This window comes from Sphaerisporangium rufum (assembly GCF_016863395.1).
Taxonomy (GTDB): domain Bacteria; phylum Actinomycetota; class Actinomycetes; order Streptosporangiales; family Streptosporangiaceae; genus Sphaerisporangium; species Sphaerisporangium rufum.
Genome location: NZ_BOOU01000044.1, coordinates 170,437 through 255,167, shown reverse-complemented (window position 1 = coordinate 255,167; position 84,731 = coordinate 170,437). Strand labels below are relative to the sequence as shown.

General features: G+C 73.2%; 82 protein-coding genes and 1 pseudogene (1 of these 83 running past the window's edge). 50 read left to right on the top strand and 33 right to left on the bottom strand.

Annotated features, from left to right (window positions below; translation table 11 throughout):
- A partial coding sequence (locus tag Sru01_RS15720) for an HAD family hydrolase (protein WP_307812032.1) occupies positions 1 to 769 on the top strand: 769 nt, incomplete at its 5' end.
- 190 nt (positions 770 to 959) lie between these two features.
- Positions 960 to 1,496, top strand: a complete 537-nt coding sequence (locus tag Sru01_RS15715) for a cellulose synthase (RefSeq protein WP_203985274.1) — start codon at positions 960 to 962, stop codon at positions 1,494 to 1,496.
- Here Sru01_RS15715 and Sru01_RS15710 read toward each other — a convergent pair.
- On the bottom strand, positions 1,489 to 1,920 hold the full coding sequence (locus Sru01_RS15710) for an ATP-binding protein (protein ID WP_203985272.1): 432 nt from the start codon (positions 1,918 to 1,920) through the stop codon (positions 1,489 to 1,491). The two genes, Sru01_RS15715 and Sru01_RS15710, sit on opposite strands and share 8 nt — an antisense overlap.
- Positions 1,921 to 2,445: 525 nt before the next feature.
- Between Sru01_RS15710 and Sru01_RS15705 the strand changes: the two genes are divergently transcribed.
- From Sru01_RS15705 to Sru01_RS15685, 5 genes are all read left to right on the top strand, one after another.
- Positions 2,446 to 3,438, top strand: coding sequence for an ABC transporter permease (locus Sru01_RS15705; RefSeq protein WP_203985270.1), 993 nt, complete (start codon positions 2,446 to 2,448; stop codon positions 3,436 to 3,438).
- A gap of 64 nt (positions 3,439 to 3,502) precedes the next feature.
- Entirely contained in the window at positions 3,503 to 5,284 is a 1,782-nt protein-coding gene (locus Sru01_RS15700; RefSeq protein WP_203985268.1) for an ABC transporter substrate-binding protein, read from the top strand.
- Between the two features lie 113 nt (positions 5,285 to 5,397).
- Entirely contained in the window at positions 5,398 to 6,417 is a 1,020-nt protein-coding gene (locus Sru01_RS15695) for an ABC transporter permease (RefSeq protein WP_203985266.1), read from the top strand.
- Entirely contained in the window at positions 6,414 to 7,508 is a 1,095-nt protein-coding gene (locus Sru01_RS15690) for an ABC transporter ATP-binding protein (RefSeq protein WP_203985265.1), read from the top strand. Before Sru01_RS15695 ends, Sru01_RS15690 begins: the two co-directional genes overlap by 4 nt.
- On the top strand, positions 7,505 to 8,539 hold the full coding sequence (locus tag Sru01_RS15685; RefSeq protein WP_275412176.1) for an ABC transporter ATP-binding protein: 1,035 nt from the start codon (positions 7,505 to 7,507) through the stop codon (positions 8,537 to 8,539). Before Sru01_RS15690 ends, Sru01_RS15685 begins: the two co-directional genes overlap by 4 nt.
- A gap of 22 nt (positions 8,540 to 8,561) precedes the next feature.
- Here the strand turns inward: Sru01_RS15685 and Sru01_RS15680 are convergent, their stop codons facing one another.
- The 3 genes from Sru01_RS15680 to Sru01_RS15670 all read right to left on the bottom strand — a co-directional run bounded on the left by Sru01_RS15680 (position 8,562) and on the right by Sru01_RS15670 (position 11,410).
- Positions 8,562 to 9,245: a response regulator gene (locus Sru01_RS15680; protein ID WP_203985264.1), complete on the bottom strand. Its 684-nt coding sequence runs from the start codon at positions 9,243 to 9,245 to the stop codon at positions 8,562 to 8,564.
- Between the two features lie 3 nt (positions 9,246 to 9,248).
- The gene (locus tag Sru01_RS15675; RefSeq protein WP_239137453.1) at positions 9,249 to 10,433 is read right to left on the bottom strand and encodes a sensor histidine kinase; all 1,185 of its coding nucleotides are present in this window, start codon (positions 10,431 to 10,433) and stop codon (positions 9,249 to 9,251) included.
- Positions 10,434 to 10,549: 116 nt separating this feature from the next.
- Positions 10,550 to 11,410 carry a RecB family exonuclease gene (locus Sru01_RS15670; protein WP_203985263.1) on the bottom strand — a complete coding sequence of 287 codons (861 nt, stop codon included), beginning with the start codon at positions 11,408 to 11,410 and terminating at the stop codon, positions 10,550 to 10,552.
- A gap of 116 nt (positions 11,411 to 11,526) precedes the next feature.
- On the opposite strand from Sru01_RS15670, the gene Sru01_RS15665 reads away from it, so the two are divergent.
- On the top strand, positions 11,527 to 12,663 hold the full coding sequence (locus Sru01_RS15665) for a site-2 protease family protein (RefSeq protein WP_239137452.1): 1,137 nt from the start codon (positions 11,527 to 11,529) through the stop codon (positions 12,661 to 12,663).
- 190 nt (positions 12,664 to 12,853) lie between these two features.
- Positions 12,854 to 14,239, top strand: a complete 1,386-nt coding sequence (locus Sru01_RS15660) for an FHA domain-containing protein (RefSeq protein WP_203985262.1) — start codon at positions 12,854 to 12,856, stop codon at positions 14,237 to 14,239.
- Between the two features lie 183 nt (positions 14,240 to 14,422).
- On the opposite strand, the gene Sru01_RS15655 is transcribed toward Sru01_RS15660, so the two are convergent.
- Positions 14,423 to 15,523, bottom strand: coding sequence for a GNAT family N-acetyltransferase (locus tag Sru01_RS15655; RefSeq protein WP_203985261.1), 1,101 nt, complete (start codon positions 15,521 to 15,523; stop codon positions 14,423 to 14,425).
- A gap of 116 nt (positions 15,524 to 15,639) precedes the next feature.
- On the opposite strand from Sru01_RS15655, the gene Sru01_RS15650 reads away from it, so the two are divergent.
- The 3 genes from Sru01_RS15650 to dop all read left to right on the top strand — a co-directional run bounded on the left by Sru01_RS15650 (position 15,640) and on the right by dop (position 20,196).
- Positions 15,640 to 16,500: a tRNA (adenine-N1)-methyltransferase gene (locus tag Sru01_RS15650; RefSeq protein ID WP_203985259.1), complete on the top strand. Its 861-nt coding sequence runs from the start codon at positions 15,640 to 15,642 to the stop codon at positions 16,498 to 16,500.
- Between the two features lie 215 nt (positions 16,501 to 16,715).
- Positions 16,716 to 18,479 carry a proteasome ATPase gene (arc, locus tag Sru01_RS15645; RefSeq protein ID WP_203985258.1) on the top strand — a complete coding sequence of 588 codons (1,764 nt, stop codon included), beginning with the start codon at positions 16,716 to 16,718 and terminating at the stop codon, positions 18,477 to 18,479.
- Between the two features lie 199 nt (positions 18,480 to 18,678).
- Positions 18,679 to 20,196, top strand: a complete 1,518-nt coding sequence (dop, locus tag Sru01_RS15640; RefSeq protein WP_373869519.1) for a depupylase/deamidase Dop — start codon at positions 18,679 to 18,681, stop codon at positions 20,194 to 20,196.
- Between the two features lie 63 nt (positions 20,197 to 20,259).
- Here dop and Sru01_RS15635 read toward each other — a convergent pair whose 3' ends face one another.
- Complete coding sequence (locus Sru01_RS15635) at positions 20,260 to 21,138, bottom strand: serine/threonine-protein kinase (protein ID WP_203985257.1); 879 nt, start codon at positions 21,136 to 21,138, stop codon at positions 20,260 to 20,262.
- 118 nt (positions 21,139 to 21,256) lie between these two features.
- Positions 21,257 to 21,661, bottom strand: a complete 405-nt coding sequence (locus Sru01_RS15630; RefSeq protein ID WP_203985256.1) for a hypothetical protein — start codon at positions 21,659 to 21,661, stop codon at positions 21,257 to 21,259.
- Positions 21,662 to 21,893: 232 nt separating this feature from the next.
- On the opposite strand from Sru01_RS15630, the gene Sru01_RS15625 reads away from it, so the two are divergent.
- A complete protein-coding gene (locus Sru01_RS15625) occupies positions 21,894 to 22,103 on the top strand; it encodes a ubiquitin-like protein Pup (RefSeq protein ID WP_203985255.1) in 210 nt (69 codons plus the stop codon).
- 210 nt (positions 22,104 to 22,313) lie between these two features.
- Here the strand turns inward: Sru01_RS15625 and Sru01_RS36235 are convergent, their stop codons facing one another.
- From Sru01_RS36235 to Sru01_RS15595, 6 genes are all read right to left on the bottom strand, one after another.
- Complete coding sequence (locus Sru01_RS36235) at positions 22,314 to 25,043, bottom strand: glycoside hydrolase family 38 N-terminal domain-containing protein (protein WP_275412175.1); 2,730 nt, start codon at positions 25,041 to 25,043, stop codon at positions 22,314 to 22,316.
- 22 nt (positions 25,044 to 25,065) lie between these two features.
- On the bottom strand, positions 25,066 to 26,310 hold the full coding sequence (locus Sru01_RS15615; RefSeq protein WP_239137451.1) for a CehA/McbA family metallohydrolase: 1,245 nt from the start codon (positions 26,308 to 26,310) through the stop codon (positions 25,066 to 25,068).
- Positions 26,307 to 27,359 carry an ABC transporter ATP-binding protein gene (locus Sru01_RS15610; protein ID WP_203985254.1) on the bottom strand — a complete coding sequence of 351 codons (1,053 nt, stop codon included), beginning with the start codon at positions 27,357 to 27,359 and terminating at the stop codon, positions 26,307 to 26,309. Before Sru01_RS15610 ends, Sru01_RS15615 begins: the two co-directional genes overlap by 4 nt.
- Positions 27,356 to 28,231, bottom strand: a complete 876-nt coding sequence (locus Sru01_RS15605; RefSeq protein ID WP_203985253.1) for a carbohydrate ABC transporter permease — start codon at positions 28,229 to 28,231, stop codon at positions 27,356 to 27,358. Before Sru01_RS15605 ends, Sru01_RS15610 begins: the two co-directional genes overlap by 4 nt.
- On the bottom strand, positions 28,228 to 29,112 hold the full coding sequence (locus Sru01_RS15600) for a carbohydrate ABC transporter permease (RefSeq protein ID WP_203985251.1): 885 nt from the start codon (positions 29,110 to 29,112) through the stop codon (positions 28,228 to 28,230). The genes Sru01_RS15605 and Sru01_RS15600 overlap by 4 nt, the downstream gene beginning before the upstream one ends.
- A gap of 184 nt (positions 29,113 to 29,296) precedes the next feature.
- Positions 29,297 to 30,673 (bottom strand): extracellular solute-binding protein, encoded by a 1,377-nt coding sequence (locus tag Sru01_RS15595; protein ID WP_239137450.1) that lies wholly within the window; start codon positions 30,671 to 30,673, stop codon positions 29,297 to 29,299.
- A 232-nt stretch (positions 30,674 to 30,905) separates the two neighbouring features.
- On the opposite strand from Sru01_RS15595, the gene prcB reads away from it, so the two are divergent.
- The 8 genes from prcB (at position 30,906) to Sru01_RS15555 (ending at position 37,608) form a co-directional block, all read left to right on the top strand.
- Positions 30,906 to 31,718 (top strand): proteasome subunit beta, encoded by an 813-nt coding sequence (gene prcB / locus Sru01_RS15590; RefSeq protein WP_203985302.1) that lies wholly within the window; start codon positions 30,906 to 30,908, stop codon positions 31,716 to 31,718.
- Positions 31,719 to 31,759: 41 nt separating this feature from the next.
- The gene (prcA, locus tag Sru01_RS15585; protein WP_203985300.1) at positions 31,760 to 32,593 is read left to right on the top strand and encodes a proteasome subunit alpha; all 834 of its coding nucleotides are present in this window, start codon (positions 31,760 to 31,762) and stop codon (positions 32,591 to 32,593) included.
- Positions 32,594 to 32,819: 226 nt separating this feature from the next.
- The gene (pafA, locus tag Sru01_RS15580; RefSeq protein WP_203985250.1) at positions 32,820 to 34,178 is read left to right on the top strand and encodes a Pup--protein ligase; all 1,359 of its coding nucleotides are present in this window, start codon (positions 32,820 to 32,822) and stop codon (positions 34,176 to 34,178) included.
- 223 nt (positions 34,179 to 34,401) lie between these two features.
- Positions 34,402 to 35,352: an FKBP-type peptidyl-prolyl cis-trans isomerase gene (locus tag Sru01_RS15575; protein WP_203985249.1), complete on the top strand. Its 951-nt coding sequence runs from the start codon at positions 34,402 to 34,404 to the stop codon at positions 35,350 to 35,352.
- 310 nt (positions 35,353 to 35,662) lie between these two features.
- Positions 35,663 to 36,298, top strand: a complete 636-nt coding sequence (locus tag Sru01_RS15570) for a helix-turn-helix transcriptional regulator (protein WP_203985248.1) — start codon at positions 35,663 to 35,665, stop codon at positions 36,296 to 36,298.
- A gap of 33 nt (positions 36,299 to 36,331) precedes the next feature.
- Positions 36,332 to 36,793 (top strand): DUF3291 domain-containing protein, encoded by a 462-nt coding sequence (locus Sru01_RS15565; protein ID WP_203985247.1) that lies wholly within the window; start codon positions 36,332 to 36,334, stop codon positions 36,791 to 36,793.
- 148 nt (positions 36,794 to 36,941) lie between these two features.
- Positions 36,942 to 37,220 (top strand): hypothetical protein, encoded by a 279-nt coding sequence (locus Sru01_RS15560; RefSeq protein ID WP_203985246.1) that lies wholly within the window; start codon positions 36,942 to 36,944, stop codon positions 37,218 to 37,220.
- Entirely contained in the window at positions 37,183 to 37,608 is a 426-nt protein-coding gene (locus tag Sru01_RS15555) for a Uma2 family endonuclease (protein ID WP_203985245.1), read from the top strand. The genes Sru01_RS15560 and Sru01_RS15555 overlap by 38 nt, the downstream gene beginning before the upstream one ends.
- Before the next feature lie 41 nt (positions 37,609 to 37,649).
- Here the strand turns inward: Sru01_RS15555 and Sru01_RS15550 are convergent, their stop codons facing one another.
- Positions 37,650 to 38,735, bottom strand: coding sequence for a DUF3866 family protein (locus tag Sru01_RS15550; protein ID WP_239137449.1), 1,086 nt, complete (start codon positions 38,733 to 38,735; stop codon positions 37,650 to 37,652).
- A gap of 38 nt (positions 38,736 to 38,773) precedes the next feature.
- On the opposite strand from Sru01_RS15550, the gene Sru01_RS15545 reads away from it, so the two are divergent.
- From Sru01_RS15545 to Sru01_RS15520, 6 genes are all read left to right on the top strand, one after another.
- On the top strand, positions 38,774 to 39,718 hold the full coding sequence (locus tag Sru01_RS15545) for a helix-turn-helix transcriptional regulator (protein ID WP_203985242.1): 945 nt from the start codon (positions 38,774 to 38,776) through the stop codon (positions 39,716 to 39,718).
- Positions 39,715 to 40,671, top strand: a complete 957-nt coding sequence (locus Sru01_RS15540) for a helix-turn-helix transcriptional regulator (RefSeq protein WP_239137448.1) — start codon at positions 39,715 to 39,717, stop codon at positions 40,669 to 40,671. The genes Sru01_RS15545 and Sru01_RS15540 overlap by 4 nt, the downstream gene beginning before the upstream one ends.
- 52 nt (positions 40,672 to 40,723) lie before the next feature.
- Positions 40,724 to 40,957, top strand: coding sequence for a hypothetical protein (locus tag Sru01_RS15535; protein ID WP_203985240.1), 234 nt, complete (start codon positions 40,724 to 40,726; stop codon positions 40,955 to 40,957).
- Positions 40,958 to 40,987: 30 nt separating this feature from the next.
- Positions 40,988 to 41,329 carry a Sec-independent protein translocase subunit TatA gene (gene tatA / locus Sru01_RS15530; protein ID WP_203985238.1) on the top strand — a complete coding sequence of 114 codons (342 nt, stop codon included), beginning with the start codon at positions 40,988 to 40,990 and terminating at the stop codon, positions 41,327 to 41,329.
- Positions 41,330 to 41,388: 59 nt separating this feature from the next.
- Positions 41,389 to 42,255 (top strand): twin-arginine translocase subunit TatC, encoded by an 867-nt coding sequence (gene tatC, locus Sru01_RS15525; protein ID WP_203985236.1) that lies wholly within the window; start codon positions 41,389 to 41,391, stop codon positions 42,253 to 42,255.
- A gap of 142 nt (positions 42,256 to 42,397) precedes the next feature.
- A complete protein-coding gene (locus tag Sru01_RS15520) occupies positions 42,398 to 44,332 on the top strand; it encodes an HAD-IIB family hydrolase (protein WP_203985234.1) in 1,935 nt (644 codons plus the stop codon).
- Positions 44,333 to 44,334: 2 nt separating this feature from the next.
- Here the strand turns inward: Sru01_RS15520 and pip are convergent, their stop codons facing one another.
- Positions 44,335 to 45,279 carry a prolyl aminopeptidase gene (gene pip / locus Sru01_RS15515; protein ID WP_203985232.1) on the bottom strand — a complete coding sequence of 315 codons (945 nt, stop codon included), beginning with the start codon at positions 45,277 to 45,279 and terminating at the stop codon, positions 44,335 to 44,337.
- A 98-nt stretch (positions 45,280 to 45,377) separates the two neighbouring features.
- Here pip and Sru01_RS15510 point away from each other — a divergent pair, with 98 nt between their 5' ends.
- Positions 45,378 to 46,256, top strand: coding sequence for a diacylglycerol/lipid kinase family protein (locus tag Sru01_RS15510; RefSeq protein WP_203985231.1), 879 nt, complete (start codon positions 45,378 to 45,380; stop codon positions 46,254 to 46,256).
- Positions 46,257 to 46,268: 12 nt separating this feature from the next.
- Here Sru01_RS15510 and bla read toward each other — a convergent pair whose 3' ends face one another.
- The gene (gene bla / locus Sru01_RS15505) at positions 46,269 to 47,246 is read right to left on the bottom strand and encodes a class A beta-lactamase (RefSeq protein ID WP_203985230.1); all 978 of its coding nucleotides are present in this window, start codon (positions 47,244 to 47,246) and stop codon (positions 46,269 to 46,271) included.
- A gap of 111 nt (positions 47,247 to 47,357) precedes the next feature.
- Between bla and Sru01_RS15500 the strand changes: the two genes are divergently transcribed.
- Both Sru01_RS15500 and Sru01_RS15495 read left to right on the top strand, forming a co-directional pair.
- Entirely contained in the window at positions 47,358 to 48,257 is a 900-nt protein-coding gene (locus tag Sru01_RS15500) for a LysR family transcriptional regulator (protein WP_203985229.1), read from the top strand.
- Complete coding sequence (locus Sru01_RS15495) at positions 48,244 to 49,149, top strand: serine hydrolase (protein WP_203985228.1); 906 nt, start codon at positions 48,244 to 48,246, stop codon at positions 49,147 to 49,149. The genes Sru01_RS15500 and Sru01_RS15495 overlap by 14 nt, the downstream gene beginning before the upstream one ends.
- 148 nt (positions 49,150 to 49,297) lie before the next feature.
- Here the strand turns inward: Sru01_RS15495 and Sru01_RS15490 are convergent, their stop codons facing one another.
- The gene (locus Sru01_RS15490; RefSeq protein ID WP_203985227.1) at positions 49,298 to 50,047 is read right to left on the bottom strand and encodes a TetR/AcrR family transcriptional regulator C-terminal domain-containing protein; all 750 of its coding nucleotides are present in this window, start codon (positions 50,045 to 50,047) and stop codon (positions 49,298 to 49,300) included.
- 163 nt (positions 50,048 to 50,210) lie between these two features.
- Here Sru01_RS15490 and Sru01_RS15485 point away from each other — a divergent pair, with 163 nt between their 5' ends.
- Both Sru01_RS15485 and Sru01_RS15480 read left to right on the top strand, forming a co-directional pair.
- Positions 50,211 to 50,990 (top strand): ABC transporter ATP-binding protein, encoded by a 780-nt coding sequence (locus Sru01_RS15485; RefSeq protein WP_203985225.1) that lies wholly within the window; start codon positions 50,211 to 50,213, stop codon positions 50,988 to 50,990.
- A complete protein-coding gene (locus Sru01_RS15480; protein WP_203985223.1) occupies positions 50,990 to 53,524 on the top strand; it encodes an ABC transporter permease in 2,535 nt (844 codons plus the stop codon). The genes Sru01_RS15485 and Sru01_RS15480 overlap by 1 nt, the downstream gene beginning before the upstream one ends.
- A 219-nt stretch (positions 53,525 to 53,743) precedes the next feature.
- Here the strand turns inward: Sru01_RS15480 and Sru01_RS15475 are convergent, their stop codons facing one another.
- A complete protein-coding gene (locus Sru01_RS15475) occupies positions 53,744 to 54,457 on the bottom strand; it encodes a hypothetical protein (protein WP_203985221.1) in 714 nt (237 codons plus the stop codon).
- Between the two features lie 21 nt (positions 54,458 to 54,478).
- The gene (locus Sru01_RS15470) at positions 54,479 to 55,603 is read right to left on the bottom strand and encodes a branched-chain amino acid ABC transporter substrate-binding protein (RefSeq protein WP_203985219.1); all 1,125 of its coding nucleotides are present in this window, start codon (positions 55,601 to 55,603) and stop codon (positions 54,479 to 54,481) included.
- 239 nt (positions 55,604 to 55,842) lie between these two features.
- Between Sru01_RS15470 and Sru01_RS15465 the strand changes: the two genes are divergently transcribed.
- The 3 genes from Sru01_RS15465 to Sru01_RS15455 all read left to right on the top strand — a co-directional run bounded on the left by Sru01_RS15465 (position 55,843) and on the right by Sru01_RS15455 (position 59,041).
- A complete protein-coding gene (locus tag Sru01_RS15465) occupies positions 55,843 to 56,511 on the top strand; it encodes a response regulator transcription factor (RefSeq protein WP_203985217.1) in 669 nt (222 codons plus the stop codon).
- Entirely contained in the window at positions 56,508 to 57,794 is a 1,287-nt protein-coding gene (locus Sru01_RS15460; protein WP_203985216.1) for a sensor histidine kinase, read from the top strand. Before Sru01_RS15465 ends, Sru01_RS15460 begins: the two co-directional genes overlap by 4 nt.
- A 131-nt stretch (positions 57,795 to 57,925) precedes the next feature.
- Positions 57,926 to 59,041, top strand: a complete 1,116-nt coding sequence (locus tag Sru01_RS15455; RefSeq protein WP_203985215.1) for a MerR family transcriptional regulator — start codon at positions 57,926 to 57,928, stop codon at positions 59,039 to 59,041.
- A 175-nt stretch (positions 59,042 to 59,216) separates the two neighbouring features.
- Here the strand turns inward: Sru01_RS15455 and Sru01_RS15450 are convergent, their stop codons facing one another.
- The gene (locus Sru01_RS15450) at positions 59,217 to 59,810 is read right to left on the bottom strand and encodes a TetR/AcrR family transcriptional regulator (RefSeq protein WP_239137446.1); all 594 of its coding nucleotides are present in this window, start codon (positions 59,808 to 59,810) and stop codon (positions 59,217 to 59,219) included.
- Between the two features lie 57 nt (positions 59,811 to 59,867).
- Between Sru01_RS15450 and Sru01_RS15445 the strand changes: the two genes are divergently transcribed.
- From Sru01_RS15445 to Sru01_RS15430, 4 genes are all read left to right on the top strand, one after another.
- Positions 59,868 to 60,632 (top strand): SDR family NAD(P)-dependent oxidoreductase, encoded by a 765-nt coding sequence (locus Sru01_RS15445; protein ID WP_203985213.1) that lies wholly within the window; start codon positions 59,868 to 59,870, stop codon positions 60,630 to 60,632.
- 193 nt (positions 60,633 to 60,825) lie between these two features.
- A complete protein-coding gene (locus Sru01_RS15440; RefSeq protein ID WP_203985212.1) occupies positions 60,826 to 61,209 on the top strand; it encodes a RidA family protein in 384 nt (127 codons plus the stop codon).
- Positions 61,210 to 61,404: 195 nt separating this feature from the next.
- Positions 61,405 to 62,298 (top strand): helix-turn-helix domain-containing protein, encoded by an 894-nt coding sequence (locus Sru01_RS15435; protein WP_203985211.1) that lies wholly within the window; start codon positions 61,405 to 61,407, stop codon positions 62,296 to 62,298.
- On the top strand, positions 62,295 to 62,900 hold the full coding sequence (locus Sru01_RS15430; RefSeq protein ID WP_203985209.1) for a short chain dehydrogenase: 606 nt from the start codon (positions 62,295 to 62,297) through the stop codon (positions 62,898 to 62,900). The genes Sru01_RS15435 and Sru01_RS15430 overlap by 4 nt, the downstream gene beginning before the upstream one ends.
- On the opposite strand, the gene Sru01_RS15425 is transcribed toward Sru01_RS15430, so the two are convergent.
- From Sru01_RS15425 to Sru01_RS15400, 7 genes and pseudogenes are all read right to left on the bottom strand, one after another.
- Positions 62,881 to 63,615: an ArsR/SmtB family transcription factor gene (locus Sru01_RS15425; protein ID WP_203985208.1), complete on the bottom strand. Its 735-nt coding sequence runs from the start codon at positions 63,613 to 63,615 to the stop codon at positions 62,881 to 62,883. The two genes, Sru01_RS15430 and Sru01_RS15425, sit on opposite strands and share 20 nt — an antisense overlap.
- 134 nt (positions 63,616 to 63,749) lie before the next feature.
- Positions 63,750 to 64,643, bottom strand: coding sequence for a phosphotransferase family protein (locus tag Sru01_RS15420; protein ID WP_203985206.1), 894 nt, complete (start codon positions 64,641 to 64,643; stop codon positions 63,750 to 63,752).
- A gap of 1 nt (position 64,644) precedes the next feature.
- Positions 64,645 to 65,103 (bottom strand): glycine-rich domain-containing protein, encoded by a 459-nt coding sequence (locus Sru01_RS15415; protein WP_203985205.1) that lies wholly within the window; start codon positions 65,101 to 65,103, stop codon positions 64,645 to 64,647.
- Between the two features lie 131 nt (positions 65,104 to 65,234).
- Positions 65,235 to 65,648, bottom strand: coding sequence for a Scr1 family TA system antitoxin-like transcriptional regulator (locus Sru01_RS35645; protein WP_239137445.1), 414 nt, complete (start codon positions 65,646 to 65,648; stop codon positions 65,235 to 65,237).
- A gap of 244 nt (positions 65,649 to 65,892) precedes the next feature.
- Positions 65,893 to 66,084, bottom strand: a pseudogene (locus Sru01_RS36585) (helix-turn-helix domain-containing protein); the annotation flags it as partial.
- A complete protein-coding gene (locus Sru01_RS15405) occupies positions 66,081 to 66,605 on the bottom strand; it encodes a DUF6879 family protein (RefSeq protein WP_203985203.1) in 525 nt (174 codons plus the stop codon). The gene Sru01_RS15405 and the pseudogene Sru01_RS36585, both read right to left, overlap by 4 nt.
- Before the next feature lie 3 nt (positions 66,606 to 66,608).
- Positions 66,609 to 66,806, bottom strand: coding sequence for a hypothetical protein (locus Sru01_RS15400; protein ID WP_203985202.1), 198 nt, complete (start codon positions 66,804 to 66,806; stop codon positions 66,609 to 66,611).
- A 341-nt stretch (positions 66,807 to 67,147) separates the two neighbouring features.
- On the opposite strand from Sru01_RS15400, the gene Sru01_RS15395 reads away from it, so the two are divergent.
- Together Sru01_RS15395 and Sru01_RS15390 are read left to right on the top strand one after the other, a co-directional pair.
- Positions 67,148 to 68,044, top strand: a complete 897-nt coding sequence (locus tag Sru01_RS15395; RefSeq protein ID WP_203985201.1) for a cytochrome P450 family protein — start codon at positions 67,148 to 67,150, stop codon at positions 68,042 to 68,044.
- Positions 68,041 to 68,826, top strand: coding sequence for an isocitrate lyase/PEP mutase family protein (locus tag Sru01_RS15390; protein WP_203985200.1), 786 nt, complete (start codon positions 68,041 to 68,043; stop codon positions 68,824 to 68,826). The genes Sru01_RS15395 and Sru01_RS15390 overlap by 4 nt, the downstream gene beginning before the upstream one ends.
- Positions 68,827 to 69,048: 222 nt before the next feature.
- Here Sru01_RS15390 and Sru01_RS15385 read toward each other — a convergent pair whose 3' ends face one another.
- The gene (locus Sru01_RS15385; RefSeq protein WP_203985198.1) at positions 69,049 to 70,362 is read right to left on the bottom strand and encodes an NsdA family TPR-like regulatory protein; all 1,314 of its coding nucleotides are present in this window, start codon (positions 70,360 to 70,362) and stop codon (positions 69,049 to 69,051) included.
- A 171-nt stretch (positions 70,363 to 70,533) separates the two neighbouring features.
- Here Sru01_RS15385 and Sru01_RS15380 point away from each other — a divergent pair, with 171 nt between their 5' ends.
- Together Sru01_RS15380 and Sru01_RS15375 are read left to right on the top strand one after the other, a co-directional pair.
- Positions 70,534 to 71,007, top strand: a complete 474-nt coding sequence (locus Sru01_RS15380) for an ATP-binding protein (protein WP_203985197.1) — start codon at positions 70,534 to 70,536, stop codon at positions 71,005 to 71,007.
- A 297-nt stretch (positions 71,008 to 71,304) separates the two neighbouring features.
- Positions 71,305 to 71,805 carry a hypothetical protein gene (locus tag Sru01_RS15375; protein ID WP_203985196.1) on the top strand — a complete coding sequence of 167 codons (501 nt, stop codon included), beginning with the start codon at positions 71,305 to 71,307 and terminating at the stop codon, positions 71,803 to 71,805.
- A 160-nt stretch (positions 71,806 to 71,965) separates the two neighbouring features.
- Here Sru01_RS15375 and Sru01_RS15370 read toward each other — a convergent pair whose 3' ends face one another.
- Entirely contained in the window at positions 71,966 to 72,895 is a 930-nt protein-coding gene (locus tag Sru01_RS15370) for an RNA polymerase sigma-70 factor (protein ID WP_203985195.1), read from the bottom strand.
- Positions 72,896 to 73,085: 190 nt separating this feature from the next.
- Between Sru01_RS15370 and Sru01_RS15365 the strand changes: the two genes are divergently transcribed.
- Positions 73,086 to 73,571 (top strand): carboxymuconolactone decarboxylase family protein, encoded by a 486-nt coding sequence (locus tag Sru01_RS15365; protein WP_203985194.1) that lies wholly within the window; start codon positions 73,086 to 73,088, stop codon positions 73,569 to 73,571.
- Positions 73,572 to 73,809: 238 nt separating this feature from the next.
- Here Sru01_RS15365 and Sru01_RS15360 read toward each other — a convergent pair whose 3' ends face one another.
- A complete protein-coding gene (locus Sru01_RS15360; protein ID WP_239137444.1) occupies positions 73,810 to 74,760 on the bottom strand; it encodes a LysR family transcriptional regulator in 951 nt (316 codons plus the stop codon).
- A 473-nt stretch (positions 74,761 to 75,233) separates the two neighbouring features.
- On the opposite strand from Sru01_RS15360, the gene Sru01_RS15355 reads away from it, so the two are divergent.
- The 3 genes from Sru01_RS15355 (at position 75,234) to Sru01_RS15345 (ending at position 78,206) form a co-directional block, all read left to right on the top strand.
- Complete coding sequence (locus Sru01_RS15355) at positions 75,234 to 75,716, top strand: hypothetical protein (RefSeq protein WP_203985193.1); 483 nt, start codon at positions 75,234 to 75,236, stop codon at positions 75,714 to 75,716.
- A gap of 193 nt (positions 75,717 to 75,909) precedes the next feature.
- A complete protein-coding gene (locus Sru01_RS15350) occupies positions 75,910 to 77,160 on the top strand; it encodes an MFS transporter (protein WP_203985192.1) in 1,251 nt (416 codons plus the stop codon).
- A gap of 194 nt (positions 77,161 to 77,354) precedes the next feature.
- Complete coding sequence (locus Sru01_RS15345) at positions 77,355 to 78,206, top strand: NmrA family NAD(P)-binding protein (RefSeq protein ID WP_203985190.1); 852 nt, start codon at positions 77,355 to 77,357, stop codon at positions 78,204 to 78,206.
- A 151-nt stretch (positions 78,207 to 78,357) separates the two neighbouring features.
- Here Sru01_RS15345 and Sru01_RS36230 read toward each other — a convergent pair whose 3' ends face one another.
- Entirely contained in the window at positions 78,358 to 78,873 is a 516-nt protein-coding gene (locus Sru01_RS36230) for a COG4315 family predicted lipoprotein (RefSeq protein WP_203985189.1), read from the bottom strand.
- A 246-nt stretch (positions 78,874 to 79,119) separates the two neighbouring features.
- Between Sru01_RS36230 and Sru01_RS15335 the strand changes: the two genes are divergently transcribed.
- Entirely contained in the window at positions 79,120 to 81,870 is a 2,751-nt protein-coding gene (locus Sru01_RS15335) for a DEAD/DEAH box helicase (RefSeq protein ID WP_203985188.1), read from the top strand.
- Positions 81,871 to 81,889: 19 nt separating this feature from the next.
- Here the strand turns inward: Sru01_RS15335 and Sru01_RS15330 are convergent, their stop codons facing one another.
- Complete coding sequence (locus tag Sru01_RS15330; RefSeq protein ID WP_239137443.1) at positions 81,890 to 82,054, bottom strand: hypothetical protein; 165 nt, start codon at positions 82,052 to 82,054, stop codon at positions 81,890 to 81,892.
- Entirely contained in the window at positions 82,051 to 82,683 is a 633-nt protein-coding gene (locus Sru01_RS15325; RefSeq protein WP_203985187.1) for a DsbA family oxidoreductase, read from the bottom strand. The genes Sru01_RS15330 and Sru01_RS15325 overlap by 4 nt, the downstream gene beginning before the upstream one ends.
- 107 nt (positions 82,684 to 82,790) lie before the next feature.
- On the opposite strand from Sru01_RS15325, the gene soxR reads away from it, so the two are divergent.
- Both soxR and xynC read left to right on the top strand, forming a co-directional pair.
- Positions 82,791 to 83,240, top strand: a complete 450-nt coding sequence (soxR, locus tag Sru01_RS15320; RefSeq protein ID WP_203985186.1) for a redox-sensitive transcriptional activator SoxR — start codon at positions 82,791 to 82,793, stop codon at positions 83,238 to 83,240.
- 476 nt (positions 83,241 to 83,716) lie between these two features.
- On the top strand, positions 83,717 to 84,731 hold the 5' portion of the coding sequence (xynC, locus tag Sru01_RS15315; RefSeq protein WP_275412174.1) for a glucuronoarabinoxylan endo-1,4-beta-xylanase XynC. Its footprint extends 686 nt past the window's final position; 1,015 of the gene's 1,701 nt are visible here — the first part of the coding sequence; its start codon is at positions 83,717 to 83,719; the stop codon falls past the right edge of the window.

Here is an 84,731-nt window from a genome sequence, read left to right as displayed (position 1 = left end):
AAGCCAAATACTTCAACGTGTGATCCCCTGGCCCGGCGCCCGCCCGGTGCCGGGCCACCACCCGCCGGCCGGTACCGTCGACGGCAGGACTCCGGCCGGCGATCAGGGGAGCGGACGAGTGGACGCGGTTCTCTTCGACATGGACGGGCTGCTCGTCGACACCGAGAAGCTCTGGTTCACCGTCGAGACGGACGTGATGCGCCGGCTCGGCGCCGGCTGGAGCATCGCCGACCAGGAGGCGATGGTGGGCGGTTCGATCGCCGCCACCGCCCGCTACATGGCGGAGACCAGCGGGACCGGCGCCGACCCGGCCGAGGTGGCCGAGTGGATGACCACCGGCCTGCTCGACCTGCTCGCCGCTGGTTTCGACATGATGCCGGGTGCCGCCGGCCTGCTGGCCGCGGTGCGCGCGGCGGGCGTGCCGGCCGGCCTGGTCACCTCCTCCTCGCGGCGGATCGCCGAGGCGGTGCTCGACGGCATCGGGCGCGCGCACTTCGACGTGGTGGTCACCGCCGATGACGTCCGGCGCTTCAAGCCCGACCCCGAGCCCTACCTGCGCGCGGCGAGCACGCTGGACGCCCACCCGGGCCGGTGCGTTGTGCTGGAGGACTCGCCCAAGGGCGTGGCGGCCGCCACCGCCGCCGGGTGTGCCGTGGTCGCGGTGCCGAGCGTTGTCGAGGTGCCCCCGGGGCCGCGCCGGCTGGTCGTCCGGTCGCTGGCGGAGGTGGACCTGGCGGCGCTGCGCCGGCTGGTGCTCGCCGCCGCCTGACCTGCCCGCTCGCCGTGCTGCGAGCCGATTCTGCAAATCTACTTAGTAAAGGCGCACTGCCGGCCGAACGCCGCCCCTAGGGGAGGTCACCGGGGCCGAGTCGGGGGCGGGCCATCCTCGGGGAGGAGCGGCGTCCGCCGTCGCGGCTGGCAGGATGGAAGGCAGAGCCACGACAAAGGGGGCAGAAAGCATGACATTCGACCAGATCGCCTGGCTGCCGCTGTGCGGCGGGATCACCGCGGTCGGCCTGGTGCTGAGCTTCCTGGCGTTCCGCCGCCGGGGGGCGGGCGCGGGGCTGCGCGGCGTCGCCTGGTCGCTGATCCCGGCCGCCGCCTACCTGACCGGTGCGCTGCCCGCCCTGTGGCAGGTCGGCAGCGCGCTGACCGGTTTCGTCGCCGGGCTCGTCCTATCTCCCAAGGTCTGGGCCGGGGTGGGCCTGGCCGGGCTCTCGCTGGTGCTGTTCCTGGTCTCCGGCGGGCTGCGCCGGCGCCGGCTGCGCGCCGCGGGCGCGGCGGCCGCCGGGAACGGCGGGAACGGCGGCAACACGCCGGCGGGCCGTCCCGCCACCCGCCCGGCCGGTGCCGAGCCGGCCGCGGTGGGCGGGGCGGCGTCCGGCGCCCCCACCCAGCCGAACACCCGGCCGATGGCCGCGCGCCCGGCCCGGCCGGCCGCGGACGACGACCTGTCCGACATCGAGGAGATCCTCAAGCGCCGCGGGATCAGCTGACCGGGTCCTCCCGCAATTGGAACCAGACCCGCTTGCCCTTTCCGGGCAGTGAGCACACCCCCCAGCGGTAGGTCAGCGCGGTCACGATCAGCAGGCCGCGGCCGTGCCCGGCCTCGTCGTCGGCGGGCATCGGGCAGGGCCAGCCCGGGCCGTGGTCAGTCACCGTGCCGACCAGGCCGGTACGCCCGGCGGCCAGGGTCAGCTCGATCGGCGGGGTGCCATGGGTGACCGCGTTGCCCACCAGCTCGCTGACCACCAGCACGGCGTCGTCCACCAACCCGTCCGACTCGTCCACCGGCCCGCCTGGCGGTGAGCGGCGACCGGCCAGTGCCCGCCGCACCGCCTCCCGCGCCTGGCCGACCGCCTGCCGGTCTCCGTCGAAGATCCACGAGCCGGCCGGTTGGTGTCCTGGAGTGTCGGTCATCGATGCTCCCTGCTGCCCGGCCCCGCGCCGTGCGCCACCAGGAGGTACGGCCGGCGGGCGCGCCCCGTTCGGTCTGGTATGTGACCGGCGCGCCTGATCTCCCGGTGAACGTAACGTTCTGGTAAAGGCGTCTCAGCCTGTAAGAAGCGGCAAACCCCTGCGATAGGGGCGTCGTTATGCTTGATCTTGCGGTGGCGCGGATGCCCGCCGCCCGATCGCGACGATGCCTGCCGGCCCTGGAATCCCGGCGCCGGCGCTCCTTCCGTCGCGATGTCACGGTTCCGCGACACAATCGGAACGCGCTCCGGACATTAGGTCCAAGATCGATACGAATGAATTTCGCGTGAATCACAGTTGAGCCACATAGCACCCTCGGGTACTGGTCAGTGCAGCTCAGCACATAGATTCTGCCTCCGAGGCCGTTCGCGCGGCCCGCGCCGTAGCCGGGACACATCCCGTCCGATGCCTCCGTAAGGGGGCCGGCCGGGCGGACACCGTCGTCTGCACGCCAGGGGGCCTGACACTATGACCGCACCGCTCGATGTCTCGGGCTCGGAACTCGAGGTCGCCCCGGAGCCCGGGCCGGTCGGCCCGGCGGGCCGCGCCATCGAAGGCCGCTCGCTCGGGCAGATCGCGTGGACGCGGCTCAAGCGCGACAAGGTGGCGCTCACCGGAGCCGGTGTGGTGATCTTCCTGATCCTGGTGGCGATCTTCGCGCCGCTGATCGTGAGCGGGTTCGGCCACCCGCCCAACGACTTCAACCAGGACCTCATCAGCACCGAGACGCTGGCGCCCAAGGACGGCACCGGCATCAGCGCCGCGCACCTGTTCGGCGTCGAGCCGGTCAACGGCCGGGACATCTTCAGCCGGGTGGTCTACGGCGCGCGGATCTCGCTGCTCATCGCCTTCCTGGCCACGCTGCTGTCGGTGGCCATCGGCACCGCCCTCGGCGTGATCGCCGGCTACTTCGGCGGGTGGGTCGACTCGCTGATCAGCAAGACGATGGACGTCTTCCTGGCCTTCCCGCTGCTGGTGTTCGCGATCGCGCTGGCCGGCATCGTGCCGGACACCGCGTTCGGGCTCTCCGGCGACACGCTGCGCGTCTCCCTGCTGGTGTTCATCATCGGGTTCTTCAACTGGCCCTACATCGGCCGCATCATGCGCGGGCAGACGCTTTCGCTGCGCGAGCGCGAGTTCGTCGACGCGGCGCGCAGCCTGGGCGCCCGCGGGCCGTACATCATCTTCCGGGAGATGCTGCCGAACCTGGTCGCGCCGATCCTGATCTACGCCACCCTGCTGATCCCGACCAACATCCTGTTCGAGGCGGCGCTGTCGTTCCTCGGCGTGGGGGTGCGCCCGCCCACCGCCACCTGGGGCGGCATGATCTCCGAGGCGGTGCGGTTCTACAGCATCCCGCACTTCATGTTCTTCCCCGGTATGGCGATCTTCGTCACCGTGCTGGCCTTCAACCTCTTCGGTGACGGCCTGCGTGACGCCCTCGACCCGAGGGCGCGATGAGTCCCGTCCGTTCCCCCGCTAGTCCCCCCGCAAGTTCCCTGGCTCCAAGTACAAGGGGTTGTTGATGAAGAGAAAAACCACGCTGGGGGTGACCGCCCTCGGTGCGGTGCTCGCCCTGGCGCTGTCCGCCTGCGGCGGCGCGTCGACCTCGCAGTCAGGCGGGTCGGGCGCGTCCGCCGGCTCCGGTGACGCCGGTGCGAAGCCCGAGTTCAACGCCGCGATGTCCCAGGTCTTCAACCCGTCCGACAAGAAGGGCGGCATCCTCAAGTTCGCCAACGCCGGCGACTGGGACTCGCTGGACCCGGCCGACACCTACTACGGGTACTCCTGGAACTTCATCCGGCTGTACGGCCGCTCGCTGGTGATGTTCAAGCCGGTCCCCGGCGAGGAGGGCACCTCGCTGGTGCCGGACCTGGCCGAGAGCCTCGGCAAGCCGAGCGACGACGCCAAGACCTGGACCTACAAGCTGCGCCAGGGCGTGAAGTTCGAGGACGGCACCGCGATCACCTCCAAGGACGTCAAGTACGGCGTGCTGCGGTCGCTGGACAAGGAGGTGTTCCCCGACGGGTACACCTACTTCAACGACACCCTGGACCTGCCGAAGGGCTACAAGGGCCCCTACAAGTCCAAGGGCGTCAACACCGACAGCGCCATCGAGACGCCCGACGACCAGACGATCGTCTTCCACCTGAAGCAGCCTTACAGCGGCTTCGACTACTTCGCGCAGCTCCCGGCGACCATCCCGGTGCCCGAGGCCAAGGACACCGGCGCCAAGTACCGCGAGCACGTGATCTCCAGCGGCCCGTACATGTTCGACAAGAACGAGATCGGCAAGGGCTTCAACCTGGTCCGCAACCCGAACTGGGACCAGGCGACCGACCCCAACCGCAAGGCGCTGCCCGACGGTTACCAGGTCAGCACGAACGTCAACGCCGAGGACATCGACAACCGCCTCCTGTCGGGTGACCTCCACGTCGACATCGCCGGCACCGGCGCCCAGCCGGCCACGCTCGGCCGGGTGCTGACCGACCCCAACCTCAAGGCCCAGACCGACAACCCGACGATCATCCGGCTCTGGTACACCTCGATCAACGGCAACGTGAAGCCGCTGGACAACATCGACTGCCGCAAGGCCGTCGAGTACGCCGCGGACAAGGTCGCCTACCAGACCGCCTACGGTGGCGAGCTGTCCGGCGGCCAGGTCGCCACCAGCCTGCTCCCGCCCGGCATCCCCGGCCGCCAGGACTTCAACCTGTACCCGAGCGGTCCGGACAACCACGGTGACGTCGCCAAGGCCAAGGAGCACCTGACCGCCTGCGGCCAGCCGGACGGCTTCGAGACCAACGTCTCCTACCGGGCCGAGCGCCCCAAGGAGAAGGCGACCGCCGAGGCGCTGCAGCAGTCGCTGGCCCGGGTCGGCATCAAGCTCACCCTGAAGCCCTTCCCGCAGGCCGACTACTTCGCCCTGTACGCCGGCAAGCCGGGCTACGCCAAGAGCAACAAGCTGGGCCTGGTCGTCAACGGCTGGGGCGCCGACTGGCCGGACGGCTACGGCTTCCTGCAGCAGGTCGTCGACAGCCGGGTCATCCGGGAGACCGGCGGCTCCTCCAACATCAGCGTGCGCGACCCCGAGGTCGACAAGCTGCTGGACAAGGCGTCCCTGGAGACCGACGTCGCCAAGCGCGAGCCGATCTGGGCGGAGATCGACAAGAAGGTGATGGAGGGGGCGTACATCCTGCCGGGCATCTGGGCCAAGAGCCTGCTGCTGCGCGGCAAGGGCGCGACCAACGTCTTCTACTCCACGCCGCACGGCATGTACGACTACCTCAACATGGGCGTGCAGTAGCCGCCTGCCCGAGCCCGGCCCGCGCTGGCGGGCCGGGCCCGCCGACCGACCCGACGAACACGTGAACGCGGCAGGGGGCCGGCCGACCGGCCGGCCCCGGAGCCGGGGGGACTGTGGTCACTTACATCATCCGGCGCCTGATCTGGGGTGTCGTCATGCTCGCCATCGTGAGCATGATCACCTTCGCGATCTTCTTCCTGGTGCCGCGGCTGGCGGGCGCCACCAGCGAGAGCCTCGCCTCGCGGTACGTGGGCCGTACGGCGACGGCCGAGCAGGTCACGCTGGCCGCCGAGAAGCTGGGCTTCAACGATCCGCTGATCGTGCAGTACGGCCGCTTCGCCAAGGGCATCGTCGCCGGTGCCGACTACGACTACGGCCCGGGCGTCGAGCGCTGCCCCGCGCCGTGTCTGGGATATTCCTTCCTGACCCGGCTGCCGGTCTGGCCGGACCTGCTCAACCGGATACCGGTGACGATGTCACTGGCCGCCGGAGCGGCGATCATCTGGCTGCTCAGCGGCGTCGGCACCGGGGTGATCTCCGCGCTGCGGCGCGGCAGCTTCTTCGACCGGGCGGCGATGAGCGTGGCGCTGGCCGGCGTCTCGCTGCCCATCTTCTTCACCGGCATCGTGTCGCTGGTGCTGTTCAGCTACGGCCGCCCGCTGGCGATCACCGCGCCCGGCGGCAGCTACACCCCCATCAACGAGAACCCGGCGATGTGGGCGTACAGCCTGATCCTGCCGTGGATCACCCTGGCCTTCCTGTACGCGGCCGGGTACGCCCGGCTCACCCGGTCGGGCATGCTGGAGACGATGAACGAGGACTACATCCGCACCGCCCGGGCCAAGGGCCTGCCCGAACGGGTCGTGGTGGTCAAGCACGGGCTGCGCGGCGCGCTCACCCCGATCGTCACCATCTTCGGGCTGGACGTCGGGCTGCTGATGGGCGGCGCGGTGCTCACCGAGAGCACCTTCTCGCTGCCCGGCCTCGGCAAGTACTCCATCGACGCGATCGTCAACCAGGACCTTCCCAAGGTGATGGGGGTGGTGCTGGTCACCGCCTTCTTCGTGGTCCTGGCCAACCTGCTCGTCGACCTGCTCTACGCGGTGGTCGACCCGAGAGTGAGGCTCTCGTGACCGGATCCGCCCGGCCGGCCGGCGGCGCGCCGGTCCCTTCCGACGAGCGGCGCCACGGCTTCCTGGAACTACGGGACCTGCGCATCCACTTCCCGACCGACGACGGCCTGGTCCGGTCGGTGGACGGGCTGTCGTTCACCCTGGAACGCGGCCGCACCCTCGGCATCGTGGGCGAGTCGGGCTCGGGCAAGAGCGTCACCAGCCTCGGCATCCTCGGCCTGCACAAAGACGGCCGGGCCCGCATCTCCGGCGAGATCTGGCTGGACGGCGAGGAGCTCGTCTCCGCCTCCGCCGAGCACGTGCGCACGCTGCGCGGCAAGAAGATGGCGATGATCTTCCAGGATCCGCTGTCGGCCATGCACCCCTACTACACGGTGGGCGCGCAGATCATCGAGGCGTACCGGATCCACCACCAGGTGAGCAAGGCGGTGGCCCGCAAGCACGCGGTGGACCTGCTCGGCCGGGTCGGCATCCCGCAGCCCGACCGCCGGGTGGACAGCTATCCGCACGAGTTCTCCGGCGGGATGCGCCAGCGCGCCATGATCGCCATGGCGCTGTCGTGCGATCCCGAGCTGCTCATCGCCGACGAGCCGACGACCGCGCTGGACGTGACCGTCCAGGCGCAGATCCTCGATCTCATGCGCGACCTGCAGCAGGAGTTCGACTCCGCGCTGATCGTCATCACCCACGACCTCGGCGTGGTCGCCGAGCTGTCGGACGACATCCTGGTGATGTACGGCGGCAAGTGCGTGGAGTACGGCACGGCCGAGGACATCTTCGATCGTCCCGAGCACCCCTACACCTGGGGCCTGCTCGGCTCGATGCCCCGGCTGGACCGCGAGCGCACCGAACGGCTGCTGCCGATCAAGGGCAGCCCGCCGTCCCTGATCAACGTGCCCTCCGGCTGCGCCTTCCACCCGCGGTGCGGTTACGAACCGCGCACCGGCGGTCTCGGCAGTACCGAGGTGCCCGAGCTCGCCGCGGCCGACGGCGGCCACGACGGCGGCCACCTGGTGCGCTGCCACCTGCCGCGCGAGGAGCGGCGGGCCATCTGGGAGAACGAGATCAAACCCACCCTGGAGTCCGCGTGAGCGAGTCGCCCGAGCCCCTGCTGTCGCTGACGGACGTGCGCAAGCACTTCCCGATCACCAAGGGCCTGATCAAGCGCCAGGTCGGCGCGGTCAAGGCGGTGGACGGGATCAGCTTCGACGTCCGCCGGGGCGAGACGCTCGGCCTGGTGGGGGAGTCCGGCTGTGGCAAGACCACCACCGGGCGGCTGATCACCCGGCTGATCGAGCCCACCGACGGCAGGATCATGTTCGAGGGACGGGACATCACCCACATGTCCCAGGGCGACCTGCGCCCGCTGCGCCGCGACATGCAGATGATCTTCCAGGATCCCTACAGCTCGCTGAACCCGCGGCACACCGTGGGCGCCATCGTCGGCGCGCCGTTCCGCATCCAGGGCGTCCGGACCGAGCACGGCACCAAGAAGGCGGTCCAGGAGATCCTGGAACTGGTCGGGCTCAACCCCGAGCACTACAACCGCTACCCGCACGAGTTCTCCGGCGGCCAGCGCCAGCGCATCGGCATCGCCCGCACGCTGGCGCTCAAGCCCAAGCTGATCATCGCCGACGAGCCGGTGTCGGCGCTGGACGTCTCCATCCAGGCCCAGGTGGTCAACCTGCTGGAGGACCTGCAGAACGAGCTCGACCTGACCTACGTGGTCATCGCGCACGACCTGTCGGTCGTCCGGCACATCAGCGACCGGGTCGCGGTGATGTACCTGGGCAAGATCGTGGAGATCGCCGACCGCAAGGACCTGTACGAGTCGCCGATGCACCCGTACACCACGGCCCTGCTGTCGGCGGTGCCGATCCCCGACGTCCGCCGGCGGGCCGGCCGCGAGCGCATCCGGCTGCTCGGCGACGTGCCGAGCCCGATCAACCCGCCACCGGCCTGCCGGTTCCACACCCGGTGCTGGAAGGCCCAGGAGGTGTGCAGGACCGTCGAGCCGCCGCTCGCCGAGCTGGCCACCGGCCACCGCGTCGCCTGCCACTTCCCGGAGAACGCCCCGGCCGGCGCGGTCCAGGACACCTCCGGCACCGAGGTGCCCGCCTGAGCCGGCCCCGCGCCGGCGCGGTTCAGGAGATGGCGCCCGGGGTGATCAGCCCGGTCTCGTAGGCCAGCACCACGGCCTGCACCCGGTCGCGCAGGCCGAGCTTGGTGAGCACGTTGCCCACGTGGGTCTTCACCGTCGTCTCGCTGACCACCAGCTCGGCGGCGATCTCGGCGTTGGACATGCCGCGCGCGATCAGCCGCAGCACCTCCAGCTCGCGCTCGGTCAACCGGCCGACGCGGGCCGGGGTCGCCCGCTGCCGGGCGGAGGGCAGCCGGGCGGCGAACCGGTCCAGCAGCCGCCGGGTGACGCTCGGCGCCACGATGGCGTCCCCGGCGGCGACCACCCGGATGGCCTGCACCAGCTCGTCGGGCGGCACGTCCTTCAGCAGGAAGCCGCTGGCGCCGCCGCGCAGCGCCTCCACGATGTACTCGTCCAGGTCGAAGGTGGTCAGCACCAGCACCCGCGGCACGTGCGCGCCCGGCGCCGCGTCCCGGACGATCCGCCGGGTCGCCTCGATGCCGTCCACCCCGGGCATCCGGACGTCCATCAGCACCACGTCCGGCAGCAGCGCCCGCGCCTGGTCCTGCGCGACGGACCCGTCGCCGGCCTCGCCGACCACCGTGATGTCCGGCTCGGCCTCCAGGATGAGCCGGAAGCCGGTGCGCAGCAGCGGCTGGTCGTCCACGAGCAGCACTCGGATGGTCATGTCTCATTCCTTGAGAGGGAACCGGGCCCGGACCTCGAATCCGCCACCGTCCCGCGGGCCGATCCGTAGTTTTCCACCATAAAGGGCGACTCGCTCGTTGATGCCGACCAGGCCGTGACCGGTCCGGTCGCGGGGCGCGGGCGCGGCGGCGCCGAGGCCGTCGTCCTCCACCCGCACCAGCAGCTCGCCCGGATCGTGCCGCACGGTCACCCAGGCACGCGCCCGCGGCCCGGCGTGCCGCAGGCTGTTGGTCAGCGCCTCCTGGACCAGCCGGAAGGCGGCCAGGTCGATGCCGGGCGGCAGCGCGTCGTGGTCGCCCAGCACCCGCAGCTCGGCGCGCAGCCCGGCCTCGCGCATCTGGCCGACCAGCCCCGGCAGGTCCGCCATCCCCGGCTGCGGAGTCAGCTCGCCGGTGTCCCCGTCGGTGCGCAGCACCCCGACGATGCCCCGCATCTCGCGCATCGCGGTCCGTCCCAGCTCCTCGATGGCCACCAGGGCGTCGCGGGCCGCCTCGGGGCGGGTGTCGAGCACCTTGCGCGCCGCGGCGGCCTGCACGGTCATCACGCTGACGTGGTGGGCCACCACGTCGTGCAGCTCGCGGGCGATGCGCGAGCGCTCCTCGGCGCGCGCCGCGCGGGTGTCGGCGTCCCGCGCCCGCTCCAGCCGCGCCGCCCGGTCCACCAGCTCGGCGAGGTAGGCGCGGCGCAGCCGCACCGAGCGGCCGATCACCCAGACGGTGAACGGCAGCACCACCACGAACGTCTGCTCGATCCAGCCGCGGCCGTCCCGCGACAGCAGCAGCTCGGCCGTCGAGCCGAGGACGACCACCGCGCCGGCCGCCAGGCTGAGCGCCAGGCCCCGGTAGGCGGCGACGGTGTAGAGCAGGATCAGCGGCACCAGCCCGGCCAGCGAGCTTCCGTAGCCGAGCGCGGCCAGGGCCAGCTGGGGCGGACCGGCCAGGCACAGCATGACGAACGGCCAGCGCCGCCGGGCCACCACCGGCAGCCAGGCCAGCGCGACCAGTGTGATGCCCACGGCATCGGCGGCCGGGCGGGCACGAGCGGTGCCGGCGCCGGGAACCAGGACGACCAGCGCGACCGACAGACCGCCCAGCAGCGCCGCCATCGCCAGGTCACCGAGTGACGGATGCTCCTTCGACCAGGAGCGAAGACGGCGGGCGGTGCTCACCCTCTCAATCTAGGACGTCCAGGCGGCCTGCCACCCTGCCTGAGAGGGACGCCGCCCTCCTCCCCAGGAAGGACGCGCGGCCGCCCGGGCGGCGATGACCGGCCGTCCCCATGCGCTCAGAGCTCGTCGGTGGCGGCGCGGCGGGCGCCGCGCACGGTGTCGCCGGGACGGCGGTCGGGCACCGGCGGCGGGGTGCCGCCCCACTCCGGGCACATGGCCTGGTAATCGCACCACTCGCACAGCCGGCTACGCCGGGCCCGCCACTCCCGGGTGGTGAGCGAGCGCTCGATCGCCTCCCACAGCGCCTGCACCTTGCGCTCGGTGGCCCGCAGATCGGCCTCGTCCGGCGCGTAGCGCAGGATCTCGCCGTTGCCGAGGTAGATCAGCTGGAGCAGCCGGGGCACCGTGCCGTGCAGCCGCCACAGCACCAGGGCGTAGAACTTCATCTGGAACAGCGCCCTGGCCTCGAAGTCGGGGCCGGGCGCGCTTCCGGTCTTGTAGTCGACCACCCGCACCTCGCCGCCCGGCGCCACGTCCAGCCGGTCGATGTAGCCGCGCAGCATCAGCCCGCTGTCCAGCACCGACTCCACGTACAGCTCGCGCTCGGCCGGCTCCAGCCGGCTCGGATCCTCCAGCGCGAAGTAGCGGCCGACCATCTCCCGGGCCTGGCCGAGCCATCGCTCGCGCTCGGCCTCGTCGCCGAACAGCGTGGCGTACTCCGGCGTCTCGCCGAGCAGCCGCGCCCACTGCGGGTCGAGCAGGGCCAGCGCCGCGGCCGGGGTGCGCTCGGCGGCCGGCAGGTCGTAGAGCCGCTCCAGCACCGCGTGCACCAGGGTGCCGCGCACCGCGGCGGGGGAGGGCCGCTCGGGCAGCCGGTCGATCACCCGGAAACGGTAGAGCAGCGGGCAGGTCATGAAGTCGCCCGCGCGGGACGGGGACAGGCTGCCGACGACCGCGGGCGGCTCGGTGAGGCTCATGACCGGCAACTGTAGGCCAGCCGGCCGACATTTCCGCCGTCCGGGCCGCTCACCGGCCGCCTGCCCGGGGCCAGGGGCGCGTAGCATCAAGGCACAAGGGAGGGAAGACGACACACATGAGCACCCAGACCCCGCAACGGCCTGAGTCACCGGGGCTGCGCATGGGGCGCCCGTTCGGCATCCCGGTCTACGTCTCGCCGACCTGGCTGATCGTCGCGGCGTTCATCACCTACACGTTCCAGCCCCAGGTCGCGAGCGGCCTGCCCGGCCGCGGCCTGGCCGTCACCTACCTGGTGGCCTTCGTCTTCGCCGTCTTCCTGTACGCCTCGGTGCTGCTGCACGAGCTGGCGCACTGCGTGGTCGCCCGGGCCTTCGGGCTGCCGGTGCGCCGCATCACCCTCTACTTCCTCGGCGGGGTATCGGAGATCGAACGCGAGCCGGAGACGCCGCGGCGGGAGTTCCTGGTGGCCTTCGCCGGCCCGCTGCTGTCCCTGGGGCTGGCCGGCGCCGGGTTCGCGGTGAGCCTGGTGATCCCCGAGCAGACCATCCCGCACGTGCTGATCTGGCAGCTCTGGTTCTCCAATCTCATCGTCGGCGTGTTCAACCTGCTGCCCGGCCTGCCGCTGGACGGCGGCCGCATGCTGCGGGCCGGGGTGTGGAAGCTCACCGGCCGGCCGGTGACGGGCACGGTGGCCGCCGCCTGGTTCGGCCGGGCCCTGGCGGTGGCGCTCATCGTGGTGCCGCTGGCGGCCTCGTTGGGGAACGGCGAGGAGCCCGGTTGGTGGACGCTGCTGTGGTCGGTGCTGCTCGCCTCCTTCATCTGGATCGGGGCCGGCCAGTCCCTGCAGGTCGCCCGGGTGCGGGCCCGGCTGCCGCGGGTGCGGGCCCGCGCGCTCGCCCGGCGGGCCATCCCGGTCACCGCCGAGGTGCCGCTGGCCGAGGGCATGCGCCGGGCACAGCAGGCGCACGCGGGGGCGATGGTCGTCGTCGACCATGACGGTCACCCGGTCGCCATCGTCAACGAGACCGCGGTGGCGGCGACGCCCGAGCACCGGCGCCCGTGGGTCAGCGTCGGCTCGCTCGCCCGCAGCCTGGAGCCCGCGATGGTGCTGGCCGCCGACCTGGAGGGCGAGGCGCTGCTGGACGCGATGCGCGGCGCCCCCTCGGGGGAGTACCTGCTGGTCGAGCGGGGCGGCGGTGTCTTCGGGGTGCTCGTCACCGCCGACGTCAACCGGGTGTTCTCCGGGGTCTGACCGCCCGCCCGCCCGCGCCGGCCCGGCCGGCGGGCGCGCGCGGGGTGCCCGGCGGTGATCGCCTCACCTGTCCCACTCGTGCTCGGCCCCCGGGCGGGGCTACTGTTCTGATCGGCGCGAGACGATGTCCGCGCTGTTGGCCACGGCCGGCGCGGGCGCCGGGCCGCAGATGTCGTGGAGGGAGAGTCCTGTGACGGAGCAAGGCGTGGGGGTGGTGCGTCCGCTCCCCGGCGACGGGTTGATCGCCCATGTGGGCGGCCTGTTGCTGGTGTGCGACGCGGCCGACGCCGTCGCGGAGGAGCTGCTGGCGGCGGCCGAGGAGACCGCCGCCGCGGGCGGCGACGGGCGGGCCTTGGCCCGGCGCGTCGCGCAGGTCCTCGCGCGGTCGATGACGGCCGAGCCGATCGCCTGCGCCGTCGCCGGCCGCACCGGCGCGGGCCTGGCGGTGCTGGTCAGCGGGGACGCCCAGGCGTCGATCCGTGGCACCGGCGTCGACCTGCGGCTGGACGGTAAGGACGCGCTGACCTGGACCGACCGGCTGGTGACGGCGCCGGTCGACACCATCGAGCTGCGGCTGCCCGGGGCCGGCGAGCCCGACCGCCGGGCGCGGCTGGACGCCGGGGTCATCCCCGGCGGCGGCGTCGCCTGCGAGGCCGGCGCGGAGGGCGTCCCGGCCCGTCCCGCCGCACCGCGGCCGGCGCACGCCGCCGCGCACGCCGGCTCGCCGGAGCCCGCCCCGTCCGGTGCCCTGTCGGCCGCCCTGACGCCGGAGCGGCCGCCCGCCCCGGTGGAGGTGCCGCCGCCCGGCCCGGCCCCCGCCGCCGAGCCCTACGATCTCGGCCCGGCCCGCGCCGCCGAGCCCTATGACCTCGGCCCGGCCCCCGCCGAGTCATATGATCCCGGTCCGGCCCGCGCGGCCGAGCCTTATGACCTCGGCCCGGCAGCGTCGGCCGATCAGGGCCGCCCGGCCGGCGGCTTCGACCCGCACTCCTCGGGTCCGGCCCCCTTCCCGGCGGGCGAGGGCACCGGCGAGCAGGCGGGCACGGCCGGCTCGCTGCTGGACCCCACCGAGGTCGGGCAGGCGCCGGAGCCGCCGAGCCGCCCGATGGTCTACGGCGTCGACTGCCCGAACGATCACTTCAACGACCCGCGGGTACCCTACTGCGCCGTGTGCGGCACCGCCCTGGCCCAGCACGCCCTGGTGCCCTACAAGGGGGAGCGGCCCCGCCTGGGGGCGCTGCTGCTGGACGACGGCATGGCCCTGCCGCTGGACGGCGACTACCTGCTCGGCCGCGACCCTGAGCGGGCGCCGGAGGTCACCGCCGGCGAGGCGCGCCCGGCCCGGGTGACCAGCCCGGACGGCTCGGTGTCCCGTCGCCACCTGCGGGTGCGGCTGGACGGCTGGGACGTGAACCTGATCGACCTTGGGTCGGTCAACGGCACCCAGGTCCAGCCGCCCGGCGACCCGAACTTCTACGACATCCCCCCGCAGGAGCCGGTGCCGATCCTGCCCGGCACCACGGTGCGCATCGGCGTGTCCCGCACGATGCGCTATGAGGCCGGCCGCGACACCTAGCCCGCACCTCCGGTCCCGGCACCCGGGCGGCCCGCCCGGGTGTGCCGCCCGGGTGTGCCGCGGTCCCGCCGTGCGGACCCGCGAGCCGGCCGGCGCCCCGCCCGCCGGCGCCCCGCCCGCCGGCGCCCCGACCGGCGGCCCCGGTCAGCGGCCCCGGTCAGCGGCCCCGGTCAGCGGCCCCGGTCAGCGGCGCAGCCGGACCCACTGCTGGTCGTCGTGGCGGGTGCCGTCCGCGGCCGGCAGCAGCTCGCGGATCACCGCCTCGCGGCTGAAGCCGGCCCGCTCCAGCACCCGGTGGGAGGCCACGTTGGCCGGGTCGGTGCCGGCGACCAGGCGGTGCAGCGCCGTGGCGGTGAAGGCCCACTCGCAGAGCAGGTTCACCGCCCGGGTCATCAGCCCCCGGCCGCGGAACCCCGGCAGCAGGCTGTAGCCGATCATTGCCTGGCCGATCGGCGGCACCACGTTCATCACCTGCAGGTGGCCGGCGAACTCCCCGGTCGTGGCGTCGCGCACCGCCATCTCGGCCCGCTCGCCGCGCAGCCACCACATGCCCGCGTGCCGGCAGCGCGTCTCGGTGTCCGCCGGGTCCGGCGGGACGGGCGGCACGCTGTAGCGCACCGTCTCGGGGTCGGTCATCATCTTCTGGAAGGCGCCGGCGTCGCCCGGGCCGAGCGGGGTCAGCGCCGCCACGCCGTCGGTCAGCCGGCCGTCCGGCAGGCCGGGGAGATAGGACCGCACCCGCTCGCCGGTGTCGCCGGGCAGCCGGGCGTAGGCCGCCAGGTCGTCGCGGCCGCCGTCCCGGCGCGGTATGGCGCCGCGCCGGACGCCCTCGGGGTGGAATCCGGCCGCCATCGCCGCCCGCTGGCTCGGCAGGTTCTCCACGCCGGCCGTGATCTCCAGGCGCCGCACGCCGTGGCCGAACGCCCAGGGGGCGAGGGCCCGCAGCGCGCCGGACATCACACCACGACCCCGGGCCCACGGGGCGAGCAGGTAGCCGAGCTCGGCGCAGCCGAAGGGGTCCACCGGCTTGAGGTCGAGGTTGCCGAGCCAGGTGCCGGTGCCGGCGTCGGCGACGGCGAAGGCCGCGCCGCCGCGCTCCCACACCGCCGGGGCCAGCTCGGCGAGGAATGCCCGGGCGTCGCCGGCGGTGTACGGCGCGGGAACCAGCGGGACATGCCGGACGATCTCCGGGTCGGCGCAGGCCAGGACCATGGACTCGGCGTCGCCGGGTTCGTGCGGGCGCAGCACGGCCGGCCCGGCCGGGATAGGGGAGCGGGGCAGCATGTGCTAGTGCTACCAGTTGGGCACGCCCGCCGCGACCGCATTTCGCACCCCCAGCCGACCCCAGGCGGCGGAACGGGGGCCCCTTTCCGGCCGTGGCGCCATATAGCCTTGCGCCCATGGGTTTTCGCAGGCACGGGCCGTTCCGGCCCGGTGATCAGGTACAGCTCACCGACCCGAAGGACAAGCGTCACACCGTGACCTTGCGCGAGGGCGCGGTCTTCCATACCCACAAGGGCTCCATTCCGCACGACGACCTGATCGGGCTACCGGAAGGCTCGGTGGTGCGCTCCTCCGGCGGCACCGCCTACCTGGCCTTCCGCCACCTGCTGCACGACTACGCGGTGTCCATGCCGCGGGGCGCCGCGGTGGTCTATCCCAAGGACGCCGCGCAGATCGTGGCCATGGCCGACGTGTTCCCCGGTGCCCGGGTGGTGGAGGCGGGCGTCGGGTCCGGCGCGCTGACCTGCTACCTGCTGCGCGCGGTGGGCGAGAGCGGCCGGCTCACCTCCTACGAGCGGCGGCAGGACTTCGCCGACGTGGCGCGCAAGAACGTCGAGAAGTTCTACGGCGGCCCCATGGAGCAGTGGCGCCTGGTGGTGGGCGACTTCGTGCACGCGCTGGACGAGTCCGACGTCGACCGGGTGCTGCTGGACATGCTCGCCCCGTGGGAGTGCGTGGACGCGGCGGCCAAGGCCCTCACCCCCGGGGGTGTCATCTGTTGCTATGTGGCTACAACCACGCAGTTGTCGCGAACGGTGGAAACCTTGCGCGATCACGGAAGTTTCACCGAGCCTCATTCGTGGGAAACCTTGGTCCGCGACTGGCATGTCGAAGGCCTGGCCGTCCGCCCGGGACACCGGATGGTCGGTCATACCGGTTTCCTCGTCACCGCCCGTCGCATGGCGGACGGCGTCACCCCGCCACCGAGACGGCGTCGTCCGGCCAAGGGTGCGTACACGGAGGAGTCGGATATATGACGAAAGGTGGGCGCGGGGATGGCAACCCTCCGGAGCCGTCCAACGCGCAGGGAACAGATCCGTGGGCATATCTGCTAAGAAGCAATGAGTGCTGCAAAACTCGTTAAATGCCGAACACTTGATGTAATGACACGAACACTCCCCGGCCAGGTTACGGACGGCCCCGAGATAGGTAGGGTCTTGAGTAGTCGCCCTCGACTGGGAAGGAGGTGACTGTGGCAGCTCGCGATGACGCTGAGGCTCGGGCCGCCCAGCGCGAACGGGAGGTCGCGGACCTCACAACTCAGGTCTCCTTCCTCCAGGAGGAGATCACCGCGTTGCGGCGCAAGCTGGCCGAGTCCCCACGGCAGACCAGGGTCCTTGAGGAGCGCCTGCACGAGGCGCAGGCAAACCTGGCGGCCGTCACGGGCCAGAACGAAAGGCTGGTGGCCACCCTCAAGGAGGCCAGAGACCAGATCGTGGCGCTGAAGGAGGAGGTCGACCGGCTGGCGCAGCCGCCGTCCGGGTTCGGCGTCTTCCTGGAGGCCCGCGAAGACGGCACCGTCGAGGTGTTCACCGGCGGCCGCAAGCTGCGGGTGAACGTCAGCCCGGCGGTCGATCTGGACGCGCTGCGGCGCGGCCAGGAGGTCATGCTCAACGAGGCGCTCAACGTCGTCGAGGCGCTCGGCTACGAGAGCGTCGGCGAGATCGTGATGCTCAAGGAACTGCTGGAGGACGGCCAGCGCGCGCTGGTCATCTCGCACGCCGACGAGGAGCGGGTGGTGCGGCTGGCCGAGTCGCTGGTCGACCAGCCGATCCGCGCCGGCGACTCGCTGCTGCTGGAGCCGCGCTCGGGCTACGTCTACGAGCGCATCCCCAAGTCCGAGGTCGAGGAGCTCGTCCTGGAGGAGGTGCCCGACATCTCCTACGAGGAGATCGGCGGCCTCTCCCGGCAGATCGAGCAGATCCGCGACGCCATCGAGCTGCCCTACCTGCACGCGGACCTGTTCCGCGAGCACCAGCTGCGCCCGCCCAAGGGCGTGCTGCTGTACGGTCCCCCCGGCTGCGGCAAGACCCTCATCGCCAAGGCCGTCGCCAACTCCCTGGCCAAGCAGGTCGCGGAGAAGACCGGCCAGTCCGGCAAGAGCTTCTTCCTCAACATCAAGGGCCCCGAGCTTCTCAACAAGTACGTCGGCGAGACCGAGCGGCACATCCGCCTGGTCTTCCAGCGGGCCCGCGAGAAGGCCTCCGAGGGCACCCCCGTGATCGTCTTCTTCGACGAGATGGACTCGATCTTCCGCACCCGCGGCTCCGGCGTCTCCTCCGACGTCGAGAACACGATCGTCCCCCAGCTGCTGTCGGAGATCGACGGTGTCGAGGGCCTGGAGAACGTCATCGTCATCGGCGCCTCCAACCGCGAGGACATGATCGACCCGGCGATCCTGCGGCCCGGCCGCCTGGACGTCAAGATCAAGATCGAGCGGCCGGACGCCGAGGCGGCCAAGGACATCTTCTCCAAGTACCTCACCACCACCCTGCCGCTGCACGAGGACGACATCGGCGAGCACAGCGGCTCGCGCGAGGCCACCGTGGGCGGCATGATCCAGCGCACGGTGGAGCGCATGTACACCGAGAGCGAGGAGAACCGCTTCCTCGAGGTGACCTACGCCAACGGCGACAAGGAGGTCCTGTACTTCAAGGACTTCAACTCCGGCGCCATGATCCAGAACATCGTGGACCGCGGCAAGAAGATGGCGATCAAGGCCTTCCTGGAGACCGGCCAGAAGGGCCTGCGCATCGCGCACCTGCTCGCCGCCTGCGTCGACGAGTTCAGCGAGAACGAAGATCTCCCCAACACCACCAACCCCGACGACTGGGCGCGCATCTCCGGCAAGAAGGGCGAGCGCATCGTCTACATCCGCACCCTGGTGTCCGGCAAGCAGGGCACGGAGGCCGGCCGGTCGATCGACACGGTCGCCAACACCGGCCAGTACCTCTGATCGAGATCGGCATGCGACGGCGCGGTTCCTCCCCGGGGCCGCGCCGTCGGCGCTTCACCGGCACCGCCGGCGGCGCGCCCGCCCCGGCGGCGGACCGGACGCTCGCGCGGGGCGGGGGACCGTCTAGGCTCGTGTCTACGGGCGATGCGGTGGCGATGGTGGTCCCGGGCGCGGGCGGGCACGGATGAAGGGCTGAGACGTGACGGTACGGCGGGTCATGGGCATCGAGACCGAGTACGGCATTTCCGTACCCGGGCAGCCGGGTGCGAACGCGATGGTGACCTCCTCACAGGTCGTCAACGCCTACCTGGCGGCCTCGGCCGCCCGGGCGCGCCGGGCACGCTGGGACTTCGAGGAGGAGAATCCGCTACGCGACGCCCGCGGCTTCGACCTGGCCCGCGAGGTCGCCGATCCCACCCAGCTCACCGACGAGGACCTCGGGCTGGCCAACGTCATCCTGACCAACGGGGCGCGGCTGTACGTCGACCACGCCCATCCCGAGTACTCCGCGCCCGAGTGCACCAACCCGCGGGCCGCGGTCCTGTGGGACAAGGCGGGCGAGCGGGTCATGCACGACGCCGCCGTCCGGGCCGCCGCCACCCCCGGAAACGCCCCCATCCAGCTCTACAAGAACAACACCGACAACAAGGGCGCCTCCTATGGCTGCCACGAGAACTACCTGATGCGGCGGGCCACCCCGTTCGCCGATATCGTCCGGCACCTGACCCCGTTCTTCGTCTCCCGCCAGGTCGTCTGCGGGGCCGGCCGGGTCGGCATCGGGCAGGACTCCCGGGGCGAGGGGTTCCAGATCAGCCAGCGGGCCGACTTCTTCGAGGTCGAGGTCGGCCTGGAGACCACGCTGAAGCGGCCGATCATCAACACCCGGGACGAGCCGCACGCCGACCCGGAGAAGTACCGCCGGCTGCACGTGATCATCGGTGACGCCAACATGTCGGAGATCTCCACCTACCTGAAGCTCGGCACCACCGCGCTGGTGCTCGCCATGATCGAGGACGGCTTCCTCACCACCGACCTGTCGGTGGAGAGCCCGGTCGCCGCGCTGCGCGCGGTGTCGCACGACCCCACCTGCCGCTACGAGTTGACCCTGCGCGACGGCCGGCGGATGACCGCCGTGCAGCTGCAGATGGAGTACCTGGAGCAGGCCCGCAAGTACGTGGAGGACCGGTTCGGCGCCGCGGTGGACGACCTGACCAAGGACGTGCTGGCCCGGTGGGAGTCGGTGCTCAGCCGGCTGGCCGAGGACCCGATGCAGCTGTCCCGGGAGCTGGACTGGGTGGCCAAGCTGGAGCTGCTGGAGGGGTACCGCACCCGTGACGGGCTGGCCTGGTCGCATCCGCGCCTGCAGCTGGTCGATCTGCAGTACTCCGACATCCGCCCCGACCGTGGCCTGTACAACCGCCTGGTCGCCCGGGGCCGCATGCAGCGGCTGGTGACCGAGGAGGACGTGCGGCGGGCGATCGAACTGCCGCCCAACGACACCCGGGCCTACTTCCGGGGCCGCTGCCTGCGCCAGTACAGCGACTCGGTGGCCGCCGCCTCCTGGGACTCGGTGATCTTCGACATCCCGGGCCGCGAGTCGCTGCAGCGGGTGCCCACCCTGGAGCCGCTGCGCGGCACCAAGGCGCACGTGGGCGAGCTGCTGGACCGCTGCCAGACCGCCGCCGAGCTGGTCAGCGCCCTCACCGGCGAGCGCTGACCACCCGCCCCGCCGGCCCGCGGGTCCGGCCCGTGCCGCCGCGGGGCCCGGCTCCGGGCAGGGTCACATCGTGAAGGCGCCGGAGGAGAACAGGCCGCCGCCGTCCAGGCGCATCGGCGGGACGGCGACCCCCTCGGTGCGCAGGATGCCCGACAGCATGGCGGCGGCGTCGCCGCCGCTGAGCCGGCGGGCCGGGTCGGGCTGCAGCAGGCCCTCCAGCAGGCGGGTGAGCGCGCCGGCCCGGGAGGCGCTCATCAGGTTGCGCACCGCCGCGCCGTCGCCGGACGCGGGCGGCGGGGTGCCCTCCACCGAGAAGTACAGCGTGGCGCCGAACGACCACAGATCGGCGGCCTCGGTCGCCGGGTGCCCGCCGAGCCGCTCGGGGGCGATGTAGCCGGGGGAGCCGACGACCGGCATGGTCGCCGGGCCGTGCGGGCCCTGGCCGGGGTCGCGGCGCAGCGTGGCGATGCCGAAGTCGCTCAGCACCACCCGCTCGCCGGTCAGCAGCACGTTCCCCGGCTTGATGTCACGGTGCAGGACGCCCGCGGCGTGGGCGTGCCGCAGCCCGCTGAGCAGGTGGAAGCCGATCCACGCCGTCCAGTGCACCGGCAGCCGGCCCAGGTGCCAGGCGGTGGCCTGGAGCGTCAGCGCCTCCACCAGTTCCATGACGATCCACAGCCGGCCGTCCTCCTCCAGCAGGTCGTGCACGGTGACGATCGCCGGATGGCTGAGCCGGGCGGCCGAGCGGGCCTCGCGCAGCGCGCGGCGGCGGACCGCGTGCACGTCGAGCTCGCCGTGGCGGGACGGGCGCAACTCCTTGATCGCGACGTCCCGGGCCAGCCGGCCGTCATGGGCGCGCCAGACGACGCCCATGCCGCCCCGCCCGAGCGGGGAGATCAACCGGTATCGGTTACCGAGCAGCTGTGCGTGGTCCGCTCTCATGTCACCTGTTCACAGTCGGCATCATTCCTGCCCCACGGCCGCTCCATTTTCCCCCTGGAGCGGGATGCCTACGGGCGCATCATCACAGGATGCCACAGAGCGGCGGTGATGATCTGCCCTATAGCAGGCCGATCCCGAGGATCAGGGTGCCGGCGGCCAGGCAGAGGCCGCCGAGGACGGTGAGCCAGATCATCGCGCCCGGCCGCGTGTCGGAGGGCCGCAGCACCGACAGGAAGAAGCCGAGCGGCATCAGGATGGGCGCGGCCACCATGAGCAGCCGGACGAGCGTCCTGGCGCCGTCCGGCAGGCTCGTCTGGTCGATGTAGAGCAGCGCGACCAGCGCGAAGATCACCAGCACGCCGGCGTGCGCGTGCCCGGCCCGCCACAGCCCGCGGCGTACCGGATTGTCCAGGTACCCGGGGATGCGGCGGCCGATCAGGGTGAGCAGCGAGGCGCCGCCGACGGCGATGGTGGGTACGGTGATCAGCACGATCCCGGCGGTGCTGAGGGACGACGGGGACATGGGGGCCTCCAGTCATTGGACAGTGAAGCTATCCAATCACTGGATAGCTTCACTGTCCAGCGGAGTAAATTCTGCGTACTTGGTGGGATTTGCACCCCGGGTGGCCGGGGACGCTGAGGACTGGAAGACCACTTCCAGCCGGTCTCGCGGAGTTCACGGGACGATCCGCGCGAATTGTCGTCCGGTTCGGGGAAGATATGAATCAGATGCGTCCCCCAAGCGGAGGTACCACATGGCGACGAAGGACACCGGCGGTCAGAAGCACGCCGGCCGGCAGGATGCCGAGGTCGAGGAGACCGAGGCGCAGGCGTCTTCCGACGTCCAGGAACGTCAGGAGAAGCTGACCGACGACGTGGACGCCATCCTCGATGAGATCGACGAGGTGCTCGAGGAGAACGCCGAGGAGTTCGTGCGCAGCTACGTGCAGAAGGGCGGGCAGTGACGGGACGCGGGGCCGGGGCCGCGCGTCCCGTCCGTGTGCCGCCCGCCCGCTGACGGGAGGGCGGCCGGCCGGCGGTGCCGGGCGGGCGTGGCGGCGAGGGCGACGCCCGCCCTCGGCCCGCCGCCTGCCTCCCGCCGCGACCCGGCGGCCGGCCGCCGCCGGCCCTCCGCGCCGGCGGTCACCGGGGCCGGCGCGCCCGGACGCCTCCGGTCAGGCGAGATGCACGGTGGCGATCTCGAACGGCCGCAGCGACAACCTCAGCTCCCCGTCGGCGACCGGCAGCGGACGCAGCGCCCGCCCCAGCGTGTCGGCGGCCCAGGCGGCCCGGAACGCCCCGCGCACGACCGCCTCGACGGCCGCCGGGTGCCGGGCGGCGAGCCGCACCTCCAGCCGGCCCTCCCGCCGGCGCAGCGCACCCAGCATGACCCCGTCCCCGGTGATCTCCAGCGCCTCGGTCATCTCCGGCGCCCGCCGGTCGCCGGAGACCGGGCCGGTGCCCGGGACGGCCAGCAGCTCGTGGTGGTACTCCTCGGCCAGCCGCGGCAGCCCCGCCGCCGCGTAGTCCCCGTCGTACAGGTGCACCGCGAACCGGGCGGTGTGCGGCCCGGGGCACTGCGCGCCGGGGGTGGCGATCTGCGGCCCGGCCGGCTCGTCGCGCAGCGCGTTGTCGTTGCGCGACAGGTGACCCACCGCCCGCAGCAGCGTCACCGCCAGCTCCCCGCCGCCGGTCAGCTCGTACTCGGTGACGTGGTCCAGCAGCACCGCAAGCCCGCCCGCCGCGGCGAACTCCGCCGCCGGGTAGGTGGGCAGCGGCGCCTCGCCGCCGCCGCCCTCCGCCGCCGTGCCGCGCCGCACGACGGCGTACTGCCCGCCGGCGAACGACTCGGCGGCCGGCCGGGGCGGCGCGGCGTGCCAGCGCACCCGGTGGTCGCGGCACACGTTGTCGAAGGACGTCTCCAGCCGGGCGTACGGCTCGCCGGCCCGCAGCTCGACCCGGGTGGTCACCGTCACCTCGGCCTCCCGCGGCGAGCGCTCCCCGGCGGTGCCGGACACCGGCCACCGGTAGCCCCGGACGATCTCCATCACCGACACCAGCGGGCCGCGGCGCACCGGGCCCACCTTCACGAAGGCGGGCTCGCTCACCAGCCGGTCGGCGGCCGGCGGGGCGTGGTTGTAGGTGTCGCCGCAGTCGCCGCCGTCCACGATCCGCCCCACGCCGGTCGCGGTCAGCCCGGCCGCGGTGCGCAGCGCCAGCGTGCCGCCCGGCTCGGCGGTGACCCGCAGCAGCCCGTTGTCCAGCACGCCCTCCTCGCCCGCCGCCGGCGCGGCCGGGGCGCCGGCGGCCGGCACCGAGGTGAGCACCGTCCGGCCCAGCGCCGGCACCCGGGCCAGGGCCACCGCGCGCACCAGCGGCTCGGCGACCGTGCGCACCCGCCACGGGCCGGGCCCGGCGTCCGCCGCCGCGCGCAGCGCCGCCGCCAGGTCGGCGTGCCGGTAGGGCGTCTCCGCCCGGCGCGCCACGTTGATGGTGAAGACGTCGCCGTCCGCCGACCAGGACACGATGTCGTGCCCGAACAGCTCCCGCTCGTGCACCCGGCCGAGCACCCGGGTCAGGTCGTCCATGACCGTCTCGTCCAGCACCTCCGGCGGCTCGGCCAGCACCTGCACCGGGACGGCCGAGCCGTCCGGCGCCCGCAGCCCGGCGCGGGCGCGCGGCAGCTCCACCGGCACCAGCCCGGCCCGCGGGAACGGCGAAGGGTTGACCACCACGATCTGGTCGCCGCCCGCGCCGCGGGCCAGCGAACCGCTCACCAGGTCGACCACCGCCTGCCCGGTCTGCTCGGCCTCGGCGATCCGCGCGGCCACCTGCTCGGCGGTCTCGTCCGCGCCGCAACCGGTGATCGAGTCGTGGCCGCTGCAGGCCACCACGCCGCGCCAGGCCAGGTCGATGAGACGCTGCGCCGCGGTGCGGGCCCCTGGATCGTCCTGCGCCAGCCACAGCGCCGCCAGCGGCTCGGCGTAGCGGGCCAGCACCCGCTCGGCCCGTCCCATGACGCGCTTGAGCGGGACCCGCGCGGAGATCACCCCGGGCAGGATGTTGGCCCGCGCGTGCGAGCGCAACTCGCCGCGCACCACCGGCAGGTCCTCGGCCACCGGCCCGCCCGCCACCTCGGCCAGGTACTCGCCGAGGGTCGCCAGCCGCAGCCCGGCGGCGGTGATGCCGGCCGCGGGCGCGGAGTGGTCGGCCCCGTACATCGCCAGCAGCGGCCCGGCCGGCCGCCACGGGCGCATGGCGGCGGTGAAGGCGGCGAGCCGGCCGGGCATCTCCTCCGGCGGCCCGGTGAACAGCGCCACCGCGTTGCCGTACCCGCCGGGCAGGTACTGGGTGCGCACCACCGTGCCGTCCGCGCCCTCCCAGGCGAAGGCGTCCCGGGTCACCGACGCGGGCACCCCGCGCCACAGGCAGGCGACCGGCAGCCCGGCCAGCGCCAGGATCTGCGGCATCTGCGCGCAGTGCCCGAACTGGTCGGGCAGGTAGCCCACCTCCATGGCCGCGCCGAGCTCTCGCGCTCCGCGCAGCCCGAACTCCAGGTTGCGCATCAGCGTCTCGCCCGAGCACAGGAACTCGTCGGCCAGGATGGCCCACGGCCCGGCGGCGAACCGGCCCTCGGCCACGACGCGGGCCAGCTCGGCGCGCCGCTCGGGCCGGATCTCCAGGTAGTCCTCGACCGCCGCGAGCTGCCCGTCCATGGTGAACCGGTAGCCGGGGTCGGCGGCCATCGCGTCCAGCACCTCGTCCAGCATGCGCACCAGGCCCATCCGGAACCGCTGGAACGGCAGGTACCACTCACGGTCCCAGTGGGTGTGCGGGACCACGACGATCTCGCCGGTCTCGCCGGTCTCGCCGGTCTCGTCGATCCCGTCCAGCGTCTCGCTCAAAGCCTCTCCTTGCGTCGGCCGGTCAGGTGCACAGGGCCATGACCTCGTTGCGCGTGGTCTCCAGCCGGTGCGGCCCCGGTGCGGCGGGCAGGCGGACCCGGTCGCCGCGGATCACCGTGCGCCGCTCGGGTCCCCACAGCGCCAGGCCGTCGGCGTCCAGCACCAGGAACTCGTCGCCGTGCCGCAGCAGCAGCGGCCCGTCCGGGCCCGCCGAGACCGCGGTGCGGCCGGCGCGGACGCCCGCCACCAGCGCCGCGGCACCGGCCGCGTTCCCGTCACCGGTGTCTTCGGCCAGCACCCAGGTGCACGGGGAGCCGGGGGGATGGCCGTCCTCGGGCCGGTGGAAGTCGCCGCCGCCCACGTACACCACCTGCTCGTGCCAGGCCTGCGCCCAGGCCAGCGGCGCGCCCCAGGTGCGGTCCCACCACCCCGAGTGCCACACCTCGGCGACGCGCGGGCGCTCGTCCAGCGGGTGCCGGAAGGCGCAGTCGGCGCCCAGCGGATGGTTCACCGACAGCAGCCCGCCGCGGCCGGCCACCGTGCGCACCCAGTCGGTCGCGGGCCGGCGGAAGTCGACCCAGCCGATGTCGCCGAACGCGTTGGCGTGGCCCAGGTCGGTGGTGACCTCCTGGCCGGGGATCAGCGTGATCCCGGCCGCGGCGGCCACCGCGGGCAGCTCGGCGTGGTGGCTGACGGTGTTGTGGTCGGTGACCGCGAGGAAGTCCAGCCCCTGGCCGCGGGCCAGCGCGGCCAGCGCGGGCACGGTGAGCGTGCCGTCGGAGTGCACGGTGTGCGCGTGCAGTTCCCCGGCCCGCCAGCGCAGCCCGTCCAGCGCGGGCAGGCCGCGCCGCCGCACGGCCGGCACGGTGTCCGGGACCGGGGGAGCGGCGGCCGGCTCCGGCGGCGGTGGCGGCGTGCCGTGCGGCGTCACGGTGATCTCGTACGGCAGCCCGGCCGGCGGCACCCGGTACAGGCCGAGCAGCACCGACCAGACGCCCGGCTCCACCTCGCCGGGCAGGTACCCGGGGGTGGCCCAGTCCGGCGCGATCGTGTACCGGGACCGGGCGCCGCCCGACCAGCCGCGGTACCCGGCCGGGCCCTCGCAGCCGAGGTCGAGCACGCCGGCCTCGCGGTCGTAGGACAGCTCCACGGTGAACGCCCGGGTGCCGGCCGGGAGCTCCACCGGCACCGCGTGCACCTGGCGCTCCAGCCGCTGGTCCAGCGACCACCGCCCGGTGCGCCGGATCGGCGCGCCGGAGGCGGTCACGGCGTCACCAGCTCGCCGTCCCGGTACACCAGGGCGCGCCGGTGGCGCGGCACCGCGCACGCGGCGGCCCCGGGGGCCGGTTCGGCGTCCTCGGGGACGACGGCCTGCACCAGATGCTCGCCGCAGTCCAGCGTCACCAGGTAGGCGGTGCCCAGGTTCTCCACGACCGACACCTTCCCCGCGAAGCCGTCGGCGTGCTCCCCCTCGGCAAGGTCCATGTACTCCGGCCGCAGCCCGTACACGACCTCCTCGCCGTCGGCCACCCCGTCCGGCCGGGGCAGCACCGCCCCGGCCACGTGCAGGGCGCCGTCCCGGACCACGCCGGGCAGCAGGTTCATCGGGGTGGAGCCGATGAACGAGGCGACGAAGGTGTTGGCCGGCCGCTGGAACACCTCGGCCGGTGTGCCCACCTGCATGATGCGCCCGGCCGACATGACGGCGATCCGGTCGGCCATGGCCAGCGCCTCGCCCTGGTCGTGGGTGACGAAGACCGTGGTGACCGCCAGCTCGCGCTGCAGCCGCTTGAGGAACGTGCGGGCCTCCAGCCGCATCCGCGCGTCCAGGTTGGACAGCGGCTCGTCGAACAGGAACGCCCGCGGGTGGCAGGCGATCGCCCGGGCCAGCGCCACCCGCTGCTGCTGCCCGCCGGACAGCTGGCCCGGCCGCCGGGCCAGCAGTTCCGACAGGCTGAGCCGGGACGCCGTCTCGGCCGCCTTGGCCTCGCGCTCGGCGCGCGGCACCTTCCTGATCCGCAACGGGTAGGCGATGTTGGTGGTCACGTCCATGTGCGGGAACAGCGCGTAGTCCTGGAACACCATGGCCACGTCGCGGCGGCCCGGCGGCAGGCCGGTGACCTCGGTGCCGCCGATCGTGACCCGGCCGGCGGTGGCGGTCTCCAGGCCGGCGATCGTGCGCAGCAGGGTGGTCTTGCCGCAGCCGGACGGGCCGAGCAGCGCGAAGAACTCCCCGTCGGCGATCTCCAGGTCCAGGGCGTCCACCGCCCGGACGCCGCCGGGGTACTCCTTGGTGAGGCCGTGCAGGGAGATCACCTTTTGATCCCTCCGTGGAAGCGGAAGCCGTACTTGCGGCTGACGAACACGTACATGAGGACGACCGGGAGGGAGTACAGCAGCGAGAAGGTGGAGATCAGGTCCAGCTTCGGCGAGCCCCCCTCGGTGTAGAGGGTGTAGAGGATCACCGCGCCGGGCGACTTCTCCGGGTCGCGCAGCAGGATGAACGGGGTCAGGAAGCTGCCCCACACCGAGGCGACCGCCCACACCCCGATGGTGGCCAGCCCGGGCCGCACCACCGGCACCACGATGTGCCACAGGATCTGCAGCGGGCCGGCGCCGAACACCCGGGCCGACTCCTCGTAGGAGGTGGGGGTGGCGTCCATGAAGTCCTTCAGGATGAAGATCGCCGCCGGCAGGAGGCCGCCGGTCAGCGTGAGGATGACCCCCAGGTGGGTGTCGATCAGGTTCAGCCGGGTCGCCAGCTCGAAGATCGGCACCATCGCGGCGGTGCCGGTCACCACCGACGACAGCAGCAGCAGGCAGTACAGCAGCGCGTCGCGGCCCGGCACCCGCACCCGCGACAGCGCGTACGCCGCCAGCGCCGCCAGCCCGACCACCAGCACCGCGCTGCCCGCCGACTGGATCACCGAGTTGGCCAGCGAGCCCAGCGCGTAGGGGTTGTCCAGCAGCGACCGGAAGTTGCGCAGCGTGAACTCCGGCACCGACGCGGTGATCGTCGGGTGCGCGTCGAACGGCGCGGTGGCCAGCCACAGCAGGGGCAGCGCGAAGAACCCGGCCACCATGGCCAGGAACGTCGCCCGGCCGATCGCGCCCAGCGAGTGGCGCACCCGCCCGGTGCCCGCCGGCGCGGGCGGCGCGGCCGGCCGGGTCTCGTGGCCCACGGTCATGCCGCCACCCCCCGCCGGCCGCGCAGCAGGCGCAGGTACACCAGCGCCAGCACCAGGTTGATCAGCAGCACCAGGAACGACACCGCGGCGCCGAAGCCGAGCTTCCCGCCGTTCAGCGCGACGTTGTAGATGTACACCGGCAGGATCTCCGAACGGCCCTCCGGCCCGCCCGCGGTGAGCTGGAAGGCGGTGAAGTCGTTGAACGTCCACAGGCTGATCAGCAGCAGGTTGGTCAGCATGTGCCCGCGGATCCGCGGGAAGACCACGTCGCGCAGCTGCTGGAACGCCGACGCCCCGGCCAGCCGGGCCGTCTCCAGGTGCGAGGGCGGCACGCTCTCCAGCGCCGCGCCGTAGAGCATCATCGAGAACGCGGTGCCGCGCCAGGTGTTGAACAGGACGATCGACGCCATCGGGTGGTCCAGCAGCCAGGCGAACCCGTCGGTGCGCAGCAGCGCGTTCAGCGTGCCCTGGTCGCCGTCCAGCAGCGCGATCCACAGGAACGCCACCACCGAGGACGGCAGGATCCAGGCCAGCAGCACCAGGCCCTCCACCACCCGCCGTACCGGCCCGCTGCGGTCGCGCAGCGCCCAGGCGATCGCGAAGCCGAGCCCGGCCTGGCCGATCACCGCCGAGCCGAGCACGAACTGCACGGTGAGCCACAGCGAGGTGTGGAAGCGCTCGTCGCCGAGGGCCGCGGTGTAGTTCTCGGCGCCGACGAATTTCGGGTCCGCCGCGGCCAGGCCGGTCAGCCGGAAGTCGGTGAGCCCGAGATAGATCGTCCACAGCGCGGGGAACACCAGGAACACGCCGATGAGCACGAGCGCCGGCACCATGAACCCGACCGCCCGGCCCCGCCCGAGTCCCGCGGCGTCTGTGCTCATTGGCGCTCGCTCCGCTCGCGCTGTGTTCGGGCGCCCTTCAGCCGGCGTCCTTCAGTCGTCGCGGGCAAGCGCTCGTTCCTCGCACTTGACCGCTCCTCCCTCAGGACACCGGCGCGCCCGAACACCGGAGTGGTGGCCCGCCGGGTGATCCCACCGCGCGGCGGGGCGGGCTTGTCGGCGTGGGTCATCGGGTGACGTTCTCGGGGCCGACGAGGTCGGCGACCTTCTTGTCGTAGGCGGCGGCGGCCTCCTCCACGCTCTTGCCCGAGACGATGTCGGCGGTGGCCTCCTGCAGGGCGACCGACACCTGCGGGTAGACCGCCAGGCCGGGCCGGTAGGAGGTGATCGGCAGCACCTTCTGGGCGACGAAGTCCAGCATGGGGTTGTCCTTGAGCACCTCGTCGTTGACGTCGGTGCGCGAGGTGATCCGCGCCTCGCCGATCAGGCCCTCCTTGGTGGCCTCCGCCGAGTGCATGAAGGCGAGCAGCTCCCAGGCCAGCTTGGGGTTCTTGGAGTTGGGGTTCAGGACGCGCACCGCGCCGCCGGACATGCTGACGAAGTCCTGCCCGCGCACTCCGGCGCCCGGCTGCTTGGCCGGGATCAGCGCGTAGCCGACGGTGTCCTCGCGGTCCTGCATCGGGGCGACGCCGGCCTTCGGCTCGATCACCGAGCGCCAGAAGTAGTCGCCCTCGGCCAGCACGCCGATCTTGCCGTCGGCGAACTGCTGGAACGACTTGTCGCGGCCCTTGGCCTCCTGCTGCAGCCGGGGCTCGGCCAGCCCGGCGGTGAAGATCTGCCGGTAGAAGCCGAGCACGTCCTTGACCGCCTGCGAGCCGCCGGCCCACTTGCCGTCGGCGAAGATCTCGCTGCCGGTGCCCACCAGCAGCGGCAGCGCGCCCTGCATGGTGGTCGCCTCGCCCATGGCGGTGCCCGCGTCGATCTGCAGCGGGGTGGGAACCCCGGCCTTCTTCAGCGCGGTGCCCGCGTCGATGATCTCCTGCCAGCTCTTGGGCTGCCAGTCGGCGGGCAGCCCGGCCTTGGCGAACAGCTTCTTGTTGTAGAACAGCACCCGGCCGTCGGTGCCCTGGGGGAGCCCGTACTTCTTGTCCTCGAAGGCCCCGAGCCCCTGGACGGCCTCGGGGATCTGGCTCCAGCCCTCCCACTTGTCGACCTCGGGGCCGGCCGCCTCGTTCAGCGGCTTGATGTACCCGGCCTGGGCGAACTCGCCGACCCAGATGCCGTCCAGGTCGATGATGTCCGCGCCGGCCTTCGACTTCAGGTCCAGAGCGATCTTGGTCTTGTACTGCTCGTCGTCCACGCCGTTCGGCTGGAACGTGACCTGGACGTTGCGGCCCTTGGCCTTCTGCGCCTCCTGGAACTTGGGGATCAGCCAGTTCTTGGTCCAGTCGGCGGTGGCGGCGTTCTTGCCGCCGGAGATGGCGTTCGCGGTGATCGTCAGGGTGTTGTCGTCGCCGGAACCGGAGGAGGAACCCTCCGAGCCGCACGCGGCGAGCGCGAGCGTGGCGGCGGCGAGTGCGGTCAGCATGCGGGCGGGTCTCACGGAAGACCTCCTGAGGCACCAGAGGTTTTACCTGTATGTCACGACAACTGAACAATTCCACGCTCGGTCACCGGCGTAAAGACAAGATTTGGGAACGATGGGGCTGCCTGGGCGAAAGGGGTTCGCCGTGAGCGGATAGGGGGAAGTGCAACCAGCACAGCCACGGCAGTAGGGTCGCCCTAGGACGTGTAGGCGCTTGGGAGGAAGTCGCGTGACAGCACAGCGGGGCTGGATGAACGACCTTTTCCGGGACACCGGTTCCACATCGTTCACCGAGTTCGTCGGTTCGTACGCCCCGGGGCTGCTGCCCGGGAGGTTCGAGGCGTCGGGCCCGGTCGGCGACCGGCTGCCGCACGCGACCACGATCGTCGCGGCCGTCTTCGCCGGCGGCGTGGTGATCGCGGGCGACCGGCGGGCCACCTCGGGCAACTACATCTCCCAGAAGGACATGGAGAAGGTCTTCCGCACCGACGAGTACTCCGCCATGGGCATCGCCGGCACCGCCAGCGTCGGCATGGAGCTCGCCCGGCTGTACTGCGTGGAGCTGGAGCACTACGAGAAGCGCGAGGGCCGCACGCTCTCGGTCGAGGGCAAGGCCAACCGGCTGGCCACCATGATCCGCGGCAACCTGCCCATGGCCATGCAGGGCCTGGCGGTCGTCCCACTGTTCGCCGCCTTCGACGAGACCAGCGCGCGCGGCCGCATCTACTCCTACGACGTCGGCGGCGGCCCCTACGAGCAGACCGGCTACGCCTCGATCGGCTCGGGCTCGCTGTTCGCGCGCGGCGCGCTGAAGAAGCTGTACCGCGAGGGGATGAGCGCGGAGGACACCGTGCTCGCCTGCGTGAACGCCCTGTACGACGCCGCCGACGACGACTCGGCCACCGGCGGGCCGGACGTCACCCGTAAGATCTGGCCGCTGATCGCGGTGATCGACGACGAGGGATACCGCCGGCTGAGCGACGAGGAGGTCGAGGGGTACGTGCGGCGCATGCTCGACCAGCGCCTGCAGACCCCCGACGGTCCCACCGCCCCGCTGCGCTAGTTCTCAAACCCACGGCCAGGAGAGGATCACCACCGGTGTCCATGCCCTTTGGATATGTGTCCCCCGAACAGGAGATGCGGGACAAGGCCGACTTCGCGCGGAAGGGCATCGCGCGCGGCCGCAGCGTCGTGGTGCTGCAGTACGAGAACGGCATCCTGTTCGTCGCGCCCAACGCCTCCCGGGCGCTGCACAAGATCAGCGAGATCTACGACCGCATCGGCTTCGCCGCGGTCGGCAAGTACAACGAGTTCGAGGCGCTGCGGCTCGGCGGCATCCGCTACGCCGACATCAACGGCTACACCTACGACCGCGGCGACGTCACCGCCCGCGGCCTGGCCAACCTGTACGCCCAGTCGCTCGGCATGGTCTTCACCGAGTCCCGCAAGCCGTACGAGGTGGAGCTGGTGGTGGCCGAGGTCGGGGACACCCCCGACGGCGACCAGATCTACCGGCTGACCTTCGACGGCTCGGTCGCCGACGAGCACGGCTACGTGGCCATGGGCGGCGTGGCCGACGCGGTGGCCGGCCGGCTGAAGGACCGCTTCCGCGAGGGAATGCCCCTGGAGGCGGCGCTGGACGCGGCGCTGGCGGCGCTGACCGAACCCGGCGGCGAGCGCACCCCGGTCGCCCAGCTGGAGGTCGCGGTGCTGGACCGCACCCGCGAGCACCGCAAGTTCCAGCGGCTGAGCGGCCCGCGCCTGGAGCGGCTGCTCGCGGCCGGCGGCGGGACGGCCAAGGCCGGCAAGGCGGGCGGCGGGTCCACCGCGGGCAAGCCCACCGGCGCCAAGGAGACCGGCGCCAAGGAGGCCGGTCCCGCCGACACCGGTCCGGCCACCGCGCCGGAGGGCGACATCGACACCGGCTCGCCCGAATAGTCGCACGCGGCCCGCAGCGGCGCGTCCCGGTCTCCTTCTGGACAGGCGGCCGGGACGCGGTGTCCCGCGGCCGGTGCGGCGACCGGCCGGGTCCGGTCATCGGCGGGGAGATCCACCGGCCGCGGGTTAGATCCACGGTCGGCCGGCCACCCGGACAGCGTCCGGGCGCCCGGAAACCCGCCGAGGATCTCTCCCGCCGGGCGCCCCGGGGACATAGTGTGAGGAGATGGATCGTCGCATCTTCGGCTTGGAGAACGAATACGGCGTCACCTGCACCTTCCGGGGCCAGCGGCGGCTGTCCCCCGACGAGGTGGCGCGGTACCTGTTCCGCAGAGTCGTGTCCTGGGGTCGATCGAGCAACGTCTTCCTGCGCAACGGCGCCCGCCTGTATCTGGACGTGGGCAGCCATCCCGAGTACGCCACACCCGAGTGCGACAACGTCGTGGAGCTGGTCACCCACGACAAGGCGGGCGAGCGCATCCTTGAGGGGCTGCTCGTCGACGCCGAGAAGCGGCTGCGCGAGGAGGGCATCGCCGGGGACATCTACCTGTTCAAGAACAACACCGACTCGGCGGGCAACTCCTACGGATGCCACGAGAACTACCTCGTGGGCCGGCACGGCGAGTTCGGCCGGCTGGCCGATGTCCTGATCCCGTTCCTGGTGACCCGGCAGATCATCTGCGGGGCCGGCAAGGTGCTGCAGACCCCCCGGGGCGCGGTCTACTGCGTCTCCCAGCGGGCCGAGCACATCTGGGAGGGGGTCTCCAGCGCCACCACCCGCTCGCGGCCGATCATCAACACCCGGGACGAGCCGCACGCCGACGCCGAGCGCTTCCGCCGCCTGCACGTCATCGTCGGCGACTCCAATATGAGCGAGGCCACCATGCTGCTGAAGGTCGGCGCGACCGACCTGGTGCTGCGGATGGTGGAGGCCGGCACGGTCATGCGCGACCTCAGCCTGGAGAACCCGATCCGGGCGATCCGCGAGGTCTCCCACGACATGACCGGCCGCCGCCGGGTGCGCCTGGCCAACGGGCGCGAGGCCTCGTCCCTGGAGATCCAGCAGGAATACCTGTCCAAGGCGCAGGACTTCGCCGACCGGCGGGGCGCCGACCCGATCACCCGGCGGGTGCTGGAGCTGTGGGAGCGCACGCTGCGCGCGGTGGAGTCCGGCAACCTCGACCTGGTCTCCCGGGAGATCGACTGGGTGACGAAGTACCAGCTGATCGAGCGCTACCGCGACAAGTACGACCTGCCGCTGTCCTCGCCGCGGGTCGCCCAGCTCGACCTCGCCTACCATGACGTGCACCGCAAGCGAGGGCTGTTCTACCTGCTGCAGCGGCGGGGCGCGGTGGAGCGGGTGGCCTCCGACCTGAAGATCTTCGAGGCCAAGTCGGTACCGCCGCAGACCACCCGGGCCCGGCTGCGCGGCGAGTTCATCCGCAAGGCGCAGGAGAAGCGCCGCGACTTCACCGTCGACTGGGTGCACCTGAAGCTGAACGACCAGGCCCAGCGCACCGTGCTGTGCAAGGACCCGTTCCGCGCGGTCGATGAGCGGGTGGACAAGCTGATCGCCGGCATGTGAGGCCGGCCCGCCGGGCGAGCGGCGGGAAACTTTCACGGCCGGCGCCGGCCTCCGGCGCCGGCCGTGACCCGTGTCCGGGACGTTGACCTGCGTACGGCCCGGCCCGCCGCGGATCGGGTGTCAAGGCCGGGGCCGTGGCCGGTCAAGGTCGTGCCATCCGGATCGTCCCGCGCCGCAGGTCGGGTAGTGTGGCGCGAGCCTGACGTCTTTCCTAGGGATGCCCATGCGCCGATTGGCCGTTCTCGTCGCCGTGCCGTTGCTCTTCGCCGCCGCCTGTGGCGGGGGAGGGGGCGGTGACAGCGCCGCCAAGCCCGCCGGCGCCACCGCCTCCGGGGTAAAGGTGGCCGGGTCCTTCGGCCAGAAGCCGCAGGTGACCTTCCCCTCGGGCAAGCCGCCGGTGACCTCCTCGGCCGAGACGATCTCCGAGGGGCAGGGCGCGGCCGTCAAGGACGGCGACTCGGTGGTGGCCAACCTCACCGCCTACAGCTGGGACGGCAAGGCCAACGGCGCCTCCGGCTCCACCTACGACGACGGCGCGCCGCAGCTCATCAAGGTCGACGCCAACCTGCCGTCGGTGGTGCACAAGGCCTTCCAGGACAGCAAGCCCGGCGGCCGGTTCCTCGCCGTGGTGGCCAAGGACAGCCTCACTCCGCAGCAGGCCGAGCAGGCCAAGTCGCAGGGCGCCGACCAGATGGCCAGCGTCTACGTCGTCGACGTGATGGGCGTGCCCACCGTCAAGGCCGCGCAGGGCACCGCCACCGACCCCGGCGTCAAGGGCGTCAAGCTGGAGAACCCCGGCGGCGACAAGGCCCCGGTGCTCACCACCAAGACCGATGAGTCCGCGCCCAAGGGCCTGGTCGCCAAGACCGTCATCAAGGGCACCGGCCCGGTGGTGAAGAAGGGCCAGAGCCTGCTGGTGCACTACACCGGCAAGATCTGGGGCAAGGGCACCGAGTTCGACAGCTCCTGGACCCGCGGCCAGCCGGTGATGTTCCCGATCGGCGTCGGCAAGGTCATCAAGGGCTGGGACCAGGGCCTGGTCGGCGTCCCGGTCGGCAGCCGGATGCTGCTGTCCATCCCGCCGGACCTCGGGTACGGCAAGCAGGGCCAGGGCGACAAGATCAAGGGCACCGACACGCTGGTGTTCGTGGTCGACGTCCTCGGCGCCTACTGACCCGCCACGCTTCGCCAAGGCCGCCCCGGCGCACCCGCCGGGGCGGCCTTCGCACCTCCACCGGCCGTGACCGGGTGCGGTGTCCGGGACGCGGAGGCCCGCGGCGCACCGGCGGTCGCCCTGCCTGATCTACTTTGTAAAGGGCGAGGGGTGGATCGTTCATCTGGCGTCCTGCCAGGCTGCCCGACGGTCAGGCCGTCCGTTCACGACCGTTCCAGCCGAGTCCGCCATGGAAGGGGCGGCGCGTGGCCGTGGCGCGAGGGCTGTGGTGCGCGGCGAGGACGGTGGCTCGGCGGCCTAGACTCCCGCTGTGAGCGGTGACGATCTCGAGGTGCTGGCGGTGCTGCGCGACCCGGTGCGCCGGGCGCTGTACGACTACGTGGCCGCGCAGGGGCACGAGGTCGGCCGGGACGAGGCCGCGCGCGGCGCCGGGGTGAGCCGCACGCTGGCCGCCTTCCACCTGGACAAACTGGTCGAAGGCGGGCTGCTGGCGTCCGGGTACCGCCGGCTGAGCGGGAAGGCCGGGCCGGGCGGCGGCCGCCCGGCCAAGGTCTACCGGCGTTCGGCGGCCGAGCACCAGGTGAGCGTCCCGCCCCGCGACTACCGCACGCTGGCCCTAGTGCTGGCGGAGGCGGTGGACGCGCTGGGCGGCGACCAGGCCGCCGAGGCGGCGGCCCGCCGGGTGGGCGAGCGGGTGGCCGCCGCCGGCCTGCGCGAAGCGCTGGCCGAGCGCGGTTACCAGCCCTATCAGGACGAAGGCGTGCTGCGGCTGCGCAACTGCCCCTTCCACCTGCTGGCCGAGGAGCGGCCGGTGCTGGTGTGCTCGCTCAACCTGGCCCTGTGCGAGGGGTTGCTGGCGGCGGTCGGCGACGCGGACCATGCCGCCCGGCTGGACCCGCGTCCGGGGGAGTGCTGCGTGGCGTTTTCTAAAAATAATGATGATTGACATAGAAGCGAGGGGCGTGATCTCCTAAGTGCCATGCACCTCGCTCAACTGAACGTCGCCCGGTTGCGCGCGCCGCTGGACGCGCCGGCGACCGCCGACTTCGTGGCCGGCCTGGAGCCGATGAACGCCCTCAGCGACGCCGCGCCGGGCTTCGTCTGGCGGCTCAAGGGCGGCGACCAGCCCACCGACACCGTCCAGCACGACTACGGCGACCAGCTATTGATCAACTTCTCGGTGTGGGAGTCCCGCGAGACGCTGTGGAACTACGTCTACCGCACCGCGCACCTTGAGTACCTTCGCCGCCGCCGCGAGTGGTTCGAGCATCTCGGCGAGCCCACCGTGGTGATGTGGTGGATCCCCGAGGGCTACACGCCCACCCTGGCGGAGGGCATGGCCCGCCTCGACCTGCTCCGCGCCCAGGGCCCCGGCCCCGACGCCTTCACCTTCACCGACTTCCACCAGCCCCCCACCCCGGCGGCCACCACCCCCGCCTGAGCACGACGGCCGGCCCGGCCTGGTGCTGCACCGCGCCTCACCCTGCTGTTCGCCCGGCCGTCTGGGGCCGGCCGGGCTGATCTGGGTACGCTGGCGGGGTAGGTCGCCTACGATGCCACGATCCGCCGCCAGGAGGGTGCGAAGCGTCATGAGCGTTGCCGCAGTGGCTCACCGGCACTACCTGTTGCCGGACACCCCGTACGCCATGTGGGTGCGCGACGAGCTCGCCGGCTTTCTCGACCTTCCCAAGGACGGCACCAGGGTCGAGGTCATCGCAGGGGAGATCGTCGTGTCACCGGGTCCGAGCCTGTCCCACAACATGATCGTCGGCGACATCCAGAAGAGCGCCGCCAGGGCCGAGTTCGCCGATCCCGGCTTCCCGTGGGAATGTGCGCACCACCGACCTCGATCTGGTGCGGGTCTATGACGGATATATCCCCGACCTGGTCATCATGCGAAGAGAGCTCGCCGACCGGCTGCGCGAGTCGGAGATGAAACGCCTGCTTCCCCATCACATCGATCTGGTGGTCGAGGTGACATCCTTCTCCACCGCCGCCGACGATCACGAACCCGGCGCCCGGCGGCTGAACCCGACGAAATGGAACGGCTACGCCTATACCGGCATCCCCTACTACCTCCTGATCGATCGTGATCCCCGGCTCGCCAGGGCGACGCTGTACTGCGAACCCGACGTGCGAGCCGGCACCTACCGGACGCTGGACCGCTGGGCGTTCGGCGAGACCATCCGGCTCCCCCAGCCCTTCGGTTTCGAGATCCCGACCGCGAAATGGGCTCCCTGGGACTCTGGCGCCTGATCCGTGCCGTCCGGCCGGGCCGCGCAGGGGGTCACCCCTGGTCAGCCGAGCAGGGTGGCGGCGTGGCGGCCGGCGGCGGCGGCGGCCAGGAAGGCGGGCAGGTCCTGTTCCAGGCCGCGGCCCATGGTGGACAGCTTCACCGGGCTCGCCCGCAACGCCCGCTCCAGGCCGTCCACCGGCACGGTGACCAGCTCGTGCCGCCCGGCCAGCACGGCCGCCTGCGCGGCGACCTTCTCGCCGAACGCGCCCGGCAGGTCGGGCACCACCACCTGCGCGGGAGCCAGGGCCACCCGCCCGTAGGCGGTCAGCGAATGGTGGGAGACCCCGACGTGCCGCTCCCGCGCGTCGCCCTCGCTCACCCGCAGCGACGCCACCGGACGCCCGCCCAGCACCGCCGCCGCGTTGACCGCCTCGCCCGCCGCCACCCCGGAGAACCCCCAGCGGGTGCCGGTGCCGAGGTTGCCCGGCCCCTGCGCGACGACCGCCACGTCGGCGGCCAGCACGTGCCGGGCCGCCAGCAGCCCGGTGTGCACGGTCACCGTCTCCACGTCGCCGCCGAAGGACTGCCCGGTGGAGACCACCCCGCACAGCCAGCCGATCTCGCGCAGCCGCGCCGCCGCCATCGAGAACCAGGCCGGCAGCGCGCCGCCGTCCAGCATCACGTACGCCACCCGGGGCCGCGCCGCGCCGCCCGCCGGAGACGGGGGCCCGAACAGCCCGCACAGGATCGCCGGCAGCGCCGAGTGCAGGTCGGCGACCACCACCGGCATGCCGTCGACCGAGTCGGCCTCGCGCAGCAGCTCGTGGAACGGCGAGTCCTGCTCGTCGGCGCCGAGCACGGTGGCCTGCAACGGCGTGTATCGCGCCTTGACCAGGTGGCCCGGACCTTGCGGATCTTCCGGCAACCGGTCGGGCAGGGCCACTACCATGGCGTAACCTCCCGTACCGAGGCCCATGGCGAGCGCGGTCGTGTTCAGCAGCACGGTGTCGCCTGGCTCCGGCCGGCCCACCACCGGTGGGTAGGCCAGCGCCCGGCAGCTTCCCTCGGGAAGCGCCACGTCCAGCTCCATCGCGCCCGGCCATTCGCGCCGGATCGCGGCCACCTCGCCCTTGCGCCATCTGATCACGGGGCCAGGGTAGCGTCACCGTGAGAAGGGAGGCCGCGATGTCCCGTCGGAAGACCGAGCGGTTGCTGAACCTGGTCATCTGCCTGCTGGCGACCCGCCGCCCGCTCAGCGCCGAGCAGATCCGCCACGCGGTGCCCGGCTATGACGCCGGCAACGACGAGGCCTTCCAGCGCATGTTCGAGCGCGACAAGACCGAGCTGCGCGAGATCGGCATCCCGGTCGAGGTGCACCGCGACCCGTGGGAGGACGAGCCGGGCTACCGCATCATGCGCCAGGCCTACGAGCTGCCGGACATCACCCTGGAGGCGGACGAGGCCGCCGTGCTCGGCCTGGCCGCGCAGGTGTGGCAGCGGGCCAACCTGGCCGAGGCGGCCGGCGGCGCCCTGCTGAAGCTGCGCGCCGCCGGGGTGCAGACCGACGAGAGCGCCGGCGGGCCGCTGGAGCTGCGGGTGGACACCCGCGACCCGGCCTTCCCCGCGCTGTGGGAGGCGGTGCGCGACCGCCGGGTCGTCCGGTTCGACTACCGGGCGGCCGGCAGCGAGAGCGTGCTCACCCGCACCGTCGAGCCGTGGGGCGTGGTCAGCCGGCGCGGCCGCTGGTACGTCGTCGGCCACGACCGTGAACGCGGCGCCGCCCGGGTGTTCCGGCTGAGCCGGATCAGCGGCACGGTCACCCCGGTGGGGCGGCCCGGCGCGGTGACCGTCCCGGACGGGGTGGACATCCGCTCCATGGTCGGCAGCCGCGACAGCCTGGTGCGCGAGCGGGCCGCCACCGTCCGGGTGCGCCAGGGCACCTGCCAGTGGCTGCGCCAGGTGGGCCGCACCGAGCCGGGCGCCGGCGGCTGGGACGTGGTGACCGTGGACTTCGCCGACCCCGAGTGGCTGGCCGGCTCGATCGTCACCTTCGGCGCGGACGCCGAGGTGCTGGACCCGCCGGACGCCCGCGACGCGGTGATCCGGCGGCTGAAGGGAGCGCTCGCGTGAGTTCGGCCGACCGGCTGCCCCGGCTGCTGGCCCTGGTGCCCTACCTGATGTCCCATCCGGGCGCCCAGGTGCCCGAGGTGGCCCGGCTGTTCGGCCTCACCGAGAAGCAGCTGATCGACGACCTGCAGCTGGTGTGGATGTGCGGCCTGCCCGGCCACACCCCGGGCGACCTCATCGACGTCTCCTGGGACGGCGGCGAGATCCTGATCGACAACGCCGACACCATCGCCCGCCCGCTGCGGCTCGGTGTCGACGAGGCCAGCGCTCTGCTGGTCGCGCTGCGCATGCTCGCCGAGCTGCCCGAGTTCGAGGACGGCGACGCGCTGGCCCGGGTGATCGCCAAGCTGGAGCGGGCGGCCGGCGAGGGCGCGGCGGCGGTCAGCAGCCAGGTCGCCGTCGAGCACGACCCCGCCCCGGACGCGATGGCCACCGTCCGGGAGGCGCTGCGCGGCGGCCGCCGGCTGTCGCTCAGCTATTACGTGCCCGGCCGCGACGAGGTCACCCCGCGCCAGGTGGACCCGACCCGCCTGGTGATGGCGGACGGCCGCTCCTATCTGGAGGGCTGGTGCTACCGGGCCGAGGGCATGCGGCTGTTCCGACTGGATCGCATGATGGACGTGGAGGTGCTGGAGGTGCCGGCCGATCCGCCGGCCGGCGCCGAGCCGCTCGACCTGGCCGACGGGGTGTTCCGGCCGTCGCCGACCGACGAGCTGGCCGAGCTGGAGCTCACCCCGGCCGGGCGGTGGGTGGCCGAGTACTACCCGTGCGAGGAGGTCACCGAGCTGGGGGAGGGGCGGCTACGGGTGACGCTGCGCGCCCGCGACCAGGGCTGGGTGGTCCGGCTGGCGCTGCGCCTGGGCGACGCCGGCCGGGTCGTCGCGCCCGAGCACCTGGCCGCGCGGGTCCGCGAGACCGCCGCGGCGGCGCTGGCCCGGTACGAGACCGCCGGCTGACCGGCCCGGGCGGGCGCGGGACCGGCGGGCGGCATAGGTAAAGTTTCACGACATGATCTGGTTGTTCGCCGCCATCGGCCTCGCGCTGGCCGGCCTGGTCCCGATCGTGCTGCTGGCCGTGCGCGTCCTGGTGGCCGCCGGTGAACTGGCCGGCGAGCTGGAGCGGGCCGGTGACCGGCTGGCCCGGGCCCGCCGGCGGCTGGGTGCCGCCACCGGCGGCCGGGCGGGGCCGAACGTGCCGGGAGGGGTGAACCAACCGCCGGTGGCAGCGTACGATCGGGCTTGAGACCGCACGTCGCCCGGCAAAGGATGTGTCATGCCATCACTTGGTCCCATGGAATGGATCCTCATTCTGCTGGTCCTGGTCCTGCTCTTCGGTGCCAAGAAGCTTCCGGACACCGCCAAGGCGCTCGGCCAGTCGCTCCGCCTGTTCAAGAAGGAGACCACCAAGCTGCACGAGGAGGACGAGGCGCGCGAAGCCGCGAAGGACGCCCGCCCGGCCCCGCCCGCACCGCAGCCCTCCCTCACCCCGGCCACGCCGTCGGTGGAGGACCGGCTGCGCACGCTGGAGGAGGAGAACGCCCGGTTGCGCGCCGACCAGGCCCGCGCCACCCAGACGCCCGTCTCCCCGGCGCCGAAAGACCAGGGCTCGCTCTGACCCGTCGCCGACGAACGTGACCCTGCCGACCTGACCGCTCGCGAGACCAGGATGCCCGCATGGCACTGCTGAAACGGTCGACCCCGGCCGGTGAGGCCGGCGCGGCCCCCGACACCGAGGGCCGCATGACGCTCATGGAGCACCTCCGTGAGCTGCGCAATCGCCTGGTCAAGGCGATCCTCGGCCTCGCGGTGGGCGCGGCCCTGGGCTTCGCGTTCTTCGACCGGCTGTGGGGGTTCCTCACCGGCCCGTACTGCCGGCTGCCCGCCGCCTACAAGCTGCAGGCCGGCCAGTGCACCCTCGTCCAGCAGAACGTGTTCGAGGGCTTCATGGTCAACCTGCAGGTCGCGCTGATCTTCGGCGCCGTCGTGTCCGCCCCGATCTGGCTTTACCAGATCTGGGCGTTCGTCACCCCGGGCCTGTACCGCAACGAGCGGCGCTACTCGCTGAGCTTCCTGGCCCTGGCCGTCCCGCTGTTCGCGGCCGGCGCGGCGCTGGCGTACTTCACCATGGACAAGGGCCTGGCGCTGCTGTTCGGGTTCGCGCCGGGCAACGTGGTCCAGCTGATCAGCATGGACCAGTACGTCGGCTTCCTGATGGCCGTGCTGATCATCTTCGGGCTGTCGTTCGAGGTGCCGCTGCTGCTGGTCTTCCTGAACTTCATCGGCGTGCTGCCGGCCGCGCCGGTCGCCAGGCATCAGCGGATGGCGATCTTCGGCATGTTCGTGTTCGCCGCCGTCGCCACCCCCAGCCAGGACCCTTTCACCATGCTGGCGCTCGCGCTGCCCATGGTCGGCATGTTCATGATCGCCCTGCTGGTGATGAAGATGCACGACCGCAAGAAGGAGGCGGTGGAGGCCGAGCGGCAGCGCCTGCTGGAGCAGGAGCTCGACGGCCCGGCCACCACCCCCGCGCCGCCCGACTGAGGTCTCGACATCGCGGCCCGGCCCGGACTCCTCCGGGCCGGGCCGCGGCATGCCGGTCGAGAGAACCGCTCGTTCGCCGACAATTCACCCCATATTCCCACAGGCCGCGGTGCCTTCGGCGAACGCGGGTAAGGGCGCGGGCATGCGCTTCCAACTGCTGGCCTGCGACTACGACGACACCCTCGCCCGCGGCGGGCAGGTCCCCGACGAGACGATCACGGCGCTGGAGCGGCTGTCCCGCGCCGGGGTGAAGCTGGTGCTCGTCACCGGGCGCCAGCTGGACGACCTGCTGTCGGTCTTCTCCCACCCGCGGCTGTTCGACCTGATCGTGGCGGAGAACGGCGGCCTGCTCTACGCCCCGGACGGGGGTGACCGGCGGCCGCTGGCCACGCCGCCGCCGCCCGAGCTGGCCGCCCGGCTGCGCGACGAGGGGGTCACCCCGCTCGGCGCGGGTGAGGTGATCGTCGCCACCCGGGAGCCGCATGACGCGCAGGTGCTGGCGGCGATCCGCGAGCTTGGGCTGGAGCTGCAGGTCATCTACAACAAGGGCGCGGTGATGGTGCTGCCCGCCGGGGTCACCAAGGCGACCGGCCTGGCCGCCGCGCTCGAACGGCTGAACGTCTCGGCGCACAGCACGGTCGCGGTCGGCGACGCCGAGAACGACCACGCCTTCCTGGCCGCCGCCGAGTGCGGGGTGGCGGTCGCCAACGCGTTGCCGGCACTGAAGGAGACCTGCGATCTGGTGCTGGCGGGCGAGGCGGGGGAGGGGGTGCGGGAGCTGGCCGAGCTGATGCTCTCCGGCGAGCTGGACGAGCTGGAGATCGTTGACCGGCACATCCTGCTGGGCCACCGGGACGGCGATTCCGCGGCCCCGGACGCGGCCGGCCCCGCCGAGGACCGGGAGGGCGGCGACGGCCGCCGGGAGACCGGGGACGGCGCGGACCGCCGGGGAGACGCGGAGCGTCAGGACGGCACGGACCGCGAGGCCGACGCGGAGCGGGAGGACGGCGCAGAGCGGGAGGACGGCGCGGACGCCGGCCGGGAGGTCCGCCTGCCGCCGTACGGCCTGGGCCTGGTGGTGACCGGTCCGTCGGGCAGCGGCAAGTCGACCGCGACCACGGCCCTGCTGGAAAGGCTGGTCGAGGCCGACTACCAGTGCGTGGTCATCGACCCCGAGGGCGACTACGGGGAGTTCCCCGGCGTGAGCGTACTCGGCGACCCCGGCAGCGTGCCGAGCGTGGAGGAGGCACTGGGCCTGCTGGAGTCACCGGCGCACAGCGTCGTGGTGAACCTGATCGGCATGCCGCTGCGGGAGCGGCCGGGGTTCTTCGCCGAGCTGCTGCCCCGGCTGGCGAGCCTGCGCGCCCGGCTCGGCCACCCGCATCAGGTGGTGGTCGACGAGGCCCACCACCTGATGCCCGCCGAGCTGCCGGACATCCCGATCAAGGACGTCCGGGACGTGGGCTCGCTGATGCTGATCACCGTGCATCCCGAGGCGATGAGTCCCGCCGCGCTGGCGCTCGTCGACACCGTCGTCGCCGTCGGCAAGGACCAGGCCACCACGCTGGCGGCCTTCGCCGAGGCCAAGGGGGTCGGCGCCCCGTCGCTCGATGAGAGCGGCCAGGACGAGGGGGAGCCCGGGCCGGGCCGGCTGGCGCTGTGGCGGGCCGGCGACGACCGCGCCGAGCCGCTGGAGCTGGTGCCCGGGCGGGTGGAGAGCACCCGGCACCGCCGCAAGTACGCGGCCGGCACCATGTCGAAGGACAAGAGCTTCTACTTCACCGGCCCCGACGAGCGGCTGCGGCTGCGCGCCCGCAACCTGCACAACTTCGTCGAGCTCGCCGAGGGGGTGGACGAGGAGACCTGGCTGCACCACCTGCGGGGCGGGGACTACTCGGCGTGGATCGGCGGCCCGCTGGGCGACGACGAGCTGGCCGGCCTGGTGGCGGAGATCGAGCGGGCCGACGACCCCGATCCGGGCGAGACCCGGCGCCGGATCGCCGACCTGATCGACGAGCACTACACGCTGCCGGCCGAGCCGACCAGCTACGACCCCGACCACGACGACCGCGGCTGAACCTACCGGTCCCGGTCGCGGAACCGATCGGTGGCGGTGACGACCTCGGCGGACATGGTGGCGCCGCCGTGGCCCTCATCGATGACGACCAGCCGGCTGTCCGGCCAGCTTCGGTGCAGTTCCCACGGCGTGGCCAGCGGGCTGCTCACGTCGAACCGGCCGTGGATCAGAACGCCCGGGATGCCGCGCAGCACGCCGGCGTCCCGGACCAGGTCGGTGCCCGGCGGCAGGAAGCAGTCGTTGCCCCAGTAATGGGTCACCAGCCGGGCGAACCGCATCCGGAACGCCGGGTCCTCGTACCGGGGGTCGGGGCGGTGACCGGGGGCCAGGCTGACGTGGGTGTCCTCCCACGCGCACCAGTCGCGGGCCGCCTGGTCCCGGGTCCGCGGGTCGGCCAGCAGCCGGGCGTAGGCGGCGGCCAGGTTGCCGTCCCGGTCCTGTTCGGGCACCGCGTCGCGGAACCGCTCCCACTCGCGCGGGAAGATCCGCCCCATCGTCCGGGTGATCCACTCGATCTCCCCCGGGCGGCCGGCGGTGACGGCGAACAGGATCATCTCCGTCACCCGCTCCGGGTGGCGCTGGGCGTAGGCCAGGCTCAGCGTGGAGCCCCAGGAGACGCCGGCCAGCTGCCACCGGTCGATGCCCAGGTGCTCGCGCAGCCGTTCCATGTCGGCGATCAGGTGATCGGTGGTGTTGACCGAAAGGTCGGTGTCCGGCAGCCCGGCGTCCGGGGTGCTGCGCCCGGTGCCCCGCTGGTCGAACTGCACGATCCGGTACGCCTCCGGGTCGTGGTAGCACCGCCTGTGCGGGGAGGAGCCGGAGCCGGGGCCGCCGTGCACCACCAGGGCGGGCCGGCCCGCCGGATTGCCGCTGACCTCCCAGTACACCTGGTTGCCGGCGCCGACGTCGAGCATGCCGGTTTCGTAGGGTTCTATGGCCGGATACATGGCGGTAGAGCTTAGCGCCGGCTCCGTGACCCGCCTGGCCGGATGAGGATGAGGGGGTGGGTCTGGATTAGTGACGCCTGCCCGGATATGTTCCCGAGATGGCTGGTGAGCTGGTGGTGCTGGTGAATCCCGCGGCCCGGGGCGGGCGTACCCTGCGGCTGCTCGACCCGGTGGTGCGCCGGCTGCGGTCCGGCGACCGCCCGGTGACGGTGCTCGTCGGCACCTCGGCGCAGGACGCCCTGGAGCACGCGTGCACCGCGGTGGCCGAGGGCCCCGAGGCCCTGGTGGCGTTCGGCGGGGACGGCCTGGTGCACCTGGCCGTGCAGGCGGTGGCCGGCACCGACGTGCCGCTCGGCATCATCCCGGCCGGCACCGGGAACGACATCGCCGACGCGCTCGGCATCCCGAAGCGCGATCCGCTGGCCGCGGCCGGCATCGTCGCTGCCGGCCGCACCCGGACGGTGGACGCCGGCCGGATCGGCGAGCACGAGTGGTTCGCCGGGGTGGTGGCGTGCGGGTTCGACTCCAAGGTCAACGAGCGGGCCAACCGGCTGACCCGCCCGCCGGGGATGGCGAAGTACCTGGTCGCGATGGTGCAGGAACTGCGCTCGTTCACCCCGATCCCGTTCCGGCTCACCATCGACGGCGAGACGGTCGAGCAGGAGGCGATGATGGTCGCGGTGGGCAACACCCGCTCCTACGGCGCCGGCATGCGCGTGCTGCCCCAGGCCCGGCCGGACGACGGACTGCTGGACGTGCTGGTCGTCGGCCCGCTGGCCACCGGGGCCTTCCTGCGGACCTTCCCCCAGGTCTACCGGGGCGCCCACCTGGACCACCCCGCCATCACCGTGCGCCGGGCCCGCGAGGTCACCCTGGACGCCCCCGGCGTCACCGCCTACGCCGACGGCGAGCCCATCGCCCCGCTCCCGCTCACCTGCGCCGTCCGCCCCGGCGCCCTGCGGGTCTTCACCGGCTGACCCGGCCGCCCCTCACAGCCGGCCGAGGCCGCGGGCCAGGATGGTGGCGGTGTCCGCGACGACCTTGTCGACGACCGGCGCGTCCACCGCCTTGCGGTTGGTGTAGATCGCCATGATGATCGGCGCGGCCGTTCCGCCGGGCCAGATGATCGCGATGTCGTTCGCGGTGCCGTACTTGGAGGTCGTGCCGGTCTTGTCGCCGACCTTCCAGCCGGCGGGCAGCCCGGCCCGGATCCGGGCGTCCCCGGTCTTGGCGGCGGCCAGCCAGCCGATCAGCCGGTCCCGGTCCTTGGCGGTGAGCGCGCCGCCGGCGGTGACCGCGCGCAGGTCCCGGCCGGCGGCGGCGGGGGTGGTGGTGTCCCGCCGGTCCTTCGGGCTCCAGTCGTTCAGCTCGGTCTCCCACCGGTCCAGCCGGGAGAGAGGGTCCTTGAGCGTGCGGAAGTACCTGGTCAGGCCGGCCGGGCCGCCGATCTGCCGCAGCACCATGTTGGCCGCGGTGTTGTCGCTGACCGTGATGGCCGCCTCGCACAGCTCGGCGACCGTCATCCCGTCCGCGACGTGCTTCTCGGTGACGGGGGAGTTCTCCTTGACGTCGGCCGCGGTCCAGCGCACCACCTTGTCCATCAGCCCGGGCTCGGTGGTGCGGGCCTTGTGTAGGACGGCGGCGGCGGCGAACGCCTTGAAGGTGGACAGCCACGCGACCCGCTCGCCGGCCCGGTGGCCGACCGTCCGGCCGGTGGCGGTGTCGATCGCGTACGCCCCGATCCGTCCGTCGAAGGACGCCTCCAGCGCGCGCAGTCGCTTCCGGGCCAGGGCGGCCGGCGCCGGCGCGGCGGGATGGGCCGGGGCCGTCTCAGGCACCGCGGTGGTCGGCGGTGCCGCGGCGGGGACGCCGGCCGCGGCGCAGGCGCCGGTGTAGCCGGTGAGCGGGGCGAGCACCAGGGACGCCAGGATCGTCAGGGCGCGGCGCGGGCTTGACCGGTCGGGCATGAGACACCTTTCTGGTGGTGGATCCGTCGCCGGGAATTCTTCGCCGGAGCGGTCGATGCCGTCAAAGACGGAAACGCGGGCTCGCATGCTGGAATGGCATAGAGTCCGGTCGTGGATGTTCTCGGCGCCTGGCGCGCATTCGTCAACGTCGGCGAGCGCGGCAGCTTCACCGAGGGCGCGGCCGCGACCCGCATCCCCCAGTCGGTCGCCAGCCGCCGCGTCGCCGCCCTGGAGCGGCATCTCGGCGAGCGGCTGTTCGACCGCTCCTCGCGCGGTGCGGTGCTGACGCAGTTCGGCCGCGACATGCTTCCCGCGGCCAGGCGCCTGGTCGCGCTGGCCGACGATCTGGAGTACGAGGCGGACCGTGCCCGGCTCAACCCGCTGCGGCTGGCCGTCCCCGACATCTGCTCGGTCGGTGACCTGGCCCGGCTCGCCGTGGAAGCGCGCCAGGACGGCGTCCGCCTCGACCTGCACACCGCCGGGCCGGTCGCCCGGGCCGAGCTGGCTCGGGCCCGGGAGGTCCGCGCCGCCCTCGTCGCGGTGCCCCCGGCGGGCGCGGTATGGTCGGTGCCGCTCGGGCTGGCCGGCACGTCGGGGCTGCTCCCGGCGACCGTCTACCTGGAGACCCTGCGGGCCGGGCGCGCCGCCGGGCCGGTACGGCGCACCCGGGTCTGGATCCAGCCCGAGGACGACGTGCCGCACATCCGGGACCGCGTCATGCGGATCCGGGACGCCGTCGGCCTGCAACCCGCCCAGGTCGGTGTCGCCGCCGGCCTCGCCGCCGCGGCGGCCGAAGTGCTCGGCTCGGGCGACCTGCTGCTGTGCTCCGGCAGGCAGGCCGCGGAGCTGGGCCTGCACTGGCGCCCGATCGGCGAGATCTCGCCGGCCCGCGGCTTCGAAGTGGCCGCCGCCGTCGGCGACGACGCCGAACGCGTCCGTTCGCGGCTGCGGGGCCCGATCGCGCGCTGCCTGGGCGCGCCCGACCCTACGGAGGCACATGATCAGGGTTGACCGGCTGGTCGGTGAACTGCGGCGAGCTCTCGAGGACGGCGGCCTGCGCGGATCATTCCTGGTCAGAGACCTGAGATTCGGGACGGAGATCGGCATCGAGCCCGATCTGGAGTTCCCGATCACCTCGCTCGTCAAGGTCCCGCTCGCCATCGCGACCCTTGAGCGCATCCGCAAGGGCGAGCTTGACGGCGCGGCCCAGATAGGGGTCCGGCCCGGCGGAGTCACCACGCCGGGGCCGACCGGGATCACCAGGTTCCGGCATCCGGCCCAGATCGCCGTCGACGACCTGCTGTACCTCGGCATCGCGGTGAGCGACGGCGCGGCGGCGGACGCGCTGTTCGCCCTGACCCCGCCCGCCGACGTCGCCGCGATCCTGCACGGGCTGGGCGTGCGCGGCATCACGATCCGCACCGACACCCGCGAGCTCACCGAGACCCCGGCCGAACGCCTCGACCCCGGCGACGTCCACCTCGCGCACCTGCTGGCCATCGAGGGCGGGACGGCCGGCCGGGGCCATCGCGTCCCGCAGCTCGACGTCACCCGGGCGAACTCCGGATCGGCGCGGGCCTTCGTGGAGCTGTTGCAGGCGCTGTGGACGCCGTCCGCGATCGACCCGGGGGTCGCCGGGCGGGTGCGCGCCCTGATGGCCGACAACCTCCTGCGCCACCGGCTGGCGCCGGACTTCTCCTCCGACGCGGCGAGATGGTCCTCCAAGACCGGGACGCTGCTGAACCTGCGCCACGAGGTCGGCGTCGTCGAGCACGCCGACGGGCAGGTCTTCGCCGTGGCGGCGCTCACCGAGTCCCGGGTGCCGGCGATCGTCCAGCCCGGCGCCGAGGCCCTGATGGGTCAGGTCGCCCGCGCCCTGCGCGACCACCTGCGTCATTCCTGATCGGTCCGCACCGCGGTGGCCCAGGGCCCCGAGGCCCCGGTGGCGTCCGGCGGCATCCTCGAGCGCGCGCCGTTCCGGCGGCGCCCCGCGGGTCTGCGCCGCCTGATCCGGCGCGTCGGAGGGGAGGCGTCTCGGGGTGACGCCCAGATCACCCGCCCTGGGGGGTCAGACCGGCGATGATGCAGGTGAGGCCGAAGTCGAACCCGGCGTCGGCGTCGGCCGGCGTCTCGCGGTAGTGGCCGCTGCCGAACAGCGCGGCCACCCGGGGCATGCCGCGTTCACCCAGCAGCGGGGCGAGGACGCCGAGGACCGCCGACCCCTCGATCACCGGCATCTCGCCGCGTGCGAGATCGCGGGCCGCGGCGGAACTCCAGCGGACGTATCCGTCGAGCAGCGCCGCGGCCCGCAGCGTCGCCGCCTCGTCCAGGCCGGTTCCGGACAGTCGCTCCAGCAGCACTTCCAGCCAGGCCAGCGCGTGCGGGGTGACCGGAACCCGGATGGTCAGGTCGGGCAGCCAGGGGTGGGCGGCGTAACGCGCGCGCAGCGCGCCCGCCCAGTCCACCACCGCGTCCTGCCAGCGTGCGAACCCCCGGTCGGCGCCCGGGGGCGGCCCGAGCGCGTGGTCGTGCAGTAGGAGATCGAGTTCGTCGCGCGAGTCGAGGTAGCGGTACAGCGCGTTGGTGGTGACCTTGAGCTGCTCGGCGACACGCACCAGCGACAGCCCGGGCAGGCCTTCGGCGTCGGCGAGCGCGACCGCCGCGTCCAGGATCATCGGCACCGTCAGGGACGCCTTGGGGCCGCGGCGCGGCGCCGGCTCGGCGATGCCCCATGCCCGGCGCAGGCCGCGGGGGAGTCCGGCGCCTTGGTCGCCGGGGGATCCGGGGCGGGCGCGCGTCATCGTCCCATGCTATCTGTGTGACTCCCGCACTGATCGAGGAGGCGCGTCCGGTTACCCGCCACCCGGAAGGATAGGGCGGAATGAATAAGTGCACGGCTTGAACTGTTCAAGCATAGCACTATTATGTCCGTATCCCAGTTTCGGTCTAGGACGGAGAAGCCGGATGAATGTCACCGAACGCCCGCCACGCGGCGGGCCTAGGCGGGTCACCGTGGTGCTCGACGCGGTGACGAAGGTGTACGGACGCGGTGAAGGGCAGGTCCGCGCGCTGGACCAGGTGTCGCTGGGCCTGCCGGAGGGGTCGTTCACCGCCGTCATGGGGCCCTCGGGGTCGGGTAAGAGCACGCTGATGCACTGCGCGGCCGGCCTGGACGCTCCGACATCCGGCCAGGTCACTCTGGTAGGCCGCCCGCTGGCCGGCCTGTCGGAGGACGCGCTCACCGAACTGCGCCGCGACCAGGTGGCCTTCGTTTTCCAGTCCTACAACCTCGTCCCCACCCTGACCGTCACCCAGAACGTCGCGCTGCCGATGATCCTGTCGGGTCGTGCCCCGGACCTGCGGCGGGTCGAGCAGGCGATAGCGAGGGTCGGGCTCGCCGAGCGCGCCGCCCACCACCCCGGGCAGCTGTCCGGCGGCCAGCAGCAGCGCGTCGCCCTGGCCCGCGCGATCGCGACCGGCGCCGCCGTCCTGTTCGCCGACGAGCCCACCGGCGCGCTGGACACCGTCACCGCCGCCCACATCCTCGGGCTGCTGCGGGCCGCGGCCCGCGACACCGGCCAGACCATCATGATGACCACCCACGATCCGGTCGCCGCCTCCTACGCCGACCAGGCCGTCTTCCTGGTGGACGGGCGCATCGCGGACCGGATCGAGCACCCCACGGCCGAGGCGGTCGCCGGGCGCCTGACCCGGCTCGCGCCGCCCCGCCTAGCGGTGCGGTGATGCTCGGCCTGGCCGTCAGCGGCGTCCGCCACCGGATGGCCGCCTTCACCGCCGTGTTCGTCTCGGCGCTGCTCGGGGCGGCCCTGATCGTGCTGTCCGGCGCCCTGTTCGAGACGGGCATCCGGCTGGACGCCCCGCCCGAGCGCCTGGCCGCCGCCCCGCTGATCGTCACCGGGGACGCGAGCTACCGGATGCTGGACGCCGAACGGCGGCCCACCACCGACCTGCGTCCCTACCCCGAGCGCCACCGGCTGGCCGCCGATGCGCCTGCCCGGCTGGCCTCGGTCGGCGGCGTCCGGGCCACGGTGCCGGTGCTCTTCTTCCCGGCCGCCGTCCGCCGCCAGGACGGCACGGCGGCCACGGTGCCGGCGCAGAACTGGGCCTCGGCCGCGCTCGGCCCGTTCGCGCCGGTCGGCGGGGCCGCGCCCGCCGCGCCGGACGAGATCGCGCTCACCCCCGGCCTGGCCCGGGCGCTCGCCGCCACGCCGGGCGCCACCGTGCGGCTCACCGTGCGCGGCGAGGTCACCGACTATCGCGTCACGGCCACGGCCGGGGACCGGCTCTCGCCCGACACCGTCTTCCTGTCCGAGGCCAGGGCGCGGGCCCTCGGCGGCCCGCTGCCGCTGGACGCCGTCGGCGTGCTGCCGCGGGCCGGCACCACCCCCGGCGACCTGGCTGGACGCCTGGAGGCCGCCATCCCCGGGATCACCGCGCTGACCGGCGATGGCCGCGGTGGTGCCGAATACCCCGGGATCTCCGCCGCGCGCGTCCCGACGATCGTCATCGGCGCCGTGTTCGGCGGTATCGTCGCCGTCGTGCTGGCGACCGTCGTCTCGGCGACCGTCGGCCTGTCGGTCCGGCAGCGCGCCCGGGAGATCAGCCTGCTGCGGGCCGCCGGCGCCACCGGCCGCCAGGTACGCCGGCTCGTCGTCACCGAGACCATGCTCGTCGGCGGTGCCGGGGCGGTGCTCGGCCTGGCCGCCGGGGTCCCGGCCGCCCATCTCCTCTTCGCGATCGTCACCGGCTCCGGCGTGGTGCCTCCGGCGCTGCGCCTCGCCCTCGGCCCCGTCCCGTTCGCCGTCGCCCTGGCCGTGACCTTGCTCGTGCTCTGGGCGGCCGCCCGGGGCGCCGCCCGCCCGGTACGCCGGTCCCGGGCGATCGACGCGATGCGGGACGCCGACCTGCCGCGGCACCGGGTCGGCGCGGTCCGGTTGACGCTCGGCGTCCTGTTCGGGCTCGGCGGTATCGCGCTCGCCGTCATCACCTGCTTGATGAGCCCGTCGGTGGTGTCGGCGACCAGCGGTCCCGCGGTGCTGGCCGGCAGCATCTGCGTCGCCTTGCTGGCCCCGGTGATGCTGCGCCTCGGTCTGCTGGTGTTCGGCCCGCTCGCCCGGCTCGCCGGCGGGCGGCTCGGCGCGCTCGGCGCGGGCAACGTCCGCGCCCGCACCGGCCAGCTCGCCACCGTGAGCTCCTGCGTCGCGCTGGTCGTCGGGATCGGCGGGGGCAACCTCGTCGCGCAGTCGATCACGCTCGCCGCCCAGCGGGAGGCGTCCATCGCCACCGTCGGCGCCGACCTCACCGTCCAGGTGCCCGGCGGGGTGGACCGGCGGCTGGCCGAAACGGTGGCGGCCACCCCCGGCGTGCGGGCGGCGAGCGCGTTCGTACTGACCGGCGGCTGGATCGAGCAGCCCTACGACGGCTCGCACCGCGACCGCCCCTGGCAGGTGCGCGGGGTGACGGCCGCCGGAGCGGCCGGCGTCCTGACCAACCGGGTCACCGCCGGCTCGCTGGCCGACCTCACCGGCGACACCGTCGCGCTGCCGGCGGCCACCGCGCGGGACCTCGGCGTCGCGGTCGGCCGGACGCTGCGGTTCCGGTTCGGCGACGGCGCGGCCGGCGACCTGCGCCTGGTGGCCACGTTCGACGACCGCGAGGGCTACGAGACCCTACTGCTGCCCGCGGAGCTCGCCGCCGCGCACACCACCGGGCGGACCGTCCGGCAGCTCGCGGTCCGCGCCGACCCGGGCCTGCCCGCGGGCACCCTCGAGGCACGGCTGGCCAAGGCCGTCGCAGACCGGCCGGGCGCCACGGTGGGCGGCCGGGAGGGGGTCGAGGCCGCGGTCCAGCAAGGCCTCGGGGTGCAGGCCCTGGTCAACGCGCTGCTGGTCGCGGTCACCGTCGCCTACGCCGCGATCGCCGTGGTCAACACCGTGAGCGTCTCGGTGCTGTCGCGGAGGCGGGAGCTGGCGCTGCTGCGGCTGGCCGGCGCGACCCGGCGGCGGGTGCGGTCGATCCTGCTGACCGAGATGAGCATCGTCATGGCCGCCGGGGCCGGTGCGGGGCTGATCGTCGCGGGCGGGGCGATCGTCCCGACGGCGATCGCCGTCTCGGCCACCCCGCTGACCGGCACGTCGCTGGCGATCCTCCTCGGCCTGGTGGCCGTCGTCGTGGCCCTGGTCGTGCCGGTGACCGCGCTGGTGGCCCGGCGCGCCATGTCCGACCGCCCGGCCGAGACCCTCGCCGGCCCGGCCTGACCGGCGACGCCGCCCCGGTGGGAAGGTCAGAGCGGCCCCGCCGCGGTGCCGGGAGCGTCGACCGCGACGCGGTGCGGTGGTGACCTGGACCTGATCGCCGCCGCCGGGGCCTGGAGCCGCGCACCTGCCCCGGCTGCCGGCCGCCCGCGCGACCTGGTTCCGGCGCGGCCCCGGCTTCGGACGCCGGTGGGGGGCGGCGAGCGCGGCCGCCGGTGCCGGTCAGAGCCGGCGGGGCGGGGTGCCGGGCCGGGGCGCGGCCGGGCCCTCCGCGGTGGCCTGGGCGAGCAGCCAGTGGACCTCGCCCGGGTGGGACAGCGACACCGCCGGGTCGGCCCGGACCGCGTCCACGATGGGGGTGAGGCCGAGGCGACCGGCGGCGGCGGCCAGCGTGCGCGCCGCGCCCACCGTCCCGGCTCGCAGGTGGATCGCGCTCGGGCCGCCGCCGACCCGGCCGCCGGCCAGGATGCCCATCCGCCACAGTTCCACCGCCGCCCGCGGGTCGGGCACCGGGCCGCGCGGGTCGAAGGCGCGCCGGGCGCCGCGCCAGGCGTTGTTCAGTACCCGCAGCACCCGTGGGTACTGCGCCTTGGGCACCTCTACCCGGAACACCGGCCGCCCGCCGGGACCGGGGCCGGCGTCCTCGGCGACCGTCGCCCAGGCCACCCCGAACAGCAGCCGGGCGACCCGCGCCGCGACCGGCTCGCCGCGGGTCTCCACGACGGTCAGCCGGGGCGTGGCCGCGGCGTGCCACCCCTGGGCGGCGTTCCAGCGCTCGGCGGGCCGCAGGATCTGCCAGGCGATCGCCGCCTCCAGCATCCCGTGGTCGCCGATCGGCGCTCGGGCGAGCGCGGCGAACAGCTCCACCCGATCCAGCCGGGACACCGCCGTGGGGGCGGTGGGCGGGCCGGCGGCGGTGGGGGCGGTGATGGTCATGGCGTGAACTCCTGTGCGCGATCAGTGCTGGGGGATCGGATCGATGTCGGCGACGATGCGGCCGGCCCGGACCCGGTAGGTCCAGACCGCGACCGAGGCGCCGGCGAGCTCGCCGTCGCGGTCGAACCGGACGGCGGTGGTGACGCCGGTGCCGGAGTAGCCGTCGACGAACCGCTCCATGTCGACCCGCCGGGTGCGGCCGGCCTCGATGCCGCGCAGGAACACGGTGGCGGCGTCGTAGGCCTCGGCGCTGTAGGTGCCCGGCGGGTGGCCGAACCGGGCCTGGTAGTGGCGGGTGAACTGCGGGTCGCGGTCGGGTGGCCGGCACGGGCAGGTGAGCACCGCGCCCTCGGCGTCCCGGGTGCCCGCCGCCCGGACGAACCCCTCGTCCTTGACGGCGTCCCCGGCGACGAAGGTGGCCCTCACCCCGGCCTGGCGCAGGGCGCGCAGCAGCCGGCCGGCCTGGGAGTAGTAGCCGCCGAAGAACACCACATCCGGCCCGGCCGACCGCACCTCGTCGACCACGCCGCCGGGGCCGGCCGGGTCGGGCCGGATCGAGGCGCTCTGCACCACCAGCGGCCCGAGTTCGGCCATGACGAGCTCGGCCAGGCCGCGCCCGTACCGGCTGCCGTCGTCGATCACGAACACCTTTCGGGCGTGCAGCGTCCCCCGGATGTACCGGCCGGCGGCCGGTCCCTGGGCGGCGTCGCTGCCGAGGACCCGGTGGAACGTCGACGGCGCCGGGACGCTCAGCCCCGGGTCGGTGGCGGCGGGGGTTATCACGCTCACCCCGCCCTGGTCCAGCAGCGGCAGCGCCGCCCGGGACTCGCCGGAGAACGCCGGCCCGACCACCCCGATGATCGAGGGGTCGGCGACGATCCGCTGGGCCAGCTCGGGCGCCTGCTTCGGATCACCCTGGGAGTCGAAGGCGGCCAGCCCCGCGGGGCAGCCGGAACCGCGGTCGTTGTGCTCCTCCACCGCCAGCAGCGCCCCTTCGCGCATGTTGCGCCCGAGGTTGCTGGAATCGCCGGTGAGCGGCCCGAAGTAGGCGAGCCGCAGCCCGCACGGGCTCGGCGCGGCGGCGGGCCCGGTGGTGCCGGCGCAGGCGGTGACCAGCGTCAACGTCACCAGCGAGACGATGGTCACGAGTCGGACCGGACGCCGTGCGCGCATCGGTCACCTCCCCCGTGCCTGACCGTTCCGCTGTCGCGGCGCCCGGACCGCGGCGGTGGTGCCGGCGCCGGTCTCCCGGGCCGTTGGAAGGGATTCTGCGCCGACGAACATGAGGATTCCGTGAAGTCGCACTGAATGGTGCCGTGAAGTGCCACTGAATGATCCCTTCCTGCCGGTTGGTGGGGCGGCGGGCCGGTCGCTACGCTCCCACCATGCGCGTGCTCCTCGTCGAGGACGACGGCGACGTCCGCGGTGCCGTCCGCACCGCGCTGCGCTCGGTGGGCTTCGCGGTCGACGAGGCCGCCAACTGGAGCCAGGCGGACCTCAGCCTGAGCGTCAACGACTACGACTGCCTGGTCCTGGACCGGATGCTGCCCGAGGGCGACTCGGCCGCCGAGCTGGCCCGGCGCCGCCGTGACGGCCTCACCGTCCCCACCATCATGCTCACCGCGTTGGACGACATCGACGACCGGGTGTCGGGGTTGACCGCCGGCGCCGACGACTACCTGGGCAAACCCTTCTCCACCGACGAGCTGGTGCTGCGGGTCCGCGCCCTGTGCCGGCGCCGCACCACGATCATCGCGCCCATCCTGAGCGTCGGCGACGTCGTGCTGGACGTGGCCCGGCACGAGGTCCGCCGGGGCGGCGTGCTGCAGACCCTCACCCCCAAGGAGTTCGCGGTGCTGGAGCTGCTGCTGGCCCGCCGCCCGGCCGTCGTCACCCGTGGAGAGCTGTTCGAGCACTGCTGGGACGAGCGCGCCGACCCCTCCTCCAACGTGGTGGACGTGGTCGTCAACCAGCTGCGCCGCAAGCTCGGCGAGCCGCCGGTGATCTTCACCAGCCGGGGCGCGGGCTACCGGGCGGGCTCCGCGGCACCGTGAGGACGTTCCGCCCGATCCGGCGCCGCCGGCCGGCCCGGCCCGCCCACCTGCACACCACCGGCCGGCTGGCCACGCTGCGCTTCCGGCTGGCCCTGCTGCTGACCGCGCTCAACGTGGTCGGCCTGGCCGGCATGGGCGCGGTCGCGCTCGCGGTGGACCGCGACCAGCGCGCCGGCCTGGTGCGGGCCGAGCTGGACCGCACCGCCCGCACCACCAAGGCCCTGCTCGCCTACGAGTCCGGCGCGCTGAGCGTCGACCGCCTGTACGCCGACCCCGCCTCCACCGGCCCGACCGCCGTGTTCGTCTACGAGGGCACCCGCACCGGGCCGCGCCTGGTCTTCGCCCACCCGGCCGCCCTGCCGGTGATCGCCCCGGCGGTGCTGCGCGGTCTGGCCCGGGACGGTGGCGAGCGCGCCACCACCGTCACCGCCGCCGGCCGCGACGCCCGGCTGCTCGCCGTTCCCTTCCCGCACGCGGTGACCGGCGCCGTCGCCGGCACCATCGTGGTGGGCACCGACCTCGGCCCGGTCCAGGACGCGCACCGCCGGCTCGGCTGGACGCTGTTCGCCGGCGGCACGGTGTTCACCGCCCTGGCCGGGCTCGGCGGGCTGCTGCTGGCCCGCCGCGGCACCCGGCCCGCGCTGGAGGCCATCGGCCAGCAGGAACGCTTCGTCGCCGACGCCGCGCACGAGCTGCGCACCCCGCTCACCGTAATCCGCACCCAGGCGGAGTCGGCGCTGAAGGATCCCGAGCGGCAGGCCCAGGCGCTGCGCCAGGTGGTGCGGTCGGCGGAACGGCTCGGCGACTCGGTGGAGGCCCTGCTGCTGCGGGCCCGGCTGGTCGCCGGCCTGCGCGAGGTGCGGCGCGAGCCGTTCCGGCTGGACCAGCTCGCCGAGGAGGTCGTCGCCGAGAACGTGCAGCCGCCGCACACCGCGCTGGTGTCCACCGAGCCCACGGTCGCGCACGGCGACCCCGTCCTGGTGCGGATCGCGCTGCGCAACCTGGTGCACAACGCCGTCCGGCACGGCCGGACCGGCACCGGGCCCGCGGTGGTCACCCTGGACGTCCGCGACGGGGAGGTCCGCATCGGTGATCGCGGCCCGGGGCCGGGCGATCGCCCGGTGCGGCGCTTCGGCACCGGGGCGCCGGACGGCACCGGTCTCGGCCTGAGCATCGCCGGGTGGGTGGCCGAACTGCACGACGGGACCCTGCGCCTGGACCGCGCCCCGGCCGGCGGCACCCGGGCCACCCTCACCCTGCCCACCCCGCCACCCTCGGCCTGACCTGTGGTGCCCGCCGGCCTGGCGTCCCGGGCCGCGCACCGAATCCCCGCCGGGCGCCGCCGCGCATGCGCCTCGCGGCCGGGCGGGCGGCTCTTGACCCTCACGTGGCGTCAGGCCGCATAGTCGGTGCCGTGGACGATCAGTGGACCGTCGGGCGGGTGGCCGCACTGGCCGGCGTGAGCGTGCGCACGCTGCATCACTATGACGAGATCGGGCTGGTCCGGCCGTCGGCGCGGACCGCCGCCGGCTATCGGGCCTACTCGGCGGGGGACGTGCGGCGGCTGCGCGAGGTGCTGGCCTACCGGCGGCTGGGCTTCGGGCTGCGGGAGATCGCCGAACTGGTCGGCGACCCGGCCACCGACGCGGTCGCGCACCTGCGCCGGCTGCGCGGCCTGCTGCTGGAGCGGCGCGACCGCGTCGACGCCATGCTGGCGGCCATCGACCGGGAACTCCAGGCGCGGGCGAAGGGTCTGGACGTGACACCGCAGGAGCAACTGGAGCTGCTCGGCGCCCGGCTGTACGACGTGATCGGCGGCGCCTACCCGGCGACCCGGCGGACCGAGCCGCGGATCGCCGCCCGGATCTGGGCGGCGCTCGGGGACGCGCGGACGGTGCTGAACGTCGGGGCCGGCACCGGCTCCTACGAGCCCGCCGGTCGTGCGGTGACCGCGGTGGAGCCGTCGGCGGTCATGCGGGGGCAGCGGCCGACCGGGGCCGCGCCGTGCGTGGCCGCCGCGGCGGAGAGCCTGCCGTTCGCGGACCGGTCCTTCGACGCGGCGATGGCCGTCTCCACCGTCCACCACTGGGCCGACCCGATGGCGGGGCTGCGCGAGATGCGGCGGGTCGCCCGCCGCGTGGTGGTGCTCACCTTCGACACCGACGAGCCCGGCTGGCCGGACCGGTTCTGGCTCACCCGCGACTACCTGCCGGAGTTCACCGCGTCCCTGGCCGGATTCCCGTCCCTGGCCGGGATGGCCGGCGCGATCGGCGCCCGGACCGAGCCGGTGCCCGTCCCGTGGGACTGCGCCGACGGCCTGTTCGAGGCGTACTGGCGCCGGCCGGCGGCCTACCTCGAGGAGCCCGTGCGCCGGGCGATGTCGGTGTGGACCAGGGTCGGGCCGGACGCCGAGCGGCGGGCGGTGCGCCGCCTGGGCGACGACCTCGACTCCGGCCGGTGGCACGAGCGCAACGGCGACCTCGCCGATCTCGACGCGGCGGATCTCGGCCTGCGCCTGCTCATCGCCTGAACCGTCCCAGGCCGTCGCGGCGCGGCGGCGGCTCCCGCACCGGCACCCGTGCGGCTCGCCGGCCGGTCGCGGCATGCGTTCGTCCCGGCCAGGCCGTTCCGCGCGGGCCTGGCCGGTCCCGGATCGGGTTTCGGCCTGGCCGACCGCACCCACCGAGTTCATGGTCAGACCTGCTTCAGCGGAACGTCTCGTCGCCGAAGGCGGCCGCGAGCGCCTGCGCGATCAGGTCGGGGAGGTCGGTGCGCCCGTCGTCGGCCGCCCACTGCTCCAGCGCGGTATGCATGGCCGCCAGGCACGCGCTCGCCGCGGCCTGGACGCGGAACCGCGCCCGCGGATCGCCGGTGTCGACGCCCAGCCCGTCCACGATGGCCTGCTGGAGGACGTAGTGGTTGTCCAGGTGCCGGGCGCGCAGCGCCGGTGTCGCGATCATCAACCGCAGGCGGGCGAGCAGGAACCGGTCGTCGCCGGCCGTCATCGCCCGCGCGGCCTCGACGAGGGCGCCGCCGACGCGGCGCACCAGTGGCTGGCCGGCGGGGGTCGCGGCGATCCGCTCGGTGATCACCGCGCCGGTCCGGTCGGCCAGCACCAGGTCCTCCTTGGTGGGGAAGTGCCGGTACACGGTCATGGCGGACACGCCCGCGGCCGCGGCGACGTCGTTGACGGTCGTGGTGTCGAACCCGCGTTCGCTGAACAACCGCACCGCGTGCGCCTGGATCATGCGCTGCGTATCGGCCCGTCGCTGCTCCCGCAGGGTTGAATGCCGCTCCATCACGTGATAGACACTACCACACTGATAGTGACTAACAATTAGGGAGTGACTTACACTATGTCTGACCTCAACGGCAGGACGGCCCTGGTGACCGGCGCGTCCCGGGGCATCGGGCAGGCGATCGCCACCGGGCTGGCCGCGCGGGGAGCGACGGTCATCGCGCACTTCGGCACCGACAAGGAGGGCGTGACCGCCACGCTGGACCAGATCGAGCGGGCCGGCGGCACCGGACACCCCGTGCGGGCGGAACTGGGCGCCGACGGCGATGTCGAGACGCTGTTCGCCGGGGTCGAGGCCGCCCTGGCCGACCGATCGCTCGATATCCTGGTCAACAACGCCGCGGCGCCACCCGCCGGGCCGCTCGGCACGACGACCCGGGCGCAGTTCGACCACCTGTTCGCGGTGAACGTCCGGGCGCCGTACTTCATCATCGAGCGCGCCCTGCCGCTGCTCGCCGACGGCGGTCGGATCATCACCGTCTCCTCGGTGGCGACCCGGATGGCCAACGCCACCCAGACGTCGTTCGCCATGACCAAGGGCGCCGTCGAGACCATGAGCCGCACCCTGGCCGCCCAACTCGGCGCCCGCGGCATCACGGTGAACGCGGTCGCGCCCGGCGCGACCCGCACGGCCACCAACGCACCGGTCTTCGAGACACCGGGCCTGACCGAGCTGATCACCTCGATGACCGCGCTCGGCCGGCTGGGCGGCCCCGGCGACGTCGCCGAGGTGGTCGCCTTCCTCGCCTCCGACGCCGCCCGCTGGATCACCGGCCAGGTCATCGACGCCAGCGGCGGCCTGTTCCTCGGCCCCCGCGCCTGAGCAACGATCTCCCGCCAGGGGTGGCGTCCCTGCCGAGCCGGGTGGTCATCGATCTACGATGACGGCGGACGGCGACTCCTGCCCGGCATGGATCCGCGCGATGCACCCGCTCGACCCGTGCGGCCCCGCCGCCGACCCGGTGACCGCGCGACCGGCCCGCACCACACCTGCCACGTCAAGTGAGGCTGATCGAATGCAGCTCGTGCCGCACAACCCGTCCGACGGCGTCTATCCCGCCACCGGCTACGTCCACGCGATGGAGGTCCGCGGCGCCCAGCGGCTGTTGTTCATGTCCGGAACCATGGGCCTGGACCCGGGCGGAACGCCGGGCGCCACGCTCGATGAGCAACTCGACCTGGTCTGGTCGAACATCCGCACCATCCTCGCCGCCGCCGGTATGACGGTGGATCACATCGTGCGGCTGACCAGCTACCTGCGCGACGCCTCCTATGCCGAGGCCAACGCCGCCGCCCGGGTGGCCGCGCTGGGCGGCCGGGCCGTCCCGACCACCGTGATCGTCGCCGAGACGCTGGTCGGCGAATGGCTGGTCGAAATAGAGGTGATCGCCGCGGGGTGACATCGCACCTTTCGGCCGGGAGCCCGCTTGTGGTGTTGGCCGCCGTTCGGCCGAAACCCCGGAGCGCCGCGGGGCCCCGGTTGCAGGCCGGATGCGGGCGGCAGGGCGGCCAGGCCGGCGTCTCGTATCCGGGAACCGGGAAGGTATCCCGGTTCGGGGCAGGCGCGGAGCGGCGATCGGCGTGACGATGGATCGGTGGCCACCAAGAAGGAAGCGAACGATCTCGGCGGATTTCTGCGCAGCCGGCGCGACCGTCTGACACCGGAGGCGGCGGGCATCCGGCCCGGCGTCACCCGCCGGCGGGTCCCGGGGCTGCGCCGGGAGGAGCTGGCCGAGCTCGCCGGAGTCAGCGTCGGCTACCTGACGCGGCTGGAGCAGGGGGTCGGCGCCGGCGCCTCCGGCGCCGTCATCGACGCGCTGGCCGCGGCGTTGCGGCTCGATCCGGCCGAGCATGAGCATCTGCGCGTGCTCGCCGCGCCGAGACGTCCGGCCCATCCGCACTCCCGGCGGAGCACGCTTCGGCCTTCGGTCGGTGAACTGCTCGCCGCCATCGCCGGCACCCCGGCGATCGTGATCGATCATCGCGCCGACGTCCTCGCGTGGAACCGGCTCGGGCACGCCCTGCTGGCGGGCCACGTCGACCCCACCGCTCCGGACACGCCGATCAGGCCGAACATCGCCCGGATGCTGTTCCTGGACCCGCACCACCGCGCGTTGTACCGGGACTGGCAGGCCAAGGCGCAGGTCACCGTCGCGGCCCTGCATCAGGCGGTCGCCCGGCACCCGGCCGACCGGGAGCTGGAACGGCTTGTCGGCCGGCTCGCGGTCGACAGTCCCGAGTTCGCGCGCATGTGGGCCCGGCGTCCCGTGCGGACCTGCTCGTACTACCTGCGGGAGCTGGAGCATCCCCTCGTCGGGCGGATGACGCTGGCGAACGAGACGGTCACCCTGTCCGACGACGACCAGCAGATCGGGCTGTTCTACGCGCGCCCCGGCACGTCCGACGCCGACGCGCTCGCCCTGCTGGCGCAGAGCCTCGAACGAGGACTCGCGCCGCACACCTCGGCACAGAAGGAGAACGCACGATGAAGATCGTCGTCGTCGGCGGCGCCGGCACCATCGGACGACGGCTGGTGCCCGCTCTGCGATCGTCCGGCCACCACGTCATCGTGGCCGGACGATCCTCCGGGGACGTCCACGTCGACCTGGGCTCACCCGCGACCATCGAGTCCATGTACCGTCAGACCGGAGCGGTCGATGCCGTCGTGTGCGTCGCGGCGCACGGCGCCCTCGACGAGTTCGCGACGCTGACCTCGGGGGCGCTGTACGAGAACATGCGAGCCAAGTTCTTCGGGCAGGCCGATCTGGTCCTCATCGGGCAGCGTCACTGTGCCGGCGGCGCGTCCTTCACCCTGACATCCGGCATCTTCGCCGATCACCCATGGCCGCATGTCACCGGCGGTGGGGTCATCAGCGGAGCCTTGCACAGCTTCGTCCTGTCGGCCGCCGTCGAGCTGCCGCGCGGCATGCGGATCAACGTCGTCAGCCCCACGATGGTCGCCGACTCCGCCGGCGCCTTCGCCCAGCACTTCCCCGGCATGCGCTCGGTGGCCATGGACGAGCTCGTCGGGCACTACCTGCGCTGCGTCGAGGGCGACGACACCGGAACCGTCATCCGGGCATATGGATGAGGTCGTCCAGGCCGAGCAGGCCGGCCAGGGCCTGGTGGCCGGGCGGGGTGACGCGCAGGGCGCGGCCGGAGCCGATCCGGGCCACCCAGCCCCGCTCCAGGAGGGTGGCGCACAGCACCGCCCCGGCGGTACCGGCCAGGTGGTGGCGGCGCTCGGTCCAGTCCAGGCAGCCCCTGGCCAGCGGACGCCGGCCGGTGGCGGGCGGCAGCGCCGCCCTCAACCCGCCCTCGAACCAGGCCAGCCCGTCGGCGGTGAGCGCGAAGCCGGTGTCCTGGCTCAGCAGCCCGTGCCGGGTGAGCGCGTCGGTGATCGTCACGCCGAGGCGCCCGGCCAGGTGGTCATAGCAGGTGCGGGCGGCGGCCATCGCCCGGGCGGCGCCCGCGGCGCGCAACGTCGGCGGCCGGCCGCCGGCAGGGCCATCGGCGTGCGCGGTGGGGGCGGCGTGCGCGGCCAGATCCTCGATCAGCTGGGCCACCTGAGGGCCGGCCAGCCGGACGTACCGGTGCCGGCCCTGGCGTTCCTCGGCCAGGATGCCGCCCGCCACCAGCCGGGACAGATGCTCGCTGGCCGTGGACAGCGCGACCCCGGCATGCCTGGCCAGTTCACCGGCGGTCCAGGCCCGCCCGTCCAGCAGGGCCAGGCAGAACCGCGCCCGGGTGCCGTCGGCGAGCAGCCCGGCGAGCGTGGCCAGCGGAACCGGTGTCGAGCGCGTCATCCGTCCATCATGTACCGCCGGTACTTCGGCCGGCACCGAAGCCTCCCGCGTCTAGCGTGCCGGGTACGACCTCCCCACTTCGCCGGCCGGAAATGGTCGTGCGGTTCGGCGAAGAACGCGGGGCGCCAGGCCGGTCAACTCCCAGAGCCCACCCGGTACGCGACCCAGGCCAGGCCCGCTCTCGCGGCCCGGGCACGGAACTCGCGAGCCTCGGCCGGACCGAACCGTGCCTTGTAGACGCGGAACAGCGTCCACAACGCCGCCAGCCCGGTGACCCCCGCCGCCGGTGCCGCCCGCCAGGCGGGTACCGCGGCCAGGAGATCCTCCGCCTCAGCCGGGGAGTGCCCGGCTGCGACCAGACGCGGAGCCAGCATCACCGGCTCCACCCACGCCGCGCCGCGGCAGGCGAATCCCCAGTCGACGATCCATGGCCGGTCGTGGACCATGCGCAGGTTACCGGCGTGCAGGTCGTAGTGCAGCAGGGTGTCCCCGTCGAGCGAGGACGGCTCGAAGCGGGCGAGCGCGGCCTCGTAAATGGCCCGGTCGTCGAAGGCGGGCTTGGCGAGCAGGTGAGCCGCCTTGGCCCGCAGGAGCGAGACGTGTTCTGCGACGTGCGGGGCGTTGGCGTCCGGCGACGGCGAGAGCTGTTCGCCGAGCCGGGCCACCGCGTCCAGCACGAGCGGTACGTCCGGCGAACCAGGCGACAGGTCCGCCTCCCGGCCGTCGATGTGGTCGAAGACCAGGCAGATCCAGCCGTGGACCTCGGCGCTCCATCGCAGACGCGGCGCGGGGACCGGGGAAGGCAGGACCCCGCCCGCCCACCGCTCCCGCTCGTAGAGCCGAACGGCAGGGCTGTCGGCATTCACCGCCTTGAAGAAGAGCCGATCACCGCCGGCCAGATGCAGCGTCCCCGCCATGCCGGGCATCAGGCCCTCGGTGGCGGACTCGGCCTTGAGTACGGTGCCGGTCCGGTCCTGCACCGTCTCGCGGACGGCTCCGGGAAGGTCCTCCCAATGTGTTCTCGGCATCTCACCCCACCTCCGGGTCGTCGGCGCAGCCCGCGTAGCACTGGCTGCAGGCACTCCGGTGCGTCCACAGCTCGATGTCCACCGGCAGGCCCGCTGCCCGGAGTGCCGCGACCGTCGCGCCGATCCGCTCCGCGGGTGCGGACGTTCCCGGGTTCGGCTCGTCTTCCGGCCGGTGGTGGATGAACCTGCCGGCGATCCGATGGCAGAAGGTGGCGTACTCGCTGGTGTACAGGACGAAGGTGTGCCAGCCGATGTCGACCTTCTCGGACGGCACCAGACCGGCACCGGGGTTCAGGGCGCACGCCTGCAGGAAGGCGAGTGCCTGGGTCATGATCCGCTCAGCCTCGGTGGTGCTGACCAGTTCCTCGCGGGCGATGCGCGAGGTGAGCCGGTGGAAGAGCGCCTCCGGGATGAGCTGCCTCACTTCGATGCGAGGCGGGGACGGAGTGGAGACGGTCAATGGATTCCTCCTCATGATGCGGTTGCCGGCGGCCATGGCCCGATGTGGATCACAGTGAGTCGTCTCCGCGGGCCGGGCCCTGCTCGACTCGATGCTCGGCGAGCCTCCGGGCCGCACTCAAGGATCTTTCTTCAGCTTTCTCCTTGATCGACGATTGCACCTTCCACCAGCTCTTCGGCGGCAGCCCCGCGAACGGCGAGAGCCAGCAGCCGGTCGAACGCCTTCTCGTAGGTACCGATCTCGTGTCCCTGGGTGAGGTTCAGCTCGGCTGTATAGGTGGCCACGGTCACCAGCCGGCCGTCGTAGATCGTGAAGGCGTTGTTCCGGGGGACCGTGTAGGCCGCGTTCCACGGAACGACGCCGACATGGACATGCGGTCGCCTCATCACTTCCAGGACGCGCGCCAGCTGCGTACGCATCGAGTCGTGGTCGGTGACACGTGTGTAGAGGGCCGCCTGGCCGAGCAGTAGGAGAAATCGCCGGTTGCCGTACTCCAACACCCGCTGCGCATCCATGCGGGCTTGCACTTCCCTGATCGACGTCATCGGGGATGCCATAGAAGTCGACGACGGTTCGGAGCACACCCCGGGCGTAGGCGAGGGTCTGGATCAGGCCGGGGATGACGGTCGGCTCCCAGATCCGGAAGAGCCGCGTCCTCTCGTACGCCTCGACATTGGCGCGCTGACGCCGCGCGGTTCCACTCTTGAGAGATCGCTGCCAATCCGTGTACTGGGCGTCAATGGAACGGACGGCGGCGGACAGGTCGGCGATCTGGCTCGGGACTCCGCATGCGATGCACCATTCGCGTACATCGTCCTCGCTGGGCGTCTGCTTGCCGTACTCGATCTTGCTGATCTTCGATGGTGGCCATCCGCACAGTTCGGCAAGGCGTCGGCCGGTCAGTCCGGCGTCGCGCCGGAGATCACGTAACCGGATGCCGAGCGCTTGAACGGCGTGCTTGCCCAGTACCGGCTCGTTCACGGCAGCCGGGCGACGAACCTGTCAAACGGCTCGGCGTGCCGCAGGGCGACTTCCCGCCACTCCAGGTGCCTGCGGACCATGCCGGGATCGGTGATCCGCTCGGCACCTCGGAAGGTGTCATCGTCGTTGAACACCAGGCGAACCAGGCGCTCGGAGTCGAGAAGCCACGCGTCGAGCGGGTGGAGTCCGATGCTCTCGGCGATGTCACGCCGGAGATAGCGGATGTCCTCGCCGGCGGCGATGCTGAGCCGGGCGACCTGGACGCCGTACCGGTTGTAGTCCGACAGCGGGACGGAGACGATCCGCACCCGCTGCCACACCTTGCCGGCGGCCCGATCACGGCTGATCTTGTCCATCCAGCCGCGGTGCCACGCGTAGTCGTCGGGCTCCCCGGCGAGGAACCTGCGGAAGGGCTCCCTGCCGACGATGCTCCGGTAGGTCTCTCGCGTCTCGAACCTGAACGCGCTGGTAGAGAACTCGTTGAGGAGATCGCCGAGCTGATTCTCGTCGAGCAGGCTCAATGATCACTCCGTCACGAGGAACCGGGCGAGCGCCTTGGGGATCTCGACGGCCGACTCGTCAGGTCCGAGGTCGACCAGGTCGGCGAGCGCGGCCGGATCGGTGATCAGCTTTCCCTGGACCACGTAGGTATCCCGGTCGCTCTCGTAGATGGCTGGACAGGTACCTTGCTCGCTGTCCGTGCCCAGGAAGCGTAGACGCATGGTTCACCCCTCGACCAGTGAGATTGCCGCGGATTTCGCGACTCCGTGCCCAGAGTCATCTCGCGAACGCATTACGTAAAGCTTAGGGGTGGGGAGCTTGTGTCACCAGGGCTCGGATCGGCATGGGCAGGCAGATCGCCCGAGCCGCTCGCCGGTTACGTGGTGGCGAGGTCCCGCAGGTCCGGTGGCTTTGCCAGGGCCTGGTGGCCGGGCGGGGTGACGCGTAGGGCGCGGCCGGAGCCGATCCGAGCGAGCCGGCCCGGCCCAGCGCGTCATCTGTCCATCATGGACCGCCGGTACTTCGGCCGGCACCGAAGCCTCCCGCGCCTAGCGTGCCGGGTATGACTTCCCCACACCGGACGGTTCGGCGCCACCACGAGGTCCGCGCGATGCTGGCCGATCCCGGCCTGACGGTACTACCGGCGCCTCGGCCGCCCTTCGCCCTGACGGTCGCCTGGCTGCGCGGCGCGGTCAGCCGTTTCGCCGATGGTCCCGAGCACGCCGCGCGCCGGGCGGCGGCCGAAGAGGTGCTCGCCGCGCTCGACCCGGCGGCGCTGCGCGCCGAGACGTTCCGGCAGGCGTCCGCGCACCCCGAGCAGGCCGGACTGGTGCCGGTGCGGGTGCTGGCCCGCGCGTTCGGCGTGCCCGAGGCGGACGCCGGGCGGGCGGTGCGCGCGGTCGCGGCGCTCGCCCCGGTCTACCTGCCGGCCCCGGACGCGCCCCCGCCCACCGGCCCGGACATCGCGTCCGCCGATGAAGGCGTGGCCCTGCTGTCCCGGCTGCTCGGCGACCCCGAGCCGGCCCGGCTGGCCGTGCTGGCCGGGCTGCTCGCCCAGGCCTGCGACTCGACCGCGGGGCTGATCCGCAACGCGCTCGCCGCCGGTACGCAGCCCTGCCCGGTCGAAGGGCTACTGGCCGAGACGCTGCGGCACGACCCGCCGGTCCGCGCGCTGCGCCGCACCCCGGCCCCGGCGCGACCCGCGACCCTGGACGACGCGGCGGGTTCGGCGATGGTCGGCGAGATGGAGCCCGAGGCGCGCGGCGGGACGGAGCCGGAGGTGGTGGTGCTGGACGTGGCGGCGGCCAACCGGGACCCGGCGGTGTTCGACGACCCGGACCGGTTCCGGCCGGGGCGTGCGCCGAACCACCTGACCTTCGGGGCGGGGTTGCGGCCCTGCCCGGCACCGGAGGTCGCGCTGGCGCTGGCGGCCGGCGTGGTGATGGCGGTGCGGCGATGACGGCGACGCTGTTCCAGCGGTTCACCGCCCTGCACCACGGCACGGAGCCGTTGCTGCTGCCGAACGCCTGGGACCACGCCTCCGCCGCGGCGCTGGCGGCGGCCGGGTTCGCCGCGGTGGGCACCACCAGCCTGGGCGTGGCCGCCGCCGCCGGGAAACCGGACGCCGCGCGGGCCACCCGGGCCGAGACGGTGGCACTGGCCCGCGGCATCGCCCGGCTCGGCGTCCCGGTCACGGTGGACATCGAGGACGGATTCGGCGGCTCGCCCGCCGAGGTGGCCGAGCTGGCCGCCGAGCTGGCCGCCGCCGGGGTCGCGGGCGTCAACATCGAGGACGGCCGGGGCGATCACCTCGCGGAGATCGGCGCCCAGGTGCGGGTGATCGGCACGATCAAGCAGCGGGTGCCGGACCTGTTCGTCAACGCGCGCACCGACCCGTTCTGGCTGGGCACGCCCGACGCCCTGGCCACCGCCGTCCGGCGGGGGCGGGCGTACGCCGACGCGGGGGCCGACGGGGTGTTCGCCCCGGGCGCCACCGCCGCCCGCGACCTGGAGATCCTGGCCGGCGCGGCGCCGGTGCCGCTGAACGTGCTCATCCAGCCGGGCGTGCCGGTGGCCCGGCTGGCGGAACTGGGGGTGCGGCGGGTCAGCTTCGGCTCGCTGCTGTTCCGGGCCGCGCTCGGGGCGGCCGTCAGCACCGCGCTGGCCGGCGCGGCCGGCGGCCCGCTCCCGGAGGCGGTCCCCTCCTACGCGGAGATCCAGGAGCTGACCCGCGGCGTCTGAGCCCCAGGAGCTGACCCGCGGTTTGCGAACCGGTCGACGCGCGGGGTTCAGGCGCTGTCGCGTGGCGCCTGACCGGACCACGCACGCAGTCAGGCGCTGTCGGCGGTTGACCGGTCCAGCCGCGGAGTACCGGTCCACGCGCGGAGTCAGGCGCTGTCGGCGCCTGACCGGATCACGCGCGGACTCAGATGCTGTCGGCGGTCAACCGGTCCACGCGCGGGTTCAGGCGGCGTCGAGCGGCGGCGGACCGGGCCGGGGAGCGCGGAGCCGCTGGGTGATCGCGTCCGCGGCCTCCCGGGCATCGGCGGTGTCCACCGCCAGCAGCGCGTCCCGCACCTCGACCATGCGCGCGCGTACCTGGCCGGAGGACACCTCGGACAGGTGCTCCAGCCCGGTCAGCGCGGCGGCGGCTCCCTCCTCCGCTTCGCCTGCCTTGAGGAACTTGTCGGCGAGGGCGAACTGCCGGGCGGCCAGGTTGCGCCCGTACGCGCCTCGGGTGTGGGTCACCGCGGCCTGGTAGTAGGGCAGCGCCGCCCGGTGCTTGCCGGCTTCGGTCAGCATGTGCGCCTGGGAGACCTCGATCTCCGCGCGATCGTAGAAGGCCGTCCACTCCGGGGCGCGCCGGCCGCGCTGCGGATGCTCCATCAGGCGCATGGCCTGGGCCAGCCGGGCGTTGGCCGCCGGATGGTCGCCCATCAGCGAAAAGGCGTCCGCCTCGCGGCTGGCGATGATGGACAGCAGCACCGGCGAGCCGATGGACTCGGCGTGCCGGCGGGCGGCGCCGAGCACGTCCAGGGCCTGCCGGGGCCGCTTCTGGTAGTTGGCCTGCAGGCCGAGCATGGCCAGCGCCTGGGCCTTCAGGGTGTCGTCGTCCAGCGTGGTGCCGATGGCGAGCGCCTCGTGCCAGTAGTGGCGGGCCTGGTCCTGGTCGCAGGCGTCGAAGTGGAGGTAGGCGCAGCGGTTCGCGGCCTCGCCGGCCAGCAGCCGGAGCTGGCGGCCGATCGACTCGGAGTAGCTGCCGGCCTCGATGACCCGGCGGATGCGGATCAGGTGCCGGACGGCGAGGCTGCGGACCTCGGTGCCGCCGTGCGCGTCGCCCAGGGTGCGCAGCGCGCGCAGGCCGGCGCGCAGCTCCTGGACGTGGGGCGTACCGACGGCCTCCGCCGGGGTGAAGGCGCCGAGGGTGGCACCGGCCGCCGTCCCCATTGCAGTCGCCACGAATGTACGACGTTTCACGTCCGATTCCTCTATTTCGTCCGTTATTAGGAACGTACATGGATTTATTTCACCGTAAGGTGCGGGCGGGAAACCCAGGTCCGCCGGATTGACGCCGAACATGGCGTGCAGCACCCGCCAGGCCCGCTGCCGGGGGCGGGGCGGATGGGGCATGCACCAGCGCCGGTACTGGCGGGCGGTCAGCTTCACCGGCTCGCCGATCATGCGCGCCGCCTGCGTGAACGCCGCGAGGAACGCGGCCGGCCGCTCCCAGCCCCGGTCCGCGCACGCCCGGCCGAACAGGGTCTCCTGCTGCTCCATGCACACCTCCGAGTGATCGATCCGATTCAGAGGGTAATGGAAGGTCGAAAGAAGGAAAGGTCGTTCCCGGAGAAAAGTCGTCGCGGTCTGCTGGCCGAAGATCGCCGATGTCGTGCGCCGGTCCGATTGTCTTGGCGGCAGGATTCCCGTGACGAAGGGCACCAGGCCGAAATGCGTATCTATTCCGATGACCGGCGGCGGGAAAGCGCCGTCTTCCCCGGCGAGGTGGCGTCCGCCGGCGAGGCCCGGCGATGGCTGCGCAAGGTGCTCGCCGACCATCCGCGCCGCGACGACGCGGTGCTGCTGCTGTCGGAGATCTTCACCAACGCGGTGACCTACACCGACTCCCCGCAGATCCCGGTGACCGTGCTGGTCGGCTGGGACCGGACCGTCGAGGTCAAGGTCACCGACCAGGGCGGGTCCACGGTCCCGTGCGGGTGCCGCGCGCCGGCCGACCCGCTGGCCGAGCGGGGCCGCGGCATCCGCCTGGTGCGCGACCTGGCCCGCCGCTGGGGCTTCCTCCGGGACGCCACCGGCTGCACCGTCTGGTTCACCCTCGACCCCCACGACACCCCGGACGGCCACCGCCCGCCCGCCGCCCCCGCCGCCCACCGCGCGACCTACCAGGAGGCCCGTCATGCATGAAAGCCCGGCGAGACGCCCGAAGACCGGCCCGGCACAACGACCGCGGATGGCGCACAAATTGTGAATTATGCGTACCGCTGCGGATTGACGGCGCCTAAGCGCGTACCGCGTTCGGATTACCCCACATCAATCATGAGTCTGACGTGCGAACGGCGACGGCTTTGTTAGATTCCTCATCAGTTCCTTTGCGTGACACGCAAGCGTCGAATTCAGATCAGCCCGCGAACCGGCGAGCCGCTTATTGGCGGCTTTTATCGAAAGTCGGGCGCGGTTCCGCAATTCGAGGAGGACGATCTCATGGCTTCGATCAGCAAGCGGCTCATCACTCTCGCCGGCACCGCCGGCGCGGCATCTGCCCTACTCGTCGCACCCGGCTCGGCGACAGCGCAGGCGGCCCCCACCACGACCGCCATCACCGCCTTCGTGGCCCAGCAGGCGAACCACGCCCAGTCCCAGGCCGCCCGGCCAAACGCTGCGACCACGACCACATCGGCCAAGCGCTGCCTGGAACTGCTGCGTCCGTGGGGGAGGTACGAGGGCGGCAAGTGGCGCATGTACGGCACGGTCCGGGCCCACTGCAAGAGCAAGGGCGGCTGGTGGTGGATGGCACTGCAGAAGAAGACGAAGATCGCCGGCATCACGCACTGGAAGCGGCTGGCGGGCAGGACCCTGCGCAGCGATCAGACGGGAGCCTTCCACGTCCGTGCGACGTGCAAGAGCATGAAGAAGAACACCTTCCGCGTGGTGACCAGCGGCGGCAAGGTCCTGATCGGCCCCTCGCTCACCGTCAAGTGCTGACCCCACCCGGTTAACCGGCCACCGATCCGCCCCGCGCCCGGGACTCCCGTCCGGTCGCGGGGCGCGTGGGTATCGGTGCGTCCGGCCAGGGAGATCTGTCGGAACGGGTCGAAGATCCGGAGAGATAGGGCTCCAGGTCACCCGTGATGTGCCCTCCAGGTCAGCGGCGGAGGGGGGTCTGCCGGGTCATGTGGGTGAGTTTCTCGGGGTTGCGGACGGCGTAGAGGCCGGTGATTCGGCCGGCGTCGATGCGCACCGTCAGGACGGTGTCGATCCTGTCCTTGATCTGGAAGAGCAGCGCCGGCCGGCCGTTGACCCATGCCGTCTGGAGCGGCACCGCGGCGACCCGGGCCAGTGCCCGGGCCACCGTGTCGGCCCCGACGACGGGGGCCGGCGCGGCCCGCTTGACGCCGCCGCCATCGGCGAGCAGGACGACGTCCGGGGCGAGGATGTCCAGCAGGCGCTGCAGGTCGCCGGTCGCGATCGCCCGCTGGAACGCCTGGAGCACCTCCCGGGACTCGGCCGGGGAGACGACGATGCGCGGCCGGCGCGCGGCGACGTGCGCCCGGGCCCGGTGGGCGATCTGCCGGACCGCGGCCAGGTTCTTGCCGACCGCTTCGGCGATCTCGTCGTACTCCAGGCCGAACACCTCGCGCAGCACGAAGACCGCGCGCTCGGTCGGCGTGAGCGTCTCCAGCACCAGCAGCATGGCCGTCGAGACGCTGTCGGCCAGCTCGACGTCCTCGGCGACGTCCGGCGTGGTCAGCAGCGGCTCGGGCAGCCACGGGCCGACGTAGGACTCCTTGCGCCGGCCGAGGGTGCGCAGCCGGGTCAGCGACTGGCGGGTGGTGATCCGCACCAGGTAGGCGCGCCGGTCCCGCACGACGCCGAGGTCGACGTCGGTCCAGCGCAGCCAGGTCTCCTGCAGGACGTCCTCGGCGTCGGCCGCCGAGCCGAGCATCTCGTAGGCGACGGTGAACAGCAGGTTGCGGTGCGCGACGAACGCCTCGGTGGCCGGGTCCAGCCGCCCGTCGCCGGGGGACGGGCCGGTGGTGCCCGCCGCCGGCGATTGATCGTCCCGCTCGGTCATGGCCGTCTCCCGCCCGTCCGCCGTCGATGGTGTCACACCCACCAGACACCGGACCCTGCCGCAGTGTGACACCTTCGCGTGGTGGCGCAGGTCACACCCATATGCCTGTCACGCGGTCCGGCCGGCCGGCGTCTCGTGGTCGTCAGGACGCCGCGCGACCGCGCGGCCCTACCCGAGAGAGGACGACGCCATGGAACCCCGTATCGACCTGATGGCCAACGAGACCGGCGCCAAGATCGGCAAGCGGATGATCAATGTCGGCCTGGCCATCCAGCAGTCGCCGCTGCCCGTGACCGTCCAGCACCTGGTGCTGCTGCGCGTCAGCCAGATCAACGGCTGTGGCTTCTGCGTGGACATGCACACCAAGGAGGCCACGGCCGCCGGCGAGACCCCGGTCCGGCTCGCCCTGGTGGCCGCCTGGCGCGAGACCAGCGTGTTCACCGCGGCCGAGCGGGCCGCGCTGGCGCTCGCCGAGGAGGGCACCCGGCTGGCCGACACCCACCATGGCGTGTCGGACGAGACCTGGGCCCAGGTGCGCGAGCACTACGACGACGACCAGGTCGCCGCGCTGGTCGCGCTGACCGCCTTCATCAACGCGGCCAACCGGCTGAACGTGATCGTGCGCAACCAGGGCGGCTCCTACCAGGCCGGCATGCTCGCGAACCTGTCGAGCTGACCGGCGGACCTGTCACCGCGGCCGCCGGTCATTCCGGGCCGGCTCCGGGCGGGTGGGCGGTGGCCGCGGGGCGGGCGAGTTCGGTGCGGTTGGCGAGCCGGAGCTTGGCCTAGATGTGCGCCAGGTGGGTCTTGACGGTGCCCCCGGCCGATGAACCGGCGGGCGGCGATCTACGACAGGACCGGCGACCGGGGCTGAGCGCCCGTTCTCGACCTCTCCCGACTCTCCCGGTGCCGGGTCAGCCGGTGCCGGCCCGGGGAACGCCGTCCGGGACCCGTTCCGCCGGGAGGTTCAGAGCGTCGAGGAAGGCGGCGGCGGCCGGGGACGGGCGGGGGTGGCGCCAGACCAGGCGCTCGATCCGGGTGGGCGGGTCACGCAGTTCGACGACGTGCACGTCACCGAGCTCGGGGACGAAGGAGGCGGGCATCATGGCGACGCCCAGGCCCAGCCGGACCAGCCGGGCCATCAGGCCGGCGTTGGAGATCTCGAAAGCGACCTCCCGGACCAGGCCGGCGGCGGCGAACGCCTCGTCGGACTGCACGCGCCCGGCGGAACCGGCCGGCCAGTCGACGAAGACCTCCTGTGCCAACCGGTGCAGGTCCACCCCGGTCTCGCCGGCCAGCGGATGGCCGGGCGCCACCAGCGCGACCAGCTCCCCCCGGGCCAGGACACGCCCCTGGACGCCCTTGGGCCGGGTCTTCGGTGACAGGCCGAGGAAGGCGATGTCCAGCCCGCCCTGGCGGACCTGCTCGGCCAGGGCGTCGCTCGCCCCGGACCGGAGCGTGATCCTCACCTGCGGGTGGCGCAGGTGGAAGCTCTGCAGCGCAGCCGGCAGGTCGACCGCGGTGACGGTCGGGATGGCGCCGATGGCGAGCCGGCCGCGCAGCTCACCGCCGGCCGCGGCCACCTCGGCGCGGGCGCGGTCCGCGGCCTCCAGGGCCTGGCGGGCGGCCGGCAGGAAGGCCTCGCCGGCCGGGGTCAGCGCGACCCTGCGGCTGGTGCGCTCGAACAGCCGGGCGCCGAGCTCGCGCTCCAGCCGGGCGATCTGGTGGCTCAGCGCCGACTGCACGACCCGGCACCGCTCGGCGGCCCGGGTGAAGTTCGCCGTCTCCGCCACCGCCACCACGTAGCGCATCTGCTGCAACTCCACCGATCCATCGTAGATCGCGATCGTCGCGACGACGGCCATATGCCGGACTCATTGATCCGGTCGGCCGTGGCGGTCACGCGATCGTCCGCGGTGCCGCGCGCCACGCCGCCGGCCCGGGTGGCAGGTGGACGCCGGCGGCCGGCCCGGCCGCGGGCCGATGACTCGTGGAAGGCCGTCGCGGTGACCCGACCGGTTCTGAATCTTTCAGCTGACCGTCAGGAATCGGCGATAACGGGACGCCCTGGTCGCCGAAACATTTCACGATCGCCGCTTCGGTGGAATTCCGTGATAACCGCCGGGCGCCGGCCCGCTGCCGGCGAATCCTCCGGGTGCCGGCGCGCCGGCCGGTGCATCTTCCCGCCCCACGGGATCGGGCCGCCGGTGGATCAGGCATTTCACGGCTCGATGCGCGGTTTGGTTTCGGACCCGCCGAAAGCTCGGGCCCTTTTGACCGGGTTCGGAAAGGATGCTGAATTCGCGGTGGCCGGTGTGAAGCGCGAGAAAGGATGCCCATGTTCGCGGTGAGATCGTTTCGGCGGGTGCTGTCGCTCGGTGCCGCTCTGGTCGCCACCGGAGTGCTCGGCGTGGTGACCGGGGCGTCACCCGCCGCCGCCACCACCGCCGTGCTGAACGCGACGGTGGACTGCTCCAACGTCAACTACTCCGGGGACACCAGAGACTGGTACCCCTCTGACCTGCGGGTGTTCACCTCGTCGCCGTCCTGGTCGGCGACCCTGCCGTTCAGCGCCCTGACCGCGGTGCCCGCGACCCACGCGTTCCAGTTCAGCCAGACGCTGCCCGCCGACGCCGGGTATGTGGGGGTGGGCGCCCTGTGCAGCGGCGGCCACCAGTACGACTTCGCCGGCTCGAGCGGGCTGGCGGGCATTCCCGCCGGGACCAGCGTCGTGACCGCCGGTTGGAGCTGCTCCACCGCCCCGGTGTATCCCGGCCCCTGGATGACCAGCTGCAGCCTGCAGTCGATCTCCTACAGCTGACCGCCCGAGACCGTTCTCGGCCCGGACCCGGCCCCGGCCCGTTACCGGCGCTCCCTCGGACGGCTGATCGTCAGGTGGTGACGGCCTGGTCAGGTCATGGCGGGCGGCTCAGCCGATCAATCGCGATTCGTGATCGGTGCGTTGATGAGTATGTGTTGGACTCATCAATCGTGGGGGCCCGAAGCTATCTACCATGACGAACGACATCAGATCCGGCACCTCCCGTACCACGCCAGGCCGGCCGGTCACCGACCTCCCGGACGGCGGCGCGCCGCTGGGCCGCGGGCTGGTGCTACTGATGTCGGTGGCCACTGGGCTCGCGGTCGCCAACAACTACTTCGCGCTGCCGCTGCTGGACCTGCTCGGCCGGGATCTGGGGTTCGGCGCCACCACGGGCGGCCTGATCGTGGCGGCCGGGCAGGCCGGTTACGGGCTCGGCCTGATCCTGCTGGTCCCGCTGGGCGACCTGCTGGAACGCCGCCGGCTGGCCGTCGTGCTGTACGCGGCCACCGCGGCGTTCGCGCTGATCTCGGCGACCGCGCGCAGCGGCACCCAGCTGCTGATCGGATCGGTGCTCACCGCGTTCACCTCGGTGGCCGCCCAGATCGTGGTGCCGTACGCCGCCACGCTCGCCGCACCGGAGCGGCGCGGCCGGGTCGTCGGCACGGTGATGAGCGGGCTGATGCTGGGCGCGCTGCTGTCCCGTACCGTCGCCGGCGGGCTGGCCGAACTCGGCGGCTGGCGGACGGTCTACTGGGTGAGCGCGACACTGATCGCCGCGGTGGCGGTGCTGCTCTGGCGCCTGCTGCCGCCGCTGCACACGCCGATCGGCCTGTCCTACCCGGCGCTGCTCCGCTCGACGGTCGCGCTGCTGCGCCACGAGCCGGTCCTGCGGTGGCGGGCCGGCATCGCCGCCCTGTCGCTCGGATCGTTCAACGTGCTGTGGACGGCGATGACCTTCCTGCTCGCCGGCCCGCGATACGGCTGGTCCGGGGCGGCCATCGGAGCGCTCGGCCTGCTCGGCGCGGCGGGCGTGGTGGCGACGACGGTCGCCGGCCGGCTGGCCGACCGCGGCCACGTGCAGCGGGTCACCGCCTGGGGCAGCGCCGCGCTGGCCGCCTCCTGGCTGCTGATCGGGGCGGGCGGCGCCTGGCTGGGCTGGCTGCTGGCCGGGCTGGTCGTGCTCAACGTGGCCCACATGGCGGTGCTCAACAGCAACCAGCAGGTCATCTACGCGCTGCGCCCGGAGATCCGCAACCGGCTCAACTCCGTACTGATGACCGCCTTCTTCGCCGGTGGCGCCGCCGGTTCGGCGCTGGCCGCGCTGGCGTGGACGCGCGGCGGCTGGCCGGCGGTGAGCGTTCTCGGCGGCACGCTGGGCGCCGGGATGTTCGTGCTGTGGCTGCTCGAGCGCCGCGCGACGTCCCAGGCCGCCCGGCGGTGAGCGCCGCCCGGCGGTGAACCCCGCCGGTGGTGAGCTCTACCCGGCCCGTGCCATGGCCGAAGGCGGCACCCGGCCCGGTCCGTACGGCGAGGGTCCCGCGGGGGCGGCCTTCGACCGGCCGGTCCATCACCTGTCACCCCCTGGCCGGTCCGCAGGCGACCGGTCAAGCCATCACACCTCGAAAGGATCCGACAGTGCCGGAGAAGATCATCCTGGTCACGGGCGCGACCGGCGGGCAGGGCGGCGCCGTCGCCCGCAGGCTGCTCGCGGCCGGCCGGCCGGTGCGCGTCCTGGTCCGGGACCCGGACGCGCCGGCCGCCAAGGCCCTGCGGGTACTCGGCGCGCAACCGGTCGCGGGCGACCTGGACGACCCCGCCTCGCTGCGCGCGGCGGCCCGGGGCTGCCACGGCGTCTTCAGCGTGCAGCCCTGCGACCTGGCCGACCCGCGGCCCGCGCTGGAGGTACGGCGCGGGCGGAACGTCGCCGACGCGGCGAAGGCGGCCGGCGTCGCCCACCTGGTCTACACCTCGGTCGCCGCCGCCGGCCGCGGGTCGGGCGTCGCGCACTTCGACAGCAAGGCGGAGATCGAGGCGTACATCCACGCCATCGGCCTGCCGGCCACGGTGCTGCGGCCGGTGTTCTTCATGGAGAACTGGCTCTACATGCTGCCCGAGCCCCGAGGCGGCGAGCGGGTCGTGCCGCTCGCGCTGGACGCCGGCACCCCGCTGCAGATGATCGCGCTGGCCGACATCGGCCGGATCGCCGCGGCCGCGTTCGCCGACCCGGCCGGCTTCCTCGGTGAGAGCATCGACATCGCCGGTGACGAACCGACCGTCCGGGAGATCGCCGCGGTCTTCACCAGGACCGACGGCGTTGCGACGCGGATCACCCGCCAGCCGATCGAGGAGGTGCGGGCACGGGCGCCGGAGGTGGCGGCCATGTTCACCTGGTTCCAGCGTCAGAGCCACCGGGCCGACATCGCCGCGCTGCGCGCCCGCTTCCCCGGGCTGCTGAGCCTGGAGGAGTGGCGCGGCCGGAACCGGTGACCGGCGCCGCCACCGGGCCGCGCGTTCATGAGAGAGTCGAGGGCGTGGGCGGACGGCGAGACCGGCGAATCGCCCGCCCCCGGTGGACGCCGCCGTCCGCACGGCCGCCGGGCCCAAGCGTGCGGCGGCCCGGCGGTGACCCGGCGAGGGGTCAGCCGGGCGGGCGGCCGGCGCGGGCGCCGGCGGGGGAGACGGCGAACCAGCCGTCCCGGCCGTGCCCGCTGGTGTCGCCGGGCAACCGGTCGGCGCGGCGGCCGTACAGCGGGTGGCCGGCCAGGGTGAGCTGGCCGATGCCGTCCGGCCGGCGCAGCACGCCGAGCTTGCCCCGGTCGATGCCCGCCACCCGTAGCCGCGCGAGATCACCGGCCCGCACCGGCGGCCACTCGGCCGCGCAGGCTCCTGTGCACGCCGAGCGCGGCGGCGCGGCGCCGTCGCGGTCGTAGCGGTACATCAGGTACCCCTGGCCGTCGATGACGATCGGCCCGCCCAGCGGCTGGGAGTTGACCACGAACAGCCCCGGCCCGGGAGGGGCGGCGGGCCGCGACAGCACGGTCGTCGGCCCGGCGCCGGCGGCGTCACCGGTACCGCCGGCGGCGCATCCGGCCGCGCATCCGGCCATGGCGGCGAGCATGACGGCGAGCATGGCGGCGGGCATGGCGGCGGGCATGCCAGCGGGCATGGCGGGGGGCGCCGCCGCGCCCGGGCCCGCGACCCGCGCCGGCCGGCCCATCACCGAGAGGTCATTTCAACGTCCAGGAATCACCGGGTAGAACATTCCTCTTCTACCATGCCCGGGTGGGGCCGGCGCCCCGTACCCGCACTTCACCGGGGCCCGCCCCCCGGTGTGCGGGCCAGTCGCCCGGAAGGCGCGACCCGACCGGACCGGAAATCGGTTATCGGTAGGGTGAAGTGCATGACGACGCCTGCGGAACGCTATGCCGCCTTCCGTGAGAATCAGTCCGAAAGCGGGCCCGCCCTCACGTCATTCCGAGGCCTGTACGACTTCGCGCTCGACGACTTCCAGCTGGACGCCTGCCGCGCCCTGGAGGCCGGCGACGGGGTGCTGGTCGCCGCGCCCACCGGCTCGGGCAAGACCGTCGTCGGCGAGTTCGCCGTCCACCTGGCGCTGGAGCAGGGCGGCAAGTGCTTCTACACCACCCCCATCAAGGCGCTGTCCAACCAGAAGTACAACGATCTGGTCCGCCGGTACGGCCTGGCCCGGGTCGGCCTGCTCACCGGCGACAACAGCGTCAACGGGGACGCCCCGGTGGTCGTGATGACCACCGAGGTGCTGCGCAACATGCTGTACGCCGGGTCGGCCACCCTCACCGGGCTCAGCCACGTGGTGATGGACGAGGTGCACTACCTGGCCGACCGGTTCCGCGGCGCCGTCTGGGAAGAGGTGATCATCCACCTGCCCGAGTCGGTGCGGCTGGCCGCGCTGTCGGCGACGGTCAGCAACGCCGAGGAGTTCGGCGAGTGGCTCGGCGAGGTGCGCGGCGACACCACGGTGATCGTCGACGAGCACCGCCCGGTGCCGCTGTGGCAGCACATGCTGGTCGGCGACCGACTGTACGACCTGTTCGTGGACGAGGAGGACCGGCCGCGCATCAACCCCGCGCTGATGCGCATCTCCCGCGACGAGCAGCGCCTGGCCCAGGCGCGCGGCCGGCGCGGCTACACCCGCCCCCGCCGCTCGGCCGGGTCGGCGAGCCGGTCGGCCGCCATCGACAAGCTCGACTCCGAGGGACTGCTGCCGGCGATCACCTTCATCTTCTCCCGGGCCGGGTGCGACGCCGCCGTCCTGCAGTGCCTGCAGGCCGGCATCCGGCTCACCACCGACGGCGAGCGCCACGAGATCCGGCAGATCGTCGACGAGCGCACCGCCCACCTGCCCGACGAGGACCTGGCGGTGCTCGGCTACCTGGAGTGGCGCGACTGCCTGGAGCGCGGCCTGGCCGCCCACCACGCGGGCATGCTGCCGGCGTTCAAGGAGGTCGTCGAGGAGCTGTTCACCCGCGGCCTGGTCAAGGCGGTGTTCGCCACCGAGACGCTGGCCCTCGGCATCAACATGCCCGCCCGCTCGGTGGTGATCGAGAAGCTCGACAAGTGGAACGGCGAGACCCACGCCGACCTGACGCCGGGGGAGTACACCCAGCTCACCGGGCGGGCCGGCCGGCGCGGCATCGACGTGGAGGGCCACGCGGTGGTGGCCTGGCAGCCCGGCATGGACCCGGTCGCGGTGGCGGGCCTGGCCAGCACCCGCACCTACCCGCTGCGCTCCAGCTTCCGCCCCTCCTACAACATGGCGGTCAACCTGGTCGGCCAGGTCGGCCGCGGCCGGGCGCGCACCCTGCTGGAGTCGTCGTTCGCCCAGTTCCAGGCGGACCGGGCGGTGGTGGGCCTGGCCAAGCAGGTGCGCCGCGCCGAGGAGGCGCTGGCCGGGTACGCCGAGGCGATGACCTGTCACCTGGGCGACTTCCAGGAGTACGCCGGGATGCGCCGCGAGCTGTCGGACCGGGAGGGCGAGCTGTCGCGCCGGCGCGGCAGCGCCCGCCGCGCCCAGGCGGTGCGCTCGCTGGAGGCGCTGCGGCCGGGTGACGTGATCCGGGTGCCCGGCGGGCGGCGGGCCGGGCTCGCGGTGATCCTGGACCCCGGGCTGACCATGCGCGCCGAGGGCCCCTCGCCGCTGGTGCTGACCATCGGCAAGCAGGTGAAGCGGCTGTCGGCGGCCGACTTCCCGGTCCCGGTGGAGCCGGTGGAGCGGCTGCGCATCCCGAAGAACTTCAACCCCCGGGCGCCCAAGGACCGCGCCAACCTGGTCGCCACCCTGCACGCCAAGATCGGCGACCGGGACCTCGGCCGCCCGGTGCGGGTCCGCGACCACGACGCCGAGGGCATGCAGACCCGGGCCGAGACCCCCGGCACTCCGGAATGGGAGATCAGCGAGCTGCGCCGCCGGCTGCGCGCCCACCCCTGCCACGGCTGTGACAAGCGTGAGGACCACGCCCGCTGGGCCGAGCGCTACCACAAGCTGCTGCGCGAGACCGAAGGGCTGCGGCGCCGGGTGGAGAGCCGGTCGCACGTGATCGCGCGCACCTTCGACCGGGTGTGCGGGGTGCTGGACCAGCTCGGCTACCTGGAGGGTGAGACGGTCACCGCCGAGGGCCGCCGGCTGGCCCAGATCTACACCGAGCTGGACCTGCTCACCGCCGAGTGCCTGCGCGCCGGCGTCTGGGAGGAGCTGGACCCGGCCGAGCTGGCCGCCTGCGTGTCCGCCCTGGTGTTCGAGTCACGGCAGGCCGACGACGCCCGGTCGCCGCGCATCCCGGCCGGCGGCGTCCGCGAGGCGCTGGCCGTGATGGTGCGGCTGTTCGCCGAGCTGGAGGACATCGAGCGCGACCACGGCCTGTCGTTCGTCCGCGAGCCGGACGTGGGCTTCGCCTGGGCGGCGTTCCGCTGGGCCCGGGGGCACAGCCTGGACGCCGTGCTGACCGACGGCGATCTGGCGGCCGGTGACTTCGTCCGGTGGGTCAAGCAGCTGCTCGACCTGCTGGACCAGGTCGGCAAGGCCGCCCCGCAGGGCAGCAAGGTGAAGGCGAACGCCGGCAAGGCCGTCGACGCGCTGCGCCGCGGGGTGGTCGCCTACTCCTCGGTCGGCTGACGCCGGCGACCGCGCCGTCTCACCTGGCGCGGATTGCGGCGTCGGTGGGCTGCACCCCGGCGCTCATCACCCGGACCAGCACCCGGTCGCCGGAGGCGACCGGCCGCGGCAGGTCACGAACCCGCAGCACCTCGGGCGGGCCGAACGCGTCGATGGCGGCCGCCCGCATCAGCGGGCCGGTCATCGGGCGGCCGTCGCACCGGTGATGAAGCCGGCCAGCTCGCCGGCCGAACGGCTGCCCGCCAGCATCCGATCTCCGATCACCACCGTGGGGACCGAACGGATCCCGCGCCGGACGGCCTCCCGGTGATCGGCCGTCACCTCCTCGGCGAACGCCGGGCCCGCCCGCAGGGCATCGGCGTCGGCGGCCGCCAGCCCCATCGAGCGTGCCAGCTCCGCGATGACCGCCGGGTCGCCGATGTCCTTGTTGCGGCGCAGGTGCGCGTCGAACACCGCGTCCCAGGCGGCGTGCTCGTCGAGGCCGCGCGCGCTCGCCAGCTTCAACAGCCGGTGTGCCGGCCGGGAGTCCAGCCCGAGCGCGGTGCCGAGGTTGATCTCCAGGTTCTCCCGGCGGCCCTCGGCGCGGATCGCCGCGCTCTTGGCCTGCCACGCCGGCGGCTCCATGCCCCATTCGGTGACGGCGAGCTCGGCGATCGTCCGCCCGGGTTCCGGGCCGCCGTCGGGTTCCAGCAGGAAGCTCCGATGGCGCACCCGCACCTCGGCGGGGACCTCGCCGGCCGCCGCGCGCAGTCTCCGCGACCCGATCCAGCACCACGGGCACTTCACATCGCCCCACATCTGCACGTCGATCATCCGGATGGCTCCTCGGTCCGCTACGTCAAGTTCGCTTCAGCTAGAGTCGACTACATCAAGTGGACTTGACGTCAAGTTCCGCCCGAGCGAGGTGAAAGGCGCCGGCGATGCCGCAGATCCAGGAGAACGTGGTCTGGCTGAGACCCGGCCAGCTGGCCGAGCGGGCCGGGGTCGCGGTGTCGGCCCTGCACTACTACGAGAGCCTCGGCCTGATCCACAGCCGGCGGACCGCGGGCAACCGGCGCGAGTACCGCCGCGACACCCTGCGGATCCTGGCCTTCATCCGGGCCGCCCAGCGGGTCGGGGTGAGCCTGGAACGGATCAAGGAGGCGGTCGACCAGCTCCCCCGGGAGGGGCTGCCGACCAAGCGCGACTGGGCGCGCATCTCCCAGCGGTGGCACGACGACCTCACCGAGAAGATCACCTACCTCACCGGGCTGCGGGACCGGTTCTCCGACTGCATCGGCTGCGGCTGCCTGTCGCTGAAGTCATGTCCCTACTCCAACCCCGACGACATCCTGGGGGCCGACGGCCAGGGCGCGCGCAGGTTCCCCTGATCCGGCCCGATTCCGGGGGCCGCCGGTCTCCGGTCCGTCCCGACGGGCCGCCCGCCGCCGGCGCGTCCGCCGGTCGCCCGGCCCCCGCTGCCGCCGGGCCGACCCCCGTCGCCCGTGATGCGGAGGGGCGGAGGAATTCCGAGCTGAAATTTTCACGAGGCGGCGAGATATTTACACAGCTCGCCTGCCCGCCGTCCGCTCCGTGCTTGACCTCCGGCTGAGGGCACAACCACACTCCGCTGGAGTGTCACCCTGTCGCGCACCCGGCTGAGCGGCCCGAACACCCCTGGTGTCCGGGTGCCGGATTCGCGGGAAACCGATTAACGAAATAACCGCCACGTCATTAACGGAACGATATGACGTCGATTGTTATCGCTCACATCGGTATGGGCCGCCCCAGGGTGGCGAACCGGCGCCGGCCGGGCCGGCGGGATCGAGACAGCGCTGTTCAGCACCGACAGCCAAGAGGACGGGACATGACGCAAGATCGTAACGTGGCCGCGAGCGGCGAGCGCAAGACGCTGAGCCGGCGGAACATCCTGGCGACGATGGGGACCGTGCCGGTCATCACGGCCGCGGCGTCGCTGGTGGGCGCCTCGGAGGCCGCGGCCGCCACGGCGGTCATCGACCCCTCGACCCAGCGCCAGACGATCAAGGGCTTCGGCGGCATGGCGCACGCGGCCTGGATCGGTGACCTGACGGCCGCCCAGCGGGACACGGCCTTCGGCACCGGCGAGGGCCGGCTGGGGTTCTCGATCCTGCGGATCCCCGTCGGCGAGACGCAGTCGGACTGGAGCCGGGACCTGGCCACCGCCCAGCGCGCGGCCCAGGTCGGGGTGACCGTCTTCGCCTCGCCGTGGAACCCGCCGGCCAGCATGATCGAGACCTTCACCCGGGGCAGCCAGACCAACGCCAAGCGCCTGCGCGCCAGCTCCTACGCCGCCTACGCGCAGTGGCTGAACGACTTCACCACCTACATGAAGAACAACGGGGTCAACCTGTACGCCATCTCGGTGCAGAACGAGCCCGACTACGCGCACGACTGGACCTGGTGGACCTCGGCGGAGATCGTGAAGTTCCTGCGGGAGAACGCCGGCTCGATCAACACCAAGGTGATGGCGCCGGAGTCCTTCCAGTACATCAAGAGCATGTCGGACCCGATCCTCAACGACCCCACCGCGCTCGCCAACGTGGACATCATCGGCGCCCACCTGTACGGCACGGCGTACTCGAACTTCCCCTACCCCCTCTTCCAGCAGAAGGGCGCGGGCAAGGAACTGTGGATGACCGAGGTCTACTACCCCAACAGCACCGACTCGGCGGATCTGTGGCCGCAGGCGCTCGACGTGGGCGAGCACATCCACCGGTCCATGGTGGACGCCGAGTTCCAGGCGTACGTGTGGTGGTACATCCGGCGCAGCTACGGCCCCATGCGTGAGGACGGCCAGATCAGCAAGCGCGGCGCGATGATGGCGCACTACGCCAGGTTCG

Bases quoted from the DNA above. Each gene is read 5' to 3' on its own strand.
- Sru01_RS15360 (WP_239137444.1), bottom strand. From the start codon at position 74,760: ATGGCCGTCGTCGCGACGATCGCGATCTACGATGGATCGGTGGAGTTG.
- bla (WP_203985230.1), bottom strand. From the start codon at position 47,246: ATGCCCGACCGGTCAAGCCCGCGCCGCGCCCTGACGATCCTGGCGTCC.
- Sru01_RS15425 (WP_203985208.1), bottom strand. From the start codon at position 63,615: ATGACGCGCTCGACACCGGTTCCGCTGGCCACGCTCGCCGGGCTGCTC.
- Sru01_RS15475 (WP_203985221.1), bottom strand. From the start codon at position 54,457: ATGACCATCACCGCCCCCACCGCCGCCGGCCCGCCCACCGCCCCCACG.
- Sru01_RS15630 (WP_203985256.1), bottom strand. From the start codon at position 21,661: ATGTCCCCGTCGTCCCTCAGCACCGCCGGGATCGTGCTGATCACCGTA.
- Sru01_RS15380 (WP_203985197.1), top strand. From the start codon at position 70,534: ATGCGTATCTATTCCGATGACCGGCGGCGGGAAAGCGCCGTCTTCCCC.
- Sru01_RS15710 (WP_203985272.1), bottom strand. From the start codon at position 1,920: ATGACCGACACTCCAGGACACCAACCGGCCGGCTCGTGGATCTTCGAC.
- Sru01_RS15390 (WP_203985200.1), top strand. From the start codon at position 68,041: ATGACGGCGACGCTGTTCCAGCGGTTCACCGCCCTGCACCACGGCACG.
- prcB (WP_203985302.1), top strand. From the start codon at position 30,906: ATGAACGACCTTTTCCGGGACACCGGTTCCACATCGTTCACCGAGTTC.
- Sru01_RS15600 (WP_203985251.1), bottom strand. From the start codon at position 29,112: ATGAGCACAGACGCCGCGGGACTCGGGCGGGGCCGGGCGGTCGGGTTC.
- Sru01_RS15665 (WP_239137452.1), top strand. From the start codon at position 11,527: ATGAGCACCCAGACCCCGCAACGGCCTGAGTCACCGGGGCTGCGCATG.
- Sru01_RS15465 (WP_203985217.1), top strand. From the start codon at position 55,843: ATGCGCGTGCTCCTCGTCGAGGACGACGGCGACGTCCGCGGTGCCGTC.
- Sru01_RS15385 (WP_203985198.1), bottom strand. From the start codon at position 70,362: ATGGAGCAGCAGGAGACCCTGTTCGGCCGGGCGTGCGCGGACCGGGGC.
- Sru01_RS15545 (WP_203985242.1), top strand. From the start codon at position 38,774: ATGTCCCGTCGGAAGACCGAGCGGTTGCTGAACCTGGTCATCTGCCTG.
- pafA (WP_203985250.1), top strand. From the start codon at position 32,820: ATGGATCGTCGCATCTTCGGCTTGGAGAACGAATACGGCGTCACCTGC.
- Sru01_RS15350 (WP_203985192.1), top strand. From the start codon at position 75,910: ATGACGAACGACATCAGATCCGGCACCTCCCGTACCACGCCAGGCCGG.
- Sru01_RS15535 (WP_203985240.1), top strand. From the start codon at position 40,724: ATGATCTGGTTGTTCGCCGCCATCGGCCTCGCGCTGGCCGGCCTGGTC.
- Sru01_RS15495 (WP_203985228.1), top strand. From the start codon at position 48,244: ATGATCAGGGTTGACCGGCTGGTCGGTGAACTGCGGCGAGCTCTCGAG.
- Sru01_RS15565 (WP_203985247.1), top strand. From the start codon at position 36,332: ATGCACCTCGCTCAACTGAACGTCGCCCGGTTGCGCGCGCCGCTGGAC.
- Sru01_RS15700 (WP_203985268.1), top strand. From the start codon at position 3,503: ATGAAGAGAAAAACCACGCTGGGGGTGACCGCCCTCGGTGCGGTGCTC.
- pip (WP_203985232.1), bottom strand. From the start codon at position 45,279: ATGTATCCGGCCATAGAACCCTACGAAACCGGCATGCTCGACGTCGGC.
- Sru01_RS15480 (WP_203985223.1), top strand. From the start codon at position 50,990: ATGCTCGGCCTGGCCGTCAGCGGCGTCCGCCACCGGATGGCCGCCTTC.
- Sru01_RS15705 (WP_203985270.1), top strand. From the start codon at position 2,446: ATGACCGCACCGCTCGATGTCTCGGGCTCGGAACTCGAGGTCGCCCCG.
- Sru01_RS15560 (WP_203985246.1), top strand. From the start codon at position 36,942: ATGAGCGTTGCCGCAGTGGCTCACCGGCACTACCTGTTGCCGGACACC.
- Sru01_RS36230 (WP_203985189.1), bottom strand. From the start codon at position 78,873: ATGCCCGCCGCCATGCCCGCCGCCATGCTCGCCGTCATGCTCGCCGCC.
- Sru01_RS15370 (WP_203985195.1), bottom strand. From the start codon at position 72,895: ATGACCGAGCGGGACGATCAATCGCCGGCGGCGGGCACCACCGGCCCG.
- Sru01_RS15445 (WP_203985213.1), top strand. From the start codon at position 59,868: ATGTCTGACCTCAACGGCAGGACGGCCCTGGTGACCGGCGCGTCCCGG.
- Sru01_RS15325 (WP_203985187.1), bottom strand. From the start codon at position 82,683: ATGATCGACGTGCAGATGTGGGGCGATGTGAAGTGCCCGTGGTGCTGG.
- Sru01_RS15375 (WP_203985196.1), top strand. From the start codon at position 71,305: ATGGCTTCGATCAGCAAGCGGCTCATCACTCTCGCCGGCACCGCCGGC.
- Sru01_RS15330 (WP_239137443.1), bottom strand. From the start codon at position 82,054: ATGACCGGCCCGCTGATGCGGGCGGCCGCCATCGACGCGTTCGGCCCG.
- Sru01_RS15430 (WP_203985209.1), top strand. From the start codon at position 62,295: ATGAAGATCGTCGTCGTCGGCGGCGCCGGCACCATCGGACGACGGCTG.
- Sru01_RS15355 (WP_203985193.1), top strand. From the start codon at position 75,234: ATGTTCGCGGTGAGATCGTTTCGGCGGGTGCTGTCGCTCGGTGCCGCT.
- Sru01_RS15715 (WP_203985274.1), top strand. From the start codon at position 960: ATGACATTCGACCAGATCGCCTGGCTGCCGCTGTGCGGCGGGATCACC.
- Sru01_RS15400 (WP_203985202.1), bottom strand. From the start codon at position 66,806: ATGCGTCTACGCTTCCTGGGCACGGACAGCGAGCAAGGTACCTGTCCA.
- Sru01_RS15450 (WP_239137446.1), bottom strand. From the start codon at position 59,810: ATGGAGCGGCATTCAACCCTGCGGGAGCAGCGACGGGCCGATACGCAG.
- Sru01_RS15510 (WP_203985231.1), top strand. From the start codon at position 45,378: ATGGCTGGTGAGCTGGTGGTGCTGGTGAATCCCGCGGCCCGGGGCGGG.
- Sru01_RS15635 (WP_203985257.1), bottom strand. From the start codon at position 21,138: ATGAGAGCGGACCACGCACAGCTGCTCGGTAACCGATACCGGTTGATC.
- Sru01_RS15605 (WP_203985253.1), bottom strand. From the start codon at position 28,231: ATGACCGTGGGCCACGAGACCCGGCCGGCCGCGCCGCCCGCGCCGGCG.
- Sru01_RS15655 (WP_203985261.1), bottom strand. From the start codon at position 15,523: ATGCTGCCCCGCTCCCCTATCCCGGCCGGGCCGGCCGTGCTGCGCCCG.
- Sru01_RS15365 (WP_203985194.1), top strand. From the start codon at position 73,086: ATGGAACCCCGTATCGACCTGATGGCCAACGAGACCGGCGCCAAGATC.
- Sru01_RS15395 (WP_203985201.1), top strand. From the start codon at position 67,148: ATGACTTCCCCACACCGGACGGTTCGGCGCCACCACGAGGTCCGCGCG.
- Sru01_RS15490 (WP_203985227.1), bottom strand. From the start codon at position 50,047: ATGACGCGCGCCCGCCCCGGATCCCCCGGCGACCAAGGCGCCGGACTC.
- Sru01_RS15650 (WP_203985259.1), top strand. From the start codon at position 15,640: ATGGGTTTTCGCAGGCACGGGCCGTTCCGGCCCGGTGATCAGGTACAG.
- Sru01_RS15625 (WP_203985255.1), top strand. From the start codon at position 21,894: ATGGCGACGAAGGACACCGGCGGTCAGAAGCACGCCGGCCGGCAGGAT.
- prcA (WP_203985300.1), top strand. From the start codon at position 31,760: ATGCCCTTTGGATATGTGTCCCCCGAACAGGAGATGCGGGACAAGGCC.
- Sru01_RS15440 (WP_203985212.1), top strand. From the start codon at position 60,826: ATGCAGCTCGTGCCGCACAACCCGTCCGACGGCGTCTATCCCGCCACC.
- Sru01_RS15420 (WP_203985206.1), bottom strand. From the start codon at position 64,643: ATGCCGAGAACACATTGGGAGGACCTTCCCGGAGCCGTCCGCGAGACG.
- Sru01_RS15485 (WP_203985225.1), top strand. From the start codon at position 50,211: ATGAATGTCACCGAACGCCCGCCACGCGGCGGGCCTAGGCGGGTCACC.
- soxR (WP_203985186.1), top strand. From the start codon at position 82,791: ATGCCGCAGATCCAGGAGAACGTGGTCTGGCTGAGACCCGGCCAGCTG.
- Sru01_RS35645 (WP_239137445.1), bottom strand. From the start codon at position 65,648: ATGACGTCGATCAGGGAAGTGCAAGCCCGCATGGATGCGCAGCGGGTG.
- Sru01_RS15680 (WP_203985264.1), bottom strand. From the start codon at position 9,245: ATGACCATCCGAGTGCTGCTCGTGGACGACCAGCCGCTGCTGCGCACC.
- tatC (WP_203985236.1), top strand. From the start codon at position 41,389: ATGGCACTGCTGAAACGGTCGACCCCGGCCGGTGAGGCCGGCGCGGCC.
- Sru01_RS15575 (WP_203985249.1), top strand. From the start codon at position 34,402: ATGCGCCGATTGGCCGTTCTCGTCGCCGTGCCGTTGCTCTTCGCCGCC.
- tatA (WP_203985238.1), top strand. From the start codon at position 40,988: ATGCCATCACTTGGTCCCATGGAATGGATCCTCATTCTGCTGGTCCTG.
- Sru01_RS15335 (WP_203985188.1), top strand. From the start codon at position 79,120: ATGACGACGCCTGCGGAACGCTATGCCGCCTTCCGTGAGAATCAGTCC.
- Sru01_RS15670 (WP_203985263.1), bottom strand. From the start codon at position 11,410: ATGAGCCTCACCGAGCCGCCCGCGGTCGTCGGCAGCCTGTCCCCGTCC.
- Sru01_RS15520 (WP_203985234.1), top strand. From the start codon at position 42,398: ATGCGCTTCCAACTGCTGGCCTGCGACTACGACGACACCCTCGCCCGC.